The sequence below is a fragment of the Salipiger marinus genome, assembly GCF_900100085.1.
Classification (GTDB): Bacteria; Pseudomonadota; Alphaproteobacteria; order Rhodobacterales; family Rhodobacteraceae; genus Salipiger; species Salipiger marinus.
Map to the genome: position 1 here is coordinate 167,011 of NZ_FNEJ01000004.1, position 108,484 is coordinate 275,494.

Sequence of the window (108,484 nt, forward strand, 5' to 3'; positions counted from 1 at the left end):
GGATGCCTATTTCGCGGTGGTCGGCAACTGCTCCATGTGCCACGGGCGCGAACCGTCATGGGACGGGATGAACTGGCCCCCCAAGGGTGTCGTGCTGGAAACCGAGGCCGATGTCGCCCGCCATGCCGAACAGATCTACCTGCAGGCGGGCCGGACCCACGCCATGCCGCCCCCCAACGCGATCCAGATGGATCCCGAGGCCCGGCGGCAGATCGTGACATGGTATAACGACGTCACCCGCGGCGACCAAGGCTGAGCGCGCCATGACGGACAAAGCCCCGCTGCGGCTCGCCCTGATCGGATATGGCGCCATCGCGCAGAGCCTGCTTGACCTGCTGCCGCAGGGCCTTGCGCCGGAGGTGGTGGTGCTGGTCCGGCGCCTGCCCGACACGCCACGCCCGGGCTGCCGCTTTGTCACCGACGCGGCGGCGCTTGTGGCGGCGGCGCCCGATCTGGTCGTGGAATGCGCCGGGCACGGGGCTGTCGCCGCTTATGGCGAGCAGGTGCTTGCCGCCGGGATCGACCTTGTCCCCGCCTCCGTGGGGGCGCTGGCCTGCGCCGATCTGCACGCGCGGCTTCGCGCGGCGGCGCAGGCGGCAGGGGCGCGGCTGATCCTGCCGAGCGGCGCCATCGGCGGGCTCGACCTGCTGGCGGCGCTGTCTGTGCAGGGCGCGGTCGAGGTCAGCTATGAGGGCATCAAGCCGCCCGCCGCATGGCGCGGCACCCCGGCGGAGGCGGGCGTTGATCTGGCAGCCCTGACCGAACCGCGCCTTGTCTATGAGGGCACAGCGCGCGACGCGGCCCGGCTTTTCCCGAAGAATTCCAATGTGGTGGCAGCTCTGGCCTTGGCCGGACCCGGCTTTGACGCCGTGTCGGTCCGGCTCATCGCCGATCCCGCCGCGACCGGCAATCGCCACCGCTACCATGTCCGCGCCGCAGGCTGCCGCGCCACGGTCGAAATCGAAAGCCAGCCCTCCTCCGGCAATGCGCGCAGTTCGCAGACGACCGTCTTCAGCCTGATCCACGAGATCACCGCCGCCGCAGAGGACAAGGCGCGCGGCGCCTAGCGGACGATTGCGCATGACAGCCGCCGCCCGCGCGCCTATTTCTGCGGGCAGACAGTCACGCGCGGGGGTGCCATGGATCTCAGCTTGTCCCAGAAACAGGCTCTGGTGCCGACCGGGTGCCTGCGGGCGGCGCTCAATCACGGGAATTTTGTGCTGGTGTCGCGCAACGAACAGCACCAACCCATGGGCATCAGCGTCGATCTGGCGCGCGCCTTTGCCAAGGCTGCCGGGCTTGATCTGGATTTCGTCGAATATGACCGGGCGGCGGATGTTTCCGCCTCGGCAGACCGCGGCGAGTGGGACATCTGTTTTCTGGCCGTGGATCCGAAGCGGGCGGAAACGCTGGACTTCACCCAGCCCTATATCCGGATCGACGGGCGCTACCTTGCCGGGCCGCACTGCGATCTGGCCGATGCCGGGGCACTGGTCGCGGCGGGGGCCAAGGTCGGCTCGGTCGAGGGCAGCGCCTATACGCTGACGCTGGCGCGCCAAGAGGGCGCGGAGCATCTGGTGCTGTTCCCGACCCTTGCGGAGTCCCTTGCCGCGCTTGACGCAGGCAAGGTCGCGGCGATTGCCGGGATCGGCGAGGCCATGGCGCATGAGGCGGCCAAGCGCCCCGGCAGCCGCGTTCTGTCGCCCCCGTTCATGGAGATCCGTCAGGCGATGGCCATGCCGCAGGGACGGCCGGAGGCCGCGCGGATCCTCAAGGACTGGCTGGCCGGGGCGGCGCGCAGCGGCCTGACCGGCGACATTCTGGAACGCCACGGCGTCGCCCGCAGCTGCGCCCTGCTGCCCGACTAGGCCCCCGCAGCGCATAAAAACGGCGAGGCCCGCAAGCCTCGCCGTTCTCATCTGTCAGGACCGCTGCGGCAGCGGCTTAGCGCGCTGCGGCCTCCCGGCGGGCCTGCGCGCGGGCGCGGCGGCCCAGCCAAGCCGGCAGGATCACCACAAGCAGCGCCAGACCGTAAAGCAGGACGCTTTTCCAGTGCGCGACGAGGATGCTCCAGTCGCCGCCCGAGATCGACAGGGCGCGGCGCAGGTTGTCCTCGAACAGGCCGCCCAGCACGAAGCCAAGGATGACCGGCGCCAGCGAGAAGTCGAGCTTGCGCAGGAACCAGCCAAAGATGCCAAGCCCGGTGATCATGAACAGGTCATGCGGGTTGCCGACAATCGTGTAGATCCCGATGAAGGCAAGGATGGCGATCAGCGGCGTCAGGTAGTGCTGCGGGATGGTCAGCATCCGGGCGAACAGCCCGACCAGCGGTAGGTTGATGATCAGCAGCGCGACGTTGCCGATATACATGGAGGCGACAAGACCCCATGCCACTTCGGGACGCTGCGCGAACATCATCGGGCCGGGCTGGATGTTGAACATCAAAAGCGCGCCCAGCAGGATCGCCGTGGTGCCGGATCCGGGGATGCCCAGCGTCAGCATCGGCACCATGGCGCCACCCGCCGCCGCGTTGTTCGCCGCCTCCGGCGCCGCAAGGCCGCGCACGTCGCCATGGCCAAAGGTGCCGTCCTTGTCGCTGATGCGCTTTTCGGTGCCATAGGCCACCGCCGAGGCCACCGAGGCGCCGGTGCCGGGCAGGATGCCAATGAAGAAGCCGATCAGCGACGAGCGCAGGATGGTCCATTTGGTCGCCGCAAGATCGGCCATGCGCACGAAGCTTTTGTCGACGGGCAGCGATTTCAGCGTGCCGCGCGCCTGATGCTCCACAAGGGTCAGCAGTTCGGCCATGCCGAACAGGCCGACGACCACGATCAGGAAATCGATCCCGGCAAGGATGTCCGGAATGCCGAAGGTGTAGCGCGGCACGCCGGTATTGGCGTCGATGCCGATGGTCGCCATCATCAGGCCGATGGTCGCGCCCAGCAGGGTCTTGACCGTGCTCTTGCCCACCAGCGACGCGAGCGAGGCGAAGGCGAAGACCATCAGCGCCACGTAATCCGCAGGCCCGAAGGTCACCGCGAAGCCCGCCAGCGCCGGGGCAAAGAGCGACATCAGGATCACCGCGAAGGTGCCGCCGACAAAGGAGGCCACCGCCGACAGCGACAGCGCCCGGCCCGCCTGACCTGCCCGCGCCAGCGGGTTGCCGTCCAGCGTGGTCATCACCGCCCCGGCATCGCCGGGCACGTTGAGCAGGATCGACGAGATGCGCCCGCCATATTCCGCGCCGTAATAGATGCCCGCCAACAAGATCAGCGCCGATTCCGGCGGAAAGCCAAGGCTGTAGGCGATGGGCAGCAGGATCGCCACGCCATTGATCGGGCCAAGCCCGGGCAGCGCGCCGATCAGCGTGCCGAAGAAGCAGCCGACCAGCACCAGCATGAGGTTGAACGGGTCAAGGGCGACCGCAAAGCCGGTCGCAAGACCGGACAGGACCGTATCCATCAGCTCTCTCCTTGCTGGCTGGTCTCGAACAGCGGCTCGAACAGCGCGCCTTCGGGAAGGTTGAGATCCATCAGGGTGACGCAGAGCAGGTAACCCGCCACGCCCGAGGCCACGCCGAAGCCGAGCGCGCGCAGTTTCTGGGCGCCCAGCATGGCCGACAGGATCGTGCCGAACAGGATGGTCGACAGGATGAATCCCAGCGGCTCGTAAAGTTCGGCATAGCCGAACAGCAGGACCACGGCGGCGGTCAGGCGGAACCAGACGCGGCGGGTCACGTCGAGCCCATCGGCATCGGGTTTCCACAGGATGAAGAGCAGGCACAGGATCGCGACAGCCGACAGGATGCGCGGCCAGCTTTCCGGGCCCAGCGGGTCGTATTGGAACGGCGCCTTGATCGTGGTGAAGGCGATGACCGCATAACCAAGGGTCACGACCAGAAGCACCGCCGCAAAGATGCGGTTGGCCATTCGTAGCCTCCTAATTTGGGGGATGACGGCTGGCGTCAGGGCCGGATCCGCGCGGGATCCGGCCCTGAGCCCTGTCCGTGGGGTTTACTGGATCAGGCCCGCTTCGATGCTGATCTCGCGCAGCGTCTCGATGCTCTTGGCGATGGCGGCGTCAAGCTCGGCACCGGCCATGTTTAGCGGCAGCAGGCCACGTTCCTGCTGGACCTTGGCGAAATCTTCGGTGGCATAGGCCGCGGTGAAGGCATCGACCCATTTCTGGTAGTCCTCGTCCGAGGTCTGCCCGCCCATGTAGAAGCCGCGCAGGATGGTCCATTCCACGTCGAACCCCTGTTCCTTGGCGGTGGGGATCTCGTTGAACGGCGCGTCAAGGCGTTCGGGCGCAAGCACCCCAAGCACGCGCAGGTCGCCGCTGTCGAGATAGGGCACCATTTCGCCCACGTCGCCGGTATAGACCTCGATCGAGCCGCCCAGCAGGGCCGCGATGGCATCGCCGCCGCCGTCGAAGGCGACATAGCGCATCTGCATCGGCGTGCCGCCCGCCTCGCGCATCAGCAGCGCGCCCTTCATCCAGTCCTGCGATCCGACCGAACCGCCCGCCCCGACCACGACGCCCTGCGGATCGGTGCTGAGATCGTCCATCACGTCCTTCAGCGTCTGATATTCGCTGTCCGCGCGCACGATGACGGCGCCGAAATCGGCCCCGGCGGTGGCGACCCAGCGCACCGAGTTTTCATCGAAGGCGCCGTATTTGCCGGTGATGATGTTCAGCAGCGACCCGGTGGAGAAGGCCACGATGGCGCTGCCGTCATCGGCGCGGTTGGTGTTGAACTGGTTGAACGCCACGGCGCCGATGCCGCCGGGCATGAAGGTCACCTGCACCGGGCTTGCGACATGCGGCGCAAGGCCGGTCTGCGCCACGCGGCAGGTCAGGTCGAAGCCGCCGCCCGGATTGGCCGGGGCCACGCATTCGGGCCGGTCGATCTGGGCCTGTGCAAAGGCCGGGGCAGCAAGACCCAGCGCGCAGGCGAGTGCCGCCGAAAAACGGATAAATGTCATATGATCCTCCCTAGGTTCATCATGCGATGGACACTCCGCTTATGCGCCGCCAAGGCTGAGCCGATGCTGACGCGAAGCTGACAGGATGCTGACATGGCCCCGTCCCTGCCGATGGCCGCTTCTCGGAGCTGTGACTTGGGGCTAGAGTCGGGGCATGAGAATGCTTCTGGTCGAGGATAATGACGAACTGGCCGAGACGATTCTTGATCGTCTGCGGAGCGAAGGCCATTCCGTCGACCGCGAGGCCAATGGCGACGAGGCCAACGACCTTCTGCGCTTCTCCTCCTTTGACATCGTGCTTCTGGACATCAACCTGCCCGGGCGCAGCGGCTACGAGGTGCTGCGCTCGATGCGGTCGCGCGGCGACGCGACGCCGGTGATCGTGCTGACCGCGCGCAGCGAAATCGACGACCGCGTGGTGGGGCTGGACGCGGGCGCCGATGATTACATGGTGAAGCCCTTCGATTTCCGCGAGCTTTCGGCGCGCTGCCGGGTGCTGGCGCGGCGCCGCGCCGGGGCGTCAAGCAATGTCTTCAGCGCGGGCAGCTTCCGCTTCGACCGTGCCGCCAAGCAGGCCCATGTCGAGGGACGCCAGCTGGATCTGCGCGCCCGCGAGGTGCAGCTTCTGGAAATCATGCTCGACAATCTCGGGCGGATGCTGACCAAGGAAGAGGTCGCCGACAAGCTTTACACCTTCAACGAGACCCCCAGCCTGAACGCGGTGGAACAGCTGGTGACCCGGCTGCGCCGCAAGCTGGAAGGCGCGCCGCTGGTGATCAAGACGGCGCGCGGGCTTGGATACATGGCCTATGTCAGCGACGACGACTAGGGCACGGCGCGGCCATTCGCTGCAGCGGCGGCTGCTGGCCAGCATGACGGCGGCCTTCGTGCTGCTGCTGCTGCTGATCTCGGTGCTGCTGTGGAACTATTCGCGCGCGGCGGCCAACCGCACCTATGACCTGCTGCTGGCCGGGGCGGCGCTGTCGGTGCTGGAACGCATCTCCTACACCGCCGCCGGGCCGACCGTGGACCTGCCGCAATCGGCCATGGACATCCTCGCGCTCGCGGCGGATGACCGGGTGGTCTACCGGGTGTTTTCCCCCGGCTATGGCGATCTGACCGGCACGCCGGATCTGCCGCTGCCTGCGGATGCGCGCGCCTCGGTCGATCCTGTGTTCTATGATGTCCGGCTCGATGAGCCGTTCCGCTTCATCTATCAGGGGCGGCAGATCACCTCCAGTTCGGGGCGGGACTGGGTGTTCGTGCAGATCGGCCAGACGCAGGGCGCGCGCCGCGCACAGCTTGATACGCTGTTTCTTTATGGCATGGCCGGGCTGGGGGGCGTGTCGCTGATCGGGCTGGTCTTTGTCTGGCTCGCGATCCGTTCCTCGCTGGCGCCGCTGGGGGACATCGCCCATACCCTGCTGGCGCGCAACCCGCGCGACCTGTCCCCCATCGAAGGCGACCCCCCGCAGGAGATCGCCGCCCTGTTCCGCGCGATCAACAGCTTCATCTCGCAGCTTGGCCGCAGCCGGGCGCTGACCGAAAGCTTCATCGCCGACGTGGCGCATCAGACCCGCACCTCGCTGTCGGCGCTGCAGGGGCAGCTTGCGCTCGCCGTCGATGCGGACGAGCCCGAACGGATGCGCGGTCGGCTGGGCAAAGCCGAAAAGCAGGCCGAGCGCACCATGCACCTGACCAACCAGCTGCTGGCCAATGCCATGGTGATCCACCGCTCCGACGAGGCGCAGCTGGAACCGCTCGACCTGCGCAGGCTGGTGCGCGACACGCTGGCCGAACTGCTGCGCGAGCGGCGGCTGCGGGCGGTGACCATCTCGCTTGAAGACGAGGATCTGCCCGGCGGCACCGCCCCGGTGCGGGGCGATGCCATCTCCATCCGCGAGGCGCTGCGCAACCTCATCGACAATGCGGTGCGCCATGGCGGGCCGGAAAACACCATCCTCATCGAACTGGACGGCACGGCCGAGGTGGTGCGCCTGACCGTGTCCGATGCGGGACCCGGCATTCCCGCCGCCGACCGGCTGCGCGCCACCGAACGCTTCACCTCCATCAACTCTGCCACCGCCGGATCCGGGCTGGGGCTCGCCATCGTGCGGTCGGTGGCCGAAGGTCACGGCGCGCGGCTGGACCTGGGCAGCGCGGATCTGGGCGGGCTGCGCGCCCGCATCGTATTCCCCCGGCTGGCGACGCTGCTGCTGGCGGGGCTTCTGCTGAGTGCCGCGCCGCGCGGGGCCATGGCCGACGAGATCACCATCTGGGCCTCGACCGATCAGGTCGCCATGGCGCCGCTGATCTCCGCCTTTGCGGAACGTCATGCCGGGCTCGACATCACCTATCGCGAATTCCAGACCGTGGATCTGCACCGCGCCGTGCTGGAGGCGGGGGCAGAGGACATGCCCGATCTGGTCATCTCCTCGGCCATGGATCTACAGGTGGATCTGGTCAATCGCGGGCTTGCCCACCGGCTGCGCATCCCCGAGATGATCCAGCCGCCCGGATGGGCGAAATGGCGGTCAGAGCTTTTCGGCTTCACCTTCGAACCCGCCGCCATCCTTTATGACCGCCGCGCCTTTTCCGCGCGCGAACTGCCGACCAGCCACCGCGACCTGTCCAGCTTCATCCGCGATCACGAAAACGACCTGCGCGGCAAGATCGGCGGCTATGACCTGCGGCGGTCGGGGATCGGCTATCTTTTCGCCACGCAGGACACGATCCAGAGCGTGCAGGCCCAGCGTCTGACCGAGGTGCTGGGCCGCGCCCACATGCGCCGCTACTGCTGCACGGCGGATATGGCGGTGGCGACGCAGCGCGGCGAACTGGCCATGGCGCTGAACGTCATCGGATCCTACGCGCTGCATCTGGGCAAGGAATTCCCCGATATCGGGGTGCATTTCCTCGACGACTACAATCTGGTCATGTCGCGCACGGTCTTCGTGCCGAAAGGCGCGCGCAATCCGCAGCGCGCCGAAACCTTCGTGATCTTCCTGCTGTCGCAGGAAGGGCAGGCGCTGATCGAATCCGGCACGGCGCTGATCCCGCTCGAACCGGTCAGCGAGCCGCACTCGCCCATTGCCGGGCTGCTGGCCAGCAAGTCCGGAAGCTTTCTGCCGATCCGGCTGGGGCCGGGCCTCTTGACCTTTCTCGACGAGATCAAGCGCCGCGAATTCCTGCGCAGCTGGGACGCGACGATGATCGACGATTACGGGCCATAGACCCGCCTGCCCTCGGGCGCGGCAGGCCGCGCTCAGCCGCAGCGCAGGCCGGTGATGATGCCGCTGGCGTCATGGTCGATGTTCAGACGCTCCGGGTTGTGGTCCATGGTCACCATGGTGTCGGGGCCGATCACCCGGATCATGGGATCCGCAGGCAGCGTCACCGCCGCGATGTTCTTGCCCACCAGCGCCTCGTAGCGGTCGGGGGCGCAGGCCTGCGCCCCGGCATCGGGGGTCGCGGGCGGGACGGAGGGTTCCGCGCAGGCGGAAAGACCAAGGGCGGCCAGCGTGGCCAGCAGCGGCAGACGGGTCTGGATCATGATAGGCTCCTTCTGGGACATGCCCGGATGACAGGGGCAGGCTTGCGGCACTGTGGCACGGCTGTCGATCCGGATCCGTCGCGAAAGCCGGGGCCGGCAGATTTCCGCCCGATCCTGATTTGCGCCCCTGCCTCAGCTGCCGCGCACGCTGGTCCGGGCCAGCGCCGCGATCAGATCGGTGCGCGTGACGATGCCCACCAGCCTGTCGCGCTGCAGCACCGGCACCGCATCCACGCCGCCATCGGCCATCATCGGCAGCAGCGCCGCAACCGGGGTGGCGCGCGTTGCGCGCGGCCCGGCGACGCTCATGATCTCCTCCGCCCGGACCGGACGGGCGCGGCCCCGGTCCAGCAGCCGCTTCAGCGCCGGGGCAAAGCCCCGGTCAAGCCGCAGCGCATCCTCGCGCGCCCGGGTGATGAGGTGGATCTGGAAGATCACCCCCAGAAAGCGGTCCTGCGGTCCCACCACCGGCAGCGAGGTGAAACGGTGGCGCCGGAACAGATCCGCCACCTCGGCAAGGCGGGTGTCGGGCCGCACCGTCACCAGATCGCGCGACATGATGTCCCCGGCATGGGCCGGGCCGGTCTGACGCGCCGCCGCCTGCAGCTCTGCCGCGCCGATCAGCCGCGCCAGATCCTCGACCCCAAGGTTGAAAGACTGGCGGTAGCGGTCCAGAATCCGGCTCAGTTCCGCCTCCGTCAGGCCCAGCCGGGCCACGGGATCGGCATCGCGGGTGCCCCGGTCATTGGGTGCCTCGAACTGGCGGAAGGGATAGCGGCGCCCGGTCAGCCGGGCATAGATCGCGGCAAGCCCGACAAGCGTGACGGTGCCCACCCCCACCGGCGCAAGCGCGAACCAGAACCCCAGCCGCTCCACCGCCTCGGGGCTCAGCGCCACGGTCATGGCGACCGCCCCGGCGGGCGGATGCACCGCGCGGCAGAGCATGGTCGCGGCAACCGCCAGCCCCACCGCCAGCGCGACCCGCGCCACTGGTGGCTCCACCAGCAGGCATACGGCAACGCCCACCAGCGCCGCGACCATATTGCCGACGATTGCCGACCATGGCTGCGCCAGCGGGCTGTTGGGCACCGCGAACAGCAGCACCGAACTCGCCCCGAAGGGCGCGACCAGATAAAGGCCAAGGTTCAGGTCGGCCACGGGCGACAGCACCAGCAGCCCCGTCACCCCCAGCCCGAACACCGCGCCAAGCCCGGCCCGCAGCGCCTCCACCGGCGGCACCCGCGCCACTGCCGGGCCAAGACCCCGGAACGCTCGAAACATCACATCCCCCGATTTTTGCTGAAAGTTTCAGCAAAATGAAAAGAGTGCAACCCGCCGCCGCAGAGGGGGAATTTCCGGCGCCGGACCCCGGAACCCCGGTCGCGGGGCTGGCCCCTGTTGCCGCCGCGTCTTATAAGCCAGCAGGATAAACGGCCCAGAGTGATTGGTCATGCTGACGCTTCGACATTACGAGCTGCTGGTCACGCTGGCCGAAGAGCTGCATTTTGGCCGCGCCGCCGAACGGCTGGGCATTTCGCAGCCGCAGCTGACGCTGCAGCTCAAGCAGATGGAAGAAATGATCGGCGCGCTGCTGTTCGACCGGACGCGGCGGCGGGTGGCGCTGTCCACGGCGGGCGCGCTGCTGCTGCCAGAGGCGCGCGCGGTGCTGCGCCATGCCGAACGCGCGCAGGATGTGGCGCTGCGCGTCGGGCGCGGCATGATCGGCGAACTGGCGCTGGGATATATCGGCGCCGCCGCCTATAACGGCGTGCTGACCCGGCTGGTGCGCCGCTACCGCGAACGGGCGCCGCAGACCACGCTGCAGCTGACGCTGATGGATCTGGACCGCTCCATCCCCGAGGTGGCGGCGGGCAATCTGGATGCGGGCATCGTGCGCCTGCCCTTCCCCGACCTGCCCGCCAGCCTGACCACGCGCACGCTCTGCGCCGAACCGCTGTGGATCGCCCTGCCCGAGGATCACCCGCTGGCCGCCCCCGGCCTGCCCGTGGCGCTGCGCGACCTGAAGGGCGAGCCGTTCATCGCCACGCATCTGCCGCCCAATTCCGGCTTTTCCGCCGCGATGCACCGCGCCTGCGCCAGCGCCGGGATCACGCCCGACATCGTGCAGCGCTCGCCGCAATTCGCCTCCATCGTCAGCCTCGTGGCGGCGGGGCTGGGGGTGGCGGTGGTGCCCGAGGCGATCCGCCATGTGCAGCTGGAAGGCGTGGTCTACAAACCGCTCGACGGGCTGACGGTGACCGCCGACATTTCGCTGGTCTATCAGACCGACCGGGACAGCCCGCCGCTGGCGCTGCTGCTGTCCTGCCTTGATGACACCCCGCTGTAAGGAGTTCCCATGGAAAGCTTCACCACCTTTGACGGCCTGTTCCACGGCCACCGCCCCGCCACGGGCAACGCCCCCACGCTGGTTTTTGCCAATTCGCTTGGCACCGACCTGCGGGTCTGGGACCGGGTCGTGGCGCTGCTGCCCGACACATGGGGCGTGCTGCGGATGGACAAGCGCGGCCACGGCCTCAGCGCCGCGCGCGACACGCTGAGCATCGAGACGCTGGCCGATGACGCGGAGGCGCTGCTGGACCATCACGGCATCACGCAGTTTGTCGGCGTCGGCCTGTCGGTGGGCGGGCTCATCATGCAGCGGCTGGCGCTGCGCCGCGCGGGTGCTATGACGCATCTGGTGCTGTCCGACACCGCCGCCAAGATCGGCTCGCCCGAGATCTGGAACCCGCGCATCGACACGGTGCGGGCGCAGGGCATCGCCTCGATCGGGGACATGATCCTGCAGCGCTGGTTCGTGCCCGCCTATCGCGACACGCAGGATTTCGCCATGTGGCGCGCCATGCTGGAACGCACCCCCGCCGAAGGCTATGCGCAGGTCTGCGAGGCGATCCGCGATGCCGATTACACCGCCGATCTGGCGCGCATCGCGAAGCCCACGCTGGTGGTGGTGGGCGAGGGCGACGCCTCGACCCCGCCCGCGCTGGTGAAAGCCACAGCAGAGGCCATCCCCGGCGCCCGGTTTGTCGAGATTGCCGAAGCCGGCCACCTGCCCTGCGTCGAACAGCCCGCGCGGTTTGCCGCCCTGCTGCAGGAGCATGTGGCGGCCTGACCACCGTTTCGGCCCGGCGTCACCGCCGGGCCGCCCGGGCCTAGCCCACCGTCACGCCGCCGCAGACAAACAGCGTCTGGCCGGTGACAAAGCCCGCTTCGGGCGCGCAGAAGAACGACACGGCATTGGCCACATCCTCTACCGTGCCGACGCGGCGCAGCGGCACGTGGTCGATGATCTCGCGCGTCAGCGGCGCGTCGGGCGGGTTGTTGCGCCAGAAGGCGTCGGTGCCGATGGGACCGGGCGCCACGCAGTTGACGGTGATGCCATGCGGCCCCAGTTCCAGCGCCCAAGTCCGGGCCATGGACTGCGCCGCCCCCTTGCTGGCGGAGTAAAGCGTGCGCCGTTCCTTGCCCAGCGTCACGCGGCTGGTGTTCATCACGATCCGCCCGCCGCCCGCCGCCTTCATCCCCGGCAGGAAGGCCTGCGCGCACAGGATCGAAGGCCGCAGGTTCACATGCAGCAGGCGGTCGAAATCGGCGGGATCGACCTCTTCCAGCGGCGCGGGGCAGACGATGCCCACATTGTTGACAAGGCAGGTCACCTCTTCCTCGGCGGCGATCCGCGCGCAGAGCGCCTGCACCGCCGCCGCATCGGAGAGATCCACCACATGGAACCGGTCGACCTGCGCCGCAGGCTCTGCCTGATCCAGCACGATGACGCGGAAGCCGTCGGCAGCGAGCCGCGCCGCGATGCCCGCGCCGATGCCGCCCGCGCCCCCGGTGACCACCGCCGCGCGGCGGCTGAAGCCGCTCACAGGTCGCCCTCCCGGATCGAGGAGGGATGCCGGCAGAGCGGCGTCACCTCGATCTGCATCCACGGAAACAGCGGCAGGCTGCTCAGCACCTCGTGCAGATGGGCGTTGTCGCGGCAGTCAAGGATGCTGACATTGCGATATTCGCCCACCACGCGCCACAGATGCCGCCAGATGCCCTGCGCCTGCAGATCCTGCGCATAGGTCTTTTCCCGCGCCTTGATGTCCTCGGCCTCCGCCGGATCCATGTCCGGCGGCAGCGTCACGGTCATGGTCACATGATACAGCATCAGCCCTCGTCCAGTGTGTTGCGCCCGTCCAGATAGGCCTTGCGCCAGCGGGTGACGGTGACCCGGTCAAACAGATCGCCCGCGAAGAAGGGATCACCTTCGATGAAGGCCTGCGCCTTGGCGCGGCTGTCCACGTCCAGCAGGTAAAGCCCGCCGCTCGCCGCCTGCCCGTCCTCGTCCAGCTTGGCGCCGCAGGCCAGCAGCAGCGCCTTGTGCCGCTCCAGATAGTCCAGATGCGCGGGGCGCAGATCCAGCCGCAGCGCGCCGTGATCCGGCTTGTCCCATGTTTCGATCATGTATGGCATCTCAGGCTCCCATCATGCCCCAGAGAGTGACCGTGGCCAGAAACACCACGCCCAGATAAAGCAGCACCAGCACCATGTAGCCCATCAGATCCTTGAGCTTCAGCCCCGAGATGGCGAGCGCGGGCAGCAGCCAGAAGGGCTGCACCATGTTGGTCCACTGGTCGCCGATCTGCACCGCCAGCGCCGTGGCCGGGATCGAGGCACCCAGCTCCTTGGCCGCTGCCATCATCACCGGGCCCTGAATGACCCACTGCCCGCCGCCCGACGGCACGAGGATGTTGATGATCCCCGCCGAAAGGAACGACCAGATCGGCAGCGTCTGCGCGGTGGAGAAGGACACGAACCAGTTGGAGAAGGTCACGATCAGCCCGGATCCGGCCAGAATGGCAAGGATGCCCGCATAGAACGGGTATTGCACGATGATGCCGCCCACCACCTTCACCCCGTCATTCAGCGCCGCCAGAAACCGCGCGGGCGTGACGAACAGCGTGACGCCAAGGAACAGGAACAGCAGGTTGACGAAATTGAGCGTGATGCTGCCGCCATCGACCAGATAAAGCGCGGCATAGAACAGCCCGAACAGACCCATGCCCACACCCAGCACCGGCGAGCGGTTCAGCCGCTCGGCCAGCGTGCGTTCGGCCGGGTCGGCGGCGGGCTCTGCCGCGATTTCGGGGGCGGGTTTGGCCCGGACCACGTCGGCGGGGTTCTTGGGGTGCAGCATCGCGTTGAAGAGCGGCAGCGTCACCAGCAGGATCAGGTTCATGGTCAGCAGATAGGGCGAAAAGATCGTGTCCGACAGCGAGACCAGCCCGATCGTCTCTTCAAGGAAATGGCCGGGCGTGTTGATGAGCAGCGGCACCGATCCCGACAGGCCCACGCCATAGACGGCAAAGCCGGAATAGCCCGCCGCGATGACCAGCGGGTAATGCAGGCCCTCGACCTTGCGCCCCAGTTTCTGCGCGATCAGCGTGCCCAGAACCAGACCGAAGCCCCAGTTGAGCCAGCTTCCCACGCCGCCGAACAGCGTGGCGGCGATGATCGCCGCGCGCGGCGTGGTGATGCCCGACACCACCATGTCCATCAGCCGGTCCACCGCCGGGGTGCGCGCAAGGATGTAGCCCGCCAGCAGGATCACGGTCATCTGCATGGTGAAGGCAAGCAGGTTCCAGAAGCCGTCGCCCCAGTAGCGGGTCGCTTCCAGAAAGCCGGTGCCCTGCGCCAGCATGGCGATCAGCACGGTCAGCGCGGTCAGCAGGATCGCCACGACCAGCGGGTCGGGCATGTAGCGGTTCACGATCCGCGTAAAGAAGTTCGCAAGTGCGGTCACGGTCTGTCTCCTCGCCGGGTCACGGTCCCCGGCTCTCCCTCTGTGATAATCATTGCAAATCATACAAAGCCAGTTATCTTGTCAACCAATATGATGGAGGAGATTTACATGGATCGTCTTGCGGTCATCGGCGCGGGCATCATGGGCACGCGCATCGTGCGGCATTTCCTGAACGCGGGCTGGCAGGTGGCGCTGGTCGATCCTTCCGCCGAAGCCCGCGACGCGGCGCGGGCCGTGCTGGGGGATGCCGCCTGCTTGGTGGTCGAGGTCGGCGATCTGGGCCCGGACTGGGACGCGACGCGGCTGGTGATCGAGGCGGTGCCGGAACTGCTGGACCTGAAACGCCGGGTGCTTGCGGATCTGGAGGCGCGCTTTGCGCCGCAGACCATCCTCGCCTCCAACACCTCGGGGCTGGCCAGTGCGGACCTGACCCGCGACCTGCGCCATCCCGACCGTTTTGTCATCGCGCATTTCTTCAACCCCGCCGATCTGGTGCCCGCCGTGGAACTGGTGCCCGGCCCCGCCACCCGCGCGGAGGTGATGCGTGACACCGCCGACCTGCTGGCGCGTTCGGGCAAGATGCCTGCCGTGCTGAAGGCCGATGTGCCGGGCTTCATCGCCAACCGGCTGCAGCACGCCCTGATGCGCGAATGTTTCCACCTGATCGATCAGGGCGTGGCCGATGCGGAAACCATCGACCTTGTCACCCGCTGGTCGGTGGGGGTGCGGCTGGCGCTGACCGGGCCGATGCTGCAGCGCGACCTGAACGGGCTCGACACGCATCTGCGGATCGCCGAGTATCTGTATCCCGATCTGGACGCGCGCCAGACCCCGCCCGACCTGCTGGCCCGCAAGGTGGCGGCGGGTGAGCTGGGGCGCAAATCCGGGCGGGGGTTTTATGACTGGGACGCGGCGCGGCAGGCACAGGCCGCCGCGACAGAGCGGATGCTGCCCGAGGTGATCCGCCTTGCCCGCGCCGCCGACAGCACGGAGGACAACTGAGCCATGCCGCATTGGGTGAACCGGCCCGAAGGGTCGAACTGGGGCGATTTCGGCCCGGACGACCAGCTGGGCACGCTGAATTACATCGGCCCCGACCAGCGCCGCGCCGCCGCGGCGGAGATTGTCGAGGGGCAGGCCTTCTGCCTGTCGCTGCCGCTGGATCTGCCCGGCACGCTGGTGCTGAACCCGCGCCGCAAGCCGCCGGTGCTGGCCCCCACCCGGCTGGGCGAGGTGCCCTATATCAACTACCCGCTGTCAGAGGTGGATCCGATCCTGCGCGACGTGCTGAGCGACGATCAGGTGCTGCTGTCCACGCAATATTCCACGCAATGGGATTCGCTGGCCCATGTCGGCGCGTTGTTCGATGCCGATGGCGATGGCGTGGCCGAACGGGTCTATTACAACGGCCACCGCCCCGGCCATGACGTGATGGGCGCGGGCGCCGAGGGCGAACACGGATCCTATGCGCGCCGCCTGTCGGTCTGCGAAATGGCCAAGACCCCGATTCAGGGCCGCGGCGTGCTGGTGGATTTTGTCCGCCATTTCGGCATGGACCGCCGCATCGTCACCCGCCGCGATCTGGAGGAGGTGCTGGAAGCGCAGCAGGTGGAGATCCGCCGCGGCGACATCCTGCTGCTGCGCACCGGCTATGCCGAGGCGCTGCGCGACATGCAGGACGCGCCCGATCCCGAAAGGCTGGACCGCACCGGCGCCGTGCTCGACGGCACTGATGCCAGCCTGCAGGACTGGATCACGCAAAGCCGCATCGCCGCCATCGCCGCCGACAATTACGCGGTGGAGAACCCCCATACCGACCCGCAGGCCTGCTGCCTGCGCCTGCCGCTGCACCATCACTGCCTGTTCAAGCTGGGCCTGCCGCTGGCAGAGCTGTGGGATTTCCGCGATCTGGCGCAGGCGCTTGAGGCGCGGGGGCGGCACGCGGTGTTCCTGACCGCGCCGCCGCTTTACCTGCCCGGCGCCATCGGCTCACCGGTGACGCCGGTCGCCACGATCTGAGCCTAAAGCAGCTTTCCGGGATTCATCAGCCCCAGCGGGTCAAGGGCGGCCTTGATGCCTTCCATGACCCGCAGCGCCACCGGATCCTTGTAATGGCGCAGTTCGGCCCGGCGGGTCAGCCCGATGCCATGCTCGGCAGAGATCGACCCGCCCATGGCCACCACGATGTCATGCACCACGCGGTTGACCGCCTCGGTCCGGGTCAGGAACTCGGCATCCGTCATGTCGAGCGGGCGCGACAGGTTGAAATGGATGTTGCCGTCGCCAAAATGGCCAAAGGCGCAGACCCGCGCCGTGGGCATCAGCGCAAGGCAGCCCTGCCGCGCCGCCGCGATGAATTCCGCCACCCGCGACACCGGCACCGCCACGTCATGCTTGATCGAGGCGCCTTCGGCCTTCTGCACCTCCGCCAGATTTTCGCGCAGCGCCCAAAGGGCGGCACGCTGCGCCTCGGAGCTTGCCAGCACCGCATCGGCAATGTCCCCGGCCTCGAACGCGGCGCCCAGCGTATGTTCCAGCCGCGCGTCCAGATCGGCCTCGGGATCGGGGGCGGTCAGTTCCACCAGCGCATAGGCCTGATGCCGCTCCGCCATGGGATCGCTGCAGCCGGGGCCGTGATCGACAACCATCTGCAGCGCGGTGCGGTCGATATATTCAAAGGTGGTCAGGCTGTCGGCATCGCGCGCCCGCATCCGGTCATAAAGCGCAAGCGCCGCTTCGGGATCGGCGCAGCCCACCATCGCCGTCGCCCGGCGCGCGGGTCTGGGATGCAGCTTCAGCACGGCGGCGGTGATGATCCCCAGCGTGCCTTCGGAGCCGATGAAGAGATGGCGCAGATCGTAGCCGGTGTTGTTCTTGCGCAGCCCGGTCAGGTCCGACAGGATCTCGCCATCGGGCAGCACCACTTCCAGCCCAAGCACCAGTTCGCGCGTGGTGCCATAGCGCAGCACCGCCGTGCCGCCCGCATTGGTGGCAAGGTTGCCGCCGATCTGGCACGACCCTTCGGAGGCCAGCGAAAGCGGAAACAGCCGGTCCATTTCTTCCGCCGTCTGCTGGATGGTCAGCAGCAGGCAGCCCGCCTCCACCGTCATGGTGGAGTTGAGCGGGTCGCGGTCGCGGATCGCGGTCAGCCGGTCGGTGGCAAGGATCACCGCATCACGCGGCACGCTGCCGCCCACCAGCCCGGTATTGCCGCCCTGCGGCACCACCGGCAGACGGGCGGCATGGCACAGACGCATCACCGCCGCCACCTCTGCGGTGGAGCCGGGACGCACCAGCGCCAGCGCGTGCCCCTGATAGAGCCCGCGATGATCCGCCACCCGCCCCGCCATGTCGGCGGGAAGGGTGGTCACATAGGTCGCCCCCACCACCTGCTGTATCTGTGCCAGCACCTCGGCAGGCAGGGTGGCTTCGGGTCTGGTCAGGGTGGTGGCAGTCATGGGCGCTCCGGTCAGGCCGACTGTTTCGCCAGCGCCGCCTTGCGCAGCGCGGTGATGGTGGTGCGGGTGGAGATCTGTTCGGGATCGGTCACCAGTTCCAGCACCGCAGGCTGTCCGCTGGCGCGGGCGCGTTCAAAGGCCGGAGCAAACTCCTCGGTCCGGGTGACGCGTTCGGCGTAACAGCCCAAGCCCTCGGCCATGCGCACGAAATCCTGATTGCGCAGCGTGGTGCCCGACACCCGCTCGGGATGCTCGCGTTCCTGATGCATGCGGATGGTGCCGTAAGTGCCGTTGTTGAACAGCAGCACGATGGGCCGCCCGCCATATTGCGCGGCGGTGGCAAGCTCGGCGCCGCTCATCATGAAGCCGCCATCGCCCACGAAGGACAGCACCAGCTGGTCAGGATTGCGCAGCGAGGCGGCGACGGCGGCAGGCACCGAATAGCCCATGGCGCCGCAGGTGGATCCGACGATGCGGCCCGGCCGTCCGAAGCGCAGGAAGCGCTGCGCCCAGCCGGTATGGTTGCCCGCATCCAGCGTCACCACCACGTCATCGGGCAGGCTGTCGCGGATCTGGGTCAGGGCCACGCCCATGTCGAGCTGCCAGTCGCCGCCATTGGGCGCCTCGGTATCGGCCAGATAGTCGCCATGCAGCGCCGCACACCAGTCGGCCCACTGGTCCTTGCGGCCCAGATCGGTGCCGTCCAGCGCCTCGGCCAGCACGGCGGGCGCGCAGGCCAGACCCAGATCGGGGGAATAGACGCGACCGATCTCGTCGGCCTCGGGATGGACATGCACCAGCCGGATGCCGGGATTGGGCGAGTCCATCGTGGTATAGGTGCGGGTCGTCATTTCGCCCAGCCGGGCGCCGATCACCACCAGCAGATCCGCCTCTGCCAGACGTTTGTAAAGCGAGGGCGCGGTGGAGGTGCCGAAATCCCCGGCATAGACCGGCGACAGGTTGTCGACGATGTCCTGCCGCCGGAACGAGCAGCTGACCGGAATGCCGTTGGTTTCGGCAAAGCGGGTGATGGCAGCGGCGGCCGCGTCATCCCAGCCCGACCCGCCAAGCAGCAGCAGCGGGCGTTCGGCGCGGGACAGCTCTGCGGTCAGCGCGTCCAGATCGGCGGGCACGATGCCTGCGGCAGTGGCGGCATAGGGCCGCGCGTCGGGCACCGCGACGCGGTCGGTCAGCATGTCTTCGGGCAGGGCGATGACCACCGGGCCGGGACGGCCCGAGGTCGCGACGCGGAAGGCCCGCGCCATGTATTCCGGAATGCGCCGCGCGTCGTCGATCTGCGTCGCCCATTTGGCGATGGGGCCGAACATGGCGCGGTAATCGACCTCCTGAAAGGCTTCGCGGTCGGTGGTGTCCCGCGCGATCTGGCCGACCAGAAGGATCATCGGCGTGCTGTCCTGCTGGGCGATGTGGACGCCGATGGCGGCATGGCAGGCGCCGGGGCCACGGGTGACCATGCAGATCCCCGGGCGCCCGGTCAGCTTGCCATAAGCCTCGGCCATGTCGGCGGCACCCGCCTCGTGCCGGGCATTGATCAGCGTGAAACGGTCCGTCACGTCATGCAGGGCATCCAGCACCTCAAGGTAGCTTTCCCCCGGCACGCAATAGGCGGTGTCCGCGCCATGGATCAGAAGCTGATCCACTAGGATCTGTCCGCCGCTGCGCACGGGGGGGGTGGATTTCTGCGACATGAAGGGTCTCCGTCTCACGCTTGGATCTTTGCCCGCTCCGGTCGGAGCGGGCGAGGGGTCATTTCCCCGCCTGCGTGGCGGGTTTGGGTTGGATGAGGGTCTGCGAGGCATAGACCGCGCCCGCACAGACCACCCCTGCCAGCGTGACACGCCAGTCGGGATAGATGAAGCACAGCGAGCCTGCAAAGAGCACGAAGGCCTGCCAGTAGGCGAGCTTGCCGTAGAAGTAGCGCTGCAGCGCCGCCGCAAGCAGCACGACCCCCGCCGTGGCCTGCACCACCACCACGACGATGCGCAGCGGATCGCCCTGCATCAGGATCGTCGGTTCATAGACGAACATGAAGGGCACGATGAAGCCGGTGGCGCCAAGCCTCACCGCCGCGATGCTCGCCTCGACGATCTTGGCCTGACTGAGGGTGTTGGCCGCATAGACCGCCATGGCAACCGGCGGGGTGATGGCCGACAGGATCGCGAAGTAGAAGACGAAAAGATGCGCCGCCTCCTGCTGCACGCCCAGCTTGACCAGCGCGGGCACCAGAAGCGCCACCTGCACGATATAGGCCGGCGTGGTGGGCATGCCCATGCCAAGGATGATGCCCGCCACCATGGACAGCAGCAGCGCGATGACCAGCCGGTCCTGTGCCGCCGAGATCACGAAGTTGGAGAAGGTGAGCCCCAGCCCGGTGATGTCGATGACCCCCACCACGATGCCCGCGCAGGCGCAGGCCGCCGCGATGGACAGCACGTTGCGCGCGCCGCCTTCAAGAGCCGCAAGGATGTTGTCGATGGTCGCGTAATGCCGGGTGGTCTTGCGCATCGCCGCCACCGGCACGACCGAGATCACGCCGCAGAGCGCCGCATAGGGTGCCGAATAGCCCATCAGCAGCACGCCGATGATGACGACAAGCGGCAGGAACAGGTGACCCCGTTCGCGCAGCACCTTGCGCATCGGCACCATGTCTTCCTTGGGGACGGCGCCGATGCCACGGCGCTTGGCCTCGAAATGCACGGCGGCAAAGAGCGCGACATAGAAGAGCAGCGCGGGGATGATGGCGTAAACCGCGACCTGCAGGTAGCCCACGCCCAGATATTCCGCCATCACGAAGGCGGCAGCGCCCATGACCGGCGGCATGATCTGCCCGCCCGTCGAGGCCACGGCCTCCACCGCGCCGGCAAAGGCGGGCTTGAAGCCCATGCGCTTCATCAGCGGAATAGAGAAGGTGCCGGTGGTCATCACGTTGGCCACGGCAGAGCCCGAGACGGAGCCGAACATGCCCGAGGTGACGCAGGCCACCTTGGCGGGGCCGCCCGCCTGCTTGCCGGTCAGCGCCACGGCAAAATCCATGAACAGCTGCCCCACGCCCATGCGTTCGACCAGCGCGCCGAACAGGATGAACAGCACCATATAGGTGGCGGACACAGCGATCGGGATGCCGAAGATGCCTTCGGTGGTCATGAACAGCTGTTCCAGCAGCACGCTCGGCAGCGTGGAGGTGAACATCAGCCCGTAAAGGATGAAGCACAGCGCGGTGATGGGCAGCACCGGCCCCAGCATCCGCCGCGTCGCCTCCAGCAGCAGCACGACCAGCGTGATGCCCACCACGATGTCGCGCGTTTCCAGCGGATCGACATAAAGGAAGCGGGCAAAGATGTATTCGAGGTTGAGCGAGGGGTAGAGCGCCGCAAAAAAGGCGATCAGACCGAGGATCATGTCATACCAGCGCGGAACCTCGATGGGCAGGCCCTTGAAGTCCACGGTGAAGAAAATCAGCACCAAGGCCAGCGCCACATGGACGCCGCGCATGACATAGGGGTTGGGCGGCCCGGCAAAGGCCACATACAGATGCCAGAGCGCCATGCCGATCAGGACCAGGCGGGTGATCCGCGCGATCAGGGGCAGGCTCCGGTCGAAAACAGTCAGGCTCATGGCAGTCCTCCCATTGGCGCCTCAGGGACCGTCGGCGCCGCGCGCCGGTCTGGGCCGCCCGGCCATCTTCCGGGCGACAAACAGCGGGGCCGTCAGGGCCCCGCCGCGTTCAGTCCTGTGGGCTGCGGATCACTCGACCGTGACGCCGCGCTCGGCGTAGAATTCCTTCGCCGCCGGGTGGAAGGGCACGCCGATCTCGGTCGCCATCATCTCCAGCGTCAGGCCTTCCATGGACTTGGTGATGGAGGCGAAGGTGTCGTTGTTGTCGGCCACCGCCGCCAGCACCGCCTTGACCATCTCGCCGTCATAATCGCAGGCCGCGATCATGTGGGTGTCATAGCTGATCGCGCGCACCGGCTCGTCGAAGCCCTGATAGGCGCCTGCGGGCACGTCGCGCAGCTGGAACGCGGCGTTCTGGTCCTTGAAGTGCTTGAAGGTCTCTTCATCCACGTCGATCAGCACGATGTCGCGGGCCGAAGCCAGATCCATCACCGACCCGGTGGGCAGCGACGAGCCCAGCGTGAAGAAATCGGCGTGGCCGTCCTTCATCTGCGACGCGCTGTCCGAATAGGAGGTGTGCGCCACCGAGGCGAGATCGTCAAAGGTCAGGCCGGCGGTCGACAGCAGCTCATGCGTCAGGAATTCGCCGGTATTGCCGGTCTGCTGCGTGGTCAGGCGCTTGCCCTTCATGTCGGCCACGGTGCGGATGCCGGAATCGGCCAGTGCCACCACCTGATAATACTGGGGATAGAGCACGCCCAGATTGCAGACATTGGTCGCGGCCTTGCGGAACGGCTCCTTGCCGCTCAGGCTGTCCACGGTGGAGATCGAGTTGGCGAAGGCGATGGGGAAGCGGCCGCCATCCACGCCCACCACATTGGCCACGCCCGCACCGGGGGTGACGGTGATGCTGGTGCCCGGCACTTCGCGTTCGACGATGGCCTTGATGGCGCCGCCGACCGGATACCACGACCCGCCCTGCTGGCCGGTGGCCATGACAAAATCCGCCGCCGAGGCGCCGACCGTCCCTGCCGCCAGAATCAGCGCGGACATCGCGGCGCCACGCGCCACCTTGAAAATCTCAGACATGTCTTTCCTCCCGAAAGGTTCCGTAAGTTTCAAAGCGCGGCGGTCGCTTCCGGCTCCTCCCCGAAATGACCGTTCAGCCCGCGCCTCCGTCCCGTTGCGGCACCGGCGTGCCGTCGCCGGAACCTTGGATCATCCGGGGCTTTCCTGTCAAATTAAAATACAGGTCAGGTGGCAATCTTTGGGATTTTTCTCAGGACACTTGCCAAGCCACTGTGAAATGTGAATAATTTCTCTGGCTTGTGCGGAGCATGTAAGGTCATCATATTGACAGCGAACCCCACAACCCCCGCCATGGGCACAGGAGGCAGGCCATGACCGACATTCTGCGCAACGCGGCCCCGCTGGCCCGTGGCGCCACGCTCAGCGATCAGGTGACCGATGCGTTGCGGCGCAGCGTGACCAGCGGCGCCTTTGCCGTGGGCAGCCCCTTTCCCTCCGAATCGGCGCTGTCGCAGGAACTGTCGGTCAGCCGCAGCGTGGTGCGCGAAGCGGTGGCCCGGCTGAAGGCCGAGGGCCTGCTGCACAGCCAGCAGGGGCGCGGCGCCTATGTGGCCAGCACCCGCCCGCGCATGGGCTTTGCCATCGACATGAGCGATGTGGCCAACCTGCAGAAGCTGTCGCAGGTGCTGGAACTGCGCCTTGGCGTCGAGATAGAGGCGGCGGCCATCGCCGCCACCCGCCGCACGCCGGAGGATCTGGCGGAACTCGACGCGGCGGTGGAGCGGTTTTCGGCGCAGCAGCGCCACAGCCCGGAAAACGCCCGCGACGGGGTCGAGGCCGACATGCGCTTTCACCGCGCCCTCTGCGAGGCCACCGGCAATGCCTATTACCTGAGCCTGTTCAACTATCTCAGCGCCTCGCTGCAGGAAAGCATCGAGGCCGGGCGGCTGCGCGCGCTGGAACGCGGCGGCGACAGCCGCGAGGCGGCGGAGGAACATCGCGCCATTGCCGAGGCGATCCGCGCGCAGGATGCCTCTGCCGCGCGCAGGCTGATGCGCCGCCATCTGGTGCTGTCGCGCGACCGGCTTCTGGGCAATCTCTCCCCCGGGGCGGCGCGCCCCAAGGCGGCGGAATGACCGCCCTGCCCCCCGCGCTTCATTCGGCGCTGCGCGCGCCCGAAGTGCTGATCGTCGCGGTCAGCGGCGGCGTGGACAGCCTGTGCCTGTCGGCGGCGGCGCAGGTGGCGCGCGCAGGCGCCGGGCTGCGGCTGGTGCATGCCGTCTCCCCCGCCGTGCCGCAGGCCGCCACGACCCGCGTGCAGCGCTTTGCCGCCGAGCGCGGGCTTGATCTGGCGCTGATCGCGTCAGGCGAATTCGAGGATCCGCGGTATCGCGCGAACCCGGTCGACCGCTGCTATTACTGCAAGACCCATCTTTACGGCACGCTGGCGGATCTGGCGCAGCAGGGCGCCGTGGCGGCGGGCACCAATCTGGACGATCTGGGCGATTTCCGCCCCGGCCTGCGCGCTGCCGCCGAACGCGGCGTGATCCATCCCTTTGTCGATGCGGCCATGACCAAGGCCGATGTGCGCGCGCTGGCCCGCGCGCTGGGGCTGCAGGAGATCGCCGAACTGCCCGCCGCCCCCTGCCTTGCCAGCCGGATCGAAACCGGCCTGCGGGTGGAACCTGCCGATCTGGCCATGATCGACGCGGTCGAAGAGGCCCTGCGCGCCGATCTGGGCGCCGTCACCCTGCGCTGCCGCCGCACCCATGCCGGACTGGCGGTGGAGCTGGACGCCGCGATTCTGGCCGGGCTTTCCGCCGACCGGCAGCAGGCGCTCTCGGCACTGGCGCGGGCCGCCTGTCTGCCCCATGGTGGCGGCGATCTGCCCCTGACCCTCCGTCCCTATCGCCAAGGAAGCGCCTTTCTTCATGACTGACCGTCCCGCCCCCCGTGACAGCCATCCCAGCGTGACCTTCGACCGCGACCGCAAGTCCCGCATCGGGCTGGAAGAGGCGGTGCTGGCGGAACCCAAGACCGTCGAGCAGATCGCCGCCATCGTCGGCGACGCCCATGCCGAAGGCCGCCGCCTGCTGCTGACCCGGCTGCTGCCCGCGCAGCTGGATGGCCTGCCCGCCGATCTGCGCGGCGCGCTGGATTACTGCCCGCTGTCGCGCACCGCGATCCTTGGGGCCCTGCCGCCGCAGCGCGACGATCCGGCGGTGGCGCTGGTCAGCGCGGGCACCTCTGATGCCGGTCCCGCCGCCGAGGCGCGGCGGGTGCTGGCCTATTCCGGGCTTGCCGCGACCGAGATCGCCGATGTGGGCGTGGCGGGCCTGTGGCGGCTTCTGGCGCGCGAGGACCAGTTGCGCAGCATGCAGGTGGTCATCGTGTTTGCGGGCATGGACGCGGCGCTGCCCAGCGTGGTGGCCGGGCTGGTGCCGGGGCTGGTGATCGCGGTGCCGACCTCTGTCGGTTATGGCGTGGCGGCAGGCGGGCGCGCGGCGCTTGATTCCGTGCTGTCAAGCTGCGCGCCGGGGGTGCTGGTGACCAATATCGACAATGGCTATGGCGCCGCCTGCGCCGCGCTGCGCTTTGCCTCGGCACAGGCGGCAGGGCGGGCGGACTGAGACGCGGAAGGCTTTGCATGGCTCCGACAGCCCCGATAGAAGGGACCGGCACCACCCGCCAGACTGCCGGATATGACCCCCTGACCATGGAAACGCCCAAGCTGACCATCCGCAAGCGCAAGTCGCTGTCTGACCAGCTTTACGGCCAGATCCTTGAACAGATCGTCAGCGGCGCGCTGCAGCAGGGGGAAAAGCTGCCCTCGGAAAACCAGATCTGCTCGGCCTTCGGGGTGTCGCGCCCGGTGGTGCGCGACGCGCTGCGCAAGCTGCAGGAGGACGGTCTGGTCGAGGCGCGGCGCGGGGTCGGATCCTTCGTGCTGAAACGCCCGCCGCAGGGGCTGATCGATTATGCCAGCGCGGGCAGCGTGTCGGGCCTGATGCGCACGATCGAGGCGCGGACGGTGCTGGAAAAGGCCACCGCCCGGCTGGCGGCGCTGCGCGCGGGCCCGCGCGATCTGGCCCGGATCGAGGCGACGCTGGAGGCGCTGGAAGCGGCAATGCGCGCCCGCGCCCCGGCCCGGGACGCGGATTTCGAATTTCATCTGGCGGTGGCGGTGGCCAGCGGCAACGAGGTCTTCGTCACCATGCTGACCGCCATCCGCGAGACCATGGAACAGACGATCCAGGTGGCGCAGGACATCACCCGCTCCGGCTCGCAGTCCCGCGCCGATCAGGTGGCGCGGGAGCATCGTCAGATTTACGAGGCGATCCTTGCCCGCGATCCCGATGCGGCGGAGCTGACCATGGGCTATCACCTGCTGCAGGTGCGCCAGCGCGTCACCGACAACGCGCGGGACATGTGACCGGCGCGGCTATCGCGCCAGCCGCGCCACCAGCCCGTCCAGTTCCCGCGCCAGCATCCACGCATCCCCCGCGATGGCGGTGAAGTCGAAACCCATCTCGAAATAGCGCCGCGCCGCCGCCTCGCCATAACCAAGGATTCCCGCCGCCTTGCCGCCCGCATGGATCGCCGCCAGCGCCTCGGCAATGGCCTGCTGCACCGGCTCGGCCATGGTCTGGCCGGGGTAGCCCATGGCGGCGGCCAGATCGCCGGGTCCGACAAAGATCGCGTCCACCCCCGGCACGGCGGCAATCTCGGCGATATTGGCCAGCGCCTCGGGGGTTTCGACCTGCAGGATCAGGCACAGCTCCTCGGCATAGCGGCTCAGGTAATCGCCCTGCCGGGCATAGTCATTGGCGCGGATGGTGGCAGAGATGCCGCGCACGCCTTCGGGGGCGTAGCGGGTCCATGACACCGCCTGCCGCGCCGCCTCGGCATCCTGAATCATCGGAAACATCAGGTTGCGCACGCCGATGTCGAGAAGCCGCTTGGTCATCACCTGATCCGAGGAGGGCGGGCGCACGATCACCTCCGCCCCGCTGTCGCCAGAGGCGCCGCGCGCCGCGCGCAGGTGATCGGCGATCTGCGACAGATCGGCGGGGGCATGTTCCATATCGACCAGCAGCCAGTCCGCGCCGCTGCCCGCCGCGATTTCGGTCACGGTGGGCGAACAGAGCGACAGCCAGATTCCGGGCAGCCGGGCGCCGGGGGTCATGGCGTTCTTGAGCGGGGTGGATGGCATCGGGGTCTCCTCCTTGGATGCGTGGGTCAGGGGCGCGGGGCCGCCTGCGGATCGGGGGCAAAATACTGCGGAAAGGCCGCGCGTTTTTCGCTGAGCCGGTCGACGGTGCGCTGCAGGTGGCGCGACAGCGCGTCCACCGCGCCGTCGGGATCGCGCCGCGCCAGCGCGTCGATGATTTCGGCATGGCCGCGCAGCACCGCATCCATGCGCGGCGGGCCGCTCTCCTGCCCGTCATCGGACAGGAACAGCCGCCGCAGCCGGTCCAGATGCCCGGCCCGGCTCTGCATCAGCCGCTGGCTGTGCAGATGGCCCGCCGTGGCAAAAAGCGCGGTGTGAAAAAGCTCGTCCAGTTCCTGAAACTGCGCGATGCGGGCGGGATCGCCGGCGACCTCGGCCTGCGCGGCCTGAATCGCGCGCAGCCGGTCCAGACCGGCGGGCTCCATGCCGCCTGCCAGACGGCGCACCACTTCGCGTTCCAGCGCCATGCGCATGAACTGAGCCTCGCGCACGCCCGCCTCGTTGATGGGGGCGACCAGCGTGCGCGACCGGGGGAAAATCTGCACCAGCCCCTCCTCCGCCAGCCGCTGCAGCGCGTCGCGCAGCGGCGTCAGGCTGACGCCGAAGGTCTGCGCCAGCTCGGCGCGCGGCAGCGGCGTGCCGGGCGGCAGCGCCAGCCGCACGATGCGGGCGCGCAGGGCGGCATAGACCGCGCTGCTGGCCGATCCATCCTCCCACGGGCCCGGCGCGGCCTCTTCCAGCCCGAAGCGGCGGGCCAGCCCCTGCCCGGGATCGGGATCGGTCTCGCGGTCACGCGGCGCCGACACATCCTGCATTGCAGCCTCCCTGTCCGGTTGCTATGTCTGATATATCAGATTGGCGAGGACTGTCGATTCCCCGTTTCGACAGCGGGAGCGCCGATCAAGGGAGGATCCGCCATGACCACACTCACCGCCATGCCCACGCGCCCCATGGCGCTGCGGCTGAACGCGGGCGACAATGTCGTTGTCGCCATCCGCGACATCCCCGCCGGAACCCACCTGCCCGACGAAGATGTGACCACGACGCAGGATGTGCCGCAGGGCCACAAGATCGCCACGCGCCCCATTCAGGCAGGCGCGCCGATCCTGAAATACGAGGTGGTCATCGGCTATGCCGCGCAGGATCTGGCGCCCGGCGACTGGCTGCACAGCCACAACATCCGGTTCGACGCGGTGGAAAAAGATTACGCCTTTGGCCGCGATTACGTCCCCACAGAGATCCTGCCGCCCGAGCAGCGCGCCAGCTTTCAGGGCATCCGCCGCGCCAATGGCCGGGTCGGCACGCGCAATTACATCGGGCTGTTCGTCACGGTGAACTGTTCGGCCACCGTCGCGCGCAAGATCGCCAATTACTTCGACGAAGAGCGGATGGAGGACTGGCCCAATGTCGATGGGGTGATCCCCTTCATCCATGAAAGCGGCTGCGGCATGGAGCTGACCGGGGAGCCGATGGATCTGCTGCGCCGCACGCTGGCGGGCTATATCCGCCATCCCAACATGGCGGGCGCGGTCGTGGTCTCGCTGGGCTGCGAGCGCAACAACCTGCTGCAGTTCTTCGAGGAGCAGAGCCTTGCCGAGGGCAAGATGCTGCGCACGCTGACCATGCAGCATCTGGGTGGGACGGCGCAGGCCATCGCCGAAGGCAAGGCGGCGGTGCGCGCCATGCTGGACGAGGCCAATCAGGTGACGCGCGAGCCCTGTTCGGCGGAACATATCACCATCGGCATGCAATGCGGCGGCTCGGACGGGCTGTCGGGCCTGACCGCCAATCCGGCGCTGGGGCGCGCCGCCGACATCCTGATCCGCCATGGCGGCACGGCGATCCTGTCGGAAACACCCGAGATCTTTGGCGTGGAGCATCTGCTGACCCGCCGCGCCCGCACCGAAACCGTGGGCCGCAAGCTGGTCGAACGCATGGACTGGTGGCTGGACTATACCAAGGGCCGCGACACGCAGATCAACGGCGTGGTCAGCCCCGGCAACAACGCGGGCGGGCTTGCCAACGTGCTGGAAAAATCGCTGGGCGGGGCCAAGAAAAGCGGCTCCACCGGGCTGATGGAGGTCTATCGCTACGCCGAGCCGGTGACCGAAAAGGGCTTTGTCTTCATGGACACGCCGGGGTTTGATCCGGTCTCCGCCACCGGGCAGATCGCGGGGGGCGCCAATCTCATCTGTTTCACCACCGGGCGCGGATCCTGTTTCGGCTCCTACCCCTCTCCCACCATCAAGCTTGCCTCCAACACCCCGATGTTCGACCGCATGGCCTCGGACATGGATGTGAACTGCGGGCAGATCGTGGACGGCACCCTGACGCTGGACGAGATGGGCGAGGAGATCTTTGCCCGCATTCTCGCCATCGCCTCGGGAGAGAAAAGCAAATCCGAAGCCCTTGGCGTGGGGGAGGAAGAATTCGCCCCCTGGCCCATCGGCGTCACCGGCTGAAGGAGCGGACCGATGGACGCACAGAAACCCAATTACGTGAAGCTGGTGGAAAACACCCCCCTGCCGCGCATCGCCCTCTGCCGCCAGAGCTTTGCCGCCACGCGGATCGAGGATCCCGCCGCCGCCGTGCACGAGGCCATGGCCGATGCCGCCTGCTGCGCCAAGATCCGGCCCGGCATGTCCATCGCGATCACCGCCGGCAGCCGGGGCATCGCGGTTTTCCCCGAACTGCTGACGGCGCTTGTGGCCGAGGTGGCGGCGCGCGGCGCGCATCCCTTCGTGGTGCCCGCCATGGGCAGCCATGGCGGTGCCACCGCCGAAGGGCAGACGGCCTTGCTGGCCAAGCTGGGCGTCACCGAAGCGGTGATCGGCTGCCCCATCCGGTCGTCCATGGACACGGTGGAAATCGGCACGCTCGACAATGGCATGTCGGTGCGCATGGACCGCCACGCGCAGGAGGCGGACGGCATCATCCTGTTCAACCGGATCAAGCCGCATACCTCGTTCCGCGCGCCCAATGAAAGCGGGCTCGCCAAGATGCTGTCCATCGGGCTCGGCAAGCAGTCGGGCGCCGAACAGTGCCATTCGCGCGGCATCGACGAGGTGCCCGTCTATGTCGACCTGATGGCCCGCATGAAGCTGGACCGCTGCAAGGTGCTGTTCGGGCTGGGCACGGTGGAAAACGCCTATGACCAGCTCGCGCGTGTCGTGGTGCTGGACAGCGAAAGGCTTCTGGAGGCGGAACAGCCCTATCTGCGCGAGGCGATGGCCAACATGCCGCGCCTGCCGCTGGGTCCGGTCGACGCGCCGGTGGCGGCAGGGCAGCTTGACGTGCTGGTGGTGGATCAGATCGGCAAGGAGTTTTCCGGCACCGGCATGGATCCCAACATCATCCACCGCTTCTCCTCGGCCAAGATGGCGCCCCATGCCACGGTGCAGATCGCGCGGCTGGCGGCGCTGGAACTGTCGCCCCGGTCGAACGGCAATGCCAATGGCGCGGCCCGCGCCGATGTGGTGACCGCGCGGCTGGAAGCGGCCTTCGACCGCGAGGCGGTCTATGCCAATGCGCTGACCTCCACCGTGCTGATTCAGGCCAAGATGCCCATGGTCATGCCCGATGACCGCAGCGCCATTCAGGCGGCGGTCAAGACCTGCGGCGCCGAGGACATCCGCCGCGCCCGCCTGCTGCGCATCCCCAACACGCTGCAGCTGGAATATCTTTATGCCTCCGAGGCGATGCTGCCCGAACTGCGCGAACGTCCGGGGTTCGAGGTTCTCGGCGATCTGGAAGAGATGCGGTTCGAGGGCGAGCGGCTGGTGAACCCGTGGCCGGAGGCGCATTGAGCATGGGCCAAGCTTTGGGCGCGGGGCTGCACCTGCATCTGGATCCAGTGGGCGGCGCTGCGGGCGACATATTCGTGGCGGCGCTGCTGGATGCCTTTCCCGATCTTGCGGCGCGGGTCATGGCGGATGTGGCAGCCTTGCTGCCCGCCGAGGCGGGCCGCGCCGAGCTGCAGACCGGGAAAAGCGGCGGAATGGCGGTGCGCCGCTTCCGGCTGGTGGACACGCCGCACGCCCATCATGACCACGGTCACCACCATCACCATCATGACCACGACACCACCTATCGCGGCCTGCGCGCCCGGATCGAGGCGGCGCCGCTGGCGGAGGGCACCGCAGAGCATGCCTGCGCCATCCTGCACCGCATCGCCGAAGCCGAGGCACTGGCGCATGACCTGCCGATCGACCGGGTGCATTTCCACGAGATCGCCGACTGGGATTCGCTGATGGATGTCACGGCGGCGGGCAGCCTCGTCGCGGCGCTGGCCGGGGCAAGCTGGTCGCTGGCGCCGCTGCCCTTGGGCGGGGGCACGGTGCGCACCGCCCATGGCATCCTGCCGGTGCCCGCCCCCGCCACGGCGCGCATCCTTGCAGGCTATGACTGGATCGATGACGGCGTGCCCGGCGAACGGGTCACCCCCACCGGCGCTGCCATCCTTGCCCATGTCACCGGCGGTGCGCCCGCCCCGCGCCATGCCGGACGGCTGCGCGCCAGCGGCATGGGGGCGGGCACGCGCGATCTGCCGGACCGGCCCAACGTGCTGCGCGTCACCGCCTTTGACACCGGCGCGGCCAAGGGCTGGCAGCGCGACCGGGTGCTGCGGCTGGCCTGCGATCTGGATGACATGACCGGAGAAGAGATCGGCGCCGCCACAGAGGCGCTGCGCGCCCTGCCCGGCGTGCTCGATCTGGTGCTGCTGGCGGCGCAGGGCAAGAAGGCGCGCCCGCTGACCCGGCTGGAATTGCTGCTGCGCCCCGAGGCCGAGGAGGCCGTGGCCGCAGCCCTGTTCGATCTGACCAGCACGCTGGGTCTGCGCCGCGAGGAGGTGGCGCGGCTGATCCTGCCGCGCGAGGCCGAGCCCGGCCCCGTGGGCCCGCGCAAACGCGCCGACCGCCCCTCCGGCCCGACGCGCAAGGCGGAAAGCGATGCGCTGGCCTCAGCCCCGACGCTGGCGCAGCGCCGCGCGCTGGCCCGCCGCATCGAAGAGGGCTGAGCGCGGCGCTACCCCGCCGCCAGCCACGCGCGGCTGCGCGCTGCCACATGCGCCAGCACCGCTGCGGAACCCTCTGCTTGCTGCAGCCGGGCCATTGGCACCTCCAGCGCCAGCGGCAGATCGGGGGGCAGCGCCGCCAGAAAGCCGCGCAGGTCGATGCCGCCCGCGCCGGGCGGCAGCCGGTCCTCGCGCGCGGTCGTCAGCAGCTCTGCGGTGCTGTAGGGCGGCGCCACCGGCGCATCGCAAAGATGCGCGAAGGCCAGCAGACCGGGTGGCACCCGCGCCAGATCGTCCAGCCGCGAGCCGGAGCGGTCCAGATGCAGGCTGTCCACCAGCAGCTGCACCCCCGGCCCCGCGGCGCGCAGCACCTGCAGCGCGGCGGCCAGATCGGGCACGTCGGTCCATGGAAAGAATTCCAGCACCACGCCCAAGCCCCGCGCCTGCCCCATCTCGGCCAGCGCCGCCAGCCGGTCCGCCAGTCGCGCGGGGTCGGGATCGTAAGGCGCCGTGATCAGATGCCGCGCCCCCAGATCCGCGCCCATGTCGAACAGCCAGCCCTGATCGGCGGGGCGCAGATCCGGCGTGATCTTCAGGAATTCGATGTCCCGCACCGCAAGCCCGGTGGCAGCCATGGCGGCCTGCGTCGCGCGCAGCGCGGCGCCGCGCAGCGGATAGCCGGGAGAATCATCGGTCACCGCCAAGAGCCGCAGCCCCACCCCGTCAAACCCCGCGCGCGCTGCCGCCTCGATGAAGGCGGGGGGCGGCAGATCGAGGGCGGTCAGATGGGCGACGGACAGCGGACGGGTCATGCCGGATCCTGCGAGGCCGCATGACGCGCGGCGATGAAGCCGAAGGTCAGCGCCGGGCCAAGGTTGATGCCGCCCGCCGGATAGGTGCCGCCAAAGATGCTCGCCGCATCGCTGCCCGCCGCATAAAGCCCCGCAATCGCCCGCCCCTGCCCGTCCAGCACCCGCGCCTGCGCATCGGTCCTGAGCCCGGCGAAGGTGCCGAAACTGCCCGGCTCCACCTTCACCGCGTAAAAGGGCGCGCGGGTGATCGGCGCGACATTGGGATTGGGCCGCTGGTCGGGATCGCCCTGCAGCCGCATATAGGCGCTGCTGCCCCGGCCAAACTCCGGATCGGCGCCTTGGGCCGCATGGGCATTCCAGCGCTCCAGCGTTGCCTCCAGCCCGGCGGGGTCGATGCCGCAGGCAAGGGCCAGATCGCGCGGGCTTTGCCCCCGTCGCAGATAGCCTGCACGGATCCAGCCGCCATAGGGCACCGGCGCGGGCCGCACGATGCCCAGACCATAGCGGCGCAGGAAGCGGTGATCGCAGACCAGCCAGGACTGCGCCGCCTCGCCTTCGGGCACCGCCGCCAGCAGCGCGGTGACGTAGTCATGATAGCCAAGCCCTTCGTTGCAGAAGCGCGCGCCATTGGCCAGAACGCCGATCACCCCGGGCTTGCCCCGGTCGATGATATGGGGAAAGCGCCCCTCGGACCCGTCGGGCCATGGCACGCGCGACACCGGGCAAAGCGCTGCAGCACTTGCAAGGTCATGATCCAGCGCCGCCCCCACCGCCTCGGCCAGCCGCAGGCCGCCGCCCTTGGCCGTGGGCACCGACAGCGACAGATGCTCCGCCGCGCGCGGCAGCAGGTCGGCGGCGCGCGCGGCGTCATGGCCGAACCCGCCGCAGGCCAGCACCACGCCGCGCCGCGCGGTCAGGCGGCGGCCGTCTGCCAGCATCACGCCGCAGACCCGGCCCCGGTCCATGCTGAGCGCGCTGACCTGCTGCGACAGGCGCAGATCTACCCCCGCCCGGCGCGCCGACAGCAGCAGCCGCCCGATCAGCGCCGCGCCATTGCGCAGATCCATGCCCCGGCCATGGAGGGCCAGATCGCGGCCATGGCGCAGCACCCGGCCCGCCACATGGCCCAGCGACCGCAGCGACCGGGTCATGGTCAGGAAGGCGCGCAGATCCGGCCCCGCCTGAATCGTCATGCCGCGAAACGTGGTCTCTGCCAGCGGCAGGCGCAGCAGCGCAAGTGCGGGCCCCAGCGCCCGCGCGTCAAAGGGCGCCGCGATGACCGACCGGCCCCCCATGCCCGCGCCGGGCAGATGGCCATAGGTGTCGGGGATGGTCAGCCCGCCCTGAAACTGCAGCGCGGTGTTCTGTTCAAAAAACGCCACCATCTCGGGGGCGGCGGCAAGAAAGGCATCGACCCTGTCCGCCCGGAACCGGTTGCCCGCCACCGCCTGCAGATAGGCGCGCGGCGCCTCGGGCGGCTCGTCGATGCCCGCGCGCCGGGCCACCGGGTTGCGGGGCGCAAAGATCCACCCGCCCGACCAGGCCGAGGTGCCGCCCGCCACCTCGGCCTGTTCCAGCACCACCACGCGCAGGCCATGGATCGCGGCGGTCACGGCGGCGGCAAGCCCGGCGGCGCCGGATCCCAGCACGATCAGATCCACGGTGTCTTCGGCGCAGGGCGCAGGCAATTTGGTCATGGGCGTCTCCTCGCCCGGACTGTCCCGGCTTGACATATTAACGTCAAGTATCAAGATTGCGCTGCGATTAACCTGAAGTTAACCGAAGGCGGCCATGCGCGACATCACCCTGCGCCAGATCGAGGTCATCCGCGCCGTCATGCTGCGCGGCACCATCATCGGGGCGGCGGAATATCTGGGCGTTTCGGCGCCCGGCATCAGCCGCCTGCTGAAACATACCGAGGAAACGCTGAACCTGCGGCTCTTCGAACGGCGGGGCGGGCTTTTTGTGCCTTCGGTGGAGGCGCAGGCGGTGTTCGACCAGATCCGCACGGTCTATCGCGGGGTGGAGAACCTGCAGCTTGCGCTCGACAGCCTGAAAAAGGGCCAGAACGTGCAGCTGGCCTTTGCCTCGGCGCCGTCGGTGGCGCAGTTCATCGCCGCCCGCGCCATCCGCAACATCCGCGCGCAGTTCCCGGATCTGTATATCGACCTCAACATCCTCAAGATCGAGGAAACGGTGGATTACCTGCTGCTGGAACGCGGCGAGTTCGTCATCATGAGCTCGGCGGTGGACAACCCCGGCATCGACAGCGAGTTGATCGCCGAAACCTCGCTGGTCTGCGTGCTGCCCGAAGGTCACCGGCTGGCCGAAGAACCGCAGATCTCGGTCTTTGACCTGCTGGAGGAGCCGCTGGTGGGCATTGATCCCGCGGATCCCTATGGCGAGCTGCTGATGCGGCCCTTTGTCGAGAACGGGCTGGAGGTTACCCACAGCATGCGCGGGCGGTTTGCGCAGACCGTGGTCAGCCTCGTGCGGCACGGGCTGGGGGTGGCGCTGATCGACCGCTTCTCGGTGGCCGAGGTCTATATGCCCGGAATCGTGCGCCGCCCGCTGAAAGAGCCAAGCTGCATCCGCAGCTATGTGGTGACGAAACAGGGCCGGGTGCTGTCCAGCTTTGCCGAATACGCCATTGCGCAGTTCAGAAAGGAGTTGACGCTTGCCGCAACCGAGCCTTTAACCCGTTAACGTGCAAGGATTTTCCTGCATGGCTGCGGAATTTTCCCACTCATGAATAACATCAAGTTAATAATGTCGATCATTCGGTATTTGACGTTATTCCCGCAGATGACGATGCTGACCCACAGCCGGACGCAGGGGAGCGTCCAGAGCAGATCCGAGGGAGGATACACCATGACACGATTTCTGATCGGTGCCGTGTCGGCGCTGAGCCTGCTGGCAGGCACCGCCACCGCACAGGACTATCCCGCGAAGGAAATTCAGGGGATCATCCAGTGGGGCGCGGGCGGCTCCACCGACACCGTGATGCGCGCCGTCACCCCCCATGCCGAAGAGGTTCTGGGCGGCACCATCGTGCTGCAGAACATGACCGGCGGCGTCGGCGCCATCGCGCTGAACCACGTGGCGGATGAAGACGCCGATGGCTACAAGCTGCTTATGGGGGCCGAAAACCCGCTGCTTTACAAGGTGATGGGCCTTGGCGACAAGGATTACTCCGACTTCACCGCGATCAGCATTCTGGCGCGCGGCACGCCGATTCTTGTGGCCAACAACGACGCGCCCTTCGACGATTATCCGGGCATGCTGGCCTATATCGCCGAAAACCCCGGCGAGCTGCGTTTCGGCTCCACCGGGCCGGGCGGGCTGCCGTCGGTGGTGACCGCGATGGTCGAGGCGGTCGAGGGCGATCTGGACGTGATTTCCGTGCCTTATGATGGCGACGGCCCGGCGCTGACCGCGCTGCAGGGCGGGGCCATCGACGTGATGCCCGCCGTGCTGGGCGCCTCCATCGAGGCGATCAAGGCCGGCAACATGAAGGCGCTGGCCGTGGTCGATGTCGAGGCCAACGAGTTCCTGCCCGACGTGCCGCCGGTGCTGGAGTTCAACGAGGGCTACAGCACCTATCTGCCCTGGGGCCCGTTCTTTGGCATCTTCGTCAAGAACGGCACGCCCGAGGATGTGGTGGCCAAGCTGCAGGATGCGTTCTCGCAATCCGCCGAACAGCAGGCGTTCAAGGATCTGATGGCCACCCGTGGCTTCACCCTGATGAACACCTCCGGGGACGAGGCGCAGGAGTTCCTGACCAGCTGGCAGAGCAACACCGCATGGCTGCTGCAGGATGCGGGCATGGCCAAGACCTCGCCCGAGGAATTCGGCATCGCCCGTCCCGGCGAATAAGCCTGCCGCGACCGGCCTGCCCGCTGTGGCAGGCCCCCTGCTGGCGCCGCCCTTTTCCGGCAAGAGGGCGGCGCCGTTCATGACCGATCCAGCCATCCCGGAGGAGAGATGCAGGACCACGTTCACCCCCACGACTCTGCGCGCGACGGATCCTCGGATGCCACCCCGGGCGGCATGCCCGGCAAACGCCGCCCCGGAGAGCTGCTGTTCACCGTGTTTCTGGTGCTGTTCAGCGGCGTGCTGCTGTGGAACGCCTTTGGCATCTCCGGGTTCGAGGCGCTGTCCGGGCCGGGGGCCGTGCCCATGGCCACCGCTGCGGTGATGCTGGTCAGCGCGCTGATCGTGCTGGTGCGCACCCTGCCGCTGCCGCGCACGACAGACGAGACGGTGATGCGGGACATCCTGCCGCCGCTGGCCATCGTGATCGTGCTGCTGCTGGTCGCTTACGGCCTGCTGCTGCGGCCCTTGGGCTTTCTGCCGACCTCGGCGCTGTTCCTGATCGCCGCCATCAAGATCCTGTCGCGGCGCGGCTGGGGTTTCACCGTGGCGGTGTCGCTGGGCAGCCTCGTGCTCATCTATCTGGTATTCCGCATCGTGTTTTCGGTGCTGATGCCCGCAGGCATCGTGCCCGAGGGCGAGATGCTGCAGGCGCTGCGCGACCTGTTCGGAGGAGGTGTCTGATGGATGCGCTCATGGCCTTTCTGACCGTCTTCACCCAGCCGCAGCTTCTGCTGCTGGTGGCGGCGGGCACCTTTGCCGGGGTCTATGTCGGGGCGATCCCGGGACTGTCGGTCACCATGGCGGTGTCGATCCTGATCTCTTTCACCTTCTCGTGGGACGTGCTGCCTGCCATCTCGCTGATGATCGGCGTCTATATGGGCGGGGTCTATGGCGGGTCGCGCACCGCCATCCTGCTCAACATCCCCGGCGCGCCCTCGGCCATCGCTACCGCCATGGACGGCTATCCCATGGCGCAGCGCGGCGAGGCGGGCGAGGCCATCGGCATCACCACCGTCATGTCGTTCTTCGGCGGCTTCGTGGGCATCGCCGTGCTGGCGCTGCTGGCCCCCACCGTTTCGGACTTTGCGATCCGCTTCCAGCCGCGCGATTACATGCTGATCGCCGTGCTGGGGATCCTGCTGGTGGGCTCGCTGTCCTCGGGCTCGCTGGTCAAGGGCATCTTTGCGGGGGCGCTTGGCATCGGCATCGGCGCCGTGGGGATGGATCCGCTGACCTTCACCGAACGCTTCACCTTCGACATTCCGCTGCTGCGCGGCGGCATCTCCTTCATCGCGGTGATGATCGGCATGTTCGGCGTGTCCGAGGCGCTGATGCAGCTGCACAACATCGACACGCCCGCGATCAAGCAGAAGATCAGCCGCATCGTTCCCTCCTTCGGCACGATCCGCAAGCATCTGCCGCTGTCGCTGCAGACCTCCTCGCTGGGGGTGCTGATCGGCGCGCTGCCCGGCACCGGCGGCGACATCGCGGCGCTGATGGCCTATGACCATGCCAAGCGCGTGACCAAATCCCCCTCGCGCCCCTTCGGGCAGGGCGCCATCGAAGGGCTGGTGGCGCCAGAGACCGCCAACAACGCCGCCGTGGGCGGGGCCTTCATTCCCATGATGACGCTGGGCATTCCCGGCGACGCGGTGACCGCCATCATGATCGGCGCGCTGTTCATCCACGGGCTGAACCCCGGCCCGTTGCTGATGGTCGACCAGCCGGACATGTTCTGGTTCATCGTGGGCGCGCTGGTGACCGCAAACTGCTTCATGCTGCTTTTTGGCCTGACCGGCATCAAGCTGTTCACCCGCATCGTGGAAATGCCGCGCGCGGTGCTGATCCCGCTGATCCTGCTGCTGTCCATCGTCGGCGCCTATGCGGTCAACAATGCCATCACCGATGTCTACTGGATGCTGGGCTTCGGGGTCTTCGGCTATTTCATGCGCCATTACGGCTATCCGCTGGGGCCGGTGATCCTTGGGGTGATCCTGTCGCGGCTGCTGGATGACAACTGGCGCCGCGCCATCATCTCCGAACGCGAGGATCTGGGCCGGTTCTTTTACGGCATCGTCACCAGCCCGCTGTCGCTGTGCCTGCTGGTGGCGGTCATCCTGATCTTCGTGTCGCAGACCCCGCTCTGGACCCGGTTCCGCAAGAAGGAAAGCTCCGCCAAATGACCGCCCCCGACATCCGTCTTGGCCTGATCGGCGACAATATCGCGGCCTCCCGCTCGCCGCGCCTGCACGAACTGGCGGGGCTGCAGAATGCCCGCGTGGTGCAGTATGACCGGCTGGTGCCGCAGGATCTGGGCCAAAGCTGGGACGCGATCTTTGACGGGCTGGCGGCCAAGGGCTATCGCGGCACCAACATCACCTATCCCTACAAGGAAAAGGTGGTGCCGCGCCTTGTCATCGAGGATCCGCTGGTGCGGGCCATCGGCGCCTGCAACACCGCGATTTTTGATCAGGGCCGGGCGCTTGGCCACAACACCGATTACAGCGGCTTTGTCGCCGCCTATCGCCGCCTGCGGGGCGACACGCCCACCGGGCCGGTGCTGATGATCGGCACCGGCGGGGTGGGCCGCGCCGTGGCCTTCGGGCTGGTGGCGCTTGGCACGCCAGAGATCCGGCTGGTGGACATGGATCCCGCCAAGGCCCGCGCGCTGGCCGAGGATCTGCGCGCCGCAGCCCCCGGGCTGCGGGTGATCGTGGGCGAGGATGCCGCCACGGCGGCGCAGGGCGCCGAGGGGCTGATCAACTGCACCCCCGTCGGCATGGTCGGCAAGCCCGGCACGCCGCTGCCCGCCACAGCCATGGCCAGCGGCACATGGGCCTTTGACGCGGTCTATACCCCGGTGGACACGCAGTTCCTGACCGATGCCGCCGCGCGCGGCCTGCAGATCCTGTCGGGCTGGGAGCTGTTTTTCTATCAGGGCGTACATGCATGGACGCTTTTCACCGGCCTGCCGCTGGACGAGGCGCGGCTGCGCGCCGATCTTCTGGCCTGAGCCGCCGCATTTCTCCGTTCCGCCTCTGGAGGGCCTGTCATGAAAACCTCGATCGCCACCGTGTCCGTGTCCGGGGATCTGCGCGAAAAGCTGGAGGCGATCGCCGCTGCGGGCTTTGACGGAATCGAGATCTTCGAACAGGATTTTATCGCCCATGACGGCAGTCCGCGCGATGTGGGCAACATGGTGCGCGATCACGGGCTGGAAATCGCGCTGTTCCAGCCCTTCCGCGATTTCGAAGGCCTGCCCGAACCGCTGCGCGCCAAGGCCTTTGACCGGGCGGAGCGCAAGTTCGACCTGATGCAGGAACTGGGCACGGATCTGGTGCTGGTCTGCTCCTCGGTGCATCCGCAGGCCTTGGGCGGCATCGACCGCGCCGCCGCCGATTTCCGCGAACTGGGCGAACGGGCGGCCAGACGCGGGCTGCGCGTCGGATACGAGGCGCTGTGCTGGGGCCGCCATGTCAACGACCACCGCGACGCATGGGAAATCGTGCGCCGCGCCGACCATCCCAATGTCGGGCTGATCGTCGACAGCTTCCACACGCTGGGCCGCAAGCTGTCGCCCGAAACCCTGCGCGGCATTCCCGGCGACCGCATCTTCTTCGTGCAGATGGCCGATGCCCCGCTGATCGAGATGGACCTGCTCTACTGGTCGCGCCATTTCCGCAACATGCCCGGCGAGGGCGATCTGGACGTGACCGGCTTTCTGCGCGCGGTGCTGGCGGCGGGCTATCAGGGGCCGCTGTCGCTGGAAATCTTCAACGACCAGTTCCGCGGCGCCAATACCGCGCAGGTGGCGCGCGATGGCTACCGGTCGCTGGTGGCGCTGATGGATGACGTGCGCCGCACCGAACCCGACCTGCCGCAGACCCTGCCCGCGCTGCCGCCGCGCGTCCGGCCCGAAGGCGTGGCCTTTGTGGAGTTTGCCGCACAGGGGCGCGAGGCGCAGCATCTGGCCGGGCTGCTGGACACGCTGGGTTTCGCCCGCGCCGCCACCCACCGCAACAAGGCGCTGACGCTCTGGCAGCAGGGCGAAATCCGCATCGTGGTGAACGAGGAAACCTCGGGCCATGCCGCCCATGCGTGGAACGCGCGCGGCACCACGGTCTGCGATCTTGGGCTGGCGGTCAGTTCCGCCCGCGACGCGCTGGCCCGCGCCACCGCCACCGGGGCGGAGCCGTTTTCCCAGCCGCTTGGCATCGGCGAGCTCGACATTCCCGCGATCCGGGGGCTGGGCGGATCGGTGCTGCATTTCATCGACAGCGGATCGGGGCTCGACCGGGTGTGGGAGGTGGAGTTCGACCCCATCCCCGGCGCGGATCTGGCAGGCGCCGGGCTGACCCGGATCGACCATCTGGCCCAGACCATGAGCTATGAAGACATGCTGAGCTGGACGCTGTTCTACACCGCGATCTTTGACGTGCGCAAAAGCCCGATGGTCGACGTGATCGACCCCGACGGGCTGGTGCGGTCGCAGGTGGTGGAGGCGCAGGACGGCGCGCTGCGCATCACCCTGAACGGGGCGGACACCCATCGCACGCTGGCGGGGCGGTTTCTGGCGGACAGCTTCGGCGCCTCGGTCCAGCATCTGGCGCTGGAAAGCGCGGATATTTTCGACACGGCGGCACGGCTTGCCGCGCGCGGGTTCGAGCCGCTGCCGATCCCGGCCAATTATTACGACGACCTGACCGCGCGCTTCGATTTCCCCCCCGGCCTGCTGGAACGGATGCAGGCCGCGCAGGTCATGTATGACCGCGACAGCCGGGGCGAGTTCTTTCAGCTCTATTCCGGCAGCTTCGCGGGCGGGCTGTTCTTCGAGATCCTGCAGCGCAGCGGTTATGGCGGCTATGGCGCCCCCAACGCGCCCTTCCGCATCGCGGCGCAAAAGCGGCGGCTGGGACCAAAGGGCATGCCCGCCCGGTAAGGCATGCTTCAGGGCGTGCCGATCCGGGTGATGCGCTGCGTCATGTCCTGCGCCACCGCCAGCGCGCGGGCCGTGGCAGCCAGCATCTGCGGCAGCACCATCCATTCCAGCGTCCAAGCGCTGCCGGACCGTTCCTGTTCATGCACCATGGCCAGATGCAGGGCCGACAGCTGCACCGCGTTGAACCGGGCCAGCGTCACCAGCAGTTCGGCGGACACCGGGTTCTGCTTGTGCGGCATGGCCGAGGATCCGCCGCCGCCGGTCAGGGTGATCTCGTCCAGCCCCTGCTGCGCCATCAGCGCCACGTCCTGCCCCATCTTGCCAAGGCTGCCGGTCACCAGCGACAGCAGGTTCGCATAGTCGGCGATGCCCTCGCGCATCGCATGCCACGCGCGCGGCGCGGGCTGCAGCCCAAGTGCCGCCGCGACATCCGCCACCACCTGATCGGCCCTGTCCCCAAGCGCCCTGCGGTCGCCCGAGGCGCCGCCGACCTGCACCCGTTCGACCCGGGGCCGCAGCGCCGCCAGACGCGCGGCATGACCCTCCAGCGGCAGCCGCCAGACCTGCAGCCGGTCGGCCACGGTGATCTGCGTCGCGGCCTGCATCCGGGTGCGCCCCATCAGCGGCGCAGCACCAAACCGCGCCTCCAGCGCCGCAAGCCCGGCCTGAACCGCCTCCAGCCGCGCGGCGATCAGATCCGAGGCCTCGACCAGCGTGCAGGCCAGCGCGCTGTCCACCACATCCTGCGAAGTAGCACCCTTGTGCAGCGCCCCCGCAGGCGCGACCTGTTTGAGCTGCGCCACCAGCCGGGGCACCGGCACGCCATCCTGCGCCATGCCCGCCGCCAGATCGGCCCGGTCGATCCGCGCGGCCTCGATGGCGCGGGCGGCGGTCTCCGCCTGGCCCGCGTCAAAGATCCCGGCCCGCCCGCAGGCGCGGCTCCATGCCGCCTCGAAGGCGAGCATATGCGCCAGCTGCCGGTCCGGTGACAGGATTGCGGCCATGTCGGCATCGCCGAACAGCCCCGACAGCCACGGATGGTCGAAAACGCCGCTGCCCTGCGGATCAGAGGTCAAGGAACACCGTCTCCTTGGGGCCCTGCAGATGGATGTCGAAGCGGTAGCGCCCTTCGTCCAGCTTGCGGGCGATCAGCGTCTCGACCCGGGGGCGCTGTTCGATGCGCGCCAGCAGCGGATCGGCGGAATTGTCCTCGTCCTCGAAATAGACCCGGGTGCTGAGCCCGATATTGATGCCGCGCGCCACGATCCAGAGCGAGACATGCGGCGCCGAGACCAGACCGCCGCGCCCGCGCACCGGGCCGGGCTTGACGGTGCGCAGGGTGAATTCCCCCGACTGCGCATCGGCGGCAAAGCGGCAGAAGCCGGTCAGCCCCGGATCCGCCCCCGGCTGGCCGGGAAAGATCCCCGCCGCGTCGCATTGCCAGCTTTCGATCATCGCGTCGCGCATCGCCCAGCCGGTGCCGTCATGCACCGAACCGGTGATCTCGATGATCTGGCCCGTCACCTCCCCGCAAAGCGGCGAGGTGCCGATTTCCTCGTCAAAGCTGCCGGGATTGCCCGCATAGCTGGGCATCAGCCCGATATGCACATAAGGCCCCGCCGTCTGAGAGGCGGTTTCAGGCAGGGTGTCCAGTTTCTGCACCATGGGTCACATCCCCTCGAGCTTGTTTTCGAACATGGTCTGGCGGCGGCCACGCAGCACGATGTCGAATTTATAGGCCAGATAATCCAGCGGGCGCGACATGGAGAAATCCAGAGGCGCCACCAGCCGGTCAAGCGCGCTGCGATCCTTGACCGTCGCGGCGATGGGGCAATGCGCGATCAGCGGGTCGCCCTCGAAATAAAGCTGGGTGATCAGCCGCTGGCCGAAGCTGTGGCCAAAGACCGACACATGGATGTGCATGGGCCGCCAGTCATTGCCGCGATTGGGCCAAGGATAGGCGCCGGGCCGGATGGTCAGGAACTGATAGCGGCCTTCGTCATCTGTCAGCGTGCGCCCGCAGCCGCCGAAATTGGGATCAAGCGGCGCGAAATAGCTGTCCTTCACATGGCGATAGCGCCCGCCCGCATTGGCCTGCCAGACCTCCACCAGCGTCTGCGGCACGGGCCGGGCGTTTTCGTCCAGCACACGGCCATGCACCAGAATGCGCTCTCCAACCGCAGGGGCGGCGCCGCGGGTCCAGTTCAGGATCAGGTTGTTGTCAAGCGGCCCAAGCCGGGCGTGACCGAAGCGCGGCCCGGTCTCTTCCGAGGGCGTGCTTTCCATCGACAGCAGCGGCAGGTTCGGCGCGCGGGTGACGCTGGTCTTGTAATCGGGATCATAGGGCACCGGGTGGATGCTGCGGTTGCGCGGGATCAGCGGCCCGGCATCGCGCGACGGGGTCAAGGTCATTGCGCGGTCTCCTCCATCTCCGCATAGGTCTGCCGCGCCAGTTTCAGCGCGTGATTGGCGCGCGGCACACCCGCATAGATCGCCACATGCTGCAGCGCCTCGGCCACATCGGCCATCGACGCGCCGGTGCGGGCGGTGGCGCGGATATGCATCGGGATTTCCTCGAAATTGCCGGTCGCGGCCAGCAGCGCAATGGTCAGCATCGACCGTTCCCGCCGCGTGATCCGGTCAGAGGCCCAGACCGTGCCCCATGCGCTTTCGGTGATCAGGCTCTGGAACGGCGTGTCGAATTCGGTCTTGGCGGCCTCGGCGCGGGCGACATGGGCCTCGCCCAGCACCTCGCGGCGGACGGCCATGCCACGGTCATAGGTCTGGCTCATGCGGTCTTCCTTCTGTCAGGCGGGCGGGCATCCATAACCGATGCCACGTCAAACCCAAGGGTGACACGGATTTTCCGTTGGCAAAACTACAAACTCGTGCCACATCCATAACCCCATGGTTTTACCCAACGGCATGAAACTGCGCCATCTGGAGGCGTTTCTGGCGGTCGCGCAGCACGGCACGATCTCGGCCGCCGCGCGGGCGCGGCATGTGTCGCAGCCTGCCCTCTCCAAGACCATCGCAGAGCTGGAGCTGCTGCTGGGAACGGCGCTGTTTGACCGCAGCGGGCGGCGCGTGGTGCTGACCCCGGCAGGCAGCGGCTTTCGCGCCCATGCACTGGCCGCGCTCAGCCGGCTGGAAACCGGGGTGCGGGCGCTGTCGGGGCAGCCGCCCGCCGGGCTGGTCAAGGTGGGGGTGCTGCCCACGGTGGCGGGCGGGTTCTTCCCGGCGGTGGCGCTGGATTTTGCCCGCCAGCGCCCCGAGGCGCGGATCGGCGTGGTGACCGGGCCGAACCGCTACCTGATCGGGCAGCTGCGCGCGGGAAAGATCGACCTGATGGTGGGCCGGATGCCGCAGCCAGAGGACATGCCGGGCCTGTCCTTCGATTATCTTTATGACGAACCGATCCTGCTGGTGGGCCGGGCGGGGCATCCGGCGGCGGCGGACCCGGCCCCGCGCGCGCTGGCCCGCCATCCGGTGATCCTGCCCAATCCTGGCGCGATCATCCGCCAGACGGTGGACCGCTATCTGGCGGCACAGGGGCTGGCGGGGCTGGTCCCCGCCTTCGAGACGGTGGCGCTGCCCGTGGCGCTTGGCCTGCTGGAACGGTCGGATCTGCTGTGGTTCATCTCGCGCGGGGTGGTGGAGCGCGAATTGCAGCGCGGCACGCTGGTGGCGCTGGATCTGCGCTCCGACTACATGGCGGGCGCGGTGGGGCTGACGCGGCAGTTCACCTTTGATGCCGACAGCCCCGCCGATCTTCTGGCGCGGCTGCTGCATGAACGGGCGCGGGATCTGACCGCGCTCGCCGAAAGCGGTCACACCGCCTGAAGCGCCACCGCGATGCCCTGCCCCACGCCGATGCACATGGTGGAGAGGCTGCGTTCGCCGGATTTGAGATCGAGCATCGCAGAGCCGGTGATGCGCGCGCCGGACATGCCCAAGGGATGGCCCAGAGCGATGGCGCCGCCGTTGCGGTTCACCCGCGCGTCGTCATCCGCCACGCCAAGCGCGCGCAGCGTCGCCAGCCCCTGCGAGGCAAAGGCCTCGTTAAGCTCGATCACCGCAAAATCGTCGATGCCCAGCCCAAGCCGCGCCATCAGCTTCTGCGACGCGGGCGCGGGACCAAAGCCCATGATACGCGGCGCCACACCGGCAGTCGCGCCGCCCAGCACACGGGCGCGCGGGGTCAGGCCGTGACGCTTCACCGCCTCGGCAGAGGCCAGCACCAGTGCGGCAGCCCCGTCATTGACCCCCGAGGCATTGCCCGCCGTCACCGTGCCATCGGCCTTGACGAAGGTCTTGAGCCCCTGCAGCGCCTCCAGCGTGGTGTCGGGGCGCGGGTGTTCGTCCTGCTCCACCCGCTTGGGATCGCCGCGCCGCTGCGGCAGCATCACTGGCACGATTTCCTGCGCCAGCCGCCCCGAGGCCATGGCGGCGCCCGCCTTCTGCTGGGAGCGCAGCGCAAACAGATCCTGATCCTCGCGCGAGATGCCGAAATCTTCGGCCACGTTCTCGGCGGTCTCGGGCATGCTGTCGACGCCATACTGCGCCTTCATGAGCGGGTTGATGAAGCGCCAGCCGATGGTGGTGTCTTCGACCGAGGCGCTGCGCGAGAAGGCAGAGGTGGCTTTCGGCATGACGAACGGCGCGCGGGACATGGATTCGACGCCCCCCGCAACGATCAGATCAGCCTCGCCCGCTTTGATGGCGCGGGCGGCGGTGATGACCGCATCCATGCCCGACCCGCAGAGCCGGTTCATGGTGGTGCCGGGCACGGTGTCGGGATAGCCCGCCAGCAGCGACGCCATGCGTGCCACGTTGCGGTTGTCCTCTCCGGCCTGATTGGCGCAGCCAAGGATCACTTCCTCGATCGCGGCCAGATCCAGACCGGAATTGCGCTCGGCCAGCGCCCGCAGCGGGATCGCCGCCAGATCATCGGGCCGGACCGAGGACAGCGCGCCGCCGTAACGGCCAATCGGAGTGCGGATGTAGTCGCAGATAAAGACGTCGCGCATCACAGGGTCTCCGGAACAAGAAGGTCGCCCACCGGGCCATCAAGATGCAGCTTGGCACCCGTCACCGCCTGCAGCGCCTCGAGGCTGAGCTGGGGCAGCTTTTCGCGCAGCACGAAGCGTCCGCCTTCGATGTCGATCACCGCCAGCGAGGTATAGACGCGGGTGACGCAGGCCACCCCGGTCAGCGGGAAGCTGCATTTTTCCACCAGCTTCGGCTGGCCGTCCTTGGTGACGTGATCGGTGACCACCGCCACGCGCTTTGCGCCATGCACCAGATCCATGGCGCCGCCCACGGCAGGCACACCCTTGCTGCCGACGCGCCAGTTGGCCAGATCGCCGGTCTGCGCGACCTGATAGGCCCCCAGCACCGCCAGATCCAGATGGCCGCCGCGCACCATGGCGAAGCTGTCGGCATGGTGAAAGAACGCGGCGCCCGGCTTCAGCGTCACCGCCCTTTTGCCGGCATTGATCAGATCCCAGTCTTCCTGCCCGGGCTCGGGCGCCTGCCCGAACCCCAGAACGCCGTTTTCGGTGTGATAGGTCACCTCGCGCCCCTCGGGCTGGAAGGTGGCGATCATCTCGGGAAAGCCGATGCCAAGATTGACATAGGATCCGTCCTCCAGATCCTGCGCGGCGCGCCACGCGATCTGGGCATTGCTCAGCTTGTCGTCCATCAGCGAAAATTCCGACATCAGTAGACCACTCCCGTGCGCACGAGCACTTCTTCCTGTTGCGGATCCGGCACCGCGACCACGCGGTCGATGAAGATGCCGGGGGTGACGACCTCGGCCGGGTCGATGCTGCCCGGCTCGCCCAGATCGGCGACCTGCGCGATGGTGCGGGCGGCGGCCATGGCCATCAGCGGGTTGAAGTTGCGCGCGGCCATCCGGTAGGTCAGGTTGCCCAGCGGGTCGCCCTTCTGCGCCTTCAGCAGCGCAAAATCCGCCTTCAGCCAGCGTTCCCGCACATACATCTTGCCGTCGAAGTCCTCCACCGGCTTGCCCTCGGCCAGTTCGGTTCCATAGGAAGACGGCGTGTAAAAGGCCGGGATCCCGGCGCCGCCCGCGCGGATGCGCTCGGCCAGCGTGCCCTGCGGCACCAGTTCCAGCGCGATCTCTCCGGCCAGATAACGGCTGTTGAACGCATCCGCATTGGACGAGCGCGGGAAAGAGCAGATCATCTTGGCCACCATGCCCGCCTTGATCATGGCGGCGATGCCGATGGCGCCGTTGCCGGCGTTGTTGTTGATGATCGTCAGATTGGTGGGGCTGCCGGTGGCCCGAAAGCGGTCGATCAGCGCATGGATCAACTCGATCGGGGCGCCGGATCCGCCGAAACCTCCGATCATGACGGTTGCGCCGTCGGGAATGTCGGCGACCGCTTCCGCGGGCGTGGACGTGACCTTGTTCATCGATGTCCTCCTGTCATGCCGTCGGCATAGCGCCGCAGGGCAAGCCGTGGCGAGTCCTTCCGTGCGCATGTTGATCTTTGTTCACGCAGCGGATAATTTCGTGCGCATGTTGAACAAACCCACCGATCACATCGCCTCTCTGGCCAAGGGGCTGCGGCTGATCGAATGCTTCGGCCCCGACACGCCGCGCCTGTCCATCGCGCAGGCCGCCGCCGCCTCGGGGCTGGATCGCGCCACCGCGCGCCGGGTGCTGCTGACCCTGCACCGCGAGGGCTATGCCGAGTATGACGGAAAATTCTTCACGCTGACACCCCGGATCCTGCGGCTTGGCATGGCGGCGCTGGCCTCGCTGCCGCTGTCGCAGATCGTGCAGCCGTGGCTGGACCAGCTGTCGGAAGGCATCGGGCAAAGCTGTTCGGTGGCGCTGCTGGACGAGACGGAGATCGTGTATATCGCCCGCGCCGCGCAGAAACGGGTCATGTCCATCGGGCTGATGCCGGGATCGCGGCTGCCCGCCTTCTGCACCTCCATGGGGCGGGTGCTGCTGGCGGCCCTGCCGCGCGATCAGGCCCGCGCGCTGGTCGAGGCCTCCGATCTGGCGCCGCGCACCGCCTTTTCCGCCAGCGACCCCGACGAGATCATGGCGCGCATCGATCAGGTTCGCGCGCAGGGCTATGCGCTGATCGATCAGGAGGTGGAGCTGGGCCTGCGGTCGGTGGCGGTGCCGCTGATCGACGGGCGCGACCGGGTGGTGGCGGCGCTGAACACCGGCATGGCCGCCACGCAGGACCGCGTCGATCTGCTGGCGGATCTGTATCTGCCCCGGCTGCGCAAGGTGCAGGCAGGGCTGCGCCGCGTGCTCTAGGCCGCGACTCACCCGCGGCGACGGCAGGGCATCCCCGACCGGACCGGATGTAACATCTGCGCAAATTTGCAGCGGCTCCGCGCCGCCAATGCCTGACTGTGCGCGGCAACAGGCGAGGCTTTGCCATACCACGAAAATTTTTAAGCGAGCGCTCGCCTGCCGCTGCGATTCCCGTTGCGATATGGCGCGGCTGGAACAAGAAGGCGCAGAGTGCAATGTCACCGGAGATCCGCATGTCTGCCGACACGCATACCCGCCGCGCCTTTCTGGCCAGCGCCCTTGGCGCTGGCGCGTTCTTCCTGCTGCCCGAGATGGCCCGCGCCCAGTCAGAGGCGGTGGCCTCCGGCATCCCGCTGGGGCCTGCCGAGCCGTTTTCCTTTGACCGGCTGCGCGACATCGCCCGGAGCCTGTCGCGCGAACCGTTCACGCCCATGGCGATGCCGGACGCGGAAACGCTGCAGCAGATCGATTATGACGCCCATGGCGCCATCCGCTTCCGCCGCGACCGCGCGCTCTGGGGCGAGACCCAGACCGACAACCCGGTGCAGTTCTTTTTCCCCGGGCGCTATTTCCCCGAGCCGGTGCATATCTACGCCGTCGAGGAGGGCATGGCGCGCGAGGTGCCGTTTTCGCGCGACCTGTTCAGCATCCCCGAAGACAGCCCCGCGCAGCGGCTGAGCAAGACCGAAGGCTTTGCCGGGTTTTCCGTGCAGGATCCGGCGCAGCGGTCGGACTGGATGGCGTTTCTGGGCGCCTCCTACTGGCGGACGGCGGGCTATTCCGGGCAGTTCGGCCTGTCGGTGCGCGGGCTCGCGCTGGACACCGCGATCCCCGACGGCCCCGAAGAGTTTCCGCGCTTCACCCGCTTCTGGCTGGAACAGCATGGCGATGGCAGCGTGACCACCTGCGCGCTGCTGGAAAGCCCGCGTGCCACGGGCGCCTATCGCATCGTGTCGCGCCGCGACAATGGCGTGATTCAGGACGTGTCGGCGGACATCTTCCTGCGCGGCGATGTCTCGCGGCTGGGTCTGGCGCCGCTCACCTCCATGTACTGGTTCGGCAAGCACAACCGCCATGTCGCCGCCGACTGGCGCCCCGAAGTGCATGACAGCGACGGGCTGGAAATTCATCTGGGCAATGGCGAACGGATCTGGCGTCCGCTCAACAACCCGCCGCGGATCATGGCCAACAGCTTTGCCACCCCCAGCCCGCGCGGCTTTGGCCTGATGCAGCGCGAGCGCGATTTCGACCAGTATCAGGATGACGGCGTGTTCTATGACCGCCGCGCCTCGGCATGGGTGGAACCGCGCGAGGACTGGGGCATGGGGGCGGTGACGCTGATCGAACTGCCCACCGATGACGAGACCTTCGACAATATCGTGGCCTTCTGGACCCCGGCCGATCACGCGATGTCGGGCAGCGAATACCAGCTGAACTACACGCTGAGCTGGCTGGAAGATGGCCCCGTCAAGCCAGAGCATGCCCGGTTCCGCGCCGTGCGGCTTGGCAAGGGCGGCATTCCCGGCCAGCCCCGCCCCGCCGACACGGTCAAGGTGGTCTGCGATCTTGACTCCACCGGCTTTGACGGGCTGACGCGCGGGCCGCTGACCCGCACCATGGTCACCACCTCGCGCGGGGTGATCTCGAACGAGGCGGCCTATCCGGTGGTGGGCGAAGACGCGTGGCGCGCGATCTTCGACGTGGATTTTTCCGACCTGCCGCTGGATCAGGACGACCCCATCGACCTGCGCGTCTATGTGGCCCATGACGGCGCCGCCAAGACCGAAACGCTGGTGCTGCAGCTGTTCCCCAGCCAGCTGCGCGAGCTGCTGTCGGCGCGCACCTGACCCCTGCCGCGGCGGCGCGACCCTTTGGCCCGCGCCGCCGTTTCCCCGCCTGAAACGCTCGCACCCCGTCCGGTTTTCTGTCACAGCAGGGGCAGACACAGACAACCGAGGTGCAGATGCGGAAAATCCCGCTTTCCGAACGTCCCGACTGGCGCGACAAGGCCAAGGAACTGGGCTTCACCTTCGCCGACATGTATGGCGAACCCTATTGGGACGAAAGCTCGGCCTATCAGTTCAGCCTGCGCGAGATCGAGGACGATCTGGAGGATCCGGCCACCGAACTGCACGGCATGTGCCGCGAGGCCGCCGCCGCGATCTGCGCCAGCGAGGAGCTGCTCACCAAGCTGGGCATCCCGGCGGAGTTTCACGATCTGGTCGCGGGCAGCTGGGACCGGCAGGAGCCCGAGATCTATGGCCGCTTCGATCTGGCCTATGACGGCACCGGCCCGGCCAAGATGCTGGAATACAACGCCGACACCCCCACCTCGCTTTACGAAAGCGCCTCCTTCCAGTGGGGATGGCTGGAGGATCAGCTGGCGGCGGGCGTGCTGCGTGACGGTGACGACCAGTTCAACGGCATCCACGAGGCTCTGGTGGCGCATTTCGCCGCGACCTTCGCCCCCGGCACCGATCTGCATTTCACCGCCATCGCGGGCAATCCCGAGGATTACGGCACGGTGGAGGCCATGGGCTGGGCCGCGCGCGAGGCCGATCTGGGCGCGCATTACACCGATCTGGACAAGCTGGGGCTCAGCCCTGACGGGCAGTTCATCGACGATCAGGACCGGGTCATCGGCATCCTGTTCAAGCTTTATCCGTGGGAGGATCTGCTGCGCGACGACTATGCCCAACACATCGCGGGCTCGGGCTGTCTGATGCTGGAACCGGCATGGAAGGCGGTGCTGTCCAACAAGGGGCTGCTGCCGGTGCTGTGGCAGATGTTCGAAGGCCATCCCAACCTGCTGCCTGCGTTTTTCGAGGCGGAGATGCAGGCGGGCAGCCCGGCGCTGGACCGCGCCGAAGAGGTGCTGCGTAAGGGCCATGTCATCAAGCCATTGTTTTCCCGCGAAGGCGCCGCCATATCCATCGTGGAAAACGGCGCGCCGACCGAAACCAGCCCCGAGGCGGGCTATGGCCAGCATCCGCGCATCGTGCAGGCCTATACGCCCCTGACCGCCTTTGACGGGTTCCACCCGGTGATCGGCGCATGGATCGTGGGGCAGGCCTGCGCGGGCATCGGCATCCGCGAGGATCGTGGGCGCATCACGCAGAACCTGTCGCGGTTCAAGCCGCATTTCATCCGCGACTGAGGAGGAGAGACATGAGAAAACGTTCCAGAACCGTGGCCCTTGCCATTGTCGGCGCCGCCTCCTTTGCGCTGGCGGGCTGCCGCGAGGAACAGGTGGATGCGCAGGCCTTTCCTGATCTGGAAAGCTGCCGCGAGGCCTCGACCACGGGCGGGCTGTTTTCGGTGGAGGAGTGCAACACCGCCTTCGCCGAGGCGGAGGAGCTGCATGTGGAAACGGCGCCGCGCTATGACAGCCTGCAGGTCTGCGAGGAACAGCATGGCGAAGGCGCCTGTGGCAGCGAGGCTCAGGCGACCAGCGGCGGGTCGGGCGGCATCTTCATGCCGCTGCTGGCGGGCTATCTGCTGGGCAACATGCTGGGCGGGCGCGGCATGGGCGCGCAGCCGATGTATCGCTCAGCCGACGGGCGGTTTACCAATGCCAATGGCGCGGCATTTTCCAGCAATACCGGCCGCGCCAAGATGGGCAGCGGCATTTTCGCCCGCCCCGCCACCACCGTGGGCAAGCCGCCGATGACCCGCACCACCGCCGCCTCGCGCGGGGGGTTCGGCAGCACCGGCGGATCGCGCGGCATGGGCTTCGGCGGCTGAACCCGGACCGGGCCGGGCGGCGTCACGGCGCCCACCGGAGCGCGCGCAGCAGACAGGGCGACGCCGAGCGCCGCCCTGTCCTGTTCTGCCGGGCCGCCGCTCAGTTATCCGGGTTGGCGGGCGGATCGATCGGCTCCACCTCCTCGACCGGGGCGGAATCGGGCACGTTCACGTCGCCGTCCTGAGTTTCCGTCGCGGTCGGGCTTTCGGTGGCGGGGCTCTCATCCTCGGGGGCGGTGGCGACCTCTTCGCCCACCCAGTAAAGGATGATGCCGACGCCGAAACACACCACCAGCAGGATGCCCAGAAGCGGGCCCCAGTGGCGTTTGGTCTGCTTTTTGGTATTGGTGTCCGGAGCGGACATGGAAAATCTCCCATCTGTTTCTGAAGCGCCCGCGGGCGCGGGGGGCCGGGGCGGCGGGCAGGGTCAGCCCGTCACGACCAGCTGGTTCTCGACCGTCAGCACCCCGGCCACGGTTTCGGTGACCGCGCAGGACAGCGTGCGCTGGAATTCCCGCGGCACCTGTCCGGTCAGCGTCACCACCCCCTGACGCAGCGCCACGCCGATCCGGCAGCCTGCAAGCCGCCCCTCCGCCGCAAGGGCCGCGCAAATCGCCTCGTGCAGATCCGCATCGGTGGGCTGATCGCGCGGGGGATAGACCGGCGGATCGGGCAGGATGGGCTGGCGCACGCCGTAATATCCCTCGGGGCGGCTGGGTTCGGCCAGATCCGACCGCACGCGGCGCAGCTTGGGATCGTCGGGGGTGTCCTGAGCATCGGTCATGATGTCATCCTTCGATCATCTCGTCCGTGTCGCCGTGTTCCGGCATGGTGGAGGAACGGACCAGACTGCCATCGGGGCGCACCAGCGCCCACCAGCCGCCATAGCTGAAGATGCCCTGCCCTTCGGGAGCCTCGCCCAAGATATCGCGGTGGAACTGGAACAGGGGCTGGTCGGCATAGGTCAGCACGTTGACGCCGCGCCATGGCTTCGTGTCCACCAGCGCGGCCTCGATGCCCTCGCCGAAACTGGGCTCGCCCTCGGTCACCAGCAGCGGCCAGTCCTGCAGGCAGCTGGCCCCGCAGGAGGCGAGCGGATCCTCGTCATCGCCGCCGCTGCCCTTGGTGAGCATGGCATAGACCGGGCGACCGTCCGGCCCGACAAGATGGGTGCCGTCCGCCTCGCTGGACGCAAGCGACAGGGCGGGGGTCGGCTGCGCAAGGGCGGGAAGCGCGGTCAGGGCCAGAAGACCGGTCAGCAGGGAAAGGTTGCGGAAAGACAGAACGGATGACATTGGACAGCTCCTTGTCTGGATGAACCGGAAACAAATCCGCCGCTCCGATGTTCCCAGACCTGCGTGCCATCTGCCGCGGGCCTGCTGACCGGCCCCGGCGCTGCCCACGCTCCCCGCCGTTACCCGAAAGGAACAGCGCATGACCGAGCCCCGCAAAACGCCCCGCACAGGCCCGAGCCAGGATCAGTTGATGGCCCTGCACCTTCAGGGCCTGCGGCAGAGGCCGGTCCCCGGCCCGCTGCTGGAGCTCGCCCTGCGGCTGCAGGCCCTGCTCAGAGACGCGGAGCGGAGCGGCTAAAGCCGCTCCGGCACCTTTTCGCCCAGTTCTTCGATCACCATGACGCGAGCCCGGTTCACCCGGCTCTTGATGGTGCCGATGGCCACGCCACAGATCTCGGCGGCGGTCTCGTAGCTTTCGCCCAGCATCACCACGAGGATCAGCGTCTCGCGGTAATGGGCGGGCAGGCGAGAGATTGCGCTCATCAGTTCGCTGCCCCGCAGCGCCCATTCCTGCGTGCTGGGAACCGAGGCGGTGCCGGACACGCAGTCCTCGCCGCCGGGGCGTTCGCGCTTGGTCTTGACGATCTCGTTGTAGAACGTGTTGCGCATGATGGTCATGAGCCACGCGCGCAGATTGGTGCCGGGGCGGAACCGGTGCACATTGGCGATGGCCTTGGTCAGGGTTTCCTGAACCAGATCATCAACATCCTGATGGCGGCGGGTAAGCGTCCACGCATAGGCACGCAGGGCCGGGATGTAGCTGATGACATCCTCGGAAAACAGGGTTTGGTCAGTCTGGGTAGACATATCAGCTCCAGTGTTCACTCCTTGCGGGGGCAGAGACGGTGCAGGCAGGAACCGGACCCGCTCCGGCCCGCGCGGCGCGACGGAGGAGGGGCAAAGGGACGGTTGATCCCACCTGCCGCGACTGACCCCGGAGGGAGAGGTGCGGGCAACAGGATACGGGTCTGGGGCGATAACGATGTCGCTTGTGACAGGATCGTAGGTCCGTGCACCACCGGGTCAAGGCAACAGCCCCACCCCGCCGGGGGATGCCGTTGCGGAACCGGCAACAATGCCCGCGCCACTGTGACGGGCGGGACTGGCCGCCAGGATCATTTGTCGCAACGTCCTCAGCGGGTAAGCGGCTGCGGCACCTGTGTGCCATGGCAGTGCGGCGCCGATGCGGCGGGAAACCGCCACCCCCGCGCAGGTTCTGTCCGCTGACGGACCCCGGCGGATTTCCGCAGCCGCGCGGCAGGGCCCCGTCAGGCCGAAAGGTCTGGCTGACCTCCATAATTCGATCATCTGTCACCCCCGTTCAACTTGAAGACGAGCGGGGCAAACAGGAGTGTGCGGCCTTTGTTCCAGCACAATTTCAGGAAATGCGCAAAACCGACAGATTTTCTGTGCCGCTGCGGCTTTTCGGCAGTCTGTGCCGCGCAGCGCGGGCGGGCGGGATAGGTCAGTCTTGGCCGGAGGGTTTGCGCAGATGGACCTGCAGCTGCCGGGCAAGGTCCAGCAGGCGGTCGGGCACGTCTTCTTTTGCGATCGCCTCAAGCTGGCGGTTCAGCTCGACGTCCAGAACGTCGGGGGCGGGCTTGGTCAGATGAGGGTTTGTCATGGCGGCATGGTCCGTCTTTAGTGCGCAAGCCCAACTATTACGCAGGTCCGGCGGCAGCGGATCACTCTGGCCCCGGCGGGGGGCGATCTTTTTCCGGATCCGCTGCGGAATCCCCCCGCTGCGCGCGGGAACAGGACCCGTCCCGGTTGGTTCAGGACAGAGCCCTCCCCCGCATGACGGAGCCGTTATGACCGATCCGAACCGCCAGACCCCCGACAGCCCCACCACCCTGCGGGGTGTGGTCGACCGCCTGCACGATGCCGCCAACAAGGAGGAAACCTCGCTCAATGACGTGGTCGAAGGCCTGGGCCATGCCTCTTTTGTGCCGGTGCTGCTGGTCCCCGCGCTGGCGGTGGTCACGCCGCTGTCGGGCGTGCCGCTGTTCTCCAGCACCTGCGGCATCCTGATCGCGCTGATCGCCGGGCAGATGCTGCTGGGGCGGCGCCACCTGTGGCTGCCCCGCTGGATCATGAAGCGCCGCGTGCCCTCGGACAGGCTGCGCAAGGCGGCGGACAGCCTGCGCAAACCGGCGGACTGGCTGGACGCGCATACCGGCAAGCGGCTGAGCGTTCTGGTCAGGCCGCCCATGGACCGGCTGCTGCATCTGGCCTGCGTGCTGTGCGGCATCGCCATGCCGGTGCTGGAACTGGTGCCCTTCACCTCGTCAATCCTTGGCGCCGCCGTGGTGCTGCTGGCAATGACGCTGCTGGTGCGCGACGGGCTGCTGGCGCTGCTGGCGCTGGCGGTGATCGGGGCTGCGGTCTGGGTCGGGGTGCAGGTGGTCTGAGACCACCCGCCCCCCGCGTGGGTCAGTCCGCCACGGACGCGCCGCCATCGGGATGCAGCACGTGGCCGGTCATGTAGGATCCATCCTCGCAGGCCAGAAACAGCACCGAAGGCGCCACCTCGTTGGGCTGGCCGGGGCGGCCCAGCTTGGTGCCCTGACCAAAGCTCTCGACCTTGTCGGGCGGGAAGGACGCCGGGATCAGCGGTGTCCAGATCGGCCCCGGCGCCACGCCATTGACCCGGATGCCCCGGTCCGCCAGCTTGGAGGCGAGCGCCCGGATGAAAGACAGGATCGCGCCCTTGGTGGCGGAATAGTCGATCAGCAGATCCTGCCCGCGATAGGCGGTGACAGAGGTGATGCCGATGATCGACGCGCCCTGTTTCAGATGCGGCAGGGCTGCCTGCACCATGAACATCTGGCCGAAGATGTTGGTGCGGAAGGTCGCCTCGATCTGCTCCTCGCTCACATCCTCGAAATGCTCCTGCGCGTGCTGTTCGGCGGCGTTGTTCACCAGCACGTCCAGCCGCCCGAACCGGTCGATCACCTGACGCACTGCATCGACGCAGACGGCGCGCTGGCCGACATCGCCCTTGATCGCCAGCCCCTCGCGGCCTTCGGCCCGAATTGCCTCAAGGGTCGTGTCGGCGTCGCGATCCTCGGACTTGTAAAGGATGGCCACATCCGCGCCCTCGCGGGCGAACAGCACGGCGCTGGCGCGCCCGATGCCGGAATCGCCCCCGGTGATGATCGCCACCTTGCCAGTAAGCCGCCCCGAGCCGGGATAGCGCGGGGTGAATTCGGGCGCGGGGGACATCTCGTGCTCCAGCCCGGGCTGCTGGTCCTGCACGCGGTTGTCGGAATATTGGGTCATTATCTGTCTGTCCTTTCGGGTTGAGGTCAGGATCCGCCCATCAGGTAAAGCGCCACGGCGACCACGATCACCGCGACCGCAGCCCACGGCATCCACGCCGGATGGCGCGAGCGCTGCAGATCGGCGGGACCGGCCTTGTCGGTCTCGGCCACATGCTTGGCGGCACCCTTGGTCGGGCCATGCGCGGTTTCGGCGGCTTTGGCGTGGCGCAGCTGCGCCGGATCGACGCTGTTGGTGCCCGCCTCGTCATCGGTGCCAAGCGGCGCGGCGGAAGGGTCGCTGAAATCGACCTTGTCGCCGGTTTCCCCGCGGTCGATGCGGTCGCGCAGGCGCGCGGCCTCGCCGCCCGCCGGGCGGGCGGGCTCATTGTCGGATTGGGCCATTGGGCTGTCCTTTCTGGGCAGGAAACGCGCGGGCGGGCGAAAAGGCTCCGCCGGTCAGCCCGCAATATCCGCGCGACGGGTCGACTGCGGGCGCGCGCGCAGCACCGGCAGGGTCAGCAGCACCAGCACCAGAATGACCGTGGGCGCCACCAGCCGGGGCACCTGCGCCCAAGGCTCCAGCCCTTTTTCCCACAGCGCCCAGACCACGGTGAAGGCATAGGTGGCAAGATAGACCCACAGCGCCATCATCGAGGCATTGAGCAGGAACCATGCCGTCACGCACAGCCCCAGCCCGGCCACGGCGTAATACCAGCTGCCGCCCAGCGTGATCAGCCAGATGCCGCCGCCAAGGATGGCCACGCCAAACAGCGCCAGCACGATGGCCAGAAGCACCGTCGCGACATAGCCGCCCCCTTCGGCCCGGGAGCCGGTCTGCCAGCCCTCGGTGCTTCGTCTTGATCGCAGATCGGTCATTCTGTCCTCCTTCGCAGCGGGATCGGTGATCCTCGGAACAGGACAGGGGCGCGGATGTTCCCGCGCGGCGCAGCTTTTGGCCGGGACAGGATCAGCCGGGCAGCGGCGCTGTGCCCGCGCCCTGCGCCAGCTGGCGGCGCAGTTCTTCCATGAAGCTCAGCAGCAGGCCGGAATGCGGCACGCCCTTGCGGGTGATCATCGAGGCGCGCACCTCGCAGGCGGGGGCGAAGGGGCGCGAGACCAGACCCCGGCTCAGATAGGGTTCGGCGGAATAGGGATCGACCACGGTGACGCCCATGCCTTCGGCCACCAGTGCGGCGGCGGTCTGGCAGTAGCGCACCTCGATCCCCGGATGGTAGGTGCCACCGCCCTGCGCAAAGCCCTTGGCCACCAGCCGCCCCAGCTGCGAGGCCTGATCGATGCCGACGATCTGCCGCCCCGACAGGGCTGCGGCGGTGACGAAGGGCTGCCGCGCCAGCGGGTCATCCCCGGGCAGCAGCACGATCATCTGGCTGCGCTGGATCAGTTCGGAATTCACCGTTTCCAGCCGTTCGGCATTCAGCACCATGCCGATATCGGCCTGCCCGGTCTGCACCGCGTCCAGCACGTTTTCCAGCCGCCGCACGTCATAGCTGATGGTCACCTCGGGGCGGGCGGCGTGAAAGGCGCGCAGCGCGCGCGGTGCCAGCGAATAGCCCAAGGGCGGGGTCGACATCACCCGCAGCCGCCCCACCTGCCCCGACCGGATGTCCCGCGCGCGGGTGGTGAAGGCGCGCAGGATGCCGAAAAGCGGGCGGATTTCCTCGAAGAGGTCATTCGCCTCCCCGGTGGGAGTCAGGCGGCGGCCCGTGCGTTCGAACAGCGCAAAGCCCAGCTGATGCTCCAGCTGGCGCAGACCCGCCGAGACGGCGGGCTGCGAGATGCCCAGAAATTCCGCCGTCTCCACCGTGGTGGTGCAGCGCATCATGGCGGCAAAGATCTCCAGCAGCCGCAGCGATACATCCGGCAGATCCGCCGGACGCGTTCTCACGACACGGCACCCAGCGCCATGGCCGCCCCCGCCATCACCGGATCGATGATGGCGACGCCGATCTCGGCCTCCAGCCGCGCGCGGATCGGCGCCATGCCCGCACAGCCCAGCACGATGGCGCCCGCCCCCATGTCGCGCAGGCGCGCCGCCGCCTCCAGCACTTCGGCATAGACCGCCGGATCGCGGCCCGAGGCTTCGGCAGAGACGCCCGAGAGCGGCAGTTCGCCCGCCAGCCGCGCCTCTACCCCCATCTGGCGGATCTTGCGCAGGTGGCGGGGCACGGATTTTGGCCCCAGCGCCACGATGCCGAAGCGGTCGGCGCGCGCGAGCGCGGTCAGGATGCCCGCCTCCTGAATGCCGATCACCGGGCGGCGGGTCAGGCTGCGCGCCAGATCAAGCCCGGGGTCAGAAAAACAGGCGGTGACATAGGCCAGCGCCTCCTGCTGCCGGACCAGATCGGCGACCCCCAGCCCGGCCCGCGCCACGTCTTCTTCGGTGGCGATGGTGGCGGGCTGGTCGGCGAGATCGCAGACGCGGAAATGATCGCCCAAGGGCGCCAGCGCCGTCGCGATGCCGTCGGTGACGGCGCGGGCGGAATTGGGGTTGATGACAAGGATCTTCATCGCAGCACCGTTCCGAAATTCTGCGCGGGGTCAAATTCCGGCGCAAGATAGCCCTGCCTGCCACGCGGATCCACGGGGGCCCGGCCAAAGAACCGCCCCTGCCCTTCGCGCGCCTTCAGGCTGCCATGCTCCACGATCATCTCGCCGCGGGTCATCACGATCTCGGGCACGCCCTGCAGCTCCATCCCCTCGAACGGCGTGTAATCCATGTTGTCATGCATGTCGGCCTGCGTCACGACGCGCCGCGTCTCGGGGTTCCAGATGGCGATATCGGCATCCATGCCGGGGGCGATCCGGCCCTTGGTGGTGCAGCCGAAGGTGCGCGCGGCATTGGTCGAGGACAGCGCCACGAACTGCTCCGCCGTGATGCGGCCCTTGACCACGCCTTCGGAAAACAGCCACGGCAGGCGCGCGGCGATGCCGGGCATGCCATTGGCGATCTTGGGATAAGGCGCATCAGCACCGTTCAGGAACTTGCCCGTCTCGTCAAAGCGATAGGGCGCGTGATCCGAAGACACGCTTTCAAACGTGCCCTGCGCGATATGATGCCAGAGTGCCGCCTGCGTGTCGGCGCCGCGCAGCGGCGGGGAGCAGATGAACTTCGCGCCCTCCATGCCGGGGCGGTCCAGATCGTCACGGGTGAGCGCCAGATATTGCGGGCAGGTTTCGGCAAAAAGCCGGGCGCCGTTGAACTTTTCCTGCCGCACGATCTCGGCGCCGCGCGCGGTGGACACATGCACGATGAACAGCGGCGCATCCACCAGCTTGGCCAGCTGGATGGCGCGGTGGATCGCCTCTTCCTCGGCCAGTTCGGGGCGGGAAATGGCGTGATACTTTGGCGCGGTCAGCCCGCGCGCCGCCAGCTGCCGGTTCATCCATTTGACCATGTCGTTGTTTTCGGCATGGACCATAGTGATGGCGCCATGGGTCCGCGCCACGGTCAGAATGTCGAGCATGCCGGCATCGCCGAGATTCATCAGATCATAGGTCATGAAGACCTTGAAGCTGGTGATGCCCCGGGCAAAGGCGCGCGGCAGCTGATCCTGCAGCACCTCCGGCGTCGGGTCGGAGATGATGAGGTGATAGCTGTAATCGATGACCGACCGCGCGCCGCGCGCGTCATAGGTGGCGATGACCTCATCCACCGACTGGCCGCGATGCTGCGCGGCAAAGGGGATGAAGCTGGAATTGCCGCCAAAGGCCGCCGAAATGGACCCCGACAGGTAGTCATCCGCCGACATCACGCCCGCCGAGCTTTCCTGTGCGATATGGGCATGCGCCTCGATCCCGCCGGGCAGCACCAGCCGCCCGCCCGCGTCGATGCGGCGCGCGCCGCCCTCGATCCGTTCGGCCACGGCGGCGATGCGGCCCTGCGCGATGCCGACATCGCCTTGAAACTGCCCCTCCGCGGTGACGACGGTGCCGCCATGAATGACTGTATCAAATGTCATTGCTGCGGCTCCTTGACCCCGGTCTGGCTGGCGATCAGGCCATAATGCTCGATCCGGCGGTGCGCTGCAAAGTTGAACACGGTCGATTTGCCAAAGGCGCATTTGTCGAAATCCGCCTCGGCCACGATCAGCTCGTCACCCTCGCCGGTGGCGCGGGCCAGCACGAAGCCGTCCGGATCCACGATGATCGAGCCGCCGATCATGTGATTGCCGTCTTCCATCCCGCATTTGGCGACAGCGATGGCATAGGTGGAGTTCTGGTAGGCCCCGGCGCAGACCGACAGTTCATGATGATACAGCCGCTTTTCCAGCCCTTCGGTCTTGGACAGGTTGTTCTGCGACGGCGTGTTGTAGCCGATGGAGACCAGTTCGACCCCCTGCAGCCCCATGACCCGCCAGCTTTCCGGCCAGCGCCGGTCGTTGCAGATCGCCATGCCCATCAGCACGTCCTGACTGCGCGCGACGTTGAACCCGGTATCGCCGGGCAGGAAATAGCGCTTTTCCAGATGCTGGTGGGTGCGTTCGGGTTCATACTCGGCATGGCCGGGCAGATGGGTCTTGCGGTAGGTCAGCACGATCTCGCCTTCGGGCGAGACAATGACCGAAGTGTTGAAATGCTGCCCCTCGGGGGTCAGTTCGCAATAGCCGAAGGTGAAGCCCATGCCATAGTCCCGCGCCCGGTCGAACAGCGGCTGCACGGCGGCATTGGGCATCTCCGTCTCGAACCAATGGTCGAATTCGGCGCGGTCCTCCACATAGAAGCGCGGAAAGAAGGTGGTCAGCGTCATCTCGGGATAGGCCAGAAACTTGACACCCTGCGCATGGGCCGCGTCCATCAGCGCGATCATCCGCGCCACCACCGCCTCGCGGCTTTCCGCTTTCTGGATGCCGCCGATCTGCGCGGCTGCGATCATCATTTTTCTCATGGTAGGTCCTTTCGGGTCAGGTCACGGCAAGGCCGCGCTGGTAGCGCGAGATCACGCGGACCAGCGGCCAGAGCACAATCAGATACATGCCCGCCGCAAGCACCAGCGGCGAGGCGTTATAGGTCACAGACCGCGCCATGTTGGCGGAATAAAGCAGCTCCGACAGCGACACGACCGAGGTCAGCTTCACCACCTCCACCGTGTTGGACAGAAGGTCGGGCAGCACGTTGCGCACCGCCTGCGGCAGCACGACAAAGCCCATGGTCTGCGCGGGCGACAGGCCGGTGGCGCGCGCGGCCTCGGTCTGGCCCTTGGGCACGGCATTGATGCCCGCGCGGAACACTTCGGCGAAATAGGCGGAGTTGTTGAGGAAAAACGCGATCACCACCGCCATGAAGGGCGTGAGCCGGAGCCCCGCGAAGGGCAGGCCGGAATAGACGAAGACCAGCAGCACCAGCGGCGGCAGCGCGCGGAAGAGGTCGATGAAGACCACCGCGCTCCAGTGCAGAGCCGCGTTGCGCGACAGGGCGGCCAGCGCCAGCGCCAGCCCCCCCGCCAGCCCGGCCACGATCACCACCGCGCAGAGCTGCAGCGTGGTCACCGCCCCCTTGAGCAGCAGGGGCAGCGCCTGCGCCATGATGTCGAGGTTGAAGAAGGTGTAGATGAAAGTGTCCATGCCGCCTCTCAGGTCGCGTAGTGGTAGCGCCGCTCGATCCGGTGCGAGGCGATGACGGCGGGGATGAAAAGGACCAGATAGGCGATGGCGGCCATGGTCAGCGGCGTGGCGGATCCGGAAAAGCTTTGCGCCGAGGAAGAGACCGACAGGATCTCCTTGACCCCGATCACCGAGCCCAGGGCGGTGAGCTTCGTGGTGGCCAGCACCCGGTTGACCAGCGGCGGGATGCCCCGGCGCGCGGCCTGCGGAAAGGTGATGAAGACCAGCGTCTGCGCCTTGGACAGGCCCGTGGCGCGCCCCGCCTCCCACTGGCCGGCGGGAATGGCGGTCAGGCCACCCCAGAAAATCTCCTCGGCAAAGGCGGTCAGAACGGCGGACAGCACGAGATAGAGCACCATCCAGCCCGACAGGTTCAGCCCCGCGAGGGCATGCCGAAGAACAGGATCAGGATCAGCACCAGCGGCGGCAGCGCCCGCATGACATCGGCAAAGACGATGATGAGGAAGTTGACGGGGCGGATCCCCGCCACCCGCAGGCAGGCCAGCGCCGCACCGCAGAGGATGCCGGTGACGATGGTGGCCACGGCAAGGCCCAGCGTGACCCCCATCGCCGCGATCAGGTCGGGCAGGTAATTGGCGATGACCTGTCCGTTGAAGAAGGTGTCAAGAAACCGCATCATTCCGCCTCTGCCGGGTGAGAGACGCGGGACAGGAAGGCGCGCAGCCGTTCGGATTTCGGCGCGCCGAAAATCTGTTCGGGCGGGCCTTCCTCGACCACCACACCGCCATCCATGAACACGACGCGGTCGGCGGCTTCGCGGGCGAAGTCCATCTCGTGGCTGACCACCAGCATGGTCATGCCCTTGCGGCGCAGATCCTTCATCACCTTGAGCACCGAGCCCACCAGTTCCGGATCAAGCGCCGAGGTCGGCTCGTCAAACAGCATCACCCGGGGGTCGAGCGCCAGCGCCCGGGCGATGGCCACGCGCTGCTGCTGGCCACCCGACAGTTCGGCGGGCATCGCTTCGGCCTTGTGGCGCAGCCCGACCTGATCGAGCATGTCGAGCGCGCGCGCCTCCGCCTCGGGCTTGGGCCGTTTCAGCGCGCGCACCTGTGCCAGCATCACGTTTTTCAGCACCGACATGTGCGGGTAAAGATGGAAGCCCTGAAACACCATGCCGACCTTCAGCCGCATCCGGTCCAGATCGCGGCGCGGAATGTCGGTGATGCGCGCGCCTTCGATCATGATGGCGCCGCTGGTGGGCTCTTCCAGCCGGTTGCAGCAGCGCAGCATGGTGGATTTGCCCGAGCCCGAGGGGCCGATGACGAAGACAAGCTCGCCCTCGCGCACCTTCAGGTCGATGTTCTTCAGCACCTCGGTCTGGCCGAAACTTTTTCCGAGGGCGCCGCCATGGTGCCATCGGTCTTGAGGCATTCCAGCACGCTGTCGATCAGGTCGCGCGTGGCCACGTCATCCTTGCGGAAGGGCAGGCCCCAGACCAGACCGGTGGCATATTCGTAGGAGAGCGCGATCTGCGGGTTCTTCTGCACGGCCCATGCCGACACGGTCGCGCCCGCCATGTTGGCATCCGCCCGGCCCGAGGTCATGGCCTGAATGGCATCGGTGTTGGTGCCGAAGGCGACCACGGTCCAGCCCATCTCGGCGGCGCGTTCGGTCAGGAAGCTTTCATAGACCGAGCCCTTGTTGACGGCGATGGTCAGGCCCTTGAAATCCTCGAGGCTGTCGAAGCCTTCGGCCTCGGATCCCTTGGGCACGGTGAAGCGGAAGTTGGTGTCCATGAAGCCTTCGGTGAAGAGCAGGTTCTGCGCGCGCTCTTCGGTCACCGTGGTGGGGGCGACGAGAAAGTCATAGGTGCCCGCCTGCAGCGCCGGGATCAGGCCGGAAAACTGCGCGGCGGTCACTTCCATGGGCACGCCGAGCTTTTCGCCGATGGCGGCGGCCAGATCGACGTTGAAGCCTTCGACACCGCCGGACATGGTGGGCATGGCATGGGGGGCGAAGGTGCCGTCAAGCGCGGTGCGATAGCCTTCGGGCTTGATCTGCGCGAGTTCGGCGGCGGCGGCACCGGTCAGCGCGAGGCTGGCGGCGGAGGCGAGGAGGAGGGATTTCAGCATGGGAGGATCCTGTTGGTTGCGTCTGTCGGATCACGTTCTGAAGCGTGTCCTGCTTTTCAGAAGCCACCAGCGGCGCCACTTTTCCAGTATAGAACAGGATTATTATAAAATTATCAATATAAGCACAGATTATAGGACGGCCTCCGGCGCGGTGCCGCAGCTCTGCGGCGCTTTTCACCCATGCTGTTGATTTGTTTAACGGAAACGGGGTCTGAAGCCCCGCTTTTTCTGACCTCCGTCACGGCTCTGCGGAGGGCCGAGGGCGGAGGGGCCGCTCTTTACCGCCGAAAGGCAGTGCGTAAGGAAAAGGCAGAACCGCCGCGATCTGCGGCCCTCATGAAGGATTCCCGATGACTTCCCTGTTCCATCTTGCGCTGCACGTCACCGATCTGGACGAGACACGCGCCTTTTACGGCGAGGTGCTGGGCTGCACCGAGGGCCGGTCCACCGACACATGGGTCGATTTCGACTTTTTCGGGCATCAGCTGTCGTTTCATCTGGGCACGCCCTTTGCCACCACGCGCAGCGGGCGCGTCGGCGATCACATGGTGATGATGCCGCATATGGGCGCGGTGCTGCCGCTGGCGGACTGGATGGCGCTGGCCGCCCGGCTGGAGGAAAAAGGCGTGGCCTTCGACATCCCGCCGGTGATCCGCTTCGAGGGCGAGCCCGGCGAGCAGCGCACGATGTTCTTCTTCGACCCTTCGGGCAATCCCATCGAGATCAAGGGTTTTGCCGATTTCGACGGACTTTTCGCCAAATGACCCCCCATCCGCAAAGGAGAGACCCATGGCCCTGCTGACGGAAGACGCGCGTGGCGTGTTCGTGATTTCGGTGACGCCCTTCCACCCCGATGGTTCGATCGATGTTGAGAGCCTCGACCGGGTGACCGACTTCTACATCGAAAAGGGCGCGACCGGCCTCACCATCCTTGGCATGATGGGCGAGGCGCCGAAGCTGACGCAGGCCGAATCCCGCGCCGTGGCGGAGCGGGTGATTGCGCGGGCCGGCGATCTGCCCGTGGTGGTGGGCGTGTCGGCGCCCGGGCTTGCCGCCATCACCGAACTGTCGGCGGCGGTCATGGACATGGGTGCTGCCGGGGTGATGATCGCCCCGCCCGGCGGGCTGCGCACCGATGCCCAGATCACCGGCTATTATGCCCAGGCCTGTGCCGCGGCAGGCGACGGCGTGCCGGTGGTGGTGCAGGATTTCCCGCTGGCTACCGGGGTCAGCATGGATGTGTCCGTGCTGAACCGCATCGTCGCCGATCTGCCGCAGGTGGTGATGCTGAAGCACGAGGACTGGCCGGGCCTGCCCAAGATCACCGCCCTGCGCCGGGCCGAGGCGGCGGGACAGCGCCGCATCTCGATCCTTTGCGGCAATGGCGGCATCTTCCTGCCCGAGGAGATGGGCCGGGGCGCCGATGGCGCGATGACCGGCTTTGCCTTTCCGGAAATGCTGCGGCAGGTTGTGGATCTGTGCGCCGCGGGCGACATGGACCGCGCGCAGGACATCTTTGACGCCTATCTGCCGCTGGTGCGCTATGAGCAGCAGCCGGGGGCGGGGCTGGCCGTGCGCAAATACGTGCTGGCCAAGCGCGGCGCCATCGCCTCGGCGGCGCTGCGCCATCCCGGCGCCCTGCCCGCGCCGGAAACCGTGGCGGAGGTGGAGCGCCTGCTGGCGCGGCTGGACACAAGACTGAAGGAGCTGGACTGATGGATTACGGACTGAGCGGCAAACGCGCGCTGGTGCTGGGCGGCAGCCGGGGGCTGGGCGCGGCCTGTGCCGCACTTCTGGCCGCCGAAGGGGTGGAGGTGCTGGCCGCCTCGCGCTCGGGCAGCGCCTCTGGCGCGGGCATCACCGGCGTGGCGCTGGATCTGGCCGATGAGGCGGCGGTGTCGGACATGGCCGCGCGGCTGGCGGACGCGCCGGTGGACATCCTGATCAACAACTGCGGCGGCCCCAAGGCGGGGCCTGCGCGCGGGCAGTCGCCGCAGGCATGGCGTGCGGCCTTCGACGCCATGGCCACCCCGGTGTTCCGGCTGACCGATGCCGCCCTGCCGGGCATGGAAGCGGCGGGCTGGGGCCGCATCGTGACCATCGGATCCTCGGGGATCGAGGTGCCGATCCCGGCGCTGGCGCTGTCCAACGGCGTGCGCGGCGCCATGGCGGGCTGGTCCAAGACGCTGGCGGCAGAGGTCGCGGCGCGCGGCATCACCGTCAACATGGTGCTGCCCGGGCGCATCGCCACCGACCGTCTGGCCGAGCTTGACGGCATCAAGGCCGAGAAATCCGGCCAGTCGGTGGAGGAGGTGCAGGCCGCCTCGCGCGCGACCATCCCCGCCGGGCGGTATGGCCGCCCCGAGGAGTTCGCGGCAGCTGTGGCCTTCCTGTGTTCGGTGCAGGCGGGCTACATCACCGGATCGATGATCCGCGTCGATGGCGGCATGATCCGCAGCCTCTGAACCTTGACCGGGGGAGCCTGTCTTCCCCGGTTGTCCGGACTGGCGCGATTTTCCCGGAACAAACTGCCGCGCCCCCTGTTGCAGAGGCCATGAAGCGGACACCGGTCGACGGCCCGCCCCCAAGGAAAGGGATCAGGTTCATGGCTCTGTTTTCCAAAGACATCAAGACGATGGAAGATCTTTACCTGCATATGCTGCAGGACATCTACTATGCCGAGATCCAGATCGAAAAAACCCTGCCCAAGATGATCGACAAGGCCTCCGAAGGGGCGCTGCGCGACGCCTTCCAGTCGCATCTGCAGGAAACCCGTGGCCATGTCGAACGGCTGGAACAGGTCTTTGACATGATCGGCGAAAAGGTGAAGGGCACCACCTGCCCCGCCATCGACGGCATCATCAAGGAAACCGAGGAAGTCTCGGGCGAGATCGCGGATCAGAACGTGCTCGACGCGGCGCTGGCCGCTGCGGCGCAGGCGGTGGAGCATTACGAGATCACCCGCTACGGCACCCTGATCGCATGGTCGCAGGAACTGGGCCGCGGCGACTGCGCCACGCTGCTGAAGCAGACGCTGAGCGAGGAACACGCGGCGGATGAAAAGCTGAGCGATCTGGCGGAAGCCCGGCTCAACAAGGCGGCCTGACGCCGCCCGCGCACCGCGCGGCAAGCCCCCGGTGCGCCCCGACTTCCCCGAAGGCTGCGGTCGACCTCAGCCGCAGCATTCGGGGGCAGCAGCGGTCTGCTCCGCTCTCCGGGCAGGCCGCCACGCGACCCGCCGTCGTGTTTCGCCGATGACACCCCTCAGCACGGCGGCGGCGCGGGACCGGCAGGACGGATCCGGCATGCGCCGGACGTCCGGACCGGTCCCGCATCCCCGATCCGGGGCGGCGCGCGTTCCGCCCGGTCCGACCCGCATGAAAGGAAAGATCAGATGATATTGCGCAACCCCGCCCCGCGTCCCGCCATGCTCTGGCTGTCGACGGGGCTTGTGGTGCTGGGGATGACCGCAGCGCCGGTGTCAGGGCAAGAGGCTCCGACCCCGGAGACCGGCACTGCCGAGTCGCCGGAGCAGAGCCCGCAGGATCAGGCGCCCGCCGATCTGGTGCAGGAGCCCCCCGCAGAAGACGCGCCGGACCCCGCGCCTCCGGCAGCGGAAGAGACCCCGGCAGAGCCCGCCCCCACGACCCCGCCCGCAGCACAGGAAACGCAGGCCCAGCCCGCCGAGGAGCCGCCCGCCCAGCTGTCGCCGGATGCGTCCGAAGCGCAAACGCAGGCGCAGCCGCTGCCCGATAGCTTTCTGGAGCCGGTCGAGCCGCCGCAGGGCACATCGCGTGCCCGCGCCGCCGCCGACCTGCCGCGTCAGGCCTCCGAAGACTGGCCATTCTGGGGGGGTGGCGCCGATGCCACCCGCTATTCGCCGCTGGACCAGATCACCCGCGACAATGTCGGCGATCTGGAGCGGGCCTTTGTCTACCGCACCGGCGACATGCCGGAAGGCACGGCGATGGGGAAATATTCCCCGGAAACCACGCCGCTGAAGGTGGGCAATGATCTGCTGATGTGTTCGGCGATGAACGTGCTGATCTCTGTCGATGCGGCCAGCGGCGAGGAGAACTGGCGCTTTGATCCCGGCGTGCCGAACGAGGCCATCCCCTATGGTGCGACCTGCCGCGGGGTGGCGATCTGGACCGATCCCGAAGCGGCGGAAGGTGATGCCTGCGCCACCAAGGTGGTTCAGGGCACGCTTGACGCCAAGCTGGTGGCGGTGGATGCGGCAACCGGCGATCCCTGCGTGGAATTCGGCGAAAACGGCACCGTCGATCTGTGGCAGGATCTCGGCGAACGGGTGCCCGGCTGGTATGCCGTCACCGCCCCGCCCGCCATCGTGCGCGGCATCATCGTCACCGGCGCGCAGGTCAAGGACGGTCAGGCCGAGGATGCGCCGTCTGGCGTGATCCGGGGCTATGACGCCGTGACCGGCGAGCTGGCCTGGGCCTGGGATCTGGCCGCCCCCGAGGAGATGCGCGACGGCCCGCCCGAAGGCGAGGTCTATACGCGCGGCACGCCCAACATGTGGACCACCGCCGCGACCGACGAGGATCTGGGATATGTCTATCTGCCAATGGGCAATTCCTCGGTCGATTATTACGGCTCCAACCGGTCCGAGGCGGAAAACGACTATGCCACGGCGCTGGTGGCGCTGGATGCCACCACCGGCGAGGCGGTCTGGCATTTCCAGACGGTGCGCAATGACGTGTGGGATTACGATCTGGGCAGCCAGCCCACGCTTCTGGACTATGACGGCACCCCCGCCATCCTGCTGCCGTCGAAACAGGGCGACATCTACATCCTTGACCGCGAGACCGGCGAGCCGCTGACCCCGGTGGGCGAGCTGAGCGGATTGCCGAAAGGCGAGGTGGAGCCGGATTACATCTCCGACACGCAGCCCACCTCGGAATGGCACACGCTGCTGCAGCCGCCCTTGGAGGAAAAGGATGCGTGGGGTTTCACCCCGCTGGACCAGCTCTGGTGCCGGATCCAGTTCCGCCGCGCCAATTACGAAGGCTTCTATACCCCGCCCTCCAGCGAACGCCCGTGGATCCAGTATCCCGGCTATAACGGCGGATCGGACTGGGGATCGGTGGCGCTTGATCCCGAACGCGGCGTGCTGATCGCCAATTACAACGACGTGCCGAACTACAACCGCCTGATTCCGCGCGAAGAAGCGGACGAGCGCGGGCTGCAGCCCATCTATGCCGAAGACCAGAGCGAAGGCAGCGGCGACAATGCCGAAGGGGCGGGCGATCCGCAGACAGGCTCCCCCTATGCCATCGAGGTGAATGCAGGCTGGCGCAGCGAGCTGACCGACATGCCCTGCGTGGAGCCGCCCTATGGCGGGATCCGGGCCATCGACATGGCCACCGGCGAAACCCTGTGGGACACGCCCATCGGCACCGCGCGGCGCAACGGGCCGTTCGGCATCCCGTCGATGCTGCCCTTCAAGATCGGCACGCCGAACAATGGCGGGTCGGTGGTCACGGCGGGCGGTCTGATCTTCATCGCGGCGGCCACGGACAACCTGTTCCGCGCCATCGACATCGAGACCGGCGAAACCGTCTGGAGCGACGTGCTGCCCGCAGGCGGGCAGGCCAATCCCATCGCCTATGAGGTGGATGGCAAGCAGTATGTGATGATCGCGGCCACCGGGCATCACTTCATGGAAACGCCCATCGGCGACTATCTGATCGCCTATGCGCTGCCCTAGGCGCCTTTCTCCCGGCGGCGCCCTGCCGCCGGGAAATTATGGCGCGGCGGCTGGTTGTCTTTCCAACACCTTCCCCCATCCACGACAGGAGACACAGATGTGCGAGGCGGCGCGCCCCATCGATCCCGACGCGATCCGCAGCTGGGCCGACGCCCGCGCGAAGGTACTGGACAGCCGCGCGGGCGGCCCGCTGCCCTGCGCGATCAACCTGCCGAAACCAGAGCCGGAACCGCTGGACTGGGACGCCTTCTTTGACATCTTCGCCGATCACTGGATGGCCAAGTTTTACCGAAACCAGACCGGACGCGACGACCCCGCCCTGCGCGAGGGCTGAGGCCACGGCCCGTCTCGTCCCGGTCACTCCTGAAAGGACAAGACATGCTGCCGAGACTTTTCCTTGTCGCCGCCGCCTTCGCGGGGGGATGGGCGCTTAGCCGCAGGGCAGAGCGCCGCGATGCCACGCCGGATGTGCGCGATGCGGGCACCAGCCAGATGCGCAACCCGCCGCAGACATGGGACCAGCAGGACGAACGGTCGGACGAATCCTTTCCCGCCAGCGATCCGCCGGGTACCTACTGACTCTCGGAACTGCCGGGCGCCGCAAAAAGGGCGGAGGCATCTGCCTCCGCCCTTTCTTATGTCACTCGCGTTCTTCGAAAACGCCGCAGCCGATCCGGTCGCCCGCATCGCCCGCAGGCTGGCTTTCGTAATCATCGACACCGCCGTGGATGACAAAGGCGCCGCCATCTTCGTCCAGCAGATCACGCTCCACCTCCAGCAGCGACAGGAAGACCTCGGCCTCGCCGGATCCATCCGCCTTCACCGTCAGGTTGGGCATGTCGCCCGGATGCGGCCCGTCTTCGGACAGCACGCCATGGCTGTGCTCGCCCGCGATATGACCCCCGGCAGAGCTGAAATCCTCTGCCGAACAGTCGCCGGTTTCGTGCAGGTGCACGGCCAGCACGCCTTCGGGCAGATTGACAAGCGTCAGCGTCGCCAGCGCCATGCCCGAGGGCGTATCGGCCACGCGCACGGCGCCCAGATCGTTGCCCTCGCGGTCCTGCACCTGAGCCGTGGCTTCGGCGGCGTGAACGGCGGGGGCAAGCAGCGCGAGGCTTAGCGCTGTGGCGGCGGTGGTCAGGGTTTTCATGATGTCCTCCTTGGTTGCTGCGCCATCGCGGCGCCTCCCAAGGAAAACCCGTCCGGCGGCGCGATGTTCCCATCCGCCGCCGCACCGGCGTCAGTCGCGGCGCCGCGCCTCGGCCAAATGCCGGATCTCGGCCAGTTCGTCGGCAAGGCTCAGCGACAGGGCGGCGCTGTCATCGGGCAGCACGCCCGGATCCTCCTGCCCGTCCTGCAGCACGGAGCGTTCGGCCAGCCACAGCGTCAGATCATCCCGCGCCTGCGGATCCAGCGCCGCCACCAGCCGCGCCAGCAGGCGGCGATGCGCCAGCAGCCGTCCTTCGATTTCCGCCTCGGTCATGCGTTTCGCCCCTGCGCCTGCGGCAGCCGGTCGGGCGGCAGTTCCGGGGGCGGCGGCGGTGTTTCCTCGGGGGGCGTCGCCGGTGGCACCTCGGCGGGCGGCGTCTCTGGCGGCATCTCCGGGGGCGGGGTCGGCCCCTGCGCGCTGAGGGAAGGCAGGATCTGCGGGCGCATGGCGCTCTCCTTCTGGAACATGTCCGGACAGAACCAGCGGGCCGGGCGAATGTTCCGGTGGCGGGCTCAGCCGCGCAGCGCCCGCCACAGGCTCAGCGCCAGATCCGACACATCGCCAAGCCGCGCCGCCAGATGTTCCCGCGCCAGCCCCTGCCCCGCGCCCTCGGTCCGGTCGAGCCGGTCCAACAGCCGCATCAGGCGGCGGCGATGGGTGCCGGTGGCGCGCTGCACCGGATCGGCCAGCACGCCTGCGAAGGTGGTCACCAGCGAGGCGAGCATTGCCAGCGCCACCCCGGTCAGCACCACCTGCCATGGCGGCAGCGTCACCGGGAAGGCGGCGTAATACATCCGCCCCAGCCCCTGCCCCAGCGGAAAGCCCGCAATCGCCTCCGCCTCGGCGCGCAGGGTGGCGATGGGGCCCGCCAGCGACAGGATTCCCGGCGTGGCCGAATGGAAGACCGCATAGCCCGACACCAGCACCAGCAGGGTGGTGGTCATCTCCGACACGGCGCTGCGCACCCCGGCATAATCCTGCACCGCGCGGCTCACCGCCTGTGGCGAGGCCGCCACCCCCAGCCCCCGCGCCTGCAGATCGTCCAGCAGCCCCTGCACCTCTGCGGCGACGCGGCGTGCCACCTGCGTTTCCAGCAGCACCTGCCGCGCCAGCAGAAAATCGGCCAGCCGGTGCAGCCGCAGCGCCATGGCCAGCATCGCCAGAAGCCGGGTCATCAGGAAGACCGGCGCCAGCACCACATTGGCGGGCGCGCGCAGCAGATCGGCGCCGAGCGCGGCGCGGTGCAGCCGCAGCGTGCCGCGCAGGCCGAAGTGACGGCGCACGAAATCGCGCACCACGGCCTGCCGTGCGGCGACAAGACGGCTGCGGTCTTCCCCGATCTGATCACGCACCTGCCCGGCTCCTTCTGCCACGCCGCAAAGATAGGGCCTCTGCCGCGTCGCGGGAAGCCGTCAGGCGCGCGGGCCCCCTGTTCAGCGGGCGGCGCGGGTCATGCGCGCGGCGTAATCCAGCGCAGAAAGCATGTTGCCGTGATTGGCCCGGCCCGTGCCCGCGATGTCAAAGGCGGTGCCGTGATCCACCGAACAGCGGTCGATGGGCAGGCCCAGCGACACGTTGACCGCCGTATCAAACGCCACCAGCTTGATGGGGATATGGCCCTGATCGTGATATTGCGCGATCACCAGATCGAACGCCCCCTGATAGGCGCGGTGATAGACGGTATCGGCAGAGATCGGCCCCACCACGTCGATGCCTTCGGCCTGCGCGGCCTTCACGGCGGGCACCAGCGCCTCGTCATCCTCGGTGCCGAAAAGACCGTTTTCGCCGCAATGCGGGTTGATCCCCGCCACGGCTAGGCGCGGTGCCTCCAGCCCCATGCGCAGCAGATGGCGGTGGCCGGTGCGGATCGTCTCCAGCACGCGCTCGGGCGTGGCCCGGGCGATGGCGTCGCGCAGCGACACATGAGTGGACACATGCACGACGCTCAGCCGTTCCGAGGCGAGCAGCATCCACGACGACCGCGACCCGGTCAGATGCGCCAGCATCCCGGTATGGCCGTCATAGTGATGACCGGCGGCGTTCAGCGCTTCCTTGTTGATCGGGGCGGTGACGATGCAGGCCGCCTGCCCGTCGAGGCTTTTCTGCACGGCGCGTTCGATGAACCGGAACGAGGCCTCGCCGCAGGCCGGATCCAGCACGCCGAACCGTCCGGGCAGCCCCGCCACCGCGACATGCTCCACCCGGATGCCGTCGCCGGAGGCGTCGGGAGCCAGCAGCGGCAGGCTGACGCCGCTCACCTCTGCCGCGCGGGCAAGCGTGTCGCGGTCGCCGATCACCAGCGTCGCCGCCCGGGTGGCAGCGTCCCGCTCTGCCAGCGCCTTGACGGTGACTTCGGCGCCGACCCCGGAAGGATCCCCCATGGTGATGACGATTGGTGTGCTCATGGCAGCCTCCCTGCGGCGATGTCGCGCGGACCGTAGCCTATGGCCCCTCCGGGCGCAACTTGTGCCAAGGCCTTCGGCTCTGCCCGCTAACCCCCTGTGACTTTGCACTTTATGCGACAAAGCCGGACGTGCTACGGAAGGTCGCAAAGCTGGATCGGGGGGCCGGATGCCGCATGTTCTTATCGTTGCCGACGATCTGACCGGCGCACTGGACAGTTCCGTCGCCTTTGCCGCGCCGGGCCGCCGCGTGGTGGTGTCGCTGCGCCCCGACGCGCTGCCCGCCGCTCTGGCCCGGAAGGCGCAGGTTCTGGTGCTGACCACCGCCAGCCGAGAGATCGCCGCAGACGCCGCCCGCGCCCGGATCGAAGCCGCGCTGACGGGGCTTGATCTGGCCCGGATCCCGGTGGTGATGAAAAAGGTCGACAGCCGCCTGAAGGGCAATACTGCCGTGGAAACCGCCGTGCTTGCCACGGCGATGGCGGCAGAAGCCTGCATCGCCTGCCCCGCCATTCCCGACATGGACCGCGTGGTGAGCGGCGGCGCGCTGACCGGCATGGGCGTGGCCGCACCCATCGACGTGGCGGCGCGGTTCGACCTGAAGGTAGAGGTGCCCGACACCCTGACCGAGGCCGATCTGGACGCGGTGGTGGGCGCGGCGCAGGGGCGCCCGCTCTGGATCGGGGCGCGGGGTCTGGCGCGGGCGCTGGCCCGGCAGCAGCCGCACCCGCCCGCCGAGGTGCCGCCGCTGGAGGCGCCGCTGCTGATCGCCAGCGGATCGCGCGATCCGGTGACGCTGGCGCAGATGGACGCGCTGCGCGAGGCGATGTCCGTGCATCTGGCCCCCGACGGCGCGGTGCCACCGCTGCCCCAAGCCCCCCGTGTGGCGCTGAGCATCAGCGACGGGGCGGGCGCACTGACTGGGGCGGAGGCGGCGCGGCGTTATGCACAGGGCCTGCTGGCGGCCTGCGCGACGCTGCGCCCCAGAAGCCTGCTGATCTGCGGCGGCGAGACCGCGCAGGCGCTGCTGGACGCGCTTGGCATCGACTGTCTGGAGGTGCTGGACGAACTGCGGCCCGGCCTGCCGCTTTGCCGGATCGTGGCACCCTGGGGGCCGGTGCTGCTGGTGACCAAATCGGGCGGCTTTGGCGGGCCCGGCCTGCTGCACGATATCGCGACCAGCGCGGCGGCTGAAGTCAGCCGGGGATAAGCGCCCGTCCCCGGCGGCACAAATCCGCGCCCGGCACGGGCAGCGGGCCTGATGGCATCTTCGCTTCCCCGCCCGGGGCCTATAGGCAGCACGGGCGGGCCGATGGGCTGCGCCGGATCATCAGGGACATACGCATGAGCACCGCACTGCATTATTTCAAATGGGCCTTTCTGGTCACGCTGGCCGGGCTGGCGGGCAGCTTCTGGCTGGGCTGGTCCTATGGCGGCACGCTGGGATCGGCGCTGTCCTTCCTGCTGATCGGCACGGTGCTGGCGGTGCTGGAGATCTCGCTGAGCTTCGACAATGCCATCGTCAACGCCAACAAGCTCAAGACCATGACGCCGATCTGGCAGCAGCGCTTTCTGACATGGGGCATCCTGATCGCGGTGTTCGGCATGCGCATCGTCTTTCCGCTGGCGGTGGTGGCGGTAGCCGCACAGGTCGGGCCGCTGCAGGCGCTGCGGCTGGCCGCGACCGAACCGCAGGAATATGCCCGGCTGATGAATGAAAGCCATCTGTCCATCGCGGCCTTTGGCGGTGCCTTCCTGATGATGGTGGCGCTGTCGTTCTTTGTCGACGAGGGCAAGGAGGTGGACTGGATCGCGCGGATCGAACGCCGGATGCGGTCCATGGGCACCATCAAGGGCGTGACCTATGGTCTGGTGCTGCTGATCGTGCTGGCCTTCGGCAGCCAGCTCAGCGTGCCGGATCAGGCGACCTTCTACACCGCCGCGATCCTTGGGCTGGTGGTGTTCATGGGCGTCGATACGCTGAGCCATATTCTGGACGCGGAGCCCGAGGTGCAGAGTGCGGCGCGCGCGGGCGGCTTGGGCGCGTTCCTGTATCTGGAGGTGCTGGATGCCTCTTTCAGCTTTGACGGGGTGATCGGGGCCTTCGCGCTGACGCAGAACCTGTTCCTGATCGCCATCGGGCTGGGCATCGGGGCGATGTATGTGCGCTCCATGACCATCATGCTGGTCGACCGCCGCACCCTGTCGGAATTCCGCTTTCTGGAACATGGCGCGTTTTATTCGATCCTTGCGCTGGCGGTCATCATGTTCGCGCAAAGCGTGGTGCATGTGCCCGAGGTGGTGACCGGGCTGCTGGGGGCCACGATCATCGTGCTGTCGCTGGTCTCTTCGATCCGCTTCAACCGCCGCGCGGCCTGACCGCGAGTTGCCCGGCCCGGGGGCGACCCCGGGCCGGGCATGGCTTGACCGCCCGGTGGGCGCATGGTTGATACGTTATATCATAACGAATCACGGAGACCTCCATGCCCAAGCGCCCCCTTCCCGCCGTCCTGCTGCTGCTGGCGCTGGCCAGCACCGCCGCAGCCGACGAGGATCACAGCGTTTTCCGCGTCTTTGTCGGGGATCATGCCGCGCCGCGCGTCACCGCCTTTGATCTGGCGGCGCCAGACATCCGCTGGCAGTTCGACATCACCGGACAGGCCAAGCTTTACCCGCTGGCCGGGGGCGCCGTGGTCGCCGCCGTGCAGTCCGATGACGACGCGGTGCAGTTCCTGCACAGCGGCATCACGCTGGAAAACCACGGCGACCATTCCGATCTGGAGATCGGCGAGCCCGCGCCCTTGGGCGCACCCCTGACCGGGCCGCGGCCCTTTCACGTGGTCAGCCATGACGGGCAGAGCTTCATCAACTTCGACCGGGGCGGCTATGCCGCGATCCTTGACGAGACCGAGCTGAGCGAAGGCCGGATCGACCCCGTCCAGTTCCAGCAGGCCCGCGCCCATCACGGCTTTGTCGCAGCTCTTGGGGAGGTGCTGGTCAGCACCGTCGCCGCCGAGGCGGAGGACGCGCCGCGTCTGGGGCTGCAGGCTTTCAGCGCCGATGGCACACCTGCGGGCGATCTTGCCCCCTGCACCGGCATCCATGGCGAGGCGTTTTCCGGCGCCTATCTGGCGGCGGGCTGCAAGGAGGGCGTGCTGACCGCGCGGGTGGAGGGCGGCAGCGTCGCCTATGACATGCTGGATTACCCCGCCGATTTCCCCGAAGGCACCACAGGCACCCTGCTGGGCGGGCGGGTGCTGCAGCTGTTTCTGGGCAACCACGGCGCCGACGGGCTGGTGGTGATCGACCCCGCGTCAGAGCCGCATCTGCGCCGCATCGCCCTGCCCTTCCGCCGCGTGGATTTTGCGCTGGACCCGAAGCTTCCGACCACCGGCTGGGTGCTGACCGAGGATGGCAGCCTACACCGCATCGACCTGCTCGCCGCCAAGATCACCGGCAGCGCCAAGGTCACGGGCCCCTATTCCATGGACGGGCACTGGAACGACCCGCGCCCGCGGCTGGCGCTGGCGGGGGACGAAGTGCTGCTGACCGACCCTCAGGCCGGGCTGCTGCGCCGCATCTCTGCCGCCACGCTTCAGGAGTCCGGCACCATCGCGCTGGAGGGCCTGCCCTATAACCTGACCGTGGTGGGCGGCAGCGGGCTGTCGCACTAAGCCTTGCGGGGGGCGGGTTACTGCCCCGTCCGCAGCGCGGGCAGGCCAACGCCGGTGGACTGGAACCCCCCGTCCGAGGCGATGGTCTGCCCCGTCACGTAGCTGGCCTTGTCCGAGCACAGGAAGACGATGACCGACGCGATCTCGTCTTCGGACCCATACCGGTTGAGCGGGATGGCGTCGTGATAGGCGGCGCGGATTTCGGGCGTGTGCACCGCCAGCGCCAGCTTGGTGTTCACCGGCCCCGGCGCCACGCAATTGGCGCGGATGCCGTATTCGCCCAGTTCCGCCGCCTGCTGCATGGTCAGATGGATCACCGCCGCCTTGGAGGTGCCATAGGCCACCCGCAGCGTCGAGGCGCGCAGGCCCGAGATCGAGGCGATGTTGACGATGGCGCCGCGCGTGGCGCGCAGATGCGGGATCGCGGCCTGCGTGCACAGGAACACGCCGTCCAGATTGGTGTCCATCACCCGGCGCCAGCGGGCAAAGGTGGTGTCCTCGATCGGGCCGAAATCCGCGACGCCGGCATTGTTCACCAGCGCGTCGATGCGGCCCAGCTCGCGGGCGCAGTGCTCCATCATCTGCGCGACCTGATCCGGCTGCGACACGTCGCAGGGCACGGGGACCGCGCCTTCCAGCCCCTCTGCCGCCTCGGCCAGCGCCTCGGCGTCGCGGTCGACCATGGCGACGCGGCGGCCTTCGGCAAGAAACTGGCGGGCGGTGGCAAGGCCGATGCCGCGCGCGGCGCCGGTGACGATGGCGGTTTTCTGGGTCATGTCAGGGTCTTTCAGCAAGGGATCACTGCGGCGTGCCCAGCACACCAAGCGACAGCTGCGGGAAGAGCCCGATCACCGCCAGCCCGATGAGCGAGACGACAAGGAACGGCAGAGCCCCCCGCGCCACCCGTTCGATGGGCAGGCGGGTGACATTGGCCGCGACGTAAAGGTTGATGCCCACGGGCGGGGTGATGAGCCCGATGGCAAGGTTGACCATGACCAGAACGCCGAACCACACCGGGTTCCAGCCCAGTTCATGCACCACCGGCATGAAGATCGGCAGCGAGATGAACATCACCGTCACCGCATCCATGAACATGCCCGCCACCAGCAGGATCAGCATGATGACCAGCAGGATCACGCCCTGATTTTCGCTGAGCCCCAGCAGCGCGCTGGAATAGCTGCCGATCAGATCCTCGACCGTGACGACCCAGCCGAAGAGGCTGGCATAGGCCACCACCAGCATCACCGTGGCCGAAGACGCGGCGGCATCCGACAGGCTGTCATAAAGCCCGCGCAGCGTCAGCGTGCGATAGGCAAGCCCGCCCACCAGCAGCGCATAGACCGTGGCGACCAGCGCCGCCTCGGTCGGGGTGAAGACGCCGGAATAGATGCCGCCCAGAATGACCACCGGCGTCATCAGCCCCCAGAAACTGTCGCGGAACGACAGCCACAGCCGCGCCCCGTAGGGCCGGTCGGCATAGGGCATCGGGCTCAGCGCCTCCAGCGCCGGGCTGCGGCTCGGTTTGGCGAAGGGCAGCGTCAGCAGCATCATCAGGCCCATGAACAGGCCCGGCAGGATCGCCGCCAGAAACAGCTGCGAAATCGAGGTTTCCGCGATCACGCCATAGATCACCAGCCCGATCGAGGGCGGGATGACGATGGACAGCGCCGCCCCGGTGCAGACCAGACCCGCCGCATAGGCGCGGGAATAGCCGTCCTCCTCCATGCCTTTGATGATCATGGGGCCGATGGCCGCGACAGAGGCCGGGCCCGATCCGCTGACCGCGCCCCAGAACAGGCAGACCACGGTGCCCACCACGCCCATGCCGCCGGGGGTGGCGCCGATCAGCACCCGGAAGAACCGGATCATGCGTTCGGCAATGCCAAGCGAGCCCATCAGCGCGCCAGCAAGGATGAAGAAGGGGATGGCCAGAAGCGAGAATTTGGTGATGCCGGTGGCGATCAGGTCGCCCGCCAGTTCCAGCCCGAAGCCGATCTGCCACATGGCGTAAAGCGCCGACAGGCCCAGCGAAAAGGCGACCGGCACCCGCAGGGCGATCAGCACGAAGAACAGGATCACCATTTCGGTGCCCGCAGGCAGGCCGGGGATCAGGTCATACATCGGGGATCCCCTCGGAGGCCGTGCCACGCAGCATTTCGACCGCATGCTGCAGGTAGCGCACCAGCACCAGCGCAAAGCCGAAAGGCACCGCTGCCTGATAATACCACGCCGGAATCCCCAGCGCATAGGACCGCATGCCATTGGCCATGAGATTGGTCACCGCCTGCCACGAATACCACGCCGACAGGCCCAGCAGCAGCGCGGTCAGCAGCAGCGACAGGCCGAAGACCACGCGCTGCAGCGGGCGCGGCAGCAGGTCATGCACCAGCGTCACCGCCAGATGCTCGCCGCGCCGGGCCGCAATGGCCGCCCCGAACACGGTCAGCAGCAGAAAGCCGTTGGTCAGCAGTTCCTCTGACGCGGCCAGCGAATAATGCGTGCCGTAGCGCACCACCACATTGGCAAAGCCAAGGAACGTCATGGCCAGAAAGAGCACCGCACAGATGATCTTTTCGGCCTCGCGCAGGATGAAGGACATGGAACCCCTCGCGGGTCAGGCCAGAATCAGGACAGCGGCAGGGCCGGGCACCCGCAGGGCACCCGGCTGTCGCGTGGTTCAGTTCGCGCTGTCGATGGCGCTCTGGAAGGCCTGCACCAGTTCGGGGCCGACCTTTTCCGCCCAAGTGTCGAAGGCGGGCTGGGTGGCTTCCTTGAACACGGCCAGTTCCTCGGCGCTGGGTTCATAGACTTCCATGCCCTTCTCGCGCAGGAATTCGATCCCCGAGGCGGTCGCCTCGCGCGAGATGTCGCGCTGGTATTTCATCGCCTCGACCGCGGCGGTCTTCAGCTTTTCCTGCATCTCGGCATCGTAGCTGTCCCATTTCTGCTGGCTGATGCCGATGAAGATGGGGTCATAGGAATAATGCCATGTCGTGAGGTATTTCTGCACCTCATAGACCTGCTGCGGGATGATCACGGCGCCGATGGGGTTTTCCTGCCCGTCGACCACGCCCTGCTGCAGCGCGGTCATGGTTTCGGTCCACTGCATCTGCTGCGGGTTGGCGCCAAGCGCGTTCATCACGTCGATATACATGGGGCCCGCCACCCGCATGTTCAGGCCCTTCATGTCTTCGGGGCTCTGCACCGGGCGGACGTTGTTGGTCACTTCACGGAAGCCGTTTTCGCCCCATGCCAGCACCACGATGCCCTTGCCCTTCAGGATCTCCGCCAGCATCTCGCCGGGGGCGCCCTGCGTGGTGGCATCGACCTGCGCATAATCGGAATAAAGGTAGGGCAGCGAGAACACCGCCATTTCGGGCACCAGCGGCGTCACGTTGATGGCAGAGGTCACTACCAGATCCAGCGCGCCCCGGCCCACCATTTCCGCCTGACGCATCTGGTCGCCGCCCGCAAGCTGGGCATTCGGGAAGACGCGCACGGTGGTCTCGCCGCCGGTCGCCTCGGACAGCAGTTCGGCGAACTTGTCGGCGCCCTTCTGCCATGTGGTGGTGTCGCCGGTATTGTGCGACAGACGCAGGGTTTCTGCCGCAGCGCCCCCCACCAGAACCGCGCTTGCCAGCACCGTTGCCAGCGCCGTCATGCCAAATCTTGCAAAGGTCATGTCTTCCTCCCTGATCTCCGGCCCCGTCCGGCCGACATGGCGCCACCTCCCGCGGCGCACTGTGATCCACATAATGGAACAGTTTTATTTTCACGGACAAGAAGAACTTGCAATATTCCGCAAGAAACAAAAAATAGGCAGCAACAAACGGGAACGTGTGGAAAAGGGAACGTGGCGCTGGTCCAGCATATGGAACATAGCAAACCGGAGGCGCCGGAGGGCGCGCAGACGGTGGACCGGGCGCTGGCGCTTCTGGGGATGGTCGGCCGGCATGCAGCCGACGGCGCGAGCCTTGGCGCGCTGGTGGCCGAAAGCGGGCTCAACAAACCCACCGTGCGGCGCCTGCTGCTGGCGCTGATGCGGGGCGGCATGGTTGAACAGAACGCCACCACCCGGCGCTATTTTCTGGGGGAGGAGGCCTATATCCTTGGCACCTTCGCCGCGCACCGCCATGGCCTGCTGGAAATTGCCGCCGAAACCCTGACCCGGCTGGCGCGCGACACGGGCGACGCGGCCTTCCTGTCGGTGCGGCGCGGCTGGTCGTCGCTCTGCCTGCATCGCGAGGAAGGCAGCTACCCGATCCGCACCTTTGCGCTGATGACCGGACGGCTGCATCCGCTGGGGGTGGGGGCGGGATCGCTGGCCATGCTCGCCGCCCTGCCCGATGCCGAGGTTGACGCGGCACTCGCCGCCAATGCCCCGGAACTTGCCACCGATTTTCCCGACCTGAGCCCGGATCTGATCCGCGGCCATGTCGCCACCACCCGCGCGGCGGGCCATGCGCTTAATCCCGGGCTGATCTATCCCGACAGCTGGGGCTTGGGCATCGCGCTGCGCCGCCCCGATGGCACGCTGGCGGGCGCGCTGTCCATCGCCGCCATCGAAAGCCGCATGGCAGAGCCGCGACGCAGCGATCTGGTGGCGAAACTGCGCGCCGCGGCGCAGGCTGTCGAAACACCGCTGGCGCAGCTTTACGCCGCGCGCACCCGCATCTGAGGAGGACATGATGACCGAAGCACAGATCGTCGGCTGGGGGCACACCGCCTTTGGCAAATCCGACCTGCCCGACACCGAATCGCTGATGGCCGCCGCCGTGGCGGAGGCGCTGGACCATGCCGGCATCACCCCCGAGGATGTGGATGGCCTGTTCGTGGGCGTGTTCAACAACGGCTTTTCCCGGCAGGATTTTCAGGCGGGGCTGGTGGCCATGGGCGACGACCGCTTCGCCCATACCCCCGCCACGCGCTATGAAAACGCCTGCGCCACCGGGTCGGCGGCGCTGCATGGCGCGCTGGATTTCATCGCGGCGGGCCGGGGCCGCATCGCGCTGGTGGTGGGCGCCGAAAAGATGACCGCCACCCCCACGCCAGAGGTGGGCGACATCCTGCTGGGCGCCAGCTACCGCAAGGAAGAGGCAGAGATCGACGGCGGCTTTGCCGGGCTTTTCGGACAGATCGCGGGCAGCTATTTCCAGCGCTATGGCGACCGCTCCGAAGATCTGGCGATGATCGCCGCCAAGAACCATTCCAACGGCATGGAAAACCCGCTTGCGCATATGCGCAAGGATTTTGGCGCGGCCTTCTGCAACACCGTGTCCGAAAAGAACCCGCTGGTCGCCGGGCCGCTGCGCCGCACCGACTGTTCTCTGGTCTCTGACGGGGCTGCGGCGCTGGTGCTGGCCGATCCCGACACGGCGGCAGAGATGCGCCGCGCCATCGCCTTTCGTGCCCGCACGCAGGCCAACGAGATCATGGCCCTGTCGCGCCGCGACGTGCTGGAATTTGCAGGCGCGCGGCGGGCATGGGCGCAGGCGCTGGACCATGCCGGGCTGACGCTGGACGATCTGTCGCTGGTGGAAACCCATGACTGTTTCACCATCGCCGAATTGCTGGAATACGAGGCGATGGGGCTTGCAGACCCCGGTCAGGGCGGCCGCGTGATCCGCGAGGGCATCACCGCCAAGGACGGGCGGCTGCCGGTCAATGCCTCGGGCGGGCTGAAATCCAAGGGCCACCCGATCGGCGCCACCGGCGTGTCCATGCATGTCATGGCCGCGATGCAGCTGACCGGCGAGGCGGGCGGCATGCAGATCCCCGGCGCGCGGCTCGCGGGCGTGTTCAACATGGGCGGGGCGGCGGTGGCCAATTACGTCTCCATTCTGGAGCGGGTGAAATGACCATCGACCTGAGCCAAGGCATTCTCCCGGTCTCGACCCGGGTGATGAACCTGTCGCAGTTCCTGACCGACAGCGCGCGGCGGCATCCGCAGCAGGTGGGCTTCGTCTGGGGCGACAGGACATGGTCCTGGGCCGAGATGGAGGCGCGTTCGGCGGCTTTTGCGGTGGTGCTGCGCGACCGTTACGGCCTGCGCAAGGGCGACCGGCTGCTGGTGCAGTCGGCCAACAACAACCAGATGTTCGAGGCGATGTTCGCCTGCTGGCGGATCGGTGCGGTCTGGGTGCCCGCCAATTACCGCCAGTCCCCGGAAGAGATCGCGTATCTGGCGCGCAGTTCCGGCGCCAAGGGGCTGCTCTGCGGCGCGGAATTCCCCGACCACGCGCGGGCCTGCGACGGCGTGGGCTTCACCATCCTGATCGGCGGCTCGGACGAGGCCAGCTATGACGCGCTGGTGGAGGCGCATCTGGGACAAAGCTGCGAACCGGTGGCGGTCTGGCGCGACGATCCCTGCTGGTTCTTCTTCACCTCCGGCACCACCGGCAAGCCCAAGGCGGCGGTGCTGACCCATGGCCAGATGGCCTTTGTCGTCACCAACCATCTGTGCGACCTGATGCCCGGCACCGGGCCCGAGGATGCCTCGGTCGTGGTGGCGCCGCTGAGCCATGGCGCGGGGATCCACCAGCTGGCGCAGGTGGCGCATGGGGTCAAGACCATCTTGCCCGCCGGGGCCCGCTTCGATCCCGCCGAGATCTGGGGGCTGGTGGAAAAATGGCGGGTCACCAACCTCTTTACCGTGCCCACCATCGTCAAGCTGCTGGTGGAACACCCCTCTGTCACCGAACACGATCATTCCAGCCTGCGCTACATGATCTATGCCGGGGCGCCGATGTATCGCGCCGACCAGATCCGCGCGCTGCAGGTGCTGGGGCCGAAGCTGGTGCAGTATTTCGGGCTGGGCGAGGTCACTGGCAACATCACCGTGCTGCCGCCCGCGCATCACTCGGTGGAGGATGCGTCCATGCGCATCGGCAGCTGCGGCTTTGCCCGCACCGGCATGATGGTGCAGATTCAGGATCCGCAGGGCCGCGCCCTGCCCGCGTTCGAGACCGGCGAGATTGCGGTGATCGGCCCCGCCGTCTTTGCGGGCTATTTCGACAATCCCGAGGCCAATGCCAAAAGCTTCCGCGACGGCTGGTTCCTGACCGGCGATCTGGGCCATATGGATGCGGAAGGCTTCGTCTATCTGACCGGGCGCGCCTCTGACATGTATATCTCGGGCGGCTCCAACATCTATCCGCGCGAGATCGAGGAGAAAATCCTCGCCCATCCCGACATTTCCGAAGTGGCGGTGCTGGGCGTGGCCGATCCGGTCTGGGGGGAAATCGGCGTGGCGGTCTGCGTCGCGCGCCCCGGCGCCATGATGCAGCCCGAACTGCTGCTGGCATGGCTCGAATCCCGGCTCGCCCGCTACAAGATGCCGAAACATGTGGTGTTCTGGCCGGAGATGCCGAAATCCGCCTATGGCAAGATCACCAAGAAGCTGATCCGCGAGGAGCTGACCACGCGCGGCGATCTGGATCCGGCGGTGCCCGCGCAATGACGGCGCCGCGCGTGCTGCGCCATCCCGGCCCGCAGGCCGCGATCCGCCATGCCGCCCTGCCCTGCGCCGCGCATCCGGTGACGCTGCGGCTGGAGCCGGGCCTGCCCTTCGATCAGGCGGTGACGCAGGCCTTTGCGGCGGCGGGATATGACGCGGGCTATCTGCGGCTTTGCGATCTGCGCTTTGCCCGGCTCGCCTGGGTCATGCCCGCGCCTGCCCCCGGCGATGGCCGCGCCGCGTGGTATTCCGCAACCGAGGTGTTTCAGGACGCGGTGCTGCATCAGGGCGGCCTGCATCTGGGCCAGCGCGACGGCGCACCGTTCGTGCATTGTCACGGCGTCTGGTCCGGGCCGGAGGCTGTGCCGCGCATGGGCCATCTGCTGAACCCCGAAAGCACGCTTGCGACCTCAGCAGAGGTGACGGGCTGGGGGCTTTCCGGCGCCCGGCTGGAGGTGGTGCCCGATCCCGAAACCGGCTTTGCCCTGTTCAGCCCCCACGCGCACGGCATGGCCGACCCCGGGGGCGCCCCTGCCCTGCTCTGCACCTTGCGGCCCAACAGCGACCCCCACGCGCTGCTGCCGCAGATCGCAGCACAGCACGGGGTTTCCGCCGCAAGGATCGAGGGCCTTGGCAGTCTGGTCGGGGTCAGCTTCACCGAAAGCCGGATCGCCGATTACGCCACCGAACTGCTGCTGACCGGGGGCAGGCTGGATCAGGGCCACGCCACGCTTGAGGCCGTGGCCACCGGCTTTGACGGGCATCCCCATGCCGGGCGGCTGGCCGAGGGGCGCAACCGCATCTGCATCACCGCCGAACTGCTGATCCTGCCGCAGGTCTGATCCCGACAGGGCAGAGGTCTGTTTCGTTTGGTGCAGTGTCGCAATCGGCACGCGGAATCGACCCCATGACGGTATGGTGACGGCAAGATCGGGCGCGGCAAAAAGCTGGCCACCGGCCACCGTGTCCCGACCGCCTGTCCCACCGCCACGGGCGGGACGGCGTCGGCAGGATTCCTGACGGGGCCGCTTCTGTCCGGGGCTTCAGCCTCACCCGGGAAACCCTCCCGGCATCGGAGTTCGGCCATGGAAGCTGACGCCAAAGCCCTGTCCCTGTTGCACCGGCGCAAGCCCGGTCATGCGCTCGATCAGGCGTTCTACTGCGATCCCGACATCTTTGCGCTGGATATGGCGCGCATTTTCCAGACGGACTGGCTGTTCGTCGCGCCCGCTTGCACGATGCCAAAGCCCGGATCCTACATCACCCACCGCGTCGGCGGTTACGGGCTGATCCTTGTGCGGGGCCGCGACCAGCAGATCCGCGCCTTTCACAACAGCTGCCGCCATCGCGGCTCGATCCTGTGCAAGGGCGCTGCTGGCCATGTGGCCAAGCTGGTCTGCCCCTATCACCAGTGGACCTATGAACTGGACGGCAAGCTGCTGTGGGCCCGCGACATGGGGCCGGAATTCGACCCCTCCGCCCATGGGCTGAAGACCGTGCACTGCCGCGAAGTCGCGGGGCTGGTCTATATCTGCCTTGCAGACCATGCGCCGGATTTCGACGCCTTCGCGGCCATGGCCGCCCCCTATCTGGCCCCGCATGACCTGAACGATGCCAAGGTCGCCTATCAGTCCACCATCGTGGAAAAGGGCAACTGGAAGCTGGTCTGGGAAAACAACCGCGAATGTTATCACTGCGCGGGCAACCACCCCTCGCTCTGCCGCACCTATCCCGAGGATCCGACCATCACCGGCGTGAAGGCCGATGGCAGCTTCCCCCCCAAGGTCGAGGAGCATTTTTCGCGGCTGGAAGCGGTGGGGGCGCCGTCGCGCTTCCGCATCTCGGCGGACGGGCAATACCGGCTGGCGCGGATGCCGCTGCTGGACGGGGTGCAGAGCTACACCATGGACGGCAAGATCGCCGCGACCAAACGTCTGGGCCGGGTGCCCTATCTGGATGCCGGATCACTGATGAAGTTCCACTACCCCACCACGTGGAACCACTTCCTGTCCGACCATTCCATCACCTTCCGCGTCACGCCGCTGTCGCCCACCGAAACCGAGGTGCAGACCACGTGGCTCGTGCACAAGGACGCGGTCGAGGGCGTCGATTACGACCTGCAGCGCCTGACCGAGGTCTGGATCGCCACCAATGACGAAGACCGCCGCGTGGTCGAGGACAACCAGATGGGCATCAATTCGCCCGCCTACGAACCCGGACCCTATTCGGCGATCCACGAAGACGGCGTGCTGCAGTTCGTCGACTGGTATTGCACCACGCTGCAGCACCGCCTGACCCCGGCGCGGATGGCGGCGGAATGACCGTTCCCCTGCCCCTGCCCGGGGCCGCGGTGCGCTACTGGGATGCGACCGAGATGCTGGAATGCGTCTCGGTCATCCCCGAAGCGCCGGACGTGGCCACCTTCTGCTTCGTGGCGCCTTCGGGCGCGCTCTTTGCCTATCTGCCCGGACAGTTCGTGACGCTGGAACTGCCAGTGCCGGGCGGTCCGCTCTACCGGACCTATACCATCTCCTCCTCGCCCTCGCGGCCGCTGTCGATCACCGTGACGGTGAAGGCGCAGAAGGGATCCATCGGCACGCGCTGGATGCTGGACACCCTGCGCCCGGGAATGCGCATCCGCGCCACCGGGCCCTTGGGCAGCTTCACCTCGCATCACCACCCGGCAGAGAAATACCTGTTCATCTCGGCGGGGTCGGGCATTACGCCGATGATGTCGATGACGACCTACATGTATGATCTGGGCCGGATCCCGGATGTGGTGTTCATCAACTGCGCGCGCCGCCCGTCGGACATCGTGTTCCGCGAACGGCTGGAACATATCGCCAGCCGGGTGGACGGCATCAAGCTGCGCTGGGTGGTGGAGGATTCCGACCGTTACCAGCCATGGACCGGCTATCAGGGCTTTCTGAACCAGCTGATGCTGGGTCTCATGGCGCCCGACTATCTGGAGCGCGAGGTGTTCTGCTGCGGGCCGGAGCCGTTCATGCAGGCGGTGCGCGACGCGCTGACCGGGCTTGGCTATGACATGGCCCGCTACCATCAGGAAAGCTTCCACCCCTCGCTGGCGGAAGAGCAGGCCGAACCCACCGCCGATGACGTGGTGCCCGATGACGCCGCAAAGGCAGAGGTGGAATTCAGCCTGTCCGGCGTCACGCAAAGCTGCACCGAAGGCGACACAATCCTTGCCACCGCCCGCGCGGCGGGGCTGAACATCCCCTCGGGCTGCACCTTCGGTGTCTGCGGCACCTGCCGGATCCGCAAGCTGTCGGGGCAGGTTCACATGGTCCATAACGGCGGCATCACCGACGAGGACATCGAGGACGGCTATATCCTCGCCTGCTGTTCCCAGCCCATGGGCCGGGTCGAGGTCGAGGCCTGACCCAAAAAGGCGGGGGATTTTCCCCCGGCTTTCAGCAAAGGGTGCAGCCTGAAGCGCCCAAGCTTAGCGGCACGACGCCATATTGAACAGAAGCTCCCGAAGAGGTCTTCGGGAGCTTCTGGGTCGGATGTCAGTTAAGCGGACAAAGCGGACGGTGAGGATGACGTCGGAGGAAGAGGCTTGCACAGAGTCCAACTTTGTTTGAGAGTTGCGCCTGTCTGTCACGGCAAGATCGGCAATTGAGATGAGCAACGACGAATACGAAACTACAGCACGCGAGGCGATCAAATCGCTGATTGGAAAGCCGGAAGGCGAGGATAACGTGACCTTGTTTTTAGAACATCACTTGGCCGAACTTGAACCGGAATACTTCTCAAGCACCTATGGAAGCACAACGCCGGAAGCGACCCAGATCGTCGATTCATTGGTCTTTGTACATTCTTGGAGCTCTGAGGACGATGGCACAGTCGATGTGTTCGATTTCAGCCTCCCGGGCAGCGTGACCGACTACCTATTGTCGGTTCGGTTTTCCGGCGACGAGGTCAAAGAAATCTCCATGGAGAGTTGAAACCCACGCGCTTTGGTCGTTCCTGAAAAGTCCGGCACAATGGGCTCTCAGCTGACATTTCCATGCTGCACGATCAACTGCAAGCGGCGGGGGAACTCCCCCCGCCTTTCTGTTTCGAGGGATCAGAAATCCCAGTCTTCGTCTTCGGTGGCCACCGCCTTGCCGATGACATAGGACGACCCGCTGCCCGAGAAGAAATCGTGGTTCTCGTCGGCATTGGGGCTGAGCGCGGCCATGATCGCGGGGTTCACCCGGCACAGCTCGTCCGGGAACAGCCCTTCGAAGCCCAGATTCTGCAGCGCCTTGTTGGCGTTGTAATGCAGGAAGTTCTTCACGTCCTCGGTCAGGCCCAGCGGATCATACAGGCTTTCGGTGTAGCGGCTTTCGATCTCGTAAAGATCGAACAGCAGCGCAAAGGCGAAATCCTTGATCTCGGCGCGCTCGGCCTCGGTCAGCCGCTCCATGGCGCGCTGGAACTTGTAGCCGATGTAATAGCCATGCACCGCCTCGTCGCGGATGATGAGCCGGATCAGGTCGGCGGTGTTGGTCAGCCGGGCGCGGCTTGACCAGTGCATCGGCAGGTAGAAGCCCGAATAGAACAGGAAGCTTTCCAGAAACACGCTTGCCACCTTGCGGCGCAGCGGGTTGGCGGTGGCGTCGTATTCGTCAAGGATCAGCCGCGACTTGCGCTGCAGATGCGGGTTCTCCTCGGACCAGCGGAAGGCCTCGTCCACCTCGCGGGTGGAGCAGAGCGTGGAGAAGATCGACGAATAGCTGCGCGCATGCACCGCCTCCATGAAGGCGATGTTGGTCAGCACCGCCTCTTCATGCGGGGTGACGGCATCGGCCATCAGCGCGGGCGCGCCGACGCTGTTCTGGATGGTGTCGAGCAGCGTCAGCCCGGTGAAGACGCGGATGGTCAGCGTCTGCTCCTGCTCGGTCAGGTGCGACCAGCTCTGGATGTCGTTCGACAGCGGCATCTTTTCCGGCAGCCAGAAATTCACCGTCAGGCGGTTCCAGATCTCCAGATCCTTGTCGTCCTGCAGGCGGTTCCAGTTGATGGCGCGGGGCACGGCGCGGTGCGGGGCAAGATCTTTCATGCGGGGCCTCCGATGGGGCGCAAAACAGGGGTCACGGGATTACAGCGAACAGGACACGCAGCCCTGCACCTCGGTGCCTTCAAGGGCCATCTGGCGCAGGCGGATGTAGTAGATGGTCTTGACGCCCTTCTTCCACGCATGGATCTGCGCGCGGTTGATGTCGCGGGTGCTGGCGGTGTCCTTGAAGAACAGCGTCAGCGACAGGCCCTGATCCACATGCTCGGTCGCCGCCGCATAGGTGTCGATGATCGGCTCGGGGCCGATTTCGTAGGCGTCGCGGTAATATTCCAGATTGTCGTTGGTCATGTAGGGGGCAGGGTAATAGACCCGACCGATCTTGCCTTCCTTGCGGATCTCGATCTTGGAGGTGATCGGGTGGATCGAGGCGGTGGCATAGTTGATGTAGCTGATCGAGCCGGTGGGCGGCACCGCCTGCAGGTTGCGGTTCCACAGCCCGTCGCGCATCACGTCCTCTTTCAGCGCGGCCCAGTCCTGACGAGTGGGCACATGCACGCCGAAACGGTCGAACACGGCTTTGACGGCCTCGGTCTCGGGCAGCCAGTCGCGCGTGGTGTATTTGTCGAAGAAGCTGCCATCGGCATAGCGCGAGGCGGCAAAGCCCTTGAAGCTGGCGCCGCGTTCGCGGGCCAGCGCGTTCGACGCGCGCAGGCAGTGGAACAGCACGGTGGCAAAGTAGATGCTGGTGAAGTCGATGCCTTCAGTGCTGCCATACTGGATGCGCTCGCGCGCCAGAAAGCCGTGCAGGTTCATCTGCCCCAGCCCGATGGCATGGCTTTCGTCATTGCCGCGCCGGATCGAGGGCACGGAATCGATCGCCGACATTTCCGACACGGCGTTGAGCGCGCGCACCGCCGCCTCGACCGTGGCCCCCAGATCGCCGCCATCCATGGCCTTGGCGATGTTGAGCGAGCCGAGGTTGCAGGAAATGTCGGTGCCCATATGGCTGTAGCTGAGATCGTCGTTGAATTCCGATGCCTCGTTCACCTGCAGGATCTCGGAACACAGGTTGGACATGCTGATGCGCCCGGCCACCGGATTGGCGCGGTTCACCGTGTCCTCGAACATGATGTAGGGATAGCCGCTTTCGAACTGGATCTCGGCCAGCGTCTGGAAGAAGGCGCGGGCATTGATCTTTTTCTTGCGGATCTTCGGGTTGTCGACCATCGCGTGATACTGCTCGGTCACCGAGATTTCCGACAGCGGCTTGCCATAGACCCGCGCCACATCATGCGGCGAGAACAGATACATGTCCTCGTTTTTCTTCGCGAGTTCAAAGGTGATGTCGGGGATGACCACGCCAAGGCTCAGCGTCTTGATGCGGATTTTCTCGTCGGCATTTTCGCGCTTGGTGTCCAGAAAGCGCAGGATGTCGGGATGGTGGGCGTTCAGATAGACCGCCCCCGCCCCCTGCCGCGCGCCCAGCTGGTTGGCATAGCTGAAGGAATCCTCCAGCAGCTTCATGATGGGGATGACGCCGGAGGACTGGTTTTCGATGCCCTTGATCGGGGCGCCATGCTCGCGGATGTTGGTCAGCATCAGGGCCACGCCGCCGCCGCGCTTCGACAGCTGCAGGGCGGAGTTGATGCCGCGCCCGATGGATTCCATGTTGTCCTCAAGCCGCAGCAGGAAGCAGGAAATCAGCTCGCCGCGCTGCGCCTTGCCGGCATTGAGGAAGGTCGGCGTGGCGGGCTGGAAACGGCCTGCCAGCATTTCGGTCATCAGCTGCAGGGCAAGCGTGCGGTCGCCCCGCGCCAGCGCCAGCGCCACCATGACCACGCGGTCCTCGAACCGCTCCAGATAGCGTTTGCCGTCGCGCGTTTTCAGCGTGTAGCTGGTGTAATACTTGAACGCGCCAAGGAAGGTCGGGAAGCGGAATTTCTGCGCGAAGGCCGCGCGCCAGATCTCGGCGATGAAGGCCTCGTCATACTGCTCCAGCACGGCGGGCTCGTAATAGCCCTCCTCCACCAGATAGCGCAGCTTTTCCTCCAGCGAATGGAAGAAGACGGTGTTCTGGTTGACATGCGTCAGGAAATACTGACGCGCCGCCATCCGGTCGGCGTCAAAGCGGATCTTGCCGTGCTCGTCATAGAGGTTGAGCATGGCGTTCAGCGCGTGGTGGTCCATGCCCTGCCATTCGGCGGGCACAGCCTTGGCGGGCGCGGCTGTCGTCAGATCACGGTCGAGAGTTGCGCTTTCCAAAACCTGTCCAATCCTTCTGTGACGCGGGCGAGGTCGGTCTCTGATCCCGCCAGTTCGAAACGATAAAGCACGGGGACGGCGCATTTCTGCGCCACCACATCACCCGCAAGGGCGAAGGTTGTCCCGAAATTGCGGTTGCCCGCGGCGATGACGCCGCGCAGCTTCTGGCGGCGGTCCGGGTCGTTCAGGAACCGGATCACCTGTTTTGGCACCGCGCCCCGCCCTTCGCCATCGGCATAGGTGGGCAGGACCAGCACGAAGGGCTGCGAAGGGGCGGGCATGGGGTCGCCGGGCGAAATGGGGATCCGCGCGGCGGCGATCCCCAGCCGGGTCACGAAGCGGTGGGTGTTGCCCGACCGCGAGGAGTAATAGACCAGCCCGCCCATGCGCTCAGCTGAGCGCGCCGATCTTGTCGGGACGGAAGCCCGCCCAATGGTCGTCTCCGGCCATGACCACGGGGGCCTGCCGGTAGCCCAGTTCGGTGACGCGGGCCAGCGCCTGCGCATCCTCGGTCAGGTCGACCAGTTCGAACTCCAGCCCGCGGGCGGCCAGCGCCCGGGTGGTGGCGGTGCATTGCACGCAGGCGGGCTTGGAATAGACGATGATGGTCATGGCGGTCTCCGCAGGGTCAGGTGTCAGGTCGGTCTGGGCCCGAACGGCGGAGACGCAGGCAGGCGCGGCTTTTGGAGGCCACGCTTTTGCCGCACGTTCCGGACCCGCCGTCCGGAGTGATTTCAGCGTCTTGGCAGGTCTCCTGACTTGCAGCTCGGACACCGGGCCAGCCTTCCCGGCCCATGGGCCAGTGACGTGTTCGGCCGCGGTTCGCTGCTCACAGTTGCGGGGGCAGTGCCGGACTGGATTGCTCGCACCGGCTTCCCATTTTCACCCGCGAGTCACGGGCACCAAGACAACTGCATATTGATAGCATGCGGGTGCTGACGTCAATATCTGGCGTGAGCATCTGCGTGGAAGCGGGTTTGCGCGAATGGCATGGCTGTTTTTGCAGCCGCAGAATCCACCTTTACAGCCGGGTGATCGGGGGTCTATCTGGGGCAGCTTCGGTCCGGGCAGGCGACTGTCCGGGTAAAAGGGAACGTGGTGCGGCGCCATAAGCGCCAAATCCGCGACTGCCCCCGCAACTGTAAGCGGCGAGCGACGCCGGGACATGCCACTGCCCGCAAGGGTGGGAAGGTCCGGTCGAGCGATGACCCGCAAGTCAGGAGACCTGCCGAAGCAACACCCTGTCCGACTGCGGGGCGCATGTCGGGCTGCGGAACGTCTTCCGCCGCGGTGTCTTCGCCATCTGCGGGAAGACTCTGTCCCCCGCAGGTCAGACCGGAATCGCGCGGACCCTGAACGGGCCGCGTCTGAGGGACAAGACAATGACCCGGACCCATCTGCTGGCGGCGCTGGCCGCCTCCACCCTGCTGACCCCCCTGCCCCTGCTGGCACAGGACGCCTATGATCTGGGCGAAATCGTGCTGTCCGGCGGGCTAAGCGAGATCGCCGCCGACCGCTATGGCCGCGCCTCCACCGTATTGACCCGCGCCGAGATCGAGGAGCGGGGCATCGCCACCGTGCAGGACGCGCTGCGCGCCATGCCCGGCCTGTCGGTCACAAGCTCTGGCAGCAGCCTGACCGCCGTGCGCATCCGGGGCGCCGAGGCCGCCCATACGCTGATCCTGATCGACGGCATCGAAGCGGCGGCAGGCGATGGCAACTACGCGCTGAGCGGGCTTGAGACCGCGAATATCGAACGGATCGAGGTGCTGCGCGGGCCGCAGTCGGTGTTCTACGGCTCGGATGCCTCGGCGGGGGTCATCAACATCATCACCCGCAAGGGCAGCGAGGGCCGCACCCTGCGCAGCACGCTGGAAATCGGCGTCGGTCAGGGCTGGAGCGCCAGCGCCTTTGCCGCCAATCGCAGCGCACGCGGCGGCGTGTCGCTGTCGCTGGCCTATGCCGAGGACGAGGGCTTCGACACTTCCGGGGACGGCGGCGAAAAGGATGGCATCAACCGCGGCACCGCGATCCTGTCGGGGGATCACATGATCGGCGATGCGCTGAAACTGGGCTTCACCCTGCGTCGGTCTCGGGAAGACTATGAGTATGATTCCAACAGCTGGACCCCGACCGGGCCGGATGATTACGTCGTGGACGACAAAAAACCCTACAGCAACCGCTGGGAAACCACGGCGGGCCTCTTTGGCGAATACGCCACCCCCGGCAGCGCGCTGGCGCAGCGACTGAGCTTAGAGACCACGCGCAATGCCCAGAGCTATGACGGCGGCAGCCCCACCAACACCCGCACCGATGCGGCCAAATACCGGCTGAGCTTTGCGCTCGACGGGCGGGATGTGGCGCAGACCGATCATCTGCTGAACACGCTGCTGGAATGGGAACGCGACGACAGTTCCAGCAATCCCGAATACGAACGCGAGACGTCCTCGCTGGCCCTGGAGTATCGAGGCCGCCTGTTCGAGGGTTTCGACCTTCAGGCGGGCCTGCGGCATGATGACAACACCCGCTTCGACGACATCACCACTTGGACGCTGGGCCTGTCATGGCAGCTGGAGAACGGGATGCGGCTGCATGCCTCCGGCGGCAAGGGGGTCGTCAACCCGTCCTATTTCGACCTTTACGCCGAGAGTTATGGCTATGTCGGCAACCCCGATCTGACGCCGGAAATCAACACGGGCTGGGATCTGGGCGTGGAGCTTCCGGTGCTGTCCGGGCGCGGCACGGTCGATCTGACCTATTTCCGCGAAAACCTGGCCGACGAGATCACCGAGGTTTCGCTGCCGGGTGGCGGCATCAGCTTCATCAACCAGTCCGGCGAAAGCACCCGCGAGGGCGTCGAGGTTTCGGGTCAGGTGCAGGCGACCGATGCGCTGGGGCTGCGGCTTGGCTATACGTGGCTGAACGCGGAAAATCCCGATGGCAGCGTCGAGGTGCGGAGCCCCGAACACGAGCTGACGCTGGGCGCCACGCTGGCCGCCTTTGACGGGCGCGGCACCGTCACCGCCGACCTGCGTCATGTCGCGGGGAATTACGGCAAAACCAGTTGGGGCGATCAAGGGGTCGAGGAACTGCCCGCCTTCACCACGGTGGACGTGGCGGCGCGCTATGCGCTGAACGACCGGCTGACCCTGACGGGGCGGGTGACGAACCTGTTCGACAAGGATGCGGTGGAGGTCTGGGGCTATGCCAACCGGGGACGTGCGGTCTATGTCGGGCTTTCGTCGGAGTTTTGAGGCCCTGATGCTGGCGGCGGGGCTCTGTGCCCTGCCGCCCGCCAGCGAGGCGGCGCCATTGCGCGTCGTCTCCATCAACCTGTGCACCGACCAGATGGCGATGCTGCTTGCCGCGCCGGGGCAGCTGCTGTCGGTGTCGCATCTGGCGCGTGATCCGCGCAGTTCCGCCATGGCGCAGCAGGCCGAGCACTGGCCGCTCAACCATGGCGGCGCCGAAGAGGTCTATCTGCTGCGCCCCGATCTGGTGCTGGCAGGCAGCTATACCGCGGGCGCCACCGTCTCGATGCTGGAACGGCTGGGGATCCCGGTCGCGCAATTCGCCCCGGTGACCGGGCTTGACGACATGCGCGCCCATCTGGCCCGCATGGGCGAGGTGCTGGGCCGCGAAGAGCAGGCGACAGCACTGCTGGCCGAATTCGAGGCGCGGCTTGCCACGCTGCACGACCCAGCCGCCACCCCGCCGCGCGCAGCGCTCTATTTCCCCAATGGCTATACGCTGGGCGGCAACACCTTGGGCGGCGAAATTCTGGAGGCGGCGGGCTTTGCCAATGTGGCGGCGGAGCTGGGGCTGACCCGCGGCGGGGTGATCCCGCTGGAACTGCTGGCGCTGGCCGCCCCCGATGCGGTGCTGACCAGCCAGCCCTATCCCGGCGGATCGCGGTCCGAAGACATCATGGCGCATCCCGTGGTGGCGGCGCTGCGCGCGCAGATGCCCATGGCGGCGGTGACCGATGCCGACTGGGTCTGCGGCACCCCGCATGTGCTGCGCGCCATGGAAGACACGGCGCGCCTGCGCCGCGCCCTGGAGGATACGGAATGAAACTGGTGCTGGGTCTGTCCCTGACCGTTCTGGCGCTGGTCACGCTGTCGCTGCTGACCGGCCCCGCAGAGGTCGGCGCGGGCGAAAGCCTGCGCGCGCTGGTGTTTGGCAGCGACGGGCCGCTTGGCATGGTCATGCGCGAAATCCGTCTGCCGCGCGCGCTGCTGGCGCCGCTGATCGGCGCCGGGCTGGGGCTGGCCGGGGCGGCGATGCAGGGCTATCTGCGCAACCCGCTGGCCGATCCCGGCCTGATCGGCGTGTCGGGATCAGCCGCACTTGGCGCGGTGCTGGCGATCCAGACCGGGATCGCGGGCAGCCTGACGCTGGGCCTGCCGCTGTCGGCGCTGGCGGGCGCGCTGGTGGGGGTGGCGCTGGTGCTGGTGCTGGCGGGACCGGGAGGCGGCGCGCTGACGCTGATCCTTGCGGGCATCGCCATCTCGGCGCTGGCCGGGGCGCTGACCTCGCTGGTGCTGAACCTGTCGCCCAACCCCTATGCCGCCAATGAAATCGTGTTCTGGACCATGGGATCGCTGGCCGACCGGTCGATGACCCATCTCTGGCTGGCGCTGCCGCTGCTGGCGGTCGGCATGGCGCTGCTGCTGAGCCTCGGGCGCGGGCTGGACGCGCTGACGCTGGGCGAGGATGCGGCGGCGGCCATGGGGGTGCGCCCCGCCCGGCTGCGGCTGGGGCTGGTGATCGGCACGGCGCTGGTGGTGGGGGCGGCCACGGCGGTGGCGGGATCCATCGGCTTTGTCGGGCTGGTGGTGCCGCATCTGCTGCGCCGCGCCACCGGCGGGCGGCCCGCGCCGCTGCTCTGGGCCTCGGCGCTTGGCGGGGCGGCGATGCTGACCGCCGCCGACATCGCGGTGCGGCTGGTGCTGCCCGACCGCGACCTGAAGCTGGGGGTGCTGACGGCACTGGTGGGCGCGCCGCTGTTCCTGCACCTGATCTGGCGCAGCCGGGGAGAGCGCGCATGACCCTGCTGACACTGGACCGGATCTCTGTCACCCGCCGGGACCGCGCCGTGCTGCGCGACATCACGCTGTCGGTGGGCGCGGGCGAACTGGTGGGGGTGATCGGCCCCAATGGCGCGGGCAAGACCACGCTGCTGCGCACGGCGCTGGGGCTGGTGGCGCATGAGGGGCACTCCTCTCTGGCGGCCCTGCCCGAGCCCGCCCGCGCCCGTGCCGCCGCATGGCTGCCGCAGACGCGAGAGATCGCATGGCCGGTCAGCGTGGAAACGCTGGTGGGGCTCGGCCGCCTGCCGCATCTGGGACCGGGGCGGCGCATGGGCGCTGCGGACCGTGTCGCCGTCGATCATGCGCTGGACGCGCTGGGTCTGGGACCGCTGCGGCCGCGCACCGCCACGCGGCTTTCGGGCGGCGAACAGGCGCGGGTGCTGATCGCGCGTGCGCTGGCGCAGGACACGCCGCTGCTGCTGGCCGATGAACCCATCGCGGGGCTGGATCCGGAACACCAGATCGCCACGATGACCGTCTTTGCGACGCTGGCCGCCGAAGGGCGCGGCGTGATCGTGTCGCTGCATGATCTGGGGCTGGCGGTGCGGCACTGCACCCGGCTTCTGGTGCTGGACCATGGGCGGCTGGTGGCGGATGGCCCGCCCCGCGAGGTGCTGACCCCCGATCTGGTCGCCCGGGTGTTCCGGGTCAGCGCGCATTTTGCCGACACGCCGCAGGGCCCGGTCTTTCAACCGCTGGAGGTGCTGCCCTGCCCGCCGTCACCCTGAATGCGCCATGGCTGAGCCTTGATCTGGGGGCAGAGCTGCGGGTGCTGAGCTGGGCGCTGAACCGTCCCGGCTATGTCCGGGCGCGGCGCATCCTGTGGCGCGAGGTGCGCAATGCCGATCTGCCGCCCGATCTGGACGTGCGCGCATGGCTCGCCGCCGAACTTGACGCGCTTGGTGCGGCGGATGCGGTGGTGCTGCTGACCTCGCGCGATGTGACCAGCCATCGCAGCGCTGCGGTGCCGGGGGCGTTCTGCCTTGCCACGGTGGGCCTGTCCAATGCCGAACGGGTGGGGCATCGCGTGCCCCGCGACCCAAGCCGCTGGGGCACCATCAACCTTGCCCTGCAGCTGGATGCGCCGCTCAGCGACACCGGCCTGCTGGAGGCGCTGAGCATCGCCACGCAGGCGCGCACCGCCGCCGTGATGGATCTGGGGCTGCGTTTGCCGGGGGGCATCGCCACCGGCACCGGCACGGACTGCATCGTCGTGGCCGCCCCCGAAGGCGGGCAGGATTACGCGGGCCTGCATACCGATACGGGCGAGGCGATCGGCGCCGCCGTCTATGCCGCCGTGACGGCGGGCGGGCAGGACTGGATGCGCGATGTGGCGCCCCGGTTTACGCCGCCGCCAGCATAAGCCCCGCCACAAGCAGGGCGGGCAGCACCAGCAGCAGGCGCGGCGCCCGCTCCTCGATCCCGGTCAGCAGCAGGCCAAGCGCAAGGGCGGCCAGCGTCAGGATCCCCGCCCATGCGGTCAGGCCCAGCCCCCGCCCCCACTGATCGAGCGCCGCCCAAAGCGACAGCGCCAGCAGCAGCGCCCCCGCCCCCTGCCAGAGCCGGGGCCGCAGCGGCGCACCCCGCCGCCCGGTGAGCTGGGCAAAATGCCGGGGCATGGCGCAGGCCAGCGCAGCAAAGCCCGCGTAGCACAAGAGCAGCGACAGCCATCCCGCCATGGTCATTCCCCCGCGATGCGTGGCGCGCGCAGGCGCGGCGCCGGGCTGGGCAGGCGGCGTTTGCGCGGACCGGCATACCACCACGCCAGCGCATAGGCCGCGCCGCAGACCAGCGCCGCCAGATCGAAGCTGGCAAGGATCCAGCTGCCCTGTGCCACCGCCTGCGGCAGGCCCGCACCCCCCGTGGCCGGGTTGAGCAGCGGCAGCCCCAGCAGCAGCAGCGCGGTCAGCCCCAGCTGTTCGGGCCATGCCCGCGCGGGACCGCGCAGGAACGGGTGCAGCACCGCCGCAGCCCAAAGCGCGAAAAACACGGCAATCTCGGCCTCCGCCCGCTGGTCAAGGCGGACGGGCAGCAGACGGTTGGCCCAGAAATACCCCGCCGTGGCCAGCGACAGCCCGGCGATGCCGCCGACATTCAGCCGCTCCACCAGCCGGAAGCCCAGAGGCGTGACACCGGATTTGGCGTGTTTCATGCCGCGCTTCGCGGTCCAGAGCAGCAGCCCGGTGCCCACCATGACCGTGCCCGCAAGGCCCGACAGGAAGAACAGCCAGCGCAGGTCGGTATCGGCGAAACGCCCGCGATGCAGCGCGCCCAGCACGTTGTGGGTCGCGGTGATCGCGCTGACCCGGGGCGGCAGGGTTTCCTCCAGCAGCGCGCCGGTGGTGCCGTCAAAGCGCAGGCGCGCGCCCCCTCCCCCGCCGCCGCCCTGCGTGGCAAGACTGTCATTGCGCGCGGGCGACAGGGTGATCTCTGGCCGCGCGCTCAGGCGCCCCTCGACGCTGATGCGGCCAGCGGGCATGTCCCAGCGGGCCTGCGCCTCGGCCAGCAGAGGGGCGATGGGGACCAGCGGCGCGGGCGCGGTCAGGGCGGGCGGCGGGTCGGTCCGCGGCGCGGCCTGACGGGTGCGGCCTTCGACCACGAAGGGCAGCAGCGTGGCGGTGAACAGCAGCAGCCCCGAATAGGTGATCATCAGGTGATAGGGCAGCGCCAGCACGGCGGTCATGTTGTGCAGATCAAGCCAAGACCTCTGGCCCTTTCTGGGGCGGAAGGTGAAGAAGTCCTTGAAGATCTTCTTGTGGGTGATGACCCCGCTCAGGATCGCCACGAACATGGCCATGGTGGCGACGCCAACGATCCAGCGCGCAGCCTCGCGCGGCAGCCCGTGCAGTTCGAAATGGAAGCGGTAGAGGAAATTGCCGCCCGCCGTGTCGCGCGGGGTCAGCAGGGCACCGGTGGCGGGATCCATCACCTGCCCCGCGCCGCGCTGCTGCGGCTGGCCCGGATCGCGCCATGACAGCCCCAGCACCGGGCTGCGTTCCGAGGGCAGCGTCACCGACCAGCTGTCGGCCTCCGGCGCCAGTTCCGCCAGCCGGTCCAGTGCCAGCTGTGCGGGCGCCTGCCCGGGCCGCGCGGCGTGCAGTTCCGGCGTCATCCACAGCGTGATCTCGCTGCGGAAATAGGCGAGCGTCCCGGTCAGGAAGACCGCGAACAGCAGCCAGCCCAGAACCAGCCCCGTCCATGTGTGCAGCCAGGCCATGTTCTGGCGAAAGCCCTGTTTCACGACAGCCCCCCAAAAAACCAGAGCAGCAGCACCAGCGCCGCCGCAGGCAGGACCAGCCCCGCCGCCATGCGGGCCGGGCTGCGGATGGAAAAGACCCAGACCGGGACCAGCGCAAAGACCATGAAGGCCAGCATCGCGCCAAGCCGCGCGCCGTCCTGCCCCGCAAGCGGCAGCAGGCGGCAGGCCAGCACGGTCAGATTGGCCAGCCCGTACCCCCCGACCAAAGCCGCCGCCACCCGGAGGGTGACGGCGCTTCGTGGAGAGAGGGCGGCGGAGGGAAACGCCACGCCTGCCCCCTGTCTCAGAACCGGGCCGTCAGGCCGACGAAATAGCGCCGTCCGTCCAGCAGCGAGCCGTAATCCTCGCTGGTGATCTGCTTGTCGAAGGCGTTGTAGATGCCGAAATTGCCCTGGATGCTGTCGTTGAAATCATAGGTCGCGCCCAGATCCACGATGGTGTAGCCGGGCACCCGGTCACTGCTGGCTTCCTCGTTGGTCTCGCTTTTGAATTTGACCTTGCTCCACAGCGACAGCCGGTCATTGGCCTGCCAGTCGAGCCCGAGATTGACCATGTGCTGCGGCAGCGCGTTCAGCCGTTCGCCCTTGTTGACGCCCGAGGTGATCTCGCTGTCGGACCATGTGTAATTCGCGGTCACGTCAAGATCGCGCCAGCGATAGTCCAGCGTCGCCTCGACCCCCTGAATCTCGGCCTCGTCAAGGTTCACATACTGGTTGATCCACTGCCGGGTCTCGCCGTTATAGACGCAGCTCCATTCGGCCTCGTCCACGGTGCCGTCGCCATTGGTGTCGGGGCTGTCGCAGATGCGTTCCTTGTCGATCTTGTCGGTGAACTTGGTGTGATAGGCGGTCAGCCCCAGCTGCAGGTCGCTGCGCGGCGTCCAGACCATGCCAAGCTCGTAATTGGTGCTTTCCTCGGGCTGCAGGCTGCTGTTGCCCTTGTCCCAGCCCCGGCCCCGGCCCGCCTGTTCCACGATGCCGTCATCGGTGCGTTTCAGTGCGGGCACGGTATAGCCGCCGCTGACGCCGCCCTTCAGGGTCAGCGTGTCGCGCAGATGCCAGACGCCATAGATGCGCGGCGTGAAGTTGTCGCCGAACTTCTCGTTCTCGTCATAACGCCCGCCCAGCGTCAGGGTGAAATCGTCGGTCAGGCTGATCTCGTCCTCGACAAACAGCGAGGCATGCCAGCGTTCCAGATCGGTGTTGATCGATCCCGGAAAGCGGTCAGCGTCGTGGAAGGTCTTTTCCAGCTTGTAATCAAGGCCTGCGGTCATCTTGTGGGCGCCGAAGATCATCAGCGTCTTGCTGTTGAAATTCAGCTGCTCGAAGGAGGACAGGTTGCTGCCCTCGTCGATCTCCACCCGCTCTTTCTTGAGGAAGGAGGTGGTCTCGAACCCGTTCTGCCAGCGCAGCTGGTGGCTCAGCGCCACATCGTGCCGGGTGGTGTTCACATCGGTTTCGGTGGTGCCGTTGTCCAGATCGCGCGTCGTGGTCTGCCGCGACTTGCTGTAATCCAGATCCAGATCCTGCGCTTCGGTCATCTGCCAGGTCAGCCGCACGCCATTGGTGCGCCGTTCGATGCCGGAAAACCCGCCCTCGTATTTGTCGGAGGCGCGGTCGAAGGTGGATCCGTAAAAGCTCAGCCCCAGACGGTCCTTCACCAGCGGCCCGGTCAGGTAATAGTTGGTCTGCAGCGAATCCGAGGATTTGCCGTCTTCCTGCAGGGTCTGGCCCACCGACAGCGTGCCGGTCCAGACATCCGCCGTGGGTTTGGTGATGATGTTGATGACCCCGCCCGAGGCAGCGGATCCATAAAGCGACGACATCGGGCCACGGATCACCTCGATCCGGTCGATGATGGCGGGGGGCGGCAGAAGCTGGGTGCGCTGGCCGCTGCCCCAGCCGTTGTAATAGGCATCCTGACTGTCGCCGACGGGTTTGCCATCGACAAGGAACAGGATGTAATCCTCGCCAAAGCCGCGAATGTTGATCGAGCTTGATCCGGGCAGCTTGCCCGAGCCGCTTGATTCGATGGAAATGCCGGGGATGGTGTCCAGAATGTCGGTGATGCCGCTATAGGAGCGGCCCTCGATCTCTTCCGAGGAAATGACGGTGATCGTGGCGGGGGCGTCGGCGATCTGCTGTTCGAACCCGGTGGCCGAGATGACGATTTCGCCCAGATAGGCGTCATCAAGGCTGAGATCCTGCGCCAGCACCGGAGTGGAGGCAAGCATCAGCGGCAGCGCCGCGCAGCCCGAACGCAACCGCCCGGCGAAGGTGATCCTGTGTGTCATGGTCCTGTCCCGCTTTCCGCCGGGGACACGCCCCGACGCCATATTCACAGCGGAGCGCCGCCCCAAGACAGCACCCGCAACTTTATGATCCGATTGCTGGGAAAAACCTGGCCTGTCGGCGCCGGCCCGTCTGCCGGCGACGGGAGGGGCTTAGCAGAGGTTGAGTTTTTTAGTCAACTACGTTTCTGACTTTTCCGCGATCCGCGCGTGATCGGGGCGCCGCCGTGCTGGCAGCGCCCCCTGCCCTGCCCTGCCCGCCGTCAATGCGCGGGCGGTTTGGCGCCGCGGGCGGGCGGCTTCATCGCCAGCGCCATGACGGCAAGCCCCACAAACAGCAGGGTCAGCAGCAGGAAGACATCGATGAAGGACATCACCACCGCCTGCCCCGCCACACGCTGTGCCAGCTGCGCCAGCGCCCCCTGCGCGCCGTCCAGCCCCTGCGCCGACAGAGTGGCGGCCATCTGGTCAAGCTGCCGCAGCGCCTCGGGGTTGGACCATGTCAGCGCCTCGTCCAGCCGGGCGGTGTGCAGCGCGCGCCGGTCGCTGAGCAGCGTGTTGATCAGCGCCAGCCCCACCGCGCCGCCAAGGTTGCGCATCAGGTTGTAAAGCCCCGAGGCGCCCTTCATCTTGTCGGGCGGCAGCGTGCCAAGCGCGAGGTTGTTGATCGGCACCATGCAGATCATCAGCGACATGCCGCGCAGGATCTGCGGCAGCAGCAGTTCCTGAAAATCCCATTCCGCCGTCATCCCGGTCAGCATCCATGACGACAGGCCAAAGCCCAGAAAGCCCACCAGCAGCATGGCCCGCAGATCCACGCGCGAGGCCAGCATCCCCGCCAGCGGCGCGGTGCAGAACATGGCAAGCCCCGACACGAACACGGTCTGCCCGGTCATCAGGCTGTCATAGCCCCGGACCGAAGACAGATAGAGCGGGTAAAGATAGGTCATGCCGTAAAGGCCGATGCCCATCACGAAGCTGAACACCGAACCGACCGCGAAGTTGGTATTGGCAAAGGCCGACAGATCCACCACCGGATCGCGCCGCGTGACGGCCCGCCAGAAGGTCAGGATGCCGCCCACCACCATGACGGCGAACAGGACCGCCACGGCCTCGTCCTGAAACCAGTCATTGCCGGGGCCTTCTTCCAGCACGAATTCCATGCCGCCCAGAAAGCAGGCCAGCGCGCCCAGCCCCAGCCAGTCGAACCGGTCGAAAAGCGACCAGTCGGGGCGGTCGAAATCGATCAGCGCCAGCGCGCCAAGGCTCACCAATATCCCCGCAGGCACGTTGACCAGAAACAGCCAGTGCCAGCTGAAGGTATGGCTGAGATAGCCGCCCACGGTCGGCCCCACGGTGGGCGCCAGCGTCGCGATCAGCCCGATCATCGGCGAGACGATGTTGCGCTTGCTGGCCGGAAAGATGGTGAAGGCGGCGGCAAAGACCGACGGAATCATGCCCCCGCCCAGAAAGCCCTGCACCCCGCGCCACAGGATCATTTCCGAGATGCTGCCCGAGGTCGCGCAGAGAAAGGAGGCGGCGGTGAAGCCCGCCGCCGACAGCGCGAACAGATACCGCGTGGACATCATCCGCGCCAGCAGCCCTGACAGCGGGATCATCACCACCTCGGCGATGAGATAGGATGTCTGCACCCACGAGATCTCGTCAGACGAGGCCCCCAGCCCCGCCTGAATCTCGGGCAGAGAGGCCGACACGATCTGGATGTCGAGAATGGCCATGAACATGCCAAACACCATGACGAGAAACGCCGCGACCCGGCGCGGCGTAAGGTCTGGTTCGGTGTCCTGTGTCGCCGTGCTCATTGCCGCACCTCCGCCACGGCGGTGCCCTCAGGCGCGGTGCGGCGGTCGATCTCCACCACCACCGACAGGCCCGCGCGCAGGCCTTGGGTGCCGTCGGGCAGATCGATCCGCACCGGCACGCGCTGCACGATCTTGGTGAAGTTGCCGGTGGCATTGTCCGCGGGCAAGAGCGAGAAGACCGAGCCGGTGGCGGGCGCCAGCGACACCACACGGCCCTCGATCTCGTGCCCCTCCATCGCGTCGATGCGGATCCGCGCGGTTTCGCCCGCCACGATCTCGGCCAGCTGGGTTTCCTTGAAATTCGCCTCCACATACAGGCCATGATCGGGCACCACCGCCGCCAGCCGAGCGCCGGGGCTGACCAGTTCGCCCTGTTCAATGGCGACATTGGCCACGGTGCCATCGAACGGCGCGCGCAGCACGGTCATGTCCAGATCGCGCTGCGCCTGAGCAACGGCAAGCTGCAGGTCGGCGCGGCTCGACTCCGTCTCGGCGCGCTGTGCCTGCAGCACCTCCACCTCGGCGCGCGCACCGGTGATGGCGGCTTCGGCAGCGGCAAGATTGGCGCGGGCGGTGTCCAGCGCGCCAGTGGCCTCATCAAGATCAGCCTGAGAAGTGACGCGGCGCGCGGCCAGATCTCGGGCGCGCTCCGCCGCCGTGCTGGCGGTGCGCAGGCTTGCCTGCGCCGCAGCGCGCTGCGCCTCTGCCTGTGTCACGGCGGCCTCGGCGGCGCTGACCTGCGCGTCGATCCGGGCCAGCGTGCGGTCCAGCGTCGGCAGCTTGGCCTGCGCCTGCTGCAGCGCGATGCGGTAATCGCCATCGTCGATGCGCACCAGCACCTCGCCCTGCCGGACATGCTGGTTCGCCTCCACCGGGATTTCGGCGACATAGCCTTCGAGCTTGGAGGAGACCAGCGACAGATCCGCCTGCACATAGGCATCGTCGGTCTCGATCAGGAACCGCCCCTCGCTCCACCACGACCAGCCCTGCCAGCCGCCCGCCAGAAGCGCCACCAGCGCGAGCCCGGCCAGCACGGGCCCCTTGCGGCGGCGGGGCGGCGGCGTGTCCATGGCCGAAGGGGTGGCGGTGGCGGGGTCGATCGGATCGTGGCGGGACATGAGCGTGACTTTCGGTGACATTGGCCCGGCCCATCGAACCGGGTGGTTCGACAGGCAGATAGGACGCTGGCGGGCAAAGATCAAGACTTCATCGAACCGAACAGTTCGATTATACAGGGCACATGACCCAGACTGATGCCCCTGCCCCGCCCTCGCCGAAACGCCGCCATGCTGCGGGTGCCGACCCTGACAAACGCCGCCAGATCCTGCGCGGCGCTTGGCAGGTGTTTCTGGAACAGGGATTTGACGCCGCCAGCATGAACGCCGTGTGCAAGGCGGCGGGCGTGTCGAAGGGCACGATCTATGTCTATTTCGAGCACAAGGAGGATCTGTTCTTTGCCTTGGTCGAGGACATGCGCGCGCGATTTTTCCGCGGCATCAGCGAACCTCTGGCCGGGCCGGGCTGCACCGAGGACCGGCTGCGCAGCTATGCCACCGGCCTTGCGCGGCAGCTGACCTCGGAAGAGGTGGTGCGGGCGCAGCGCATCGTGGTCGCGGTGGTGGAACGGATGCCACATCTGGGCCAGCGCTTCTACGATGCAGGGGCTCGGCATGTGCTGAGCGCGCTGTCGGACTGGCTGGCCGCCGAGGCCACGGCCGGGCGGCTGCGGATCGACGATCCCGAACTGGCCGCGCAGCAGTTTCTGGAACTGTCCACTGCCGGTCTCTGGCGGCAGCGGGTGTTCGGGCGCCGCCTTGCCCCGCCGGATGAGGCGGAGATCACCCGCACCGCCGAAGCTGCCGTGCGGGTGTTTCTGGCCGCTTACGGACCCGAGAGCTAGCGTGCCATCCAGCCGCCATCCACCGTCACGCAGCTGCCTGTGACATAGCCCGATCCCGGCGCGCAGAGAAACAGCACCGCGCTCATCAGATCCTCCGGCGCGCCCCAGCGCCCGGCGGGGATACGCTCCAGAATGGCTTGCGAGCGGTCGTCGTCGGCGCGCAGGGCGGCGGTGTTGTCCGTGGCGATGTAGCCCGGGGCGATGGCATTGACCGTGACCCCCTGCCCCGCCAGTTCGTTCGACATGGCCCGCGTCAGCCCAAGCAGCCCGTGCTTGGCGGCAGTATAAGACGCAACCCGGATGCCGCCCTGAAACGACAGCAGCGAGGCGATGTTGACGATCCGCCCCGGCACGCCGCGCGCCACCATCTGCCGCGCCGCCGCCTGCGCCAGCCCGAACGCGGCGGTCAGGTTGATCTGCAGGATCGCGTCCCAGTCGCTTTGCGGAAACTCCAGCAGGTCATGACGGCGGATCTGGCCCGCGTTGTTCACCAGAATGTCGACCGGACCGGCGCGGTCCAGCACCGCGTCGAAATCTTGTGCCGCGGACAAATCCACTTCCAGCGCGTCAAAGCTGCGGCCCATGGCGGTGATGCGCGCGGCGGTCTCCGGCATGGGGCTTGATCCCAGCCCGACGATATCGGCGCCAGCGGCGGCCAGCGCGGCACAGGCGGCCTGCCCGATGCCGCTGCGCGCGCCGGTGACCAGCGCGCGGCGTCCGGTCAGATCAAAGAGGGAGGCAAGATCGGGGATATCGGTCTTGGTCATGGCGGGGCCTTTCTGAAGGATGTGAGGACGGGGCCAGAGCTAGCAGCCGCAGCCGGGGCCGGAAAGCGGCGCGGTTACAGGCCGAAGGTGACATGCCCTTCGGCATCAATCTGCCAAGCCGGGTTCCACGCGATTTCCCAGGCATGGCCGTCCGGGTCGGCGACATAGCCGCGAAAGCCGCCATGCGGGGGCGCATCGGCTGGGCGCAGCACCCGTCCTCCGGCGCGGACCAGCCGTTCCATCAGCGGCGCCACCTCCGCCTCTGTGGCGACGTTATGTGCCAAGGCCATGGCGGCGGGACCGGCCTGCGGGGTCTGGCCCATATCCTCTGCCATCGCCTCGCGCTTGAAAATGCCCAGCAGGAAGCCGTTCATCTGATAGAACAGGATCTGCTCGTTCTGGAACACCGGCTGCCAGCCGAACCCTTCCGCGAGGAATTTCTGGGATTGCGCAAGATCTGCGCTGCCGAGGGTGATGACGGCGATCTGCTGCTGCATGGCGTTCTCCAATCCGGGGTGCAGGATCATTCTGCGGCTGGGAGGGCAGGGGTCAAGCGTGGCCTTGTCCGCGGACAAAAAGGTGCTGGTCATTGTCCGCGGACAAAGCGGGGCCGTCAGGTGGCCCGCGCCTGTTGTCGGGACAGCCGGTCGATCAGCGCCCAAGGATCGAAACCCTGCGACCGTCTGCCGCTGGTCAGCGCGCGGAAATAGGCACCAATCTGGCGCACCTTTCCCTGCAATTGCAGCACCGCCCAGATGGTCAGGGCCGTGCCGGTCTGGCCAAGCCGGTCTTCGGCCAAGCTGTAAGTGCTGGTGTCTATACCCATCATCGGCGCCAGCATCCGGGCATGGGCGACAACCTCCGCCACGGATCGCGGCTTTCCCTGCAGATAACTTGCGGCTTCGGGACAGGCGTGCAGCAGGGCAG

General features: G+C 67.5%; 115 protein-coding genes and 2 riboswitches (2 of these 117 running past the window's edge). Of the genes, 52 read left to right on the top strand and 63 right to left on the bottom strand.

Going from position 1 to position 108,484, the window contains the following annotated elements; translation table 11 throughout:
• The 3 genes from BLR51_RS05955 to BLR51_RS05965 form a co-directional block, all read left to right on the top strand.
• Positions 1-256 carry the end of a urate hydroxylase PuuD gene (locus BLR51_RS05955; RefSeq protein ID WP_089844951.1) on the top strand. 986 nt of this gene lie to the left of the window's left edge, so 256 of the gene's 1,242 nt are visible here — the last part of the coding sequence; its start codon lies beyond the left edge, outside the window; its stop codon occupies positions 254-256.
• A 7-nt stretch (positions 257-263) separates the two neighbouring features.
• Positions 264-1,067: an aspartate dehydrogenase gene (locus BLR51_RS05960; protein WP_207543569.1), complete on the top strand. Its 804-nt coding sequence runs from the start codon at positions 264-266 to the stop codon at positions 1,065-1,067.
• A 72-nt stretch (positions 1,068-1,139) separates the two neighbouring features.
• Positions 1,140-1,868, top strand: coding sequence for a transporter substrate-binding domain-containing protein (locus BLR51_RS05965; protein WP_089844953.1), 729 nt, complete (start codon positions 1,140-1,142; stop codon positions 1,866-1,868).
• 76 nt (positions 1,869-1,944) lie between these two features.
• On the opposite strand, the gene BLR51_RS05970 is transcribed toward BLR51_RS05965, so the two are convergent.
• The 3 genes from BLR51_RS05970 to BLR51_RS05980 all read right to left on the bottom strand — a co-directional run bounded on the left by BLR51_RS05970 (position 1,945) and on the right by BLR51_RS05980 (position 4,985).
• Positions 1,945-3,462 (bottom strand): tripartite tricarboxylate transporter permease, encoded by a 1,518-nt coding sequence (locus BLR51_RS05970; protein ID WP_089844955.1) that lies wholly within the window; start codon positions 3,460-3,462, stop codon positions 1,945-1,947.
• Positions 3,462-3,929, bottom strand: a complete 468-nt coding sequence (locus BLR51_RS05975; RefSeq protein ID WP_089844956.1) for a tripartite tricarboxylate transporter TctB family protein — start codon at positions 3,927-3,929, stop codon at positions 3,462-3,464. Before BLR51_RS05975 ends, BLR51_RS05970 begins: the two co-directional genes overlap by 1 nt.
• Positions 3,930-4,013: 84 nt before the next feature.
• A complete protein-coding gene (locus BLR51_RS05980) occupies positions 4,014-4,985 on the bottom strand; it encodes a Bug family tripartite tricarboxylate transporter substrate binding protein (protein WP_089844958.1) in 972 nt (323 codons plus the stop codon).
• A gap of 154 nt (positions 4,986-5,139) precedes the next feature.
• Here BLR51_RS05980 and BLR51_RS05985 point away from each other — a divergent pair, with 154 nt between their 5' ends.
• Both BLR51_RS05985 and BLR51_RS05990 read left to right on the top strand, forming a co-directional pair.
• Entirely contained in the window at positions 5,140-5,814 is a 675-nt protein-coding gene (locus BLR51_RS05985) for a response regulator transcription factor (RefSeq protein WP_089844960.1), read from the top strand.
• Complete coding sequence (locus tag BLR51_RS05990; protein ID WP_089844962.1) at positions 5,795-8,218, top strand: sensor histidine kinase; 2,424 nt, start codon at positions 5,795-5,797, stop codon at positions 8,216-8,218. Before BLR51_RS05985 ends, BLR51_RS05990 begins: the two co-directional genes overlap by 20 nt.
• Positions 8,219-8,250: 32 nt before the next feature.
• Here BLR51_RS05990 and BLR51_RS05995 read toward each other — a convergent pair whose 3' ends face one another.
• Together BLR51_RS05995 and BLR51_RS06000 are read right to left on the bottom strand one after the other, a co-directional pair.
• The gene (locus tag BLR51_RS05995) at positions 8,251-8,538 is read right to left on the bottom strand and encodes an I78 family peptidase inhibitor (protein ID WP_207543570.1); all 288 of its coding nucleotides are present in this window, start codon (positions 8,536-8,538) and stop codon (positions 8,251-8,253) included.
• A 132-nt stretch (positions 8,539-8,670) separates the two neighbouring features.
• Positions 8,671-9,819 carry an HPP family protein gene (locus BLR51_RS06000; protein ID WP_089844968.1) on the bottom strand — a complete coding sequence of 383 codons (1,149 nt, stop codon included), beginning with the start codon at positions 9,817-9,819 and terminating at the stop codon, positions 8,671-8,673.
• Positions 9,820-9,988: 169 nt separating this feature from the next.
• Between BLR51_RS06000 and BLR51_RS06005 the strand changes: the two genes are divergently transcribed.
• Entirely contained in the window at positions 9,989-10,885 is an 897-nt protein-coding gene (locus BLR51_RS06005; RefSeq protein WP_089844971.1) for a LysR substrate-binding domain-containing protein, read from the top strand.
• Positions 10,886-10,894: 9 nt separating this feature from the next.
• Positions 10,895-11,668, top strand: a complete 774-nt coding sequence (pcaD, locus tag BLR51_RS06010; RefSeq protein WP_089844974.1) for a 3-oxoadipate enol-lactonase — start codon at positions 10,895-10,897, stop codon at positions 11,666-11,668.
• A gap of 40 nt (positions 11,669-11,708) precedes the next feature.
• On the opposite strand, the gene BLR51_RS06015 is transcribed toward pcaD, so the two are convergent.
• The 4 genes from BLR51_RS06015 to BLR51_RS06030 are packed head-to-tail and all read right to left on the bottom strand — an operon-like array spanning position 11,709 to position 14,347.
• Positions 11,709-12,425, bottom strand: a complete 717-nt coding sequence (locus BLR51_RS06015; protein ID WP_089844976.1) for an SDR family NAD(P)-dependent oxidoreductase — start codon at positions 12,423-12,425, stop codon at positions 11,709-11,711.
• The gene (gene catC, locus BLR51_RS06020; RefSeq protein ID WP_089844978.1) at positions 12,422-12,712 is read right to left on the bottom strand and encodes a muconolactone Delta-isomerase; all 291 of its coding nucleotides are present in this window, start codon (positions 12,710-12,712) and stop codon (positions 12,422-12,424) included. The genes BLR51_RS06015 and catC overlap by 4 nt, the downstream gene beginning before the upstream one ends.
• Positions 12,712-13,017 carry a YciI family protein gene (locus tag BLR51_RS06025; protein WP_089844980.1) on the bottom strand — a complete coding sequence of 102 codons (306 nt, stop codon included), beginning with the start codon at positions 13,015-13,017 and terminating at the stop codon, positions 12,712-12,714. The genes catC and BLR51_RS06025 overlap by 1 nt, the downstream gene beginning before the upstream one ends.
• Before the next feature lies 1 nt (position 13,018).
• Entirely contained in the window at positions 13,019-14,347 is a 1,329-nt protein-coding gene (locus tag BLR51_RS06030) for a short-chain fatty acid transporter (RefSeq protein WP_089844982.1), read from the bottom strand.
• Positions 14,348-14,455: 108 nt separating this feature from the next.
• On the opposite strand from BLR51_RS06030, the gene BLR51_RS06035 reads away from it, so the two are divergent.
• Both BLR51_RS06035 and BLR51_RS06040 read left to right on the top strand, forming a co-directional pair.
• A complete protein-coding gene (locus tag BLR51_RS06035) occupies positions 14,456-15,349 on the top strand; it encodes a 3-hydroxyacyl-CoA dehydrogenase family protein (RefSeq protein WP_089844984.1) in 894 nt (297 codons plus the stop codon).
• A gap of 3 nt (positions 15,350-15,352) precedes the next feature.
• Positions 15,353-16,366 carry a cyclase family protein gene (locus tag BLR51_RS06040; RefSeq protein ID WP_089844986.1) on the top strand — a complete coding sequence of 338 codons (1,014 nt, stop codon included), beginning with the start codon at positions 15,353-15,355 and terminating at the stop codon, positions 16,364-16,366.
• 2 nt (positions 16,367-16,368) lie between these two features.
• Here BLR51_RS06040 and BLR51_RS06045 read toward each other — a convergent pair whose 3' ends face one another.
• From BLR51_RS06045 to BLR51_RS06060, 4 genes are all read right to left on the bottom strand, one after another.
• On the bottom strand, positions 16,369-17,805 hold the full coding sequence (locus BLR51_RS06045; RefSeq protein WP_089844989.1) for an FAD-binding oxidoreductase: 1,437 nt from the start codon (positions 17,803-17,805) through the stop codon (positions 16,369-16,371).
• A gap of 11 nt (positions 17,806-17,816) precedes the next feature.
• The gene (locus BLR51_RS06050) at positions 17,817-19,514 is read right to left on the bottom strand and encodes a thiamine pyrophosphate-binding protein (protein ID WP_089844991.1); all 1,698 of its coding nucleotides are present in this window, start codon (positions 19,512-19,514) and stop codon (positions 17,817-17,819) included.
• Positions 19,515-19,572: 58 nt separating this feature from the next.
• The gene (locus tag BLR51_RS06055) at positions 19,573-21,441 is read right to left on the bottom strand and encodes a TRAP transporter permease (RefSeq protein ID WP_089844993.1); all 1,869 of its coding nucleotides are present in this window, start codon (positions 21,439-21,441) and stop codon (positions 19,573-19,575) included.
• A gap of 129 nt (positions 21,442-21,570) precedes the next feature.
• Positions 21,571-22,530, bottom strand: coding sequence for a TAXI family TRAP transporter solute-binding subunit (locus BLR51_RS06060; RefSeq protein ID WP_089844994.1), 960 nt, complete (start codon positions 22,528-22,530; stop codon positions 21,571-21,573).
• A 311-nt stretch (positions 22,531-22,841) separates the two neighbouring features.
• Here BLR51_RS06060 and BLR51_RS06065 point away from each other — a divergent pair, with 311 nt between their 5' ends.
• Genes BLR51_RS06065 through BLR51_RS06080 form a run of 4 tightly spaced genes read left to right on the top strand, consistent with a single transcriptional unit; the run spans position 22,842 to position 25,903 of the window.
• Positions 22,842-23,606 (top strand): FadR/GntR family transcriptional regulator, encoded by a 765-nt coding sequence (locus BLR51_RS06065; RefSeq protein WP_089844996.1) that lies wholly within the window; start codon positions 22,842-22,844, stop codon positions 23,604-23,606.
• Positions 23,603-24,409 (top strand): ATP-dependent sacrificial sulfur transferase LarE, encoded by an 807-nt coding sequence (larE, locus tag BLR51_RS06070; protein ID WP_089844998.1) that lies wholly within the window; start codon positions 23,603-23,605, stop codon positions 24,407-24,409. The genes BLR51_RS06065 and larE overlap by 4 nt, the downstream gene beginning before the upstream one ends.
• The gene (larB, locus tag BLR51_RS06075; protein WP_089845000.1) at positions 24,402-25,100 is read left to right on the top strand and encodes a nickel pincer cofactor biosynthesis protein LarB; all 699 of its coding nucleotides are present in this window, start codon (positions 24,402-24,404) and stop codon (positions 25,098-25,100) included. Before larE ends, larB begins: the two co-directional genes overlap by 8 nt.
• Before the next feature lie 17 nt (positions 25,101-25,117).
• Positions 25,118-25,903, top strand: coding sequence for a FadR/GntR family transcriptional regulator (locus tag BLR51_RS06080; RefSeq protein ID WP_242656651.1), 786 nt, complete (start codon positions 25,118-25,120; stop codon positions 25,901-25,903).
• A 9-nt stretch (positions 25,904-25,912) separates the two neighbouring features.
• On the opposite strand, the gene BLR51_RS06085 is transcribed toward BLR51_RS06080, so the two are convergent.
• On the bottom strand, positions 25,913-26,683 hold the full coding sequence (locus tag BLR51_RS06085; protein ID WP_089845004.1) for an HpcH/HpaI aldolase family protein: 771 nt from the start codon (positions 26,681-26,683) through the stop codon (positions 25,913-25,915).
• Positions 26,684-26,709: 26 nt separating this feature from the next.
• A complete protein-coding gene (locus BLR51_RS06090) occupies positions 26,710-27,516 on the bottom strand; it encodes a GntR family transcriptional regulator (RefSeq protein WP_089845006.1) in 807 nt (268 codons plus the stop codon).
• Between the two features lie 102 nt (positions 27,517-27,618).
• On the opposite strand from BLR51_RS06090, the gene BLR51_RS06095 reads away from it, so the two are divergent.
• The 3 genes from BLR51_RS06095 to larC are packed head-to-tail and all read left to right on the top strand — an operon-like array spanning position 27,619 to position 31,718.
• Positions 27,619-29,163 (top strand): D-arabinonate dehydratase, encoded by a 1,545-nt coding sequence (locus BLR51_RS06095; protein ID WP_230796157.1) that lies wholly within the window; start codon positions 27,619-27,621, stop codon positions 29,161-29,163.
• A gap of 12 nt (positions 29,164-29,175) precedes the next feature.
• Positions 29,176-30,507 carry a nickel pincer cofactor-dependent isomerase, group 22 gene (locus tag BLR51_RS06100; protein ID WP_089845008.1) on the top strand — a complete coding sequence of 444 codons (1,332 nt, stop codon included), beginning with the start codon at positions 29,176-29,178 and terminating at the stop codon, positions 30,505-30,507.
• 2 nt (positions 30,508-30,509) lie between these two features.
• Positions 30,510-31,718, top strand: coding sequence for a nickel pincer cofactor biosynthesis protein LarC (larC, locus tag BLR51_RS06105; protein WP_089845010.1), 1,209 nt, complete (start codon positions 30,510-30,512; stop codon positions 31,716-31,718).
• 8 nt (positions 31,719-31,726) lie between these two features.
• Here larC and BLR51_RS06110 read toward each other — a convergent pair whose 3' ends face one another.
• Both BLR51_RS06110 and BLR51_RS06115 read right to left on the bottom strand, forming a co-directional pair.
• Positions 31,727-32,527 carry a sugar phosphate isomerase/epimerase family protein gene (locus BLR51_RS06110; protein ID WP_089845013.1) on the bottom strand — a complete coding sequence of 267 codons (801 nt, stop codon included), beginning with the start codon at positions 32,525-32,527 and terminating at the stop codon, positions 31,727-31,729.
• Complete coding sequence (locus tag BLR51_RS06115; RefSeq protein WP_089845014.1) at positions 32,524-34,224, bottom strand: FAD-dependent oxidoreductase; 1,701 nt, start codon at positions 34,222-34,224, stop codon at positions 32,524-32,526. Before BLR51_RS06115 ends, BLR51_RS06110 begins: the two co-directional genes overlap by 4 nt.
• Before the next feature lie 94 nt (positions 34,225-34,318).
• Here BLR51_RS06115 and BLR51_RS06120 point away from each other — a divergent pair, with 94 nt between their 5' ends.
• The 6 genes from BLR51_RS06120 (at position 34,319) to BLR51_RS06145 (ending at position 41,342) form a co-directional block, all read left to right on the top strand.
• Positions 34,319-35,233, top strand: a complete 915-nt coding sequence (locus tag BLR51_RS06120) for a LysR family transcriptional regulator (protein ID WP_089845016.1) — start codon at positions 34,319-34,321, stop codon at positions 35,231-35,233.
• A 165-nt stretch (positions 35,234-35,398) separates the two neighbouring features.
• Entirely contained in the window at positions 35,399-36,403 is a 1,005-nt protein-coding gene (locus BLR51_RS06125) for a Bug family tripartite tricarboxylate transporter substrate binding protein (protein ID WP_089845018.1), read from the top strand.
• A 108-nt stretch (positions 36,404-36,511) separates the two neighbouring features.
• The gene (locus BLR51_RS06130) at positions 36,512-37,084 is read left to right on the top strand and encodes a tripartite tricarboxylate transporter TctB family protein (protein WP_089845020.1); all 573 of its coding nucleotides are present in this window, start codon (positions 36,512-36,514) and stop codon (positions 37,082-37,084) included.
• Positions 37,084-38,586 carry a tripartite tricarboxylate transporter permease gene (locus tag BLR51_RS06135; RefSeq protein ID WP_089845022.1) on the top strand — a complete coding sequence of 501 codons (1,503 nt, stop codon included), beginning with the start codon at positions 37,084-37,086 and terminating at the stop codon, positions 38,584-38,586. Before BLR51_RS06130 ends, BLR51_RS06135 begins: the two co-directional genes overlap by 1 nt.
• Positions 38,583-39,416, top strand: a complete 834-nt coding sequence (locus BLR51_RS06140; RefSeq protein WP_089845024.1) for a shikimate dehydrogenase family protein — start codon at positions 38,583-38,585, stop codon at positions 39,414-39,416. The genes BLR51_RS06135 and BLR51_RS06140 overlap by 4 nt, the downstream gene beginning before the upstream one ends.
• 39 nt (positions 39,417-39,455) lie before the next feature.
• Entirely contained in the window at positions 39,456-41,342 is a 1,887-nt protein-coding gene (locus tag BLR51_RS06145) for a bifunctional sugar phosphate isomerase/epimerase/4-hydroxyphenylpyruvate dioxygenase family protein (protein ID WP_089845026.1), read from the top strand.
• 8 nt (positions 41,343-41,350) lie between these two features.
• Here the strand turns inward: BLR51_RS06145 and BLR51_RS06150 are convergent, their stop codons facing one another.
• The 4 genes from BLR51_RS06150 to pcaC are packed head-to-tail and all read right to left on the bottom strand — an operon-like array spanning position 41,351 to position 44,134.
• Complete coding sequence (locus BLR51_RS06150) at positions 41,351-42,418, bottom strand: 3-carboxy-cis,cis-muconate cycloisomerase (RefSeq protein ID WP_242656652.1); 1,068 nt, start codon at positions 42,416-42,418, stop codon at positions 41,351-41,353.
• On the bottom strand, positions 42,408-43,007 hold the full coding sequence (gene pcaG / locus BLR51_RS06155; RefSeq protein ID WP_089845028.1) for a protocatechuate 3,4-dioxygenase subunit alpha: 600 nt from the start codon (positions 43,005-43,007) through the stop codon (positions 42,408-42,410). Before pcaG ends, BLR51_RS06150 begins: the two co-directional genes overlap by 11 nt.
• 3 nt (positions 43,008-43,010) lie before the next feature.
• The gene (pcaH, locus tag BLR51_RS06160) at positions 43,011-43,754 is read right to left on the bottom strand and encodes a protocatechuate 3,4-dioxygenase subunit beta (protein ID WP_089845030.1); all 744 of its coding nucleotides are present in this window, start codon (positions 43,752-43,754) and stop codon (positions 43,011-43,013) included.
• Positions 43,751-44,134, bottom strand: a complete 384-nt coding sequence (gene pcaC, locus BLR51_RS06165; RefSeq protein WP_089845032.1) for a 4-carboxymuconolactone decarboxylase — start codon at positions 44,132-44,134, stop codon at positions 43,751-43,753. Before pcaC ends, pcaH begins: the two co-directional genes overlap by 4 nt.
• Before the next feature lie 133 nt (positions 44,135-44,267).
• On the opposite strand from pcaC, the gene BLR51_RS06170 reads away from it, so the two are divergent.
• Entirely contained in the window at positions 44,268-45,185 is a 918-nt protein-coding gene (locus BLR51_RS06170) for a LysR substrate-binding domain-containing protein (protein ID WP_165616745.1), read from the top strand.
• Here the strand turns inward: BLR51_RS06170 and pcaF are convergent.
• The 3 genes from pcaF to BLR51_RS06185 are packed head-to-tail and all read right to left on the bottom strand — an operon-like array spanning position 45,173 to position 47,783.
• Positions 45,173-46,372, bottom strand: a complete 1,200-nt coding sequence (pcaF, locus tag BLR51_RS06175; protein ID WP_089845036.1) for a 3-oxoadipyl-CoA thiolase — start codon at positions 46,370-46,372, stop codon at positions 45,173-45,175. The two genes, BLR51_RS06170 and pcaF, sit on opposite strands and share 13 nt — an antisense overlap.
• A complete protein-coding gene (locus BLR51_RS06180) occupies positions 46,372-47,046 on the bottom strand; it encodes a CoA transferase subunit B (protein WP_375342679.1) in 675 nt (224 codons plus the stop codon). The genes pcaF and BLR51_RS06180 overlap by 1 nt, the downstream gene beginning before the upstream one ends.
• Positions 47,047-47,063: 17 nt before the next feature.
• Positions 47,064-47,783 carry a 3-oxoacid CoA-transferase subunit A gene (locus tag BLR51_RS06185; RefSeq protein ID WP_089845040.1) on the bottom strand — a complete coding sequence of 240 codons (720 nt, stop codon included), beginning with the start codon at positions 47,781-47,783 and terminating at the stop codon, positions 47,064-47,066.
• Positions 47,784-47,889: 106 nt separating this feature from the next.
• Between BLR51_RS06185 and BLR51_RS06190 the strand changes: the two genes are divergently transcribed.
• From BLR51_RS06190 to BLR51_RS06205, 4 genes are all read left to right on the top strand, one after another.
• On the top strand, positions 47,890-48,648 hold the full coding sequence (locus BLR51_RS06190) for an IclR family transcriptional regulator domain-containing protein (RefSeq protein WP_089845194.1): 759 nt from the start codon (positions 47,890-47,892) through the stop codon (positions 48,646-48,648).
• A 233-nt stretch (positions 48,649-48,881) separates the two neighbouring features.
• Positions 48,882-50,495 (top strand): OpgD/OpgG family glucan biosynthesis protein, encoded by a 1,614-nt coding sequence (locus BLR51_RS06195; RefSeq protein WP_089845196.1) that lies wholly within the window; start codon positions 48,882-48,884, stop codon positions 50,493-50,495.
• A gap of 116 nt (positions 50,496-50,611) precedes the next feature.
• Positions 50,612-51,805 (top strand): glutathionylspermidine synthase family protein, encoded by a 1,194-nt coding sequence (locus tag BLR51_RS06200; RefSeq protein ID WP_089845199.1) that lies wholly within the window; start codon positions 50,612-50,614, stop codon positions 51,803-51,805.
• An 11-nt stretch (positions 51,806-51,816) separates the two neighbouring features.
• On the top strand, positions 51,817-52,392 hold the full coding sequence (locus BLR51_RS06205) for a DUF1190 domain-containing protein (RefSeq protein ID WP_089845042.1): 576 nt from the start codon (positions 51,817-51,819) through the stop codon (positions 52,390-52,392).
• 100 nt (positions 52,393-52,492) lie between these two features.
• On the opposite strand, the gene BLR51_RS06210 is transcribed toward BLR51_RS06205, so the two are convergent.
• The 3 genes from BLR51_RS06210 to BLR51_RS06220 form a co-directional block, all read right to left on the bottom strand.
• Complete coding sequence (locus tag BLR51_RS06210) at positions 52,493-52,756, bottom strand: hypothetical protein (RefSeq protein WP_089845045.1); 264 nt, start codon at positions 52,754-52,756, stop codon at positions 52,493-52,495.
• A 63-nt stretch (positions 52,757-52,819) separates the two neighbouring features.
• Positions 52,820-53,176 carry a BON domain-containing protein gene (locus BLR51_RS06215; RefSeq protein ID WP_089845046.1) on the bottom strand — a complete coding sequence of 119 codons (357 nt, stop codon included), beginning with the start codon at positions 53,174-53,176 and terminating at the stop codon, positions 52,820-52,822.
• Positions 53,177-53,180: 4 nt separating this feature from the next.
• Positions 53,181-53,687 carry a COG4315 family predicted lipoprotein gene (locus BLR51_RS06220; protein ID WP_089845048.1) on the bottom strand — a complete coding sequence of 169 codons (507 nt, stop codon included), beginning with the start codon at positions 53,685-53,687 and terminating at the stop codon, positions 53,181-53,183.
• A gap of 139 nt (positions 53,688-53,826) precedes the next feature.
• Between BLR51_RS06220 and BLR51_RS27670 the strand changes: the two genes are divergently transcribed.
• Positions 53,827-53,985: a hypothetical protein gene (locus BLR51_RS27670; RefSeq protein ID WP_165616746.1), complete on the top strand. Its 159-nt coding sequence runs from the start codon at positions 53,827-53,829 to the stop codon at positions 53,983-53,985.
• Here the strand turns inward: BLR51_RS27670 and BLR51_RS06225 are convergent.
• Together BLR51_RS06225 and BLR51_RS27675 are read right to left on the bottom strand one after the other, a co-directional pair.
• A complete protein-coding gene (locus BLR51_RS06225; protein ID WP_089845050.1) occupies positions 53,982-54,494 on the bottom strand; it encodes a sigma-70 family RNA polymerase sigma factor in 513 nt (170 codons plus the stop codon). The genes BLR51_RS27670 and BLR51_RS06225 overlap by 4 nt on opposite strands.
• 658 nt (positions 54,495-55,152) lie before the next feature.
• Positions 55,153-55,311: a hypothetical protein gene (locus tag BLR51_RS27675; protein ID WP_165616747.1), complete on the bottom strand. Its 159-nt coding sequence runs from the start codon at positions 55,309-55,311 to the stop codon at positions 55,153-55,155.
• 187 nt (positions 55,312-55,498) lie between these two features.
• Between BLR51_RS27675 and BLR51_RS06230 the strand changes: the two genes are divergently transcribed.
• On the top strand, positions 55,499-56,098 hold the full coding sequence (locus BLR51_RS06230; RefSeq protein ID WP_089845052.1) for an exopolysaccharide biosynthesis protein: 600 nt from the start codon (positions 55,499-55,501) through the stop codon (positions 56,096-56,098).
• 22 nt (positions 56,099-56,120) lie between these two features.
• Here the strand turns inward: BLR51_RS06230 and BLR51_RS06235 are convergent, their stop codons facing one another.
• The 12 genes from BLR51_RS06235 to BLR51_RS06285 form a co-directional block, all read right to left on the bottom strand.
• The gene (locus tag BLR51_RS06235; protein ID WP_165616748.1) at positions 56,121-56,969 is read right to left on the bottom strand and encodes an SDR family oxidoreductase; all 849 of its coding nucleotides are present in this window, start codon (positions 56,967-56,969) and stop codon (positions 56,121-56,123) included.
• Positions 56,970-56,995: 26 nt separating this feature from the next.
• Positions 56,996-57,352, bottom strand: a complete 357-nt coding sequence (locus BLR51_RS06240; protein WP_089845054.1) for a hypothetical protein — start codon at positions 57,350-57,352, stop codon at positions 56,996-56,998.
• A 54-nt stretch (positions 57,353-57,406) separates the two neighbouring features.
• The gene (locus BLR51_RS06245; protein WP_242656653.1) at positions 57,407-57,826 is read right to left on the bottom strand and encodes a glucose dehydrogenase; all 420 of its coding nucleotides are present in this window, start codon (positions 57,824-57,826) and stop codon (positions 57,407-57,409) included.
• Positions 57,827-57,917: 91 nt separating this feature from the next.
• A complete protein-coding gene (locus BLR51_RS06250; protein ID WP_230796122.1) occupies positions 57,918-58,856 on the bottom strand; it encodes a LysR family transcriptional regulator in 939 nt (312 codons plus the stop codon).
• Positions 58,853-59,479 carry an aspartate/glutamate racemase family protein gene (locus tag BLR51_RS06255; RefSeq protein WP_089845056.1) on the bottom strand — a complete coding sequence of 209 codons (627 nt, stop codon included), beginning with the start codon at positions 59,477-59,479 and terminating at the stop codon, positions 58,853-58,855. Before BLR51_RS06255 ends, BLR51_RS06250 begins: the two co-directional genes overlap by 4 nt.
• Positions 59,476-60,930: a dihydropyrimidinase gene (gene hydA / locus BLR51_RS06260; protein WP_089845058.1), complete on the bottom strand. Its 1,455-nt coding sequence runs from the start codon at positions 60,928-60,930 to the stop codon at positions 59,476-59,478. The genes BLR51_RS06255 and hydA overlap by 4 nt, the downstream gene beginning before the upstream one ends.
• Entirely contained in the window at positions 60,927-61,856 is a 930-nt protein-coding gene (locus tag BLR51_RS06265; RefSeq protein WP_089845060.1) for an N-carbamoyl-D-amino-acid hydrolase, read from the bottom strand. Before BLR51_RS06265 ends, hydA begins: the two co-directional genes overlap by 4 nt.
• A 16-nt stretch (positions 61,857-61,872) precedes the next feature.
• A complete protein-coding gene (locus tag BLR51_RS06270; RefSeq protein ID WP_089845062.1) occupies positions 61,873-62,532 on the bottom strand; it encodes an amino acid ABC transporter permease in 660 nt (219 codons plus the stop codon).
• 8 nt (positions 62,533-62,540) lie between these two features.
• Positions 62,541-62,930, bottom strand: a complete 390-nt coding sequence (locus BLR51_RS28130) for an ABC transporter permease subunit (RefSeq protein WP_242656654.1) — start codon at positions 62,928-62,930, stop codon at positions 62,541-62,543.
• Between the two features lie 14 nt (positions 62,931-62,944).
• A complete protein-coding gene (locus tag BLR51_RS28135; RefSeq protein ID WP_242656655.1) occupies positions 62,945-63,211 on the bottom strand; it encodes an ABC transporter permease subunit in 267 nt (88 codons plus the stop codon).
• Positions 63,208-63,966 carry an amino acid ABC transporter ATP-binding protein gene (locus BLR51_RS06280; RefSeq protein WP_089845064.1) on the bottom strand — a complete coding sequence of 253 codons (759 nt, stop codon included), beginning with the start codon at positions 63,964-63,966 and terminating at the stop codon, positions 63,208-63,210. The genes BLR51_RS28135 and BLR51_RS06280 overlap by 4 nt, the downstream gene beginning before the upstream one ends.
• The gene (locus BLR51_RS06285) at positions 63,900-64,667 is read right to left on the bottom strand and encodes a transporter substrate-binding domain-containing protein (protein WP_089845066.1); all 768 of its coding nucleotides are present in this window, start codon (positions 64,665-64,667) and stop codon (positions 63,900-63,902) included. Before BLR51_RS06285 ends, BLR51_RS06280 begins: the two co-directional genes overlap by 67 nt.
• A gap of 350 nt (positions 64,668-65,017) precedes the next feature.
• On the opposite strand from BLR51_RS06285, the gene BLR51_RS06290 reads away from it, so the two are divergent.
• The 7 genes from BLR51_RS06290 (at position 65,018) to BLR51_RS06320 (ending at position 70,974) form a co-directional block, all read left to right on the top strand.
• Complete coding sequence (locus BLR51_RS06290) at positions 65,018-65,431, top strand: VOC family protein (RefSeq protein ID WP_089845068.1); 414 nt, start codon at positions 65,018-65,020, stop codon at positions 65,429-65,431.
• A 25-nt stretch (positions 65,432-65,456) separates the two neighbouring features.
• A complete protein-coding gene (locus tag BLR51_RS06295) occupies positions 65,457-66,383 on the top strand; it encodes a dihydrodipicolinate synthase family protein (RefSeq protein WP_089845070.1) in 927 nt (308 codons plus the stop codon).
• Positions 66,383-67,132, top strand: a complete 750-nt coding sequence (locus BLR51_RS06300) for an SDR family oxidoreductase (protein WP_089845072.1) — start codon at positions 66,383-66,385, stop codon at positions 67,130-67,132. Before BLR51_RS06295 ends, BLR51_RS06300 begins: the two co-directional genes overlap by 1 nt.
• Before the next feature lie 140 nt (positions 67,133-67,272).
• Positions 67,273-67,773, top strand: coding sequence for a YciE/YciF ferroxidase family protein (locus BLR51_RS06305; RefSeq protein WP_089845074.1), 501 nt, complete (start codon positions 67,273-67,275; stop codon positions 67,771-67,773).
• 288 nt (positions 67,774-68,061) lie between these two features.
• A complete protein-coding gene (locus tag BLR51_RS06310; RefSeq protein ID WP_242656656.1) occupies positions 68,062-70,395 on the top strand; it encodes a pyrroloquinoline quinone-dependent dehydrogenase in 2,334 nt (777 codons plus the stop codon).
• A 97-nt stretch (positions 70,396-70,492) separates the two neighbouring features.
• Positions 70,493-70,729, top strand: a complete 237-nt coding sequence (locus tag BLR51_RS06315; RefSeq protein ID WP_089845076.1) for a hypothetical protein — start codon at positions 70,493-70,495, stop codon at positions 70,727-70,729.
• A gap of 44 nt (positions 70,730-70,773) precedes the next feature.
• A complete protein-coding gene (locus tag BLR51_RS06320) occupies positions 70,774-70,974 on the top strand; it encodes a hypothetical protein (protein ID WP_089845078.1) in 201 nt (66 codons plus the stop codon).
• Positions 70,975-71,035: 61 nt separating this feature from the next.
• Here the strand turns inward: BLR51_RS06320 and BLR51_RS06325 are convergent, their stop codons facing one another.
• From BLR51_RS06325 to pdxA, 5 genes are all read right to left on the bottom strand, one after another.
• The gene (locus BLR51_RS06325; RefSeq protein ID WP_089845079.1) at positions 71,036-71,545 is read right to left on the bottom strand and encodes a superoxide dismutase family protein; all 510 of its coding nucleotides are present in this window, start codon (positions 71,543-71,545) and stop codon (positions 71,036-71,038) included.
• 90 nt (positions 71,546-71,635) lie between these two features.
• Positions 71,636-71,878, bottom strand: coding sequence for a hypothetical protein (locus tag BLR51_RS06330; protein ID WP_089845081.1), 243 nt, complete (start codon positions 71,876-71,878; stop codon positions 71,636-71,638).
• Complete coding sequence (locus BLR51_RS27680; RefSeq protein WP_165616749.1) at positions 71,875-72,051, bottom strand: hypothetical protein; 177 nt, start codon at positions 72,049-72,051, stop codon at positions 71,875-71,877. Before BLR51_RS27680 ends, BLR51_RS06330 begins: the two co-directional genes overlap by 4 nt.
• 66 nt (positions 72,052-72,117) lie before the next feature.
• A complete protein-coding gene (locus tag BLR51_RS06335; protein WP_242656657.1) occupies positions 72,118-72,957 on the bottom strand; it encodes a DUF6635 family protein in 840 nt (279 codons plus the stop codon).
• Positions 72,958-73,038: 81 nt separating this feature from the next.
• Positions 73,039-74,010: a 4-hydroxythreonine-4-phosphate dehydrogenase PdxA gene (gene pdxA / locus BLR51_RS06340; RefSeq protein ID WP_089845082.1), complete on the bottom strand. Its 972-nt coding sequence runs from the start codon at positions 74,008-74,010 to the stop codon at positions 73,039-73,041.
• A gap of 166 nt (positions 74,011-74,176) precedes the next feature.
• Here pdxA and BLR51_RS06345 point away from each other — a divergent pair, with 166 nt between their 5' ends.
• The 3 genes from BLR51_RS06345 to BLR51_RS06355 all read left to right on the top strand — a co-directional run bounded on the left by BLR51_RS06345 (position 74,177) and on the right by BLR51_RS06355 (position 77,681).
• Positions 74,177-75,217 (top strand): four-carbon acid sugar kinase family protein, encoded by a 1,041-nt coding sequence (locus BLR51_RS06345; protein ID WP_089845084.1) that lies wholly within the window; start codon positions 74,177-74,179, stop codon positions 75,215-75,217.
• A gap of 134 nt (positions 75,218-75,351) precedes the next feature.
• The gene (locus BLR51_RS06350) at positions 75,352-76,386 is read left to right on the top strand and encodes a DUF475 domain-containing protein (protein WP_089845086.1); all 1,035 of its coding nucleotides are present in this window, start codon (positions 75,352-75,354) and stop codon (positions 76,384-76,386) included.
• A gap of 104 nt (positions 76,387-76,490) precedes the next feature.
• Positions 76,491-77,681, top strand: a complete 1,191-nt coding sequence (locus BLR51_RS06355) for a metallochaperone AztD (protein WP_089845088.1) — start codon at positions 76,491-76,493, stop codon at positions 77,679-77,681.
• 17 nt (positions 77,682-77,698) lie between these two features.
• Here the strand turns inward: BLR51_RS06355 and BLR51_RS06360 are convergent, their stop codons facing one another.
• The 4 genes from BLR51_RS06360 to BLR51_RS06375 form a co-directional block, all read right to left on the bottom strand.
• Entirely contained in the window at positions 77,699-78,457 is a 759-nt protein-coding gene (locus BLR51_RS06360) for an SDR family NAD(P)-dependent oxidoreductase (protein ID WP_089845090.1), read from the bottom strand.
• A gap of 22 nt (positions 78,458-78,479) precedes the next feature.
• Complete coding sequence (locus tag BLR51_RS06365; RefSeq protein WP_089845092.1) at positions 78,480-79,802, bottom strand: TRAP transporter large permease; 1,323 nt, start codon at positions 79,800-79,802, stop codon at positions 78,480-78,482.
• Positions 79,795-80,280, bottom strand: a complete 486-nt coding sequence (locus tag BLR51_RS06370) for a TRAP transporter small permease (RefSeq protein ID WP_089845094.1) — start codon at positions 80,278-80,280, stop codon at positions 79,795-79,797. The genes BLR51_RS06365 and BLR51_RS06370 overlap by 8 nt, the downstream gene beginning before the upstream one ends.
• A 78-nt stretch (positions 80,281-80,358) precedes the next feature.
• A complete protein-coding gene (locus BLR51_RS06375; protein WP_089845096.1) occupies positions 80,359-81,363 on the bottom strand; it encodes a DctP family TRAP transporter solute-binding subunit in 1,005 nt (334 codons plus the stop codon).
• Positions 81,364-81,534: 171 nt separating this feature from the next.
• On the opposite strand from BLR51_RS06375, the gene BLR51_RS06380 reads away from it, so the two are divergent.
• The 7 genes from BLR51_RS06380 (at position 81,535) to BLR51_RS06410 (ending at position 89,105) form a co-directional block, all read left to right on the top strand.
• Positions 81,535-82,359: an IclR family transcriptional regulator gene (locus BLR51_RS06380; protein WP_311135834.1), complete on the top strand. Its 825-nt coding sequence runs from the start codon at positions 81,535-81,537 to the stop codon at positions 82,357-82,359.
• Positions 82,360-82,369: 10 nt separating this feature from the next.
• Positions 82,370-83,539 carry an acetyl-CoA acetyltransferase gene (locus tag BLR51_RS06385; RefSeq protein WP_089845210.1) on the top strand — a complete coding sequence of 390 codons (1,170 nt, stop codon included), beginning with the start codon at positions 82,370-82,372 and terminating at the stop codon, positions 83,537-83,539.
• The gene (locus BLR51_RS06390; RefSeq protein WP_089845100.1) at positions 83,536-85,140 is read left to right on the top strand and encodes an acyl-CoA synthetase; all 1,605 of its coding nucleotides are present in this window, start codon (positions 83,536-83,538) and stop codon (positions 85,138-85,140) included. Before BLR51_RS06385 ends, BLR51_RS06390 begins: the two co-directional genes overlap by 4 nt.
• Positions 85,137-85,979: a PPC domain-containing DNA-binding protein gene (locus tag BLR51_RS06395; RefSeq protein WP_089845102.1), complete on the top strand. Its 843-nt coding sequence runs from the start codon at positions 85,137-85,139 to the stop codon at positions 85,977-85,979. Before BLR51_RS06390 ends, BLR51_RS06395 begins: the two co-directional genes overlap by 4 nt.
• A gap of 243 nt (positions 85,980-86,222) precedes the next feature.
• A complete protein-coding gene (locus BLR51_RS06400) occupies positions 86,223-87,458 on the top strand; it encodes an aromatic ring-hydroxylating oxygenase subunit alpha (protein WP_089845104.1) in 1,236 nt (411 codons plus the stop codon).
• On the top strand, positions 87,455-88,537 hold the full coding sequence (locus BLR51_RS06405; RefSeq protein WP_089845106.1) for an FAD-binding oxidoreductase: 1,083 nt from the start codon (positions 87,455-87,457) through the stop codon (positions 88,535-88,537). Before BLR51_RS06400 ends, BLR51_RS06405 begins: the two co-directional genes overlap by 4 nt.
• A 244-nt stretch (positions 88,538-88,781) precedes the next feature.
• Complete coding sequence (locus BLR51_RS06410) at positions 88,782-89,105, top strand: DUF2004 domain-containing protein (RefSeq protein ID WP_089845108.1); 324 nt, start codon at positions 88,782-88,784, stop codon at positions 89,103-89,105.
• 122 nt (positions 89,106-89,227) lie between these two features.
• Here BLR51_RS06410 and nrdF read toward each other — a convergent pair whose 3' ends face one another.
• The 4 genes from nrdF to nrdH are packed head-to-tail and all read right to left on the bottom strand — an operon-like array spanning position 89,228 to position 93,037.
• On the bottom strand, positions 89,228-90,205 hold the full coding sequence (nrdF, locus tag BLR51_RS06415) for a class 1b ribonucleoside-diphosphate reductase subunit beta (RefSeq protein WP_089845110.1): 978 nt from the start codon (positions 90,203-90,205) through the stop codon (positions 89,228-89,230).
• Positions 90,206-90,244: 39 nt separating this feature from the next.
• Positions 90,245-92,350: a class 1b ribonucleoside-diphosphate reductase subunit alpha gene (gene nrdE, locus BLR51_RS06420; RefSeq protein WP_089845212.1), complete on the bottom strand. Its 2,106-nt coding sequence runs from the start codon at positions 92,348-92,350 to the stop codon at positions 90,245-90,247.
• A 44-nt stretch (positions 92,351-92,394) separates the two neighbouring features.
• Positions 92,395-92,811 (bottom strand): class Ib ribonucleoside-diphosphate reductase assembly flavoprotein NrdI, encoded by a 417-nt coding sequence (gene nrdI, locus BLR51_RS06425; RefSeq protein ID WP_089845112.1) that lies wholly within the window; start codon positions 92,809-92,811, stop codon positions 92,395-92,397.
• Positions 92,812-92,815: 4 nt separating this feature from the next.
• A complete protein-coding gene (gene nrdH, locus BLR51_RS06430) occupies positions 92,816-93,037 on the bottom strand; it encodes a glutaredoxin-like protein NrdH (protein ID WP_089845114.1) in 222 nt (73 codons plus the stop codon).
• Between the two features lie 116 nt (positions 93,038-93,153).
• A riboswitch (cobalamin riboswitch) is annotated at positions 93,154-93,347 on the bottom strand.
• 120 nt (positions 93,348-93,467) lie between these two features.
• A riboswitch (cobalamin riboswitch) is annotated at positions 93,468-93,672 on the top strand.
• 135 nt (positions 93,673-93,807) lie between these two features.
• Between nrdH and BLR51_RS06435 the strand changes: the two genes are divergently transcribed.
• Genes BLR51_RS06435 through BLR51_RS06455 form a run of 5 tightly spaced genes read left to right on the top strand, consistent with a single transcriptional unit; the run spans position 93,808 to position 98,881 of the window.
• Positions 93,808-95,679, top strand: a complete 1,872-nt coding sequence (locus tag BLR51_RS06435) for a TonB-dependent receptor plug domain-containing protein (RefSeq protein ID WP_089845214.1) — start codon at positions 93,808-93,810, stop codon at positions 95,677-95,679.
• Positions 95,654-96,499, top strand: coding sequence for an ABC transporter substrate-binding protein (locus tag BLR51_RS06440; RefSeq protein ID WP_242656658.1), 846 nt, complete (start codon positions 95,654-95,656; stop codon positions 96,497-96,499). The genes BLR51_RS06435 and BLR51_RS06440 overlap by 26 nt, the downstream gene beginning before the upstream one ends.
• The gene (locus BLR51_RS06445; RefSeq protein WP_089845118.1) at positions 96,496-97,476 is read left to right on the top strand and encodes a FecCD family ABC transporter permease; all 981 of its coding nucleotides are present in this window, start codon (positions 96,496-96,498) and stop codon (positions 97,474-97,476) included. The genes BLR51_RS06440 and BLR51_RS06445 overlap by 4 nt, the downstream gene beginning before the upstream one ends.
• Positions 97,473-98,246, top strand: coding sequence for an ABC transporter ATP-binding protein (locus BLR51_RS06450; protein ID WP_089845119.1), 774 nt, complete (start codon positions 97,473-97,475; stop codon positions 98,244-98,246). The genes BLR51_RS06445 and BLR51_RS06450 overlap by 4 nt, the downstream gene beginning before the upstream one ends.
• Before the next feature lie 41 nt (positions 98,247-98,287).
• Complete coding sequence (locus BLR51_RS06455; protein WP_375342678.1) at positions 98,288-98,881, top strand: adenosylcobinamide amidohydrolase; 594 nt, start codon at positions 98,288-98,290, stop codon at positions 98,879-98,881.
• Here the strand turns inward: BLR51_RS06455 and BLR51_RS06460 are convergent.
• The 6 genes from BLR51_RS06460 to BLR51_RS06485 all read right to left on the bottom strand — a co-directional run bounded on the left by BLR51_RS06460 (position 98,862) and on the right by BLR51_RS06485 (position 106,029).
• Positions 98,862-99,197, bottom strand: a complete 336-nt coding sequence (locus BLR51_RS06460) for a DUF3325 family protein (protein ID WP_089845123.1) — start codon at positions 99,195-99,197, stop codon at positions 98,862-98,864. The two genes, BLR51_RS06455 and BLR51_RS06460, sit on opposite strands and share 20 nt — an antisense overlap.
• Positions 99,198-99,199: 2 nt before the next feature.
• Complete coding sequence (locus BLR51_RS06465; protein ID WP_207543572.1) at positions 99,200-100,759, bottom strand: PepSY-associated TM helix domain-containing protein; 1,560 nt, start codon at positions 100,757-100,759, stop codon at positions 99,200-99,202.
• A complete protein-coding gene (locus BLR51_RS06470; protein WP_131821794.1) occupies positions 100,756-101,046 on the bottom strand; it encodes a hypothetical protein in 291 nt (96 codons plus the stop codon). Before BLR51_RS06470 ends, BLR51_RS06465 begins: the two co-directional genes overlap by 4 nt.
• Positions 101,047-101,060: 14 nt before the next feature.
• On the bottom strand, positions 101,061-103,070 hold the full coding sequence (locus tag BLR51_RS06475; RefSeq protein WP_165616750.1) for a TonB-dependent receptor domain-containing protein: 2,010 nt from the start codon (positions 103,068-103,070) through the stop codon (positions 101,061-101,063).
• Positions 103,071-103,330: 260 nt separating this feature from the next.
• Positions 103,331-104,890 (bottom strand): DHA2 family efflux MFS transporter permease subunit, encoded by a 1,560-nt coding sequence (locus BLR51_RS06480; RefSeq protein ID WP_089845130.1) that lies wholly within the window; start codon positions 104,888-104,890, stop codon positions 103,331-103,333.
• Positions 104,887-106,029, bottom strand: coding sequence for an HlyD family secretion protein (locus tag BLR51_RS06485; RefSeq protein WP_089845132.1), 1,143 nt, complete (start codon positions 106,027-106,029; stop codon positions 104,887-104,889). Before BLR51_RS06485 ends, BLR51_RS06480 begins: the two co-directional genes overlap by 4 nt.
• A 101-nt stretch (positions 106,030-106,130) precedes the next feature.
• Between BLR51_RS06485 and BLR51_RS06490 the strand changes: the two genes are divergently transcribed.
• Positions 106,131-106,790 carry a TetR/AcrR family transcriptional regulator gene (locus tag BLR51_RS06490; RefSeq protein ID WP_089845134.1) on the top strand — a complete coding sequence of 220 codons (660 nt, stop codon included), beginning with the start codon at positions 106,131-106,133 and terminating at the stop codon, positions 106,788-106,790.
• Here the strand turns inward: BLR51_RS06490 and kduD are convergent.
• From kduD to repC, 3 genes are all read right to left on the bottom strand, one after another.
• Positions 106,787-107,557, bottom strand: a complete 771-nt coding sequence (gene kduD / locus BLR51_RS06495) for a 2-dehydro-3-deoxy-D-gluconate 5-dehydrogenase KduD (protein WP_089845136.1) — start codon at positions 107,555-107,557, stop codon at positions 106,787-106,789. The two genes, BLR51_RS06490 and kduD, sit on opposite strands and share 4 nt — an antisense overlap.
• A gap of 74 nt (positions 107,558-107,631) precedes the next feature.
• A complete protein-coding gene (locus BLR51_RS06500) occupies positions 107,632-108,054 on the bottom strand; it encodes a VOC family protein (RefSeq protein ID WP_089845216.1) in 423 nt (140 codons plus the stop codon).
• A gap of 116 nt (positions 108,055-108,170) precedes the next feature.
• A protein-coding gene (gene repC / locus BLR51_RS06505; protein WP_089845138.1) for a plasmid replication protein RepC crosses the window boundary here: on the bottom strand, positions 108,171-108,484 show its 3' portion. 730 nt of this gene lie beyond the right edge of the window; 314 of the gene's 1,044 nt are visible here — the last part of the coding sequence; the start codon falls outside the window, past its right edge — the gene reads right to left on this strand; its stop codon occupies positions 108,171-108,173.

What these genes read in the sequence shown, in the direction of transcription:
- BLR51_RS27670 (WP_165616746.1), top strand. Translation starts at nt 53,827, where the DNA reads ATGACCGAGCCCCGCAAAACGCCCCGCACAGGCCCGAGCCAGGATCAG.
- BLR51_RS06270 (WP_089845062.1), bottom strand. Translation starts at nt 62,532, where the DNA reads ATGGACACTTTCATCTACACCTTCTTCAACCTCGACATCATGGCGCAG.
- pcaD (WP_089844974.1), top strand. Translation starts at nt 10,895, where the DNA reads ATGGAAAGCTTCACCACCTTTGACGGCCTGTTCCACGGCCACCGCCCC.
- BLR51_RS06295 (WP_089845070.1), top strand. Translation starts at nt 65,457, where the DNA reads ATGGCCCTGCTGACGGAAGACGCGCGTGGCGTGTTCGTGATTTCGGTG.
- BLR51_RS05995 (WP_207543570.1), bottom strand. Translation starts at nt 8,538, where the DNA reads ATGATCCAGACCCGTCTGCCGCTGCTGGCCACGCTGGCCGCCCTTGGT.
- BLR51_RS06110 (WP_089845013.1), bottom strand. Translation starts at nt 32,527, where the DNA reads ATGACCCGTCCGCTGTCCGTCGCCCATCTGACCGCCCTCGATCTGCCG.
- BLR51_RS06185 (WP_089845040.1), bottom strand. Translation starts at nt 47,783, where the DNA reads ATGAACAAGGTCACGTCCACGCCCGCGGAAGCGGTCGCCGACATTCCC.
- pcaG (WP_089845028.1), bottom strand. Translation starts at nt 43,007, where the DNA reads ATGGTGCAGAAACTGGACACCCTGCCTGAAACCGCCTCTCAGACGGCG.
- nrdE (WP_089845212.1), bottom strand. Translation starts at nt 92,350, where the DNA reads ATGGACCACCACGCGCTGAACGCCATGCTCAACCTCTATGACGAGCAC.
- BLR51_RS06285 (WP_089845066.1), bottom strand. Translation starts at nt 64,667, where the DNA reads ATGCTGAAATCCCTCCTCCTCGCCTCCGCCGCCAGCCTCGCGCTGACC.
- BLR51_RS06090 (WP_089845006.1), bottom strand. Translation starts at nt 27,516, where the DNA reads ATGCAGGATGTGTCGGCGCCGCGTGACCGCGAGACCGATCCCGATCCC.
- nrdH (WP_089845114.1), bottom strand. Translation starts at nt 93,037, where the DNA reads ATGACCATCATCGTCTATTCCAAGCCCGCCTGCGTGCAATGCACCGCC.
- BLR51_RS06140 (WP_089845024.1), top strand. Translation starts at nt 38,583, where the DNA reads ATGACCGCCCCCGACATCCGTCTTGGCCTGATCGGCGACAATATCGCG.
- BLR51_RS06490 (WP_089845134.1), top strand. Translation starts at nt 106,131, where the DNA reads ATGACCCAGACTGATGCCCCTGCCCCGCCCTCGCCGAAACGCCGCCAT.
- BLR51_RS06025 (WP_089844980.1), bottom strand. Translation starts at nt 13,017, where the DNA reads ATGCCATACATGATCGAAACATGGGACAAGCCGGATCACGGCGCGCTG.
- pcaF (WP_089845036.1), bottom strand. Translation starts at nt 46,372, where the DNA reads ATGCGCGACGTCTTTATCTGCGACTACATCCGCACTCCGATTGGCCGT.
- BLR51_RS06320 (WP_089845078.1), top strand. Translation starts at nt 70,774, where the DNA reads ATGCTGCCGAGACTTTTCCTTGTCGCCGCCGCCTTCGCGGGGGGATGG.
- BLR51_RS06065 (WP_089844996.1), top strand. Translation starts at nt 22,842, where the DNA reads ATGACCGACATTCTGCGCAACGCGGCCCCGCTGGCCCGTGGCGCCACG.
- BLR51_RS06365 (WP_089845092.1), bottom strand. Translation starts at nt 79,802, where the DNA reads ATGTATGACCTGATCCCCGGCCTGCCTGCGGGCACCGAAATGGTGATC.
- hydA (WP_089845058.1), bottom strand. Translation starts at nt 60,930, where the DNA reads ATGACATTTGATACAGTCATTCATGGCGGCACCGTCGTCACCGCGGAG.
- BLR51_RS06135 (WP_089845022.1), top strand. Translation starts at nt 37,084, where the DNA reads ATGGATGCGCTCATGGCCTTTCTGACCGTCTTCACCCAGCCGCAGCTT.
- BLR51_RS06460 (WP_089845123.1), bottom strand. Translation starts at nt 99,197, where the DNA reads ATGGCGGGATGGCTGTCGCTGCTCTTGTGCTACGCGGGCTTTGCTGCG.
- BLR51_RS06330 (WP_089845081.1), bottom strand. Translation starts at nt 71,878, where the DNA reads ATGACCGAGGCGGAAATCGAAGGACGGCTGCTGGCGCATCGCCGCCTG.
- pdxA (WP_089845082.1), bottom strand. Translation starts at nt 74,010, where the DNA reads ATGAGCACACCAATCGTCATCACCATGGGGGATCCTTCCGGGGTCGGC.
- pcaC (WP_089845032.1), bottom strand. Translation starts at nt 44,134, where the DNA reads ATGAGCCAGACCTATGACCGTGGCATGGCCGTCCGCCGCGAGGTGCTG.
- larB (WP_089845000.1), top strand. Translation starts at nt 24,402, where the DNA reads ATGACTGACCGTCCCGCCCCCCGTGACAGCCATCCCAGCGTGACCTTC.
- BLR51_RS06350 (WP_089845086.1), top strand. Translation starts at nt 75,352, where the DNA reads ATGAGCACCGCACTGCATTATTTCAAATGGGCCTTTCTGGTCACGCTG.
- nrdI (WP_089845112.1), bottom strand. Translation starts at nt 92,811, where the DNA reads ATGGGCGGGCTGGTCTATTACTCCTCGCGGTCGGGCAACACCCACCGC.
- larC (WP_089845010.1), top strand. Translation starts at nt 30,510, where the DNA reads ATGGGCCAAGCTTTGGGCGCGGGGCTGCACCTGCATCTGGATCCAGTG.
- BLR51_RS27680 (WP_165616749.1), bottom strand. Translation starts at nt 72,051, where the DNA reads ATGCGCCCGCAGATCCTGCCTTCCCTCAGCGCGCAGGGGCCGACCCCG.
- BLR51_RS05990 (WP_089844962.1), top strand. Translation starts at nt 5,795, where the DNA reads ATGTCAGCGACGACGACTAGGGCACGGCGCGGCCATTCGCTGCAGCGG.
- BLR51_RS06230 (WP_089845052.1), top strand. Translation starts at nt 55,499, where the DNA reads ATGACCGATCCGAACCGCCAGACCCCCGACAGCCCCACCACCCTGCGG.
- BLR51_RS06100 (WP_089845008.1), top strand. Translation starts at nt 29,176, where the DNA reads ATGGACGCACAGAAACCCAATTACGTGAAGCTGGTGGAAAACACCCCC.
- BLR51_RS06475 (WP_165616750.1), bottom strand. Translation starts at nt 103,070, where the DNA reads ATGACACACAGGATCACCTTCGCCGGGCGGTTGCGTTCGGGCTGCGCG.
- BLR51_RS06325 (WP_089845079.1), bottom strand. Translation starts at nt 71,545, where the DNA reads ATGAAAACCCTGACCACCGCCGCCACAGCGCTAAGCCTCGCGCTGCTT.
- BLR51_RS06050 (WP_089844991.1), bottom strand. Translation starts at nt 19,514, where the DNA reads ATGTCGCAGAAATCCACCCCCCCCGTGCGCAGCGGCGGACAGATCCTA.
- BLR51_RS06095 (WP_230796157.1), top strand. Translation starts at nt 27,619, where the DNA reads ATGACCACACTCACCGCCATGCCCACGCGCCCCATGGCGCTGCGGCTG.
- BLR51_RS06080 (WP_242656651.1), top strand. Translation starts at nt 25,118, where the DNA reads ATGGCTCCGACAGCCCCGATAGAAGGGACCGGCACCACCCGCCAGACT.
- BLR51_RS06210 (WP_089845045.1), bottom strand. Translation starts at nt 52,756, where the DNA reads ATGTCCGCTCCGGACACCAATACCAAAAAGCAGACCAAACGCCACTGG.
- BLR51_RS06145 (WP_089845026.1), top strand. Translation starts at nt 39,456, where the DNA reads ATGAAAACCTCGATCGCCACCGTGTCCGTGTCCGGGGATCTGCGCGAA.
- BLR51_RS06245 (WP_242656653.1), bottom strand. Translation starts at nt 57,826, where the DNA reads ATGACCGATCTGCGATCAAGACGAAGCACCGAGGGCTGGCAGACCGGC.
- BLR51_RS06045 (WP_089844989.1), bottom strand. Translation starts at nt 17,805, where the DNA reads ATGACTGCCACCACCCTGACCAGACCCGAAGCCACCCTGCCTGCCGAG.
- BLR51_RS06115 (WP_089845014.1), bottom strand. Translation starts at nt 34,224, where the DNA reads ATGACCAAATTGCCTGCGCCCTGCGCCGAAGACACCGTGGATCTGATC.
- BLR51_RS28135 (WP_242656655.1), bottom strand. Translation starts at nt 63,211, where the DNA reads ATGATGCGGTTTCTTGACACCTTCTTCAACGGACAGGTCATCGCCAAT.
- BLR51_RS06480 (WP_089845130.1), bottom strand. Translation starts at nt 104,890, where the DNA reads ATGAGCACGGCGACACAGGACACCGAACCAGACCTTACGCCGCGCCGG.
- pcaH (WP_089845030.1), bottom strand. Translation starts at nt 43,754, where the DNA reads ATGACCTTGACCCCGTCGCGCGATGCCGGGCCGCTGATCCCGCGCAAC.
- BLR51_RS27675 (WP_165616747.1), bottom strand. Translation starts at nt 55,311, where the DNA reads ATGACAAACCCTCATCTGACCAAGCCCGCCCCCGACGTTCTGGACGTC.
- BLR51_RS28130 (WP_242656654.1), bottom strand. Translation starts at nt 62,930, where the DNA reads ATGGTGCTCTATCTCGTGCTGTCCGCCGTTCTGACCGCCTTTGCCGAG.
- BLR51_RS06395 (WP_089845102.1), top strand. Translation starts at nt 85,137, where the DNA reads ATGACGGCGCCGCGCGTGCTGCGCCATCCCGGCCCGCAGGCCGCGATC.
- BLR51_RS06305 (WP_089845074.1), top strand. Translation starts at nt 67,273, where the DNA reads ATGGCTCTGTTTTCCAAAGACATCAAGACGATGGAAGATCTTTACCTG.
- BLR51_RS06085 (WP_089845004.1), bottom strand. Translation starts at nt 26,683, where the DNA reads ATGCCATCCACCCCGCTCAAGAACGCCATGACCCCCGGCGCCCGGCTG.
- BLR51_RS06220 (WP_089845048.1), bottom strand. Translation starts at nt 53,687, where the DNA reads ATGTCATCCGTTCTGTCTTTCCGCAACCTTTCCCTGCTGACCGGTCTT.
- BLR51_RS06235 (WP_165616748.1), bottom strand. Translation starts at nt 56,969, where the DNA reads ATGACCCAATATTCCGACAACCGCGTGCAGGACCAGCAGCCCGGGCTG.
- BLR51_RS06125 (WP_089845018.1), top strand. Translation starts at nt 35,399, where the DNA reads ATGACACGATTTCTGATCGGTGCCGTGTCGGCGCTGAGCCTGCTGGCA.
- BLR51_RS06170 (WP_165616745.1), top strand. Translation starts at nt 44,268, where the DNA reads ATGAAACTGCGCCATCTGGAGGCGTTTCTGGCGGTCGCGCAGCACGGC.
- kduD (WP_089845136.1), bottom strand. Translation starts at nt 107,557, where the DNA reads ATGACCAAGACCGATATCCCCGATCTTGCCTCCCTCTTTGATCTGACC.
- BLR51_RS06485 (WP_089845132.1), bottom strand. Translation starts at nt 106,029, where the DNA reads ATGTCACCGAAAGTCACGCTCATGTCCCGCCACGATCCGATCGACCCC.
- BLR51_RS05960 (WP_207543569.1), top strand. Translation starts at nt 264, where the DNA reads ATGACGGACAAAGCCCCGCTGCGGCTCGCCCTGATCGGATATGGCGCC.
- BLR51_RS06055 (WP_089844993.1), bottom strand. Translation starts at nt 21,441, where the DNA reads ATGAGCCTGACTGTTTTCGACCGGAGCCTGCCCCTGATCGCGCGGATC.
- BLR51_RS06265 (WP_089845060.1), bottom strand. Translation starts at nt 61,856, where the DNA reads ATGAGAAAAATGATGATCGCAGCCGCGCAGATCGGCGGCATCCAGAAA.
- BLR51_RS05970 (WP_089844955.1), bottom strand. Translation starts at nt 3,462, where the DNA reads ATGGATACGGTCCTGTCCGGTCTTGCGACCGGCTTTGCGGTCGCCCTT.
- BLR51_RS06445 (WP_089845118.1), top strand. Translation starts at nt 96,496, where the DNA reads ATGAAACTGGTGCTGGGTCTGTCCCTGACCGTTCTGGCGCTGGTCACG.
- BLR51_RS06120 (WP_089845016.1), top strand. Translation starts at nt 34,319, where the DNA reads ATGCGCGACATCACCCTGCGCCAGATCGAGGTCATCCGCGCCGTCATG.
- BLR51_RS06190 (WP_089845194.1), top strand. Translation starts at nt 47,890, where the DNA reads ATGTTGAACAAACCCACCGATCACATCGCCTCTCTGGCCAAGGGGCTG.
- BLR51_RS06005 (WP_089844971.1), top strand. Translation starts at nt 9,989, where the DNA reads ATGCTGACGCTTCGACATTACGAGCTGCTGGTCACGCTGGCCGAAGAG.
- BLR51_RS06315 (WP_089845076.1), top strand. Translation starts at nt 70,493, where the DNA reads ATGTGCGAGGCGGCGCGCCCCATCGATCCCGACGCGATCCGCAGCTGG.
- BLR51_RS06240 (WP_089845054.1), bottom strand. Translation starts at nt 57,352, where the DNA reads ATGGCCCAATCCGACAATGAGCCCGCCCGCCCGGCGGGCGGCGAGGCC.
- catC (WP_089844978.1), bottom strand. Translation starts at nt 12,712, where the DNA reads ATGCTGTATCATGTGACCATGACCGTGACGCTGCCGCCGGACATGGAT.
- BLR51_RS06410 (WP_089845108.1), top strand. Translation starts at nt 88,782, where the DNA reads ATGAGCAACGACGAATACGAAACTACAGCACGCGAGGCGATCAAATCG.
- BLR51_RS06205 (WP_089845042.1), top strand. Translation starts at nt 51,817, where the DNA reads ATGAGAAAACGTTCCAGAACCGTGGCCCTTGCCATTGTCGGCGCCGCC.
- BLR51_RS06370 (WP_089845094.1), bottom strand. Translation starts at nt 80,280, where the DNA reads ATGTCCTTCATCCTGCGCGAGGCCGAAAAGATCATCTGTGCGGTGCTC.
- larE (WP_089844998.1), top strand. Translation starts at nt 23,603, where the DNA reads ATGACCGCCCTGCCCCCCGCGCTTCATTCGGCGCTGCGCGCGCCCGAA.
- BLR51_RS06215 (WP_089845046.1), bottom strand. Translation starts at nt 53,176, where the DNA reads ATGACCGATGCTCAGGACACCCCCGACGATCCCAAGCTGCGCCGCGTG.
- BLR51_RS06360 (WP_089845090.1), bottom strand. Translation starts at nt 78,457, where the DNA reads ATGACCCAGAAAACCGCCATCGTCACCGGCGCCGCGCGCGGCATCGGC.
- BLR51_RS06345 (WP_089845084.1), top strand. Translation starts at nt 74,177, where the DNA reads ATGCCGCATGTTCTTATCGTTGCCGACGATCTGACCGGCGCACTGGAC.
- BLR51_RS06400 (WP_089845104.1), top strand. Translation starts at nt 86,223, where the DNA reads ATGGAAGCTGACGCCAAAGCCCTGTCCCTGTTGCACCGGCGCAAGCCC.
- BLR51_RS06500 (WP_089845216.1), bottom strand. Translation starts at nt 108,054, where the DNA reads ATGCAGCAGCAGATCGCCGTCATCACCCTCGGCAGCGCAGATCTTGCG.
- BLR51_RS06035 (WP_089844984.1), top strand. Translation starts at nt 14,456, where the DNA reads ATGGATCGTCTTGCGGTCATCGGCGCGGGCATCATGGGCACGCGCATC.
- BLR51_RS06225 (WP_089845050.1), bottom strand. Translation starts at nt 54,494, where the DNA reads ATGTCTACCCAGACTGACCAAACCCTGTTTTCCGAGGATGTCATCAGC.
- BLR51_RS06355 (WP_089845088.1), top strand. Translation starts at nt 76,491, where the DNA reads ATGCCCAAGCGCCCCCTTCCCGCCGTCCTGCTGCTGCTGGCGCTGGCC.
- BLR51_RS06375 (WP_089845096.1), bottom strand. Translation starts at nt 81,363, where the DNA reads ATGACCTTTGCAAGATTTGGCATGACGGCGCTGGCAACGGTGCTGGCA.
- BLR51_RS06060 (WP_089844994.1), bottom strand. Translation starts at nt 22,530, where the DNA reads ATGTCTGAGATTTTCAAGGTGGCGCGTGGCGCCGCGATGTCCGCGCTG.
- BLR51_RS06040 (WP_089844986.1), top strand. Translation starts at nt 15,353, where the DNA reads ATGCCGCATTGGGTGAACCGGCCCGAAGGGTCGAACTGGGGCGATTTC.
- BLR51_RS05985 (WP_089844960.1), top strand. Translation starts at nt 5,140, where the DNA reads ATGAGAATGCTTCTGGTCGAGGATAATGACGAACTGGCCGAGACGATT.
- BLR51_RS06195 (WP_089845196.1), top strand. Translation starts at nt 48,882, where the DNA reads ATGTCTGCCGACACGCATACCCGCCGCGCCTTTCTGGCCAGCGCCCTT.
- BLR51_RS06300 (WP_089845072.1), top strand. Translation starts at nt 66,383, where the DNA reads ATGGATTACGGACTGAGCGGCAAACGCGCGCTGGTGCTGGGCGGCAGC.
- BLR51_RS06440 (WP_242656658.1), top strand. Translation starts at nt 95,654, where the DNA reads ATGTCGGGCTTTCGTCGGAGTTTTGAGGCCCTGATGCTGGCGGCGGGG.
- BLR51_RS06405 (WP_089845106.1), top strand. Translation starts at nt 87,455, where the DNA reads ATGACCGTTCCCCTGCCCCTGCCCGGGGCCGCGGTGCGCTACTGGGAT.
- BLR51_RS06450 (WP_089845119.1), top strand. Translation starts at nt 97,473, where the DNA reads ATGACCCTGCTGACACTGGACCGGATCTCTGTCACCCGCCGGGACCGC.
- BLR51_RS05965 (WP_089844953.1), top strand. Translation starts at nt 1,140, where the DNA reads ATGGATCTCAGCTTGTCCCAGAAACAGGCTCTGGTGCCGACCGGGTGC.
- BLR51_RS06255 (WP_089845056.1), bottom strand. Translation starts at nt 59,479, where the DNA reads ATGAAGATCCTTGTCATCAACCCCAATTCCGCCCGCGCCGTCACCGAC.
- BLR51_RS06310 (WP_242656656.1), top strand. Translation starts at nt 68,062, where the DNA reads ATGATATTGCGCAACCCCGCCCCGCGTCCCGCCATGCTCTGGCTGTCG.
- nrdF (WP_089845110.1), bottom strand. Translation starts at nt 90,205, where the DNA reads ATGAAAGATCTTGCCCCGCACCGCGCCGTGCCCCGCGCCATCAACTGG.
- BLR51_RS06385 (WP_089845210.1), top strand. Translation starts at nt 82,370, where the DNA reads ATGACCGAAGCACAGATCGTCGGCTGGGGGCACACCGCCTTTGGCAAA.
- BLR51_RS05975 (WP_089844956.1), bottom strand. Translation starts at nt 3,929, where the DNA reads ATGGCCAACCGCATCTTTGCGGCGGTGCTTCTGGTCGTGACCCTTGGT.
- BLR51_RS06435 (WP_089845214.1), top strand. Translation starts at nt 93,808, where the DNA reads ATGACCCGGACCCATCTGCTGGCGGCGCTGGCCGCCTCCACCCTGCTG.
- BLR51_RS06180 (WP_375342679.1), bottom strand. Translation starts at nt 47,046, where the DNA reads ATGGACGACAAGCTGAGCAATGCCCAGATCGCGTGGCGCGCCGCGCAG.
- BLR51_RS06200 (WP_089845199.1), top strand. Translation starts at nt 50,612, where the DNA reads ATGCGGAAAATCCCGCTTTCCGAACGTCCCGACTGGCGCGACAAGGCC.
- BLR51_RS06390 (WP_089845100.1), top strand. Translation starts at nt 83,536, where the DNA reads ATGACCATCGACCTGAGCCAAGGCATTCTCCCGGTCTCGACCCGGGTG.
- BLR51_RS06000 (WP_089844968.1), bottom strand. Translation starts at nt 9,819, where the DNA reads ATGTTTCGAGCGTTCCGGGGTCTTGGCCCGGCAGTGGCGCGGGTGCCG.
- BLR51_RS06280 (WP_089845064.1), bottom strand. Translation starts at nt 63,966, where the DNA reads ATGCCTCAAGACCGATGGCACCATGGCGGCGCCCTCGGAAAAAGTTTC.
- BLR51_RS05980 (WP_089844958.1), bottom strand. Translation starts at nt 4,985, where the DNA reads ATGACATTTATCCGTTTTTCGGCGGCACTCGCCTGCGCGCTGGGTCTT.
- BLR51_RS06290 (WP_089845068.1), top strand. Translation starts at nt 65,018, where the DNA reads ATGACTTCCCTGTTCCATCTTGCGCTGCACGTCACCGATCTGGACGAG.
- BLR51_RS06130 (WP_089845020.1), top strand. Translation starts at nt 36,512, where the DNA reads ATGCAGGACCACGTTCACCCCCACGACTCTGCGCGCGACGGATCCTCG.